Genomic DNA, 112,867 nt, shown 5'->3' with positions numbered 1-112,867 from the left:
TATACGCTTGTAATTGTATTATTTATGAGATAGAGCCTGTTTTTAAAGGCAGGATCGACCTTTTTGACGCGAGTCTTTTGCATGTGAGAAAATCTAAAATCACGGCTATATGTGACGATAGGCTGGGCGTAAATTTTATATGTTTCTACCTTTTTAGCTCCGTTAAATGTGTAGCTTACGACTACTTCATTTAGATAGTCAGGGTAAAGTCCCCAAATAGGCACACCATCATGCGTAAGCAAAGCATGCTCTGAGACGTTGTAGTAGATGTCGATACCGCCATCTGGCTTGCCTTTTACTTTGACATGGATATCTTTGATGTCTTTGCCAGCTCTATCGATGATAGCAGTTAGAGGCGATACGTCATAAGGATTTATAAAGACTGATCCAAGCTCGCCTTGAACCTTTACGTGATGAGCCAGGACTCCAGCCTCTAGTGGCGTGATACCTATACTAAGACCACTAACCAAAATAGCCGCAAGGGCAACAGAACCTAAGAAATTCTTGCTCATTTTCGCTCCTTTAATAAAATTTAATGATATCTTACTACCCAAATTTCACACAGAACTAACGCTTATATGAAAAGTGGCTTAAATAAATTTATAAAAGAGTTGTTTTAAAGGGTTAAAATAAAAAGAAGAATTTAGGAGCAAATGCCCCTAAATCTTAGTTATTTGTGTCAAATTTCTTAAGAGAAAAGAGAGCAAATTTGTAGCTAATAAATAGTGTCACTGGCCAAAGTATCAAAAAAATTCCTGCTTCTAACATCTTTTATCCTTAGTATGCGTGATGATCGTTTTTGATCTCATCTTGTGTGATCTTCTTGCTATCTATCGCTCGCCAGACGACGATGATATAAGCAAGCACTACTGGTACTAGCAAGCTAACATAGGCCATAACGCCAAGTGTGTAGTGGCTAGAGCTTGCATTTTTGATAGTTAGCGAGCTAGAGAGGTCGCTAAATGATGGATAAAATGCAGTGCCATTTAGTCCTGTTATCAAAAATAGTGCAGTCACAGCTAGTGTTACGCCAACGCCATAAGCAAAAATTCCACGAATACTTTTTGTAAATGCCCCTTGGAAAATTCCAACAAGTACCAAAACAACGCCAACAAGTAGCAGCACGCCAACGATAGGCATTTCGATCAAATTTATAGCGTATTTGTAAGGCATAAGGCTAACTACGCCATTTGCGTCGTATGCAAAGCCGTCTTTTGTAAGCACCCAAGCAAGAAATCCTAGAAAAAATGGCAAGAATAGCACGGTGTTGATAAGTAGCTGTTTTCTAGCGTTTTGTATAAATTCGCCATCAGCGATGTTATTCATAAGATATAAGCAGCCACCTATGCGAGACAGGAAAAATATCGCTATGCCAAGCAAATACAAGTAAGGATTTGCCAAAGCTTCAAGGCCGCGAAATGGAGTCTTCCACTCGACAAAATTGTGCTCATTTAGCACAAAGTCACTTCCGCTAAAAAATGTACTAACCGCCATGCCAATAAGAATAACGCCAAGTGAGCCATTTATGAAAAGGAAAATTTCATAAGTTCTAGCGCCCAAGAAGTTATCAGGCTTTTTGCGGTACTCGTAGCTTACAGCTTGGATGATAAAGCAAAATAAAATAGCCAGCCAAACCCAGTAAGCACCACCAAAGCTAGTAGCGTAAAATAGCGGGAACGCCGCAAAGCACGCGCCTCCAAACATAACAAGCGTCGTAAATGTGAGCTCCCATTTTCTACCGATAGAATTTATGAGCATATCTTTTTTAAGCTCGTCTTTGCCAAGGCTAAAGATTAGCGACTGACCGCCTTGGACGAACATCATAAAGACCAAAAGTCCGCCAAGAAGGCTAACTATAAACCACCAATAAATTTGTAAATTTTCTAAGCTTAAACTATGCATGATCATTAAATCCTATCTTTATTTGCTTAAGCATGATTTTGATCTCAGCAATCAGCAAGACCGTAAATAAAACAGCAAATAATATAAATGAAATTTTGATATTTGAGTCTGCTAAATTCGTAGCTCCAACGCCAACGGTCATGAGATCTTGTATCACCCATGGCTGACGGCCGACCTCTGCTACTATCCAGCCAGCTTCAGCTGCTATATAGCCAAGCGGTATGGTAAAGAGGCAGATCCACAAAAACGCTCTTATGTTTTCAAATTTATATTTTCTTGAGAGATTTAGATAAAGAGTGATAGCAAAAAGAGCTATGAAGTAAGTGCCAAGTACAACCATGATATGGAAGCTATAAAATGTAAGCGCAACTGGTGGCACAGCCTCTTTTGCGTCTTTAAGATAGCCATATCCTAAGAAATTTAGGTTACTTTCTAAATTTGAAAGCGAAGTTTTCATTAGGCTCTCGTCATTTGCTTTTTTGGCTTCTTTGTAGTTTTTAAGAGCCTCGATAGCTACTTTGCCCTTTGCCATCTTCTCTTCAACGCTTATTAGATTGTGCTCACTATTGCCATAAAGTAGGTCATTTATACCTGGTGTAAATGAGTCAAGCTCTCTGTTTGCCATGATGCCAAGTGCGTAAGGCACCTTTATCTCAAGCAAAAATGGCTCGCTCTCGTCGCCAAGCTCTTTAGCTAGGTTTAAAATACCAGCGGCAACTAGACCAGCGTTAGTCTCGCCCTTGTAAAGTCCCTCCATGGCTGCTAGCTTCATAGGCTGCTTTTGAGCTACAAAATATGCGCTCTCATCGCCGCTAAGTAGTAAAAATGCCGAAGTGATAAGTCCAAATGCGCTAGCAACGACGATACTTTTTTTAGCTAGCAAGATGTGGCGTTTTTGGATCAAAAACCAAGCAGAAATTCCTATCACAAAGATAGCTGAGATGGTGTAGCCACTAGTTACTGTGTGTAAAAATTTGCTAATTCCAAGAGGATTTAGCGCAACTTCAAAGAAATTCTCCATCTCCATTCTGGCGGTATCTGGGTTAAATTTCATGCCGATAGGATATTGCATCCAGCCATTTGCGATCAAGATCCAAAGCGCGCTTAAATTTGAACCGATCGCGACAAGCCAGGTTGAAAGTAGGTGAAATTTTTTGCTGACTTTATCCCAGCCAAAAAACATAATGGCAAAAAATGTACTCTCCATGAAAAATGCGAGTAAGCCTTCTATCGCAAGTGGAGCGCCGAAGATATCGCCTACAAACCAGCTGTAATTCGCCCAGTTTGTACCAAACTCAAACTCCATGATGATGCCAGTAGCCACACCGATAGCGAAATTTATACCAAAGAGCTTTAGCCAAAATTTCGTTATCTCAAGCCAGACTTTATCGCCGGTTTTAACATATATCGTCTCCATAATGGCGATGATAAAACTTAGCCCCAACGTAAGCGGGACAAACAAAAAGTGGTAAATGGCAGTCAGCGCAAACTGAGCCCTAGACCAGTCAACAAAATCCATCTCAGACATTTTATTCCTTTATTAGATTACGAATAACAAATTCGCTTTTTTCTTCGTCGGTTTGAAATTTGGTATTTAGAGTCTCGTTAAAGATGAAGGCTTTTAAAATTCCAAACATGATGATAAGCTTTATTATTATGAGAAGCCATAATTTTTTGCCTATTTTCATGTTTTTAAAGCCGTCTATATATAAAGAGGCAATGATGTTTAGGTAGTTTTTTATCATAGTTTGTGAAGTCTATAACAAAAAGACTTAAAGAATAATTTTTAAAATTTATACGATTAATGCCTTACTAAATATTTAAGGGGTATAATCCGTAATTAAAAAATAAATAAATTTAAGGAAAATTAATGGCAAAAGAGACGAAGTACATTTTTATCACGGGTGGCGTTTTAAGCTCACTTGGAAAAGGCATCGCAGCTGCGTCTATCGCGACTCTTTTAAAAAATTCCGGACTAAAAGTAAGTGTTTTAAAAGCTGACCCATACATCAACGTAGATCCTGGCACGATGAGCCCGCTAGAGCATGGCGAAGTTTTTGTTACAGATGATGGCGCGGAGACAGATTTGGATTTGGGGCATTATGAGAGATTTTTAGATGAGAGCCTAAGTCAGGACAATAACTTCACAACGGGTAGAGTTTATAGCTCGGTCATCGAAAAAGAGCGCCGTGGCGACTACCTTGGAAAGACTATACAAGTGATCCCTCACATCGTTGGCGAGATCGTTGATCGCATCAAAAAAGCAGGCGAGGGCAAAGATGTGCTCATCGTTGAGATCGGTGGAACCGTTGGCGATATCGAGGGACTACCATTTTTAGAGGCGATAAGAGCGCTAAGAGTGGAAGTTGGCAAAAAAAGAGCGCTAAATATTCACCTAACGCTTGTGCCATTTATCAAAGTAGCTGGCGAGCTAAAGACAAAGCCAACCCAGCATAGCGTAGGAGAGCTAAGACGTATAGGCATAACGCCAGACATCATCATCTGCAGATCTGAAATGCCGCTAAACCGCGAGCTAAAAGATAAGATCGCAGCAAGCTGTGGTGTGGAGAAAAACTGCGTCATAGAAAGCTTAGACAGCGCAAGTATCTATCAAATTCCACTTTCATTTTTAAAGCAAGATATATTAACGCCGATCGCTGAAAATTTAGGCTTTAATGAGCTAAAGCCAGACATGGCAAAGTGGGATAGCCTAGTAAAAAGGATCATCGCTCCAACAAACGAAACAACAATCGCCTTTGTAGGCAAATATATCGATCTAAAAGAGAGCTACAAGAGCCTAACTGAGGGCATCATCCATGCTGGAGCAAATTTGGACGCTAGGGTAAATTTACGCTGGATAGATAGCGAAAAGATAGAAGAGAGCAATGTAAATGAGCTTTTAAAGGACGTGGATGGCATCTTAGTAGCTGGCGGCTTTGGAGAAAGAGGCGTTTTAGGCAAGATGCAGGCTATAAAATTTGCTCGTGAAAATAAGATCCCTTATCTTGGAATTTGCCTTGGTATGCAGCTAGCGCTCATTGAGTTTGCAAGGGATGTTTTGGGCTTAGAAGATGCAAATTCTATGGAATTTGACAAAGAGTGTAAAAACCCTATCATCTATCTAATCGATAGCTTTATCGACGCTCACGGCAAAAAACAGATAAGAACGCACACAAGCCCACTTGGCGGCACGATGAGGCTTGGAGCATATAACTGCGACATCAAACCAAAGACACTTCTAGCTGAAATTTATGGCAATGCAAAAAGTGTCAAAGAGCGTCACCGTCACCGCTACGAGGCAAATCCAAAATATAAAGAAATTTTTGAGAAAAATGGTCTTTTGGTAAGCGGTGAGAGCGATGGACTGATAGAGGCTATCGAGCTAAAAGGCCATCCGTGGTTTGTGGGCGTGCAGTGTCATCCTGAATTTACTAGCCGTCTAACTAAGCCAAATCCTGTGATATTAGGCTTTATAAAGGCAAGTTTAGAAAACGTCAAATCTTAAATTTAGAGCCATCTGGCTCTAAAAATTCTTTTAAATTTTTGCTGTTTTTATTCAATTATTTATCAAATAAATCCCATTGCTTGCTAGATTTTTAAGGAGAAAAATGAAAACTCTAATCATTCTAGCCCACCCTGACATCCAAAACTCGGTCATAAACAAACGCCTACTACAAGAGGCTCTCAAAGAGCCGCAGCGCTTTAGCGTTCATGATTTGACGCAGATTTACGCAGGCGGCAACATCGACGCCGCGCGCGAGCAAGAACTCATCAGAGCCCACGACGCCCTCGTTTTACAGTTTCCGCTTCACAACTTCTCCTGCCCTCCGATTTTAAAATCATGGATCGACGCGGTGATGACGCACGGCTTTGCCTACGGACGCGGTTCGGACGGCATAGCGGGGCGCAAGATAGCTCTAGCCGTGACCGCAGGCATCAAAAAGAGCGACTACAGCCCGCAAGGACGCTATCATTTTAGCTTGCGCGAGGTTCTTACGCCGTTTGAGCTTGCGTTTAAATATTATTTTCGCACCGATTACCGCGACTTTTTCGCATTTTACGGCGCTGAAGAGACTCCGGGCGTAGACTACGTATCAAGCGACAGCGAAATAGAACGAGGCGCTAGAGAATACTTGGAGTTTTTGCGAAATTTGGAATAAATTTTAAATGGTTTAAGCTTTATGGCATAAACCATTTAAAATTTATAAATTTGATTGTATAAATTTTTGCTAATACTTACTATTTTTGGCGGGTTAAATTTGTAAAGACTATCAATTTAACAAAGCTTTTAAGCTTGCTATGAGCCCTAAAATCTTACTTTCATTTAAAATTATAAGAAATTAAATTTCAAAAAGATATAATCCAAGCATTCAAAATAAAGACGAAAGATTGCGATGAAAAAGAAGTATTTTTATAGCCAAATTTTTGGCAATATGGGTGTAAATTTAAGTGAACAAGTGGCATTAAATAAAGTTGGTAAGTTCTTTAAAAATTCTTGCCAAAACCATGCTAAATAAAGAGGACATAAGGAATTTACTAGCGCATAGATTTTGTAACGACATACATAAAAAAATTAGTGAAATTCCAACACCAAGTGCCTTAAAAGATATTTACAAGGGTGCTAATCGCATAAAAGAAGCGATCGAGAAAAACGAGCGTATAGCCATTGTGGGCGATTATGATGTTGATGGTGTTGTTTCGAGCGTAATTTTGGCTGAGTTTTTTGATGATCTTGGCGTGAAAGACTACCTAGTAAAAATTCCAAATAGATTTAAAGATGGATATGGGCTAAATCCTGAGATAATAGACGAACTCTCAGCTGATGTAAGCCTGATTATCACCGTTGATAACGGCATCTCTGCAAACGATGCGGCCATTATCTGTAAAGAAAAAGGCATCGATCTTATTATCACTGATCATCACATGCCTCCAGCTGTTCTCCCAGAAGCCTATGCGATCATTAATCCAAAACAAGAAGACTGCAACTTCCCAAATATCGAAATTTGTGGTGCTGAGGTCGCTTGGTATTTGGTTGGAGCGTTAAAGGATGTTTTTGGGCTAAATTACGATATGAGCAAATTTCTAGAGCTTTTAGCTATCGCGATAATCGCTGATATGATGGAGCTAAGAGATATGAATAGAATGCTTGTTCGCCTTGGCATTTGTAAGCTAAATGCGTCTAAACGTTCCGCATTTCACGCTATAAAAGAGTTTTATGGTAAGGAAAAATTTGAGTGTGACGATATTAGCTTTCTTATAGCTCCGCTTATAAATTCAGCCGGACGCATGGACGATGCGATGAATTCATTTGACTTTTTACGTGCTAAAAGTATCGAGGAAGCTTACAACTACCTTGATACGATCATTGAATTTAACAACTCCAGAAAAGAGGAGGAGCGCCAACTCTTTGAGTGCTCGCTAAAGGACGTAAAAGAAGACGATGAAGTCATCATCACTTGGGGTGAGCAGTGGCACGAGGGTGTGATAGGCATCGTAGCTAGCCGCCTAGCAAAGCACTTTGCAAAGCCAGCTATTGTCTTTAGCATCGATAAAGGTCGTGCAAAAGGTAGTGCTAGAAGCATTGGTAAGCTTGATATTTTATCTCTTATAGCAAGCCACGAAAATTTACTAACAAGCTATGGCGGTCACAAAGGAGCGGCTGGACTTACGCTTGCGCCTGAAAATTTGGTGAAATTTAAAGAAGCGATAAATAAAAGTTGCTCATGCCTAAATATGCAAGATTGCAAAAGCTCGGACGAGCTACTTGGCGACATAATGCCAAGCGAGATAGACTTTGAACTACTTGAAATTTTAGAATTTTATGAGCCATACGGACAGAAAAATCCACGTCCAGTCTTTAAGATAAAAAATGCTCTTGTTAAAAATGAAAGACTTATAGGAAGAGATCAAAATCACCTAAAGCTCATCTTACAAAAGGATAATAAAACGCTTGAGGCTCTATTTTTTAACTTTACAAGACACGCTAGAGTTGGCGAGATGATAGATATTATCTTTTGTATATCAAAAAATTCATTCCGCGGACTTGTTACTCCACAACTACTCATAAAAGAGATTTTATAAATTTTATCTCGGTTTTATAATGCTAAAAATTTTTAATAAAACCGAGATTGCTTCGGTTTTAATTCACCAAAATTGTTTCTTTATATATTTAATGCAGTCCAACTAAAATAATACTATTTGAGTCAAATTTCTGTATTGTAAAATTAATGTTATATAAATATTTATACTTTATTTAAGTTTATTTTTGCTTTAATTTTAATTTTAAATATTAATTTCATAGGACTAAACATAAAAATTTCTTACGTTTTGGCATTTGCTCTAGTACCAAATTTAATGCTTGGTGCTGAAGAAACGATAGACTTGGCACCAGTTACCGTTCTGCAAAGATACAAAAGTCCATTCTTGACGAACCGACAAAGGCTCAAATAGTGGGCAAAGGTGCGATACTAGAAAACGGCGACATCGCTAAATCGCTTTTAAATTTGAGCGGCTTTACGATGGAGCGCAAGGGCGGAGGCGGCAGCGAGGTTTATTACCGCTCGCAGACGGCGGCCAGACTGCCGGTGCTAATCGACGGTAGCACGCTAAACGGCGGTTGTGGTATGCGCATGGATACGCCCATCACTTACATCTCGGCGCAAAACTACAGCTCGGTTCGCATCGTAAAAGGCCCGCAAGACGTCAGATACGGCGCACTCATTAGCGGCGGTATATTTTTCGATAGAGAGATAGCAAGGCTGTCAAAACCGAGCTTCGGAGGAAACGTAAGCGTGCTGGGTGGTAGTTTTAGAAGATTTGAAACTGCTGCAGACGTAGCGGCGGGTAACGAGCTAGGTAGCCTAGAAATTTCTGGCGGGCACTACCAGAGCGGCGATTATAAAAGTGGCGACGGACAGAAAATGCATACGCACTATAAACGCAACAGCGTCTCGTTCGTGGGCACGCTAACGCCCACGGAAACTACTGCCTTGCAGCTAAGCGCGGATCTGGGCGAGGGCGAAGCGGCGTATGCGGACAGGATGAGGGACGGCGTGCAGTTTGACCGTAAATCTTTCGGATTCAAATTTGAACAAGACGTCGGCGAGCACAAGATCAGGCTAAGCTCGTACTATCATCAAATCGATCACATAATGGACAACTTCACCATGCGTCCGGTGGTACCGGGTACGGGGCGCGGCAAGGGATATAGCATCAGTCACCCGATACGCGATATGTACGGCTTTAAGCTAGAAGGCGAGCTAAATTTCGACAATCTAACAAGCTATCTTGGCGCTGGGTACTCTGAGGATGTATTTAAGTGGAGAGGCGCCGGAACGGGCGGAGCCGGCGTATCTAAAGCCGAAATGGACGCAGCCGTATCAAAGCCGCACGCAAAAGAGTGCAAGGTAACGTATAAAACGATATACACTCAAAACGAATACGTCCTTGAAAACGACTACGGGCTTTTTGGCGGACTTAGGCTGGACGCGGGCGAGAGAAAACTGTTAAAAACGCATAAGAGCAGGAAAGAAAATTTATTCGCAGGGTTTTTTAGATACGAAAAATATCTGCAAAATTTAACTCTCTACGCAGGTCTAGGGCATGCACAAAGACTACCTGATCACTGGGAAACGAACAAGGACGCAAACCTAGCGCTGCATAAAGAAAGAAACACTCAGCTGGATTTTGGCGCAGTGCTAAAAGATCGAAACTACGAACTAAGCGCGAATTTCTTCGTCTCAAAGATGGATGATTATATCATGCTAAAGTATAATACTATGGGCATGTCCTCAGACGCCTTTAATACCGACGCCCTGCTATACGGCGGCGAGATAGAGGGCACTACGCTACTAGCCGATATATTTAGGCTGGGGGCGGGAGTATCCTACGTCTACGGCAAGGTGACTAAAAACGCGGGCGGCCTAAAAGACGGCGATGCACTGCCTAAGGTTTCGCCTCTAGCGTTTAAGCTAAGCGCCGGCTTAGAAAAGCCAGACTGGTTCGTCAAAGCCGACTTCTACGCTAACGCGTCGCAAAACCGCGCGCAAAAAGGCTACGGCGACGTGGGCGGCATGGACCTGGGCAAGAGCGATAGCTTTTGGACGCTGGGGCTAAGTGCGGGCTATAAATATAAAAATTATCAATTTTTGCTAGCGGCGGAAAATTTAAATGACGCCAAATACGCCTATCATAACTCAAAAGGCGGCTACGGCGGCGGTATCGCAGGCTACGAAACTATCCCGAACGGCACGAGGCTTTATGAGCCTGGCAGAAGCTTTTGGGCAAAATTTAAGGTGCATTTTTAGGGCGTAACTTAATAAATTTGGCATGGCTACGGGCTTAGGATTTGCCCTAGAGCTGTGCCAAATTTAAGTATTTTTACTCTTAGTTTATAACAATGCTCATGCTTACTACATTTACTTTTATGGATAAATTTATAGTCAAATTAAATTCCATGTAACACACCTAGTATAAAATAGCTTATTAAATTTTTAAAGCCAAAGGATGATTAAAATAGGGCTTTGTTAAATTTAAATTTCATATAGATTAAAAGCTTGACTGTAAAATCATAAAAATTTCGAAAGGAGAAGTATGAAAAATTTACTTGTAAAATCGAGCTTGGTTCTAGCTTTGGTGAGTTCAGCGGCGCTAGCTCAAGGTGCATTTGTTGGTGGTGAAGGTGATTATTCGTTTAACTCAAAAATTAAAACAAAAAACATAGCAAGTAGTGAGAAAAATAACTTCAAAAAAGGTCACTATGGTCTTGGCTTTTATGGTGGTTATGATTTTGACAGCTATAGAGCGTATGGCGGTTATTATTATGACTTTAAAGCCAGGAAAAATGCTGGCGAATCAGACGCAAAATGGAGTAAGCATAAATTTCTAGGCGGTGTTGATTATACACCAAGCATCACTGAAAATTTTAAAGCTGTTCTTGGCGGATACACAGGTCTTGGCTACTTGAGCGTTAGAGAGAGTTTTAATAACGAAACAAGTAAGAAAAATTTCAAAGGCTTGCTAGTTGGCGCGAAAGCGGGTGGCATCTACTCATTTGATGAACATAACGCGATCGAGTTTGGCTTAAAAGCTGATAAGACTCTTTATAAGAAAAATAGCGGAGCTCAGCTAAGAGATACGACTATAGGAATTTATACAGGCTATACTTATAAATTCTAACCTTTAGGCAAGGCTTAGGCTTTGCCTTATTTTAGGTTACTCTCTACCTTCAAGAAGTGGCACAAAAAGGCACTCATCTAAGTACTCTTTTTCTAAATTTCCATCTTTATCTTTTTTAAATTTAGCGATAAATTGCTTGCCATCTTTTTTCATTGGAGCTACTAAAATTCCACCATTTTTAAGCTGCTTAAATAAATTCGGTGAGATCTCATCAGCAGCTGCCGAGAGCAGGATACGATCAAATGGTGCGTAGCTTCGCCAGCCGTTGTTGCCGTCATCATATCTTACGTGTACGTTTCTGATTTTTAGCGCCTCGAAGCGTTTTTTCGCCTCCATGGCTAGTTTCTCTATTCGCTCGACACTAAAAATTCTATGTGCAAGTTTGCTTAAAATCGCTGCTTGATAGCCACTGCCGCAGCCTATTTCTAGGATGTTATCCATATTTTCGCACTCTAGCGCCATCGTCATCTTTGCCACAGTTAGCGGCGAGCTGATCCACTGATTACCCAGGATTGGCTGTGCGTCAAGCTTATAGGCATGGGCGGTGATGGGTACGAAAATTTCGCGCTCAGTTTTTGATATCGCGTCAAACAAAAGTGGACTTAGCGTGATCTCGTCAGCTATGTCGCTAGCTAAATTTTGGCATTTTATTGCTTCTAGTTGGGTCAAAATTTCTATCCTAAACAAAAATTAAATCGTTATTATACGATTTAAAGCTTATCTTAAAATTTATAAAAGCCCTAAATTTTTCTTTATCTGTGTGATAAAATTTGCGTCAAAAACCGCGCTTTGCTCTAGCGTGCCATCTGGTAAAAAGACCCCAGCGACCTCTAGATCAAGTGAGCTTGAGATCATGACGTAGCAGTTGTTTGCAATGGCAAGTGCCTTACAAAGGCTAAGGTAGGCTTCCTCTCTGGCCTTGCCCCACATGGCTGGTACCATGATGATGTCACAGCCTCTTAGCTTTGCCCAAAGCCTGCTATCACGTAGCTCAAAGCATATTAGCACGCCAAGCTTTAGCCCTTTAAATGTAAAGGCATTTATATCGCTCACCTCGCCGGCGGCAAAGATCTCGTGCTCTAAATTTGGTCTAAAAAGCTCAGCCTTAAACTGCGAATGAAAGACGTTGTTTGAGTTAAGAAGTAAAAATTCGTTATAAATTTTTGGTTGGTGCGGATTTAGATTTGAAATTTGAGCGAGCCCTGCGCTTTTGTTTAGGCTGCTAAGGTGCGTAAAACCAAGAAATTTATCTGGACTAAGCACCTCTTGCAAGCGCTCAAGTAGCATCGCATCAAAGCTGCCTATCATGCCACCAAGCATGGCTTTGTTCGCCCCAGCAAAAAAGCCGTCAAAGTCATAGCCGCTTATGCAAAGCTCGCTTGCAAGAATGAGCGAATTTTCAGGCGCAGCCTCAACTAAATTTGCAAGCTCCTCTAGACGATCTGTTGCATTTTTTGCCTTTAAAGTTAGGCTTATTAGGTTTAAATTTTCGTCCATTTATTTTCCAAATACAAATGTCATAGGTTTTTCGTCGTGGCAGTCTTTTGGAATTTTGCAGTTTATATCCGTACCACCGATGTTTGGTGTAGCTTTTAAAATAACGCTTATAGCTGTGATTTTATCATCGCGCTGGGAGAGTGGGTCATTAAAAACCCAGACCTCAAAGCCAAGACCTATATCCTCATCATGTGAAACTACTCTTACCTCTTTTAGGTCTTTTGCTTCAAAGCCACACTGTTTGTTTATGCTAAGCATCACGTCATTTCCTAGCACAGATCCTAGCGGTGCGAAACTTGGTGCAATTTCGCCGTTTGGCATCTCTTGATAGATTTCTGCTTGGCTTGTCTCTTTTACCTTGATAAGCTTGTAGGCGTAGAAATTTTCGAGATTATTTTTATTTGCTTGATCAATTATCCTTTGATTACTATTTGCGCAACCTATAAAAAGCACGCAGGCAAGGGCTAAGATGCTATTTTTAAAAGTCATCAAAGCTGATACTTCCCTTGCTATAGTTTGTCACCTTTGCTTCAAAGAAATTTGACTTTTGGTCGTTAAATTTCGCAAAGTCATCGACCCATTTGATCGGGTGAGTGACGTTGTATTTGCGTTTTAGGCCGATCGCAACTAGGCGTTGGTCGATGAGATAGTGGATGTACTGCTCGATGATATCATCAGTAAAGCCCATTATTTGGTTTTGAGTGATGTATTTGCCCCATTTGATCTCTAAATTTCCAGCTTTTTCAAACATATCATAAATTTTTGCCTCAGTCTCAGGCGTAAAGAGATCGGGTCTTTCTTTGCGGACTGAATTTATCATATTTTGAAACAAAAGTAGGTGCGTGATCTCGTCGCGTTGGATGAAGCGTATCATCTGCGCTGAGCCTAGCATCTTGCCAGCGCGAGCTAGAGCGTAGATCGCTGTAAAGCCGCTGTAAAAATAGATCCCCTCTAAAATTTGGTTGGCAACCATCGCAAGAAGTAGCTTCTCGTCAGTCACTTCACCCGCAAGTTCTTCATAGACGCTTGAGATGTAGTCGTTTTTCTCGCGTAAGACATCGTCATGTTTCTCCATCTCGTAGATGAGGTCGGTGTTGTCACAGATCGCCTCGACCATGACAGCGTAAGACTTGCTGTGGTTTGCCTCTTCGTAGGCTTGGCGGCTTAACACGGCGTTGATCTCTGGTGCGGTGATGTAAGGGTTGATGTTATCGGCTAGGTTGTTAGTTTGAAAGCTATCCATTGAGATGAGCTGGCTCCAAACTAGGTCATACATGCGTTTTTCGGCCTCTGTGAGGTTGTAGGCGTAGTCGCGCACGTCGTCGGTGGTATCGACCTCTTTTGGAAACCAGGTGTTTGCCTCCATGAGGTCCCAAAGCTTTAACGCCCACTCGTATTTTGCCTTGGTGAAATTTAAAATGCCGTGCGGGTTGCCGTTAAAGACTCTTCTGTCGGTCAAATTTTCATTTGAACTTGGGTTGTAGATGCGTTTTCTATTCATAAATTTCTCTCTTGTTTGTAGTAAAAATTTCTTAAAATCTTACCCAAAGCAAGGTAAAAATTTACTTTTATTTAGAGCGCCTTAGTCCTTTTTATGGTCATGAAAAAGCCAGTTATTATTAGTAAAACTGCGATCACGCATGATACTGCAAATACGATCTGGCCGATCTCGCCAAACATCTCACCGGTGTGCAGACTAAGCACTTTGCGGCCAGCTTTTTTAGCCTCTGGAATGCTTTCAGACTTGCTAACAAGTTTATTCTCTTTGATCTTGCCAACGCTCGCGTCAAGCTTTAGCTTGCCCACTTGGCTCTCGCTAGTTTCATAGTTTATAGTATAGGTAGTTTGGTTGTTTTCAGGCACGTTTATCGTGAGCGATTTTAGCTCTAGCGTGACGTTATCTTTAAAAATTTGCTCCGCAGCCTCGATCTCTTTAAATTTCTCGTCGCTTATTGGGAGTAAATTTGATTGCGGTAGACTTTTTTTCATTGGAGCTGTTTTTAGGTCAAAAAATATACTATTTACGCCACTTCTGACCCAGCCATAAGACCAGTAAAGTCCAGTTAGTGACATCACCACAAGTAAGATCGCCACGTAGGCGCCAAGGCTGGTGTGAAGGTTGTAGAAGCAGGCGTAGCCCTTTGCTTTTGGTTTAATTTTTAGAGAATTTAAAAAATTTCGCTTAATCGCTGGTGCGTAGAGGATGAGGCCACTGATAGCAAGCAGAGCCATGATGATAGAGCTAATGGCAACTATTTGTTTGCCGATATTGGCTGGTACTTTGCTATCAAGCAAGGCAAGTCCTAAATTTCTATGAAGACTTAAGATAATGATACGAAATTTCTCACCCCAATCCTCACTGATCACCTCGCCATTTCTTGGATCTATAAAGAAATTTAATTGCTTTTTATCCTTTGTAATGCTTATACGATAAGCTTCATTTGCTCCACCTATTTGTAAGCTTTCAAGCGTATCAAATTGAATCTCATTTTTTGCTTTAGCTAGGAGTTCATTTAAGCTTAAATTTTCTTTTTCGCTAGGAACTAAGTTTATAAAATTTTTATTTATCGCACTTTTGATCTCTTCTCTATAAGACGCAAATGGTGCTGAAAGAGTCATGAATATTAGCGGAATAGCCGCAATTAGTCCGATTATTAGGTGGATGTTGAAAATGATTTTGTTACGCTTGAAAAGCATATATCTCCTTTAAAAATTTTAATAACGAATATTAATTTATTTTTTGTTAAGCAGAGATAAAATTTAGAAGATTATTTTTAGGTTATGAGAGAAAAATCGGCTATGTGCTAGTGTGATAGGGGCACTACGCAAAGAGTTCTATTAGCAAAAAGTGCTTTTGCCTTGTAAATTTATCTATTTTGGGCGATTGGTAAAAGGTATTCAAAAGTTCTAATAGCCGCATTTAGATCCTTTTTGTTTAGAGGCTTAAACGGCTTTAACAGGTAGTAAAGTGGCTTAAATTTCACCACTAGCTGTAGCGAGCGTGCATAAATTTGAGCTCCACCAGCCGCTAAATACTCATTAATTACCTCCCTTACAAGCTCGCTTGAAATTTTTTGTCGGTATAGCTCGTGGATGAAAACTAGCAGATCACGACACTTTCTAAGCTCTAGATCATTGCTCAAAAATTTTGACTCAAAATCCAAAAATTTGACTTCGTCATTTTTTATGGCGATATCCCTAAGTGCTGGGCGTCCGTGCGTGAAATTTAGTGCATGAAGTCCAGCTAATGCACGGGCTGCTTTTAGTAAAATTTCATGCTTAAAATTTTCATCGTTGCTATACTTTAAAAGCTGAGAGATCGGCTCGCCAACATCTTCTATAACGAAAAATTCATCGCTTTTTAGCACAAGTTTTGGAGCAGGGGCATTTGCTTCGTTTAAAATTTCAAGCTTTTTTATCTCTGCAGCAAATGACTTATAAGGGTTTGGTTTAAAAATTTTAGTTAAAAAGCCACCTTCAATGTTTTTTTCAATGCATTTTAACCAAAATTTTTGTCCATCAAATTCAAAGCTAAAGGCACGATCATTGCCGTCACTATGACTTTTAAAAATTTTATTGACATATTGTTTTAAATTTTGCATATTTGTAATTTAGCGAAAGAAATCTGAATTTTTACATATATGTGGCGTAAATTTTAGTAAAAAGTAGTGAAAATATATTAAGCAAAAGAGATAGTAAAGCACTGGTGGAGTTAAGCGGGATCGAACCGCCGACCTCTTGAATGCCATTCAAGCGCTCTCCCAGCTGAGCTATAACCCCAAATAGATTTTGGCATTTTATCTTTTTATGGCTTACAATATTTTGAAATTTGTTTTAGCAAAATAAAATTTTAAGCAATTTTTGGATAATATTGCAAACTTTAACGCGGGAATAGCTCAGGGGTAGAGCACAACCTTGCCAAGGTTGGGGTCGCGAGTTCGAATCTCGTTTCCCGCTCCATTAACTTAGCCCGAGTGGCGGAATGGTAGACGCAAGGGACTTAAAATCCCTCGGTAGTTTTTACCGTACCGGTTCAAGTCCGGTCTCGGGCACCACGATATGGCGACATGGCCAAGTGGTAAGGCATGAGCCTGCAAAGCTTTGATCCCCGGTTCGAATCCGGGTGTCGCCTCCAAACTTCAAAAATAACTACTCGAAGGAATAACAGTGAGAAATTTACTTTTAGCAGCTTGTATAGCATTTTTTGTAGCTGGTTGTTCAAATACTTGGCATGGCGTAAAAGAAGATACTCATAATGCCAAAGAATGGACCAAAGAAAAGATAAATAATGGAGCTACATATATTAAAGAAAAAACAGAGTAAATTTTAGAGATTATAGTAAATTTTAAGCAAAGTTGGTTATAATCACAAATCTTTAAATCGGGAGATGGCTGAGCGGTCGAAAGCGGCGGTCTTGAAAACCGTTGAGGTGTGAAAGCCTCCTGGGGTTCGAATCCCTATCTCCCGGCCACAACTACTCTTAAAATATATCTTCAGATATCTGTATTTCAGCATTTTTAAGCAGCCTATATCACCATATTTTTGTCTCAAATTTTGGACGATTTTATTTTGTTACACCGAATTTGGATTTCTGTTACATCGTTTACTTATTAGATTAGGAGTTTGCAATGACTTCTAAATTAATAACTCGAATCAAAAATAGACCAAGCTACTACTATTTCGATAAGGCTTTGAAAAATGATAAAATTATCACCGTCAAATATTGTCTATTTACGGACAATGAGTTTGAGGCCAAAGCCATCGCTTTAAAAATAAAAAACGAAGCCGATAATAGACGTAATTCTGCTCAAACCAAAAAATTTATTGATTTACCGTTAAGATACAAGATACGCACCATTCAAAAAAATATTAAAAACAAATCGCATCGACTATCGACGACCGAATATAAAGAAATATTTGAAAAAGTTATATCGGGTATTTATGGGATTACCAAAGCCGACAACGATATGTTTGTCAATAGAAAAGAATGTCAAGAAAACGATAGGCCAAAGAAAACACAAAAATCGATAAAATTTACGGATATAGCATCCAGATACGCTCAAAACGAAAGTAAGAAGTCAAATAGTAAAAATACTGGATACTATCAGAGAGTAGCCAAAGCACTTGACATTTATTTTAAGCACAAGCAGATAACCCAAATTTCTTATCAGGACTGCGAGGATTTTCAATTACATCTCTTAAATAATAAAAGGCTTAACAAAAAGACCATCAATAACTACACGTGCTACGCAAGTAGAATGTTTGACTATGCTATCAAAATAGGCCTTATATCTCAAAACCCGTTTAAGCTTTTAAGCTCGTTTAAAATTTCCAAAGATCAAAAATCGCCGAAGGATAATTTTAGCATGGATGAACTCGTTAAAATTTTTAAGACGGATAAAAAAGAGCTTAAAGATTATATGGCGTTTGCCTTGCACACTGGACTTAGGCTTAGCGAAATTTGGAGCTTAGATGAAAGTAGCGTAAGCGAGCGAGACGGTATTAAATTTATCAAAGTTCAAACTGCCAAGCAAAAAGGCGGAGATGTTAAATTTAGAGAGCTGCCGATACATAAAAATATATATCGTCTAAGCGATATGAAGTGGTTAACGAAAATAAAAAAAGGCAAAAGCGATTGTAATTATCTTGGAAAAAGGCTTAACAAACATATTCATGCCGTTTTACCGGACTCTAACGTAAGCTTTCATAGGCTAAGGGCAAATTTTGCGTCCGCTATTAAAAATTACTCCCTAGAAAATGGTTTTACGGATGTTACCTCGGTACTACTCGGGCACGCTACCGATCTAGCAACAGACGTATACGCCAAGGATATCTCGCTAAAAGCAAAGCTAAAAGCTATGAATGGTCTAAATATATTTTCCAATCTCTAGCGATGAAATTCTATTGAATATCTTTAGCTAGTTATGTATAATTTGGCAAAAAGAGGTGAAGTATGAAGAAAGAGATTTTAAATTTACTTGACGAAGAAAACGCAGACTTCGGTGGGCTTTATAAGTTTTACTCTGGCATAAAAAAGGCTTTTATAAACAAAACAGACAATATCGAGACAGGCTTTATCGGAAACGCCCTAGATAAGGAGCAGCTTGAGAGAGATATGGACTATTGCATAAAGAATTACGCCAGAAATACAAAAGACAAAGATAAATGGCTAAAAAGAGCGAATATTTTAAAAAAATTAAACAACTCAACGCCTACCAAATATTATACTCAAGTCGTTTCCAAAGATACTGCAATGAAAATTCAAAGCGTCATTAATTCGGTTAACGAACTTGATATGCAAAATGAGCCGAAAACAAGCGTAATAGATCTTAAAAATTACAATATACCCGAAGAAGTAATAAAGTACGGCATTTTAACGGATGAAAAAGTAAAAGGCGGCAGATTTATCAATAACCAATTTGTACCCGACAATATTGCAGGGTACTTAGAGAGCGAAACGCTTAAAAAATTACCGAAAAAGCAAAAAGAGCTTTTACCGAAAAATCAAAAGCTAGAAATTAGTATAAATTTGAAGACCATATGCAATAAATTTATAGAGCGCGAATGTGATAAACGAGGATACACGCAAGAAACAAGGCTAAGATACATAAAAGACGTGAACTGACTAATTAAATATATGGAGGAAAATAAAATATACGAGATTGAAAAATTAGATGTAGATGAATTTCAAAACCATATATTTACAAAAAAAGATGAGAAAGGTAAAACAATAAGCAAAAAAACATTAAATAATATAATAGGTAGGTTAAGAATTTTTTTCGACTATATAGTATTAATAAAGCAAGTAAACAATAATCCGTTTGAAAAACTTAGTAACTACGGGGTAAATAAAAACGTAACAGATAAAAGAAATTTTACCCCTGAAGAGCTCAAAAAGATATTTAGTGGCAAACATGATAATGCGCGCAAAGAAATTTTAGATTGTTTAAGATTTCTACTAATAACTGGCGTAAGAACGGAGGAATTTTATAATTTAAATAAAGATAGTTTTTATACGGATTGCAATCATCCGTTTTTAAAGGTAAAAACTGCGAAGCAAGGTGCTGGAAAGATATTTTATAGAAATATACCATTGCATACATTATTAAAAGATCTCTACAAATACGACTGGATTGCAAAAATTAAAAAAGTATATTCAAACAAAGGAACTCTATCCAAAGCTCTCAATGCCGAAATAGATAAGGCAATAAAAGATAATATAGATAAGGCAATAAAAGATAATACGGTAAGCGTCCATAGACTTAGAGGAAATTTTGCTAACGCGATCGATGAGTGGCTGGTTCTTGCTGGCTTTAAGGACTATGTAGGTACGGATAAGAAATTGCTCGGGCATTCGGAAAATTTGAAAAAAGACGATATCGAAGATCAAGTAAAATATAAAATAACCAAAACTATACTGGGTTGTGCACCCGATATGACACAGGGTACATACTCGCAATCCGAGTATGCAGATTCAAAAATATTAGCAATACAAGGGCTTAACGTCTTTGAAGATATGTTTGAATATTTGAATATCCCAAAAAATCAAATCGAACACGTAAAACCTAGAAAACCTAGAAAAACAAAAAATAAACCCATCGCCATGATTGCAAAATGAAATAAGACACCGTAATCTGCCGAATTTTGATAAAACTTAGTATGTAGGCATGTGTGTAAAATTAGCTTTCATGATTTGGTCGGTAGTTACAAGCCCAAATTTAAGGCTAAATTCTAGCCAAATAGCCCTGCTATTATGGCAAACAGTTCGCTTCCGGCTACCACTAGCTCGGCTCCTTCTTTTATATCTCTTAGCACGGGTTTTATGGAGGCTAGTTTTATTTTTGAGCTTGCAGTTTTTTCGTCTTTACTCGGCCCTTCGGTAGCTTTTGCTATGCTTGCGTATTTTTTATAGTTTCTATTACGTTTTTAATCCCATCGGATAAATTTTCGTCAAGATTTTCCGGAATCGAAACGTATAAATTTTCCTTGCTTCTAGTTAATAAAACATAAATTTTTCTATAAAATAGCTTGCGGTCGTTTTTTAGCGTCGTTTGCAGAAACGGCAAAAAGTTGTGTATAACGATATTTTGAGCCTCAAGGCCTTTGATAGATTGCATCGTAAGCACGTCTATGCTTTTGTCCCTTGGCAAGGCGTATTCTTTTATGGCCTCAACCGATTTTTTACTATTGATTAAAACTACGCTAGTTTCGTTTATGGGCAAGGACTCTAAAACTCCCCTAAGCTGCGAAAAATCATCCATCGCCTTTATATTCACGCTTCCGTCTTGCAGTACGCATTCGATATCTTCCAGAAAGCTTTTATCTAAGAGCACGTGACATCGTGCAGCACAATAACGTGCTTTGCTTTAGCATAAATAGAGATGATGGAAAGAGTACTAAAAATATAAATTCCATAAGACTCGTGCCAGTGCATAGCAAGCTAATAGAACTTGGACTAATGGAGTTTGTAAAACAAAGAGCTAGTACAAACAAAAGTATCTTTAAAGTAAGTAATAAAGACTTTTCTGAAATTTTTAGATCCCAAATACAACGAAAACTAATAAGTAGCGATAAGCAAAAGACTTTTTACTCTTTTAGGCACTATTTTATAGATACGCTTGTCCAACAAGAAGTAGAGCCAAATATCATAGCTCAAATAGTAGGACATGAGAAGCAGTATAAAATTTTATTAGGAACCTATGCTACAAATATAAATGCTAGTGTGTTAAAAGCAAAAGTTGAAATGGTAAGTTACTAATATATCTCATAATACATTTTATTACGTAACTTTACTTCACTATACGTGCTTTACGTGGTTTTACTTAGGTATACGTGTTTTACTTCACTATACCCTACTATACTTAACCTAACTTCACTTAACTATACTTCACATAACTTCACTATACGTAAATTACGTATACTTACTTTACTATACGTAATTTACGTTACTATACTTGGGTATACCTATTTTACGTGGTTTCACTTTGGTATACGTGTTTTACCTTACCGTACTTCACTATACGTGTTTTACGTGGCTTTACCTTATGTAACATTGCGTAAAATTATGCTACCATACACTTTAATTATCTAGATTCACCCCTATTAAGCATCAACATTTTTATATGTTGATAAACTTACTTAGCAAGCTCGGGCTGAGCTTGCTGTAAGGTCTTGGCAGACGGCCAAAATTTTTCTTTGGCCAAGCAAAAGAAAAATATAAAAACTTAGACGAGATTTATACACTAAATATGACTTTTAATGATAAAATGTCTAAGTTTTTCTTAATAAAACCTTGTTTGACTTCTTACAAAAAATAACAATGAGTAAAATAAAAACCGATACTTTATCGTAAGTTTTACTAAAATTTGATATTTCTACCTCAACGTTTTTTAGTAGCTAAAATAAAAAATAAAATTATAGAAACTTAAATTTTTAGATAGAAAAATAAGTACCGGCTTATACTTTATTTATCTACTCTTATGAAAGCCCAGTTCATATATTCTTGTTTTTGCTCAAAGTGGTTGCCGTTAAAGTACTTATTGAGATTATAAACTTCCGGCTCCGTAAGCTCTCTCGAAAGTCCCCATTGTATTTTTTTAACAAGATCGTCGATAGTTTCAGGTATTCCGTCACCGCATGAAGTTTGTATATACTCTAGCTTTGGAAGATATCCCATTTGGAATAAAATATTTATTAAATATATAAAGTCTGGTCTTTTTTCAATATTGCTTCCAAGAGCATTTAAAACGTCTTCATTAATGAAACTACCGACTTTAAAAGTAATATAAAGGGCTTTTTTCGTCTTTGAAAGTAATTTCTCTAGGGCTTGTTTTAAGTCATCTACGTCAAGGCAACGAGATGCAAATGTAATATCGCACTCAGGTACGTCGCTAAAGTCGTCTTCGAATGCTTTTTGCGCGAATTCAATATTTTTACAATTAAAATCCCGAGAGTTTTGTTTTGCGAATTCTAGCATTTTCGACGAAAAATCATAACCGTAAATTTTGTCTACCTTATTTGCTGCAGCTATGCTTAATGCTCCGGCGCCGCATGCGAAATCAAGAAGCGTTCTTGCGCCATCAAAATCGACTCTTGAGATAAAGTCTTTAACATAGCCGCTCTTAAGTACGCTCTCACTAAAGCTTGCTGCCTTAACGTCCCATTTGGCTACTGATTTCCTAATAAAAGAGCTATTTGTTCTTTGCTCCTTATAAAGCTTATTAAAATCCAGCCTATCGTAATTAGAAGGTAATATCATAATTTGTCCTCATATTTTTGATAATCTATTCCGTAAATCTTATCTATATTTGATGGATTTATCAATTCATCGCACTTTCCAAAATCCAGTATCTTGCCGTCTTTTAAAAACAATACTAGATTTGAAACAAATTTAGCGTGACGAGGGTAATGAGTAGTTTGTACGAAAGTATACCCCTCGTCTTTTAGCGTCTTTATCATTTCAAGTAGTTTAATTTGATTGCCGAAGTCAAGCCCGGTCGTAGGTTCGTCCATAAAAATAACTTTGGCGCCTTGTACTAAGGTTCTAGCGATATATGCCAGCTGCCTTTGTCCACCGCTTATTCTAGTATAAAGTTCATCTTTTAGCTCTAAAATACCCATTCTTTCCAATGCATACTCGGCAAGCTTTTTATCGGCAAGGCTAAAGTTAGAAAATAAAGACGTTCTGCACAATGCGCCCATTAATACTATGTCAAATACGCTATATTCATATGACGGGGCATGCGTTTGAGGAACGTAGGCTATAAGCCTTGCAAGTTCTTTTTTTTCGTAACCCCTTACGCTTTTACCGCATATATTTACCGTACCCTCGAATTTTAAAAATCCAAGCATAATACGCAGGAGAGTGCTTTTACCGCTACCGTTTGCGCCCAGAATACTAAGCGTATCGCCTTTTTTGATACTAAAACTTATACCGTTTAGTATATTCTTATCTTTGTATCCGAATTTTAGATTTCTGATTTCTATCATTAAAAACTCTTTTTAGCTCTACGAAGCACTAGAATAAATATAGGTATTCCAAACAGTGAAGTTACTATACCTATCGGGACTTCAAAAGTAAACATAAGTCTCGAAAAGTTATCGCAAAAGAGTAAAAATATAGCACCTATCATAGCTGAACTAGACAATACGGCACGATTATCCGCCCCGAATATAAAACGAGCCATATGTGGGACTATGAGACCTATCCATCCGATAATGCCGGCTATCGTTACGCTTAAGGCGCTAATAAAAGTAGCAACCAAAATAACGAAAATTTTAACCATAGCAACATTTATGCCCAGACTTTTGGCCTCTTCTTCTCCCAAACTTAGCGCATTTAAATATTTGCCGCTAAAGGCTAACAATAGTATTCCTGCAAACATCGGTAGAATCGAAATTTGAATAAAATTCTTCGAAGCAAACCCTAGGCTACCCATTAAAAAATAAGTAATAGCCGGCAATGAGTCGTTTGGATCGGCTGCGTATTTTAATGCTGATAGTAAGGACGTAAAAAGAGAACCGCTAATAACGCCACCAAGAACCAATACTATAATACTACCTGAGCGCGAGTAAAAAGCCGATATACTTAAGGCCGTTAGTACCGCTATAAAACCAAACGCAAAGGTACTAAGCTGAATGAGATATTCGTTTAATCCAAAAAACATTCCTATGGCGGCGCCGAATCCGGCACCGCTTAAAACCCCAAGTATTGACGGGCTTACTAGAGGGTTTACAAACATGGCTTGGTATGCTGAGCCAGAAATAGCCAAACTGGCACCTATTATAATGCAGGCCATTATTCTAGGAAGGCGAATTTCCGTTATCAAAGTGTGCATAACTTGATAATTTTTTAAGTCTTCGCCTTTTATAACGGCTTTAAAATACGTCAGATAATCTTCCACATTAAAGCCGTATTTTCCTATTAGTACCGAAAGTAACATAAACCCTAGTAATAAGATACTTAAAAACGTAAAGGCTTTTTTACTCACCTATAAGCTCTTTTACTTGGTTATCGCTTATGTCAACCTCTAGGAATAATTTATAAAAGTCCTTAACTTCCTTATTCATATTGAATTTAAATACATCAGGGTGAGTTAAATTTATAAGCCATTTAAGCCCTATGAATCTCATAAATGAAGGCGGGCGATCAAACCAAGAAAACGGTTCGCGAGGTAAGTAATAAGCTCTTTTATTTTTTACGGCTTTTAGTATTTGCCATTTAGGATCGTCATAGATTTTATCATAAAAGCTCTTCTCGAAAATTAATATAATATCAGGATCGTATTCGGCTATTTGTTCAAAGCTAATTTTGATGTGCCCATAAGCCGTAGCATCCGGGTTTCCGCTGCATTTATGCACATTTTCGGCACCGCTTAGCTCTATAAGCCTAGTGTGCCATGAGCCCTCGCATTCGGTAGCTAGTCCGTCGGGATCTTCGGCATAGTATATTTTAGGCTTAACAACCGAGTTTTTTGCTATATATTCATTAAGCTCTTTTGAAATATCCATGGTTTTTTTAGAATACTCTATTAGCTTTTTTGCTCTATCTTGCTTATCTAAAATTTTGCCCAAAACTTCAAGAGAGTCGATATAGTCTTCTAATTCATAGCCTTTTAAGTACAGCATAGGTTTTTTTATTTCACCCAGGGTTTCTTTGAATTTCTTTTGAGTATTTTTAGAATCAGAATTTACCAGTATCAAATCAGGATCTAGCTTTAAAAGCATTTCCATATTTGGAATTTTGCCTTGCCCGAAAAATCCTCCTACTACCGGCTGGTTAATCATGCTCTCTTTTAGATACGGCTTTTCTCTTTTGCCGAAACTAGAATTTATACCGCTGACTTTCTCGGGAGCAACGGCATATAGCAAAAATAGTAACGGCGGATTACTGGCGTAAACTTTATTTGGGACTCCATTTAAAGTCTGAATATCTACGCTATTTTTTGATATAAATTCATCAATCTGTTCGTTTGTCATAGCAAACGAAATATTTAGAGAAACAAATAATAAACACAAAATATGTTTTAACATGACATTATCCTTTTTTATAAATTTATCTTTAATTATAGAAATAAACTCTTGTCGGGCATCTTACCGCCCAAAAGCTTTGGATTAAACTCAAAAATAGTTTCAAAAAATGACATTATCTCATCTTGCATATCGCGAGCTTTTGTTACCGTCAAATTTGCCCTATCAAATGCATTAACCAGTGCCGGCTCTGGAACCGGTAGATATTCGGCTCCTATTTTGGCAGCACTTTGCTTATTATCTTTGATCCAAGATAGAGCGTTAGTTAAGTCGCTATGAAGCGTATCAAATAGAGGCAAATTTGCTTTATAAAAATCTACGTCGACTATAATGCCCGCCATCGGAATGTACGGCTTGGTATTAAAGCTTTCTCCCCAGACCTTAGGAATATCTACTCCGTAATGTACCGCTATCCCCATTTTCTTCCCGCGCAGTATGGTTGCTGCCGGAAGAGGTTGAGGGGCGATTAAAATATCATAATCTTTTTGTAAAAATAATCCTGCAGCTTCCGGCGGCGTCTGCGTATACGTAATGTCTATTTTGGAAATATCTATTCCTCGTTTTTTACAAAGCGCTCGCAGAACCAAATCAGGCATATCACCCTTAAAAGGAATTATTAATTTTTTGCCGATAAAATCTTCAAAAGTTTTTATATTCTCATCTTTTACCATGGCTTGTATCGTACCAAGGCTAAGCAAATTTAGCATAGCTAAATTTAAGCCGTGATTTCGCATGTTTGCTCCCACGTTTGATGGCGCCATAGTAATTTTTATTTCCCTATTAGCTACGCCTGCTCGGAGTTGATCCGTACTATTCCAAATACGCAACCTTACGTCATGAGTCTTTGCTAGCTCGCCTTGCATGCTTGCTACGGCCATTATAACGCTAGGGATCGCCGGCGCGCCCCACATCGTAAAGTTTTCCTTCGCAAAAAGATTGGGAGCCATCGCTGTTACACTTAATGCTGCACCAAGCCTCATAAAACTACGTCTATTCATATTGTCTCTCCTTACTATATAATATAGTTGTCTTAAAAACTAATAAATATCGCCCTTTCTAATATATGCAATACCAAATTGAGATCCAGCGTTTTTACATATTCTCTACTGATAAACTCAACTTATCTTTTTAAAAGAATTCTTGGCATCCCATCTAACGCTACAGTGTTTTTAAAGTTTAATTCATCTATAAACGTCTACTTCTAAAAACAATCATTCCTTGGTATGCAACCGAATTGATTTTTGAGGAATATACCTTAAACGACATTTGACATATAAAGTAGCAAAAACTCAGATCCTTTATAGACTTTACAATACTGGATTTACACTATTTTAAAGTAGTACTGTCGTAGCAACTTGGCTGATAGCTAATCTCATTTAAAATATTTATAGATATAATTATGATTTTTTATATCAAAAATTAAAAAAATTATAGTGCAATAATTTTTAAATAAACTTGATATGAAGTAATAAAATATTCTATATAGTTATATGGAATATTATTTCCACTATTATTATGTAATATTTGATTTAGATTCGGTATTCAATATATTATAAATTTTCTTTTTATATCTCTACATTTTTAAGTAAAGTGTTTTTATGTATTTTTTATTAAAAACGACATAAAAAAAGATAAAAGAAATAGGAGCTACTCTATCGAGCAAGATAAGATTAAAATTTTCCGATGTAGATAATCTCTTTTTCGATACACTCTAGGGAGAGTTACTTAATTGTTATGATAATATAAGTATCTCAGTATGTAGAGAGAAAAATTTACGAGTATGTCTATATGAGATATAGGAGTGTTACGTAGAGTATGTCGCGATATTGCAAGTCCATGTAAATTTTTACTACATAGAATTTACATGGTTAGCTTGATCTGGATAGTTTAAATTTATAGATTTTGCATTGTAAATTTTAAGAATACTTTTTACCCCATCTCCATCCCAGCATCATCTTTTATAAATTTACTCCTTAGCTCTGGAATTTCATTTGCTATCATATCTCTTAGCTCAGGATTGGTACTTGCTATTTCTAGTAAAAGACCTATATGTTTGTTATTGGAGTCTTTTAGCTTAGAATTTTCTTTTTGCAAACTTTCAGTTTTACGTGTTAGAGATTGATTTTCTATGTCTTTGTTCTTCATCAATGCATTTTGTTCATCTATCTTTGTTTGCTGATTAGTATATGCTTTTAGTCTGTTTTTAAGATACGTTATCTCATTATCTTGCTCAGCTTGGGTTTCTTTTAAATCATCTAGCTCTTTTTCTAGCTGTTCTTTTTCTCTTAAGACTTCTATGCTTTTCTCTTTATTTTCTTCTATGATCTTGTTTTGTTCTGTTACTTGCCCAGCAAGAAGCACTACTTGTTCTTTTAGCTGCTCATCAGATGTGATGGTTATGTTATCTTGCATTTGTTCATAAACTAAATTTGTAAGACTAGATAAATAAGCCTCTTTTTTATCAGCTTCTATCCTAAAATGCTCATCAAACCATAAAAATTTTTCCTTTGTCATATACTTATTTACTCTCTTTTCCACAAACTCTCTAATCTTGCCCTTTAACTCTTTCTCGCTCTTATATTCACTTGCTATTTGGTGCATTTGGGTTAAGCTCTTGTGTCTATTATTGCTTGGTTTGCCGCGAAGTACCTGGCCTTTAAATGCCTCTGCGCCCATATCTTGTAGCTCTTGGCCAAATTTTGCTGTTTATGCCCTACCGCTAAATCTCAAATTTGCATGCTTCTCAAAGTTATAGTTTGTAAAGATTATCTGATAGTGTTTGGTCTTCTCATCATTGTGTTCAGCTATGAGCAGGCACTTTACACCATATTTTGAGCAGTATGCATTTACAAATCTCATTACTCTATCCATGTGTATGTTTTCATTTACAAATTTTGACTCTTCTTCGCTTAATCCTTCTTTTGGCTTTTTCTTCCTATCTGTGCCAAACGTGATGATAATCTCACAAAAACCAGCCATATCTTTGCGCCAAGACTTATTTATAAGAGTTTCTATACCCTTTCGTTTTTGTGTATAAGACTGCGCGGTATAGTCCTCTTTAAAGCTTTCTTGAAAACCTTTAAGGAAATTCTTTACAAAGGCTATATTATGCAGCTCATCATCTTTGCTGTTAGCATCTCTCATATTGCCATTGCCATTAAATTCGCTTAGGAGCTTGTAACGATTAATAGTGGCTGGGGTTTTGTTGAGATACTTTATATGCTCGGTTTGATTTTTCTCACGACATGCATGTGCAAATCTACCTATGGTTCTACCATATGTTAAAAAATCTGACCTCACGTTTAAAACTAGGTTATGATCGTTTATTATATATGCATTAGCCATGGCAAATCACCTCACCATATAAACATTCTTTCGTACTAGTAGTGCTAGTTACTATCAATGAAAAAATTTTCATTTTCTTCCTTTTAAAATATATTTATAGTAATTACACCAATTTTGAAAAAAATTTCAGCTAGAAATGCAAAATTTTGTAAAAAAGTTTATTTTTTAAGAAAGAAAATTAAAAATATTAAAATGATGGAGATTAAAAGTGTGTATTTAAAGGAGTTTGAGATAAAAAGCTAGAAGTAGAAATTTAAAGCAAATCTATTTTTATGATATTAAAAGGGTGATGACTTTATAATCGTTGGAATTTTTAAGAGACTGTCCCACTTTAGTAACTAAGTGTTCCACTCTTAAAGGAAATTTTAAAGAAAGGGAAAGAACAAAAGCATCACTACTAGTGCCTAAAATAGTGTATTCTGGTGTCACGGGGGAGACTTGAACCAAGGGCGTCCGGCTTATCTCGTCGCTAAGCACCTCGATCGTATCGCCGTCAAGTTCTATTACGTTGATTTTTTCGCCAAATAGCTGCTTCATAGCGTTAATAACATCACTAGTCAGCGTAAAGCCGTCTTTAGTTTGAAGCATAACAGCATTCGTTATTTTTTGTTCCTTAAATTTTTACTTAATATAGCACAATTGATATTATTTTTGCCAAAGGTCAAATTTACGGTTTCACGCCTCCACAACGCTAATTTTTGGGTCTTTTAAATTCTTGTCGTAACCGGGTTATAAATCATAGTGTGTTTTAGCCTGCATATATTTTTTAATGGACTATGAATATGTCTGCAAAGAAGTGGAGCTATGACGCGCTTGCTAATAGCGTTATAAAGCTTTTCGCTACCGTAATTATCGCTGCTAGCGCCCACGGAAGCCTTTGTGTATGCAGGCGGTACATGAGATAGCAAAACATCACACTGGGGCAAATTTTCATAGCTAGGCCTCAAATATGTAGCGCAACCGAATTTTATTCCGTCTATTTCTTTTACGGCATTATCAGCGTAAATATTTAAGATATCGTTTAGCCACTCTTGCTCGTAAGCCAGCCCTACGTCGTGATTGTCACTGCAAACAAATCTGTCGCGTAGAGGATTGTCATTGGGGTGCCTTGAATTTTATTGAAATTTTAGTATGAGTCGTATAAAAACATTAGGCTCAAGCGCGATAGCTTTTATTTTTAGCGGTTTTACCGTAGCCACCGCCATAGGAGCGCCTTTTGGAACGTATCTTAGCGATACGTTCGACTTGAGGGTGCCTTTTTTTGGGCATCGTTGTTGTCTCTTTGGTATCGCTAGCTATGACGGCGATCCAAGTACCTAGCCAAAAAGCGACTACCGCGCCTGGCGTCAAAGAACAGCTAAAGCTAGCTGCAAACGACAAAATTTTATTGGTTCTTCTCGTTACGATCTTGGGATACGGCGGGACGTTTGCGACGTTTATGTATTTATCGCCGATCCTACAAGAAATCACCGGCATAAGCTCTAAATATGTAAGCATAGTGCTGGTCGGATACGGCGTGATGATAGCCGTCGGCAACTCTTTAGGAGGTAAATTCGGCGACAAAAACCCGGCCAAATCCGTCTTTTGGATATTTACGGCTCAGTCGGCGGTGCTTTTGGGATTTTATTTTACGCAAAGCAATCTCGTTTTGGGGCCAATAAGTGTGGCTTTGATGGGTTTAGCGGCATTTATAAGCGTGCCCGTACTTCAGTCCTTGATCTTGATTCTAGCTAAAAAGTATGCTCCAAACGCCGGCGATATCGCATCATCGTTTAACGCGGGCATAGCTCTTGGGGCGTTATTCGGAGGCTATGCGCTAGATAAATTCTCTCTAGGCGCCACTTCTTTGGCTGCGTTTTTGATAAGCGGCGCGGCGGCGATTTTGAGCGCGGTAGCGCTTTTAGGCCGAAAAGATAGTTAAATTTAGCGTATTGTTCTCTTTTTTAAGAGATACTGCGCGGTCGCATTTAGCAAACGATTTGAAATTTTAAATTTCGCATCGACGGGCTCAATTTACGCCGTAAAATACTTAGTTTGCCTGCCTGATTTATTTTTGCGCGCAGTTTTTGGGCTTGTCCCGAGCCGCAAAGCTAAATTTAAGCTCGCAAACGGGCTTTAAATTTAAGTAAAAGATTGGTGCAAATTTTCTCCAAAGTTTAAAAACTCGCGTAAAAGATTGCATTTGAACCCGAGCGTTAAGCGAACGAGTAAAATAAGCTCGCCTAGAAGCCTTGCTTTGAAATAGATGAAAGCTACTTTTACTTCGCTTCGCTCGTAACTGCGAGCAGAACGGAGCTAAGCGAGTAAGAGGAAAAAGAGGTAGAGGCGCAGCAAATAAAACACCAGTATTTCTATTTCGCTACGCCCGTAGCTGTAAATAGACGGAATGCTAAAGCGTAACGGTAAGATCTATACCCAAATAGTTAAAAACTGCTCTGCTAATGAGCTATTGCCGATACTGAAGGAATTTAGTGAGCTTGATAGCTCTACTATATACTCTGATTGCTGGAAAGCCTATGATGGCTTAGTTGATTACGGAGCGAAGGCTTATTGCAGGGTAAAACACTCCAAAAACGAATTCGCTAATGGTAAAAACCATATAAACGGCATTGAGAATTTCTGGGGATATGCTAAGCATAGATTATCTAAATTTAAAGGCATTAAGAAAGAGAATTTTCTGTTGCACATAAAGGAATGCGTTCTACTTGCAGCTACGAGCGTAGCGAAGTAGAGTTTAGATATAATACTAAAACCACACAGGAAAGCTTATATCAGAAATTATTAAAATTGATAAGAGGTCTTATAAGTAGCAAGACGAAGTCACAGCTAAAAATCCGCTTAGCTTATCTTGAGCCTAATGTTTTTATACGACTCATACCAAAATTTCAATAAAATTCAAGATTTTCCCAAAAAAAACTATTCACGCAACGGATTTCTGTTTTAATAAATCGTGGTTCAAATTTATCAAAGATATTAAACCAAATTTTGACGTTATTTGTATAACTGGTAATTTTATAGATGTTTTCGGCGAGAGCGGAATAGCTCTGCATATATCTTACAGCTATATTATCGCAGTATAGCGAGCTTGATGGTTCTACTATTTATTCTGATTGCTGGAGGGCTTATGATGGTTTGGTTGGTTTTGGAGCTAAAGCTCATTATAGAGTGAAACATTCTAAAATCAAAAGCGTATCTGGCACGCTTTCGTACCCTCTATCGGCGCGGTAGCGGGTAGCCTCACTATCCTATCTACTCCGTTTGAAGAGAATTCGCTATTTCACGAGCTATTCGATAACGAAACAAAATACTATATGTTTTCAAGGCATAGAGTAGATATTTACAGGGCCATAGAGGACGGACTAAATTTCGATCTTGAAACTATGCGCGATCTTTTTGACGCCGATACATGGGCGAGTGTGTACGAGTGCCAATTCATAGACGACGAAAACGCGCTTTTAAGCGTGGAACTTATAAAAAGTTGTATAAAAGACTATGCGCCGGCACTTCCGGCTAAAAGCGTTCCGCAATATGCGGGATTTGACGTCGACCGTACGAAAGATAGATCGGCTCATATAGCCGTATACGACGAAGGCGGCGTAAAGAAGCTAAGCGTGCTAGACGTTATTGCCAAAGCAAGCTTTGAAACGCAAGAAAATTTACTCATAGACTTTTTGCGCCTAAACCCTTTGGCTATGCAAAAGATAGATAAAACCGGTATCGGCATGAGCGTAGCCGAAAAGGTAAAAAGGCGCTTTCCTTCAAGGGTGCAAGGGATCTATTTTACACAAAACAGCAAAGAAGCTATGGCTCTAAATTTAAAAAAGCACTTTGAAGATAAAAGTATAATCATACCAAACGATCCGGCATTAATAGCCGATCTTCACGCTATAAAGCGAAAAGCCGGCGCTAAAAGCTTTACCTACGACAGCGACCGCAACGAACACGGACACGCAGACCGCTTTTGGGCGTTAGCCTTGGCGCTTAGCTACTTTGAAAAGGTGAGGGACAAGAGGGGCAAGGCGTATATTATTGCTTAATCAAATTTTTGACCAAATAGCCAAGTATTCTGATCTTCGCTAATCTGAAGTATTACTTTTGACTCTATAAATTTTTTATCTTCATCGCTCAGTATCCCCGTATCATCATTTAATATCTCATTAAATGAAGTATCTCCTATATTTACGAAATACTGCAAATTGCCGCTCTTAACTTTATCTAATATAATTTTAAAGATGGTGGCTTTTTGTCTTTTGTCCATTTCTGAGAACAGTTCGCCATCATGTGCTAAAAAACCTAAGATATGAGGATTTAATGTATAAAGTAATACGTCATAGCAAAAGGTCTTAACATTCCCGATAGACAAAGAACCATCTTTAGGGATTTCTACATCTATGTTAAACAAATTTTTTGCATTTTGAGTCATTGTGATTTTGAGAGACCCTCCGTTATTGTTATAAAATCTTTTAACAATATCTCTAAATTTGTTTTCTATGATATCAAGCTTAAGCCTATCATCCTCCATATATTTAATCGTATCCTTTTTGATCTCTGCTATTTTATAGTCGATATTGGCTTTGTCTTTTTGAAAATTTTCCAACGTCACGCTATAAATTTCTAAATCTTTTTTTTCTTTCTCTAGCGTCAATATTCTATCTTTTAATACATCTCGCTCTTCTAATGCCCCGCTATTTTTTAGGTCTTTTAAAAGCTGGTCTCTTTGATCCCCTATTATATCCCTATTGCGTTCTAGTTCATTTAGTCTTTGACGTATTTCATCTATTTCTGCTGAGATTCTATTTTTTCTACTTTTTGCTAATTGATTATGAAAGTTTTGAGCCTCATTAAGTCTTTTTAACACTTTATCCTCAAAAAATACTTTAGCCTCGTCATAGATATTTTTTATCTCTTCTAAGTCTATACTTATATTTTCAGAAGTGAGTAAATTCGCCTCTTTTATTGCCACATTTCTTTGTAATCTATATATCTCGTTTCTAATATTATTTAGATCTTTAGTCAAAGAGTTTGCTCGCTCTTTTAATTCATTATAGTTTTTAGCCACAACAAAAAGGTTTAAATTTTCTTGCGTGCTTCGTATCTCATCCTCTATATCTTTAATATTTTTCTTTGGTACTTGTTTTTCATATTTTTCTAGCTCTTTTTTGGCTATTTTTAGACTATTTAATATCTCCTTTAGTTTATGGTTTTCCTCTTGTAGCTTTATATCTACACCCAATAAAAACAAGTTAACAAGCCTTTGTCCGTAGTCGTTGGGTTCTATATTTTGTTGTCTTAACGTATCATAATGCCCGCTCCTTCTAGCAAAGCAGTTAAACACTTGTCTAAAAGAAATTTTATCAGAGTTGATTGTATTGCTAAAAATTTTATTTAGCTCATTTGCATAACCTATTTTATTATAGCTTTTGTCGTTAACAATCCATTCATTCTCTTTAAAATTTTTTTCTACTACATAACCTTTATTGTCATGAACAAAACTAAGCTTAAAATTTCCATAGTCTTTTAAAAAATCTTGCATTTTTTGAGAAATGCCTGCATTTAGCATATAGTGAAGCATCTCTAGTGATAGGCTTTTGCCTATACCGTTTATTGTGTCTTTTTGATCCTGATTTAATTGTTTGCCTACTACTATATTAAGATCTTTATTAAATTTTAAAGCTTTAAATTTTGGGTTATCGCAAATTAAGCTCAATAAAGTCATCATCGCTCCTTATTTTGCCGATTATAAATAAAAAATCTAGACACAAAAGCATTTTTTCAATACTAATCTCTTTATAGTATATTTCATTTAGTTTTTTAATTAAGTCGTCTGTATTAATACTACCATTCTTTAAAATTTTAAGTATATACGCCGATATGCTAATTACAGAATCAGCCGGTTTAACTATTTTAGTCGGCATTATCATTTTTTGCACCTATATCGCAAATTTCAAAGAAATAACTAATGATTATCCAAGCTATGTTTGCTTCATTAAAATCTTTTACGTCAAAGTAGCTTGTAATTTCATTATATAGCTCGACAAATATTTTATTAAGGTCTAAAGAGTTATAAAAATCATAATGCAGTTCATCAACGCTTTTCGTTTTTATGTCGCCAATGTTAGCGTTTATCTCTTTGATATGTTTTAATAATATCTCCCTATATATTTCATGCACTATAAAGTCCTGCAAATCAGACATTGTCGTATCGTCATTAAGCTTTTCTATGCTATCTCTATAATCCAACCCGCGCTTAATTTCAATGCTTATTCTTTCATTTAGATTATTTATCTCTAGTTTTTTATCGACTTCCTTTGTGTTGTTAAAATCATCTAAAAAATTAATATCTCTTTTTCTATATTGTCTTAAAATATGCTTGATTACTAAATTTAAAACCACCTCTGTTGTATAATTTTTTAAAATTTGAATATCAAAAAAATTATAAATTTTTTCTAGTTCTGTTTGCTCTAGATTATTTATATCTTCCAATAAGTCCTTTGCGTCTATTAGACTTTTCTCAATATCTATACTATATTTGTTTCTCCACTCATCAAAGCTACTATCGCGTGGACTAGGTTTGTCTAGCAAATACAAAATTTTGATTTGAAAATCTGGCTTCGTTTCTAAAATTTTAAGCGTATTGTCTATTTTTGCTTTTGTCTTCGTCGAAGTAATTTGGATAAAAATTTTATTTTTTTCATCCGCTAGATCTATATACTCTGCATTTTTGTTGTCTATATTGGCATTTTTTAGATCATATCCATATATGGTATTTAACATATCCCTATATAGATTCTCAGAATATATGTTAAGAGAGTAGTCGCTTAATGTCTGTCTGTACTCTATCTCATAACTAAGTAAAGCAAAACCTTTTACTGCGCTTCTTATAACATCTTCCCTATTCATATATGATCCTCTATTTTAGGTAGAATTATACAATTTTTTAATAAAATCGTCGTAAAATATGGGAAAAGTCAAAGAATTTTAGTCTTGATCTCTTTTACTATCTCCCCGCCCACACTTTGCGCTAGCTCATCGCTAGCACGTTTCAAACCGCCGTTTTTATAGATATTCTAAGCGTTTAGCAGATATGGATTTGCTTTTATGCCGGGATGATTTACTCTTTTTACCGGGCACACGCCCCAGTATAAAGCCTTTTTCTTTTTGGGCTTTATGATGTGCGCCCTCGTGCCGTCTTAGACGTATTTGGCATATTTTGCTTTTAGGGTATTGCCTTACCTTTACCTCGCTTTCGGTTACTTCAAATACCATTATGTCTCTTTTAAGATTGCCCGTTTTTATGGGTGCGGTCTTGTGTCGTAATTCATCAAAATTCTGTCGTAAACCCATCTGATCTTAAAACCCAAAACAAATCAAATGACAATGCCGAAGAAAACAGCATTATAGCCGTGCCATATTTTGAAGATACCTACGCGAGCATCGTAGATGGAGCGATAAACTACAACGAAGCGCCTATTGCGTTAGCTTTTACGGAGAACTTCCTGCAAGGCTTTTGCGCATTGGTGGCGACTATCCAAAAGTCCATATAATTAATGCCAAAGGCGACAGTATGGAGCCCACTACTGCTAATGGCGAACTGCTTTTATAGGTACCGTAAACATGGGTGACGTCATTAGCGGCAACGTATATGTTACAAACTACGAAGGCGACGTGTTCGTTAAAAGGCTATAGAAAAACCCAACAACAAGAGCTATAACGCTATTTTCGGATAACGAGAAATATGAACTCATCGTAATCGGCGGTGAGAATTTAGAAAATTGTAGTATCATAGGGTGCGTCGTAGCGCATATCAGAAAAGGTGTGATTTAAAGGGGTTTTGAAGTTTTTGAGGCAAATTGAAGTTTGGATTTCAAAATGCGAAAAAATGCCTAGATTTTTACATTTTAAGTTCCCATTTTTTACCTTACGCCCATACCTATACAAAAACGCTCTTAACGCTATTTGCTCCACATTTTTACTCATTTTCACTTTTTTACCTTTTGCATAAGATTTATCGAAAAACATTGCAATGCCGACACTATAAACGAGCAAAATATAAGAATATTTTTATCTCGCTCAGTATATACTTAGAAAAATATATACGAGAGGGTGCAATAATGCAGGCTAGATTAAAAGTATTCAAAAGCGGTAATTCTTTGGCACTAAGGCTTCCAAAAAGCCTAAATTTACACAACGTCAAAGAGTTTATACTAAAGAGTTTTGATAATAACGAAGTGGTTTTAACCCCGGTTAAAGATGATGAATGGAGCGGACTATTTAAGACTTTGAACGAGCTAAAAGATGCTGGAGTTAAATTTGAAAGAGCCGAGCCAAGCTTGCCTCAAGAGCGAAATTTTGGATTTAAATAATGTTTTTGCTCGATACTAATATTTGTAGTTACTTGATTTCTAGCACCGAGCCTTACAGTCAAAATATACTAAGCCATTTGACCAAACATGGCAAAAAAGATATTTTTATTTCCAGCATAACGATAGCCGAAATGTTTTACGGTATAGAAAATTCCACTCAAAAAGAGCTAAATTTAAGACTCATGAGCGATTTTATCTCAAATTTCGGCGTTTTGGATTTTACGAGCAAATGCGCGGCAAGCTACGGCAAAATAAGGCTTGAGATGAGAAATAAAAACAGAAGGATAGGCGATATGGACATGCTGATTGCCGCCGTAGCGCTTAGTAATGATCTTGTTTTGGTTACGAATAATGAAAAAGATTTTAAAGATATAAGCGAGCTTAGGATGGAAAATTGGAGCATTTGATATAATATACGGTAAATACAAAGCCTTTTGTTGGTTATATCGGAGGTTAGCTTAAAGCTGGAATGTGCAACCAAAACAAAGATGACTAAGCTCATGAAAACCAGTTGCGCCGCTCTCGATAGACTACTAAACCCAGACAACGATTCGCTAACGCTAAGCACGCTTGAAGGTGCGATAGCGTCAGGCAAAAGACTAAGTATCTAGGTAACCTGGCGGTTGCCGATTAATATATTTAAATAAAAATCGTCTAAAATTTTGGACGAAATTTTATATAAAATATCGCAGAGGAAAGGAATTAATGGTGCTAGACTTGTTACATAGGCTTGTTACATCTTTTTACCCAGAAAGAGTCAAAATTTATACTCTTAAAAATGCCATAGAAATCCAATTTTTAGGTACTTGTAGTAATGAAAAATGTTTTTACACTCTAGGTGTCCCTATCTCCCGGCCACCTATCTAATTCCTTGTTTATTTTATAAAGCATTACCTAGATTTATCATTCATAATGGCTATAAGAAAATTTTCATAAATATTCAGTCCAAAATTTACTAAAACTAAAAATAGTAGTAAATTTCTTATTCAAAGTAAGACATTGTAAGATAAGGGAAGGTTTAAGAGTTTTTATATTTTATTTTTAACTATCTTAAATTCTCAAAATAATATTTGTAGTAGCACATCCAAAATACATAATAGGTAGTAATCCTGTGTATAAATATATGTAAAATTAATAATATTGAATAAAGAATTTAAGACGAATCCAAAATAAGAATTTAAACTAAAGCAATCCATGAAAATAGTTTAAAGTTAAAGTGGCGGCTATGTTTTATGTAGTCTAGGTTCTATTTATATTTAATAGATAAAAGTACAACAGACAAAAAATAAACTACTTGCTAATAAATATTTTTTTGAAATATTATTTTGAGAGAATATCTAGCCACATAAAAGTAGCTAGATAAGGAAAAATTTCTAAAAATTTTAGATTTTTAAAAGCTCGGCTTCTTTTTCTTTTACAAGAGTATCGATTTTTGCAGTGTAGGTGTCAGTTATCTTTTGAACCTCATCTTGTCCCTTTTTGCTCTCGTCCTCAGTTATAGCTTTGTCTTTTTCAAGCTTTTTGACTTCATCATTTGCATCTTTTCTTACGTTTCTTATACTAACTTTGGCTTTTTCCCCCATTGATTTTGCATGTTTTGCATTTTCTTGGCGTTGCTCGACGGTCATAGGTGGGAAAAATAGCTTAACACTCTCACCATCACTATTTGGATTGACGCCGATATTTGCTGCTTGGATAGCTGAAGAGATCGCTTTTATCATGCTCTTTTCCCAAGGTGTGATAGCGATAGTTGAAGCGTCGCTTGTAAGCACAGTGGCTACTTGGTTGAGCGGAGTTGGTGAGCCGTAATAATCAACCATTACATGATCTACAATATTAATATTTACCTTGCCCGTTCTAAGCGTTGTAAAGTCGCGTTTTAATGAAGCTATTGCTTTTTCGCAGCCTTCTTTTTGTGTTTCGTAAATTTTATTTAGCATTGATGTCCTTTATTAGAAGTTTTGTACTTCGTTGATGATCTACTTTTAGTGATATTAAAACTTTGCGTTTATCAAGAGGTGGGTTAAATTTACACTCAAAAACACCATTTGTCATAGGTACCTTTTTAAAGCCATTAAAGCCAGTCATGAAAAAATTACCTTCACTAGCATTTGTATCAGTTTTTATAATAAGTTTGTCTATTGCATTATTTTGTGGGTAGCTATCCGGAAATATCCACTGGGCATTTAAAAATTTGCTATTAAATGTTAGTGCTATTTTGGTACCGTTCATTACGGGCGTTCTATAAAGATCGTAAACATCACTTTTGTCTGAAACAGCACCTGAGTTTTGGTTTAAAAGGGCTAAAAAACCAAATTCTTTTGCAAGTTTTACAACTCGACTATCAATCTCACCATAAGGTACTGCAAAGAATTTTGGCTTATAGCCCATGTGCTTTTCAAAGGTCTCAACGCCCTTTTGAAAGTCCTCTCTTAATGCCTCATCGCTAAGTTTTGTCATCCTTGGATGAGCGTACGAGTGGTACCCAATTTCGCCATAAGCCTCAAGTTCTTTAATCTGATCAAAATCCAAATAATCGCCATATTTATTTGCACTGGCTTCCACATAAAGCATTAGCGCAAATGGATAGTTATACTCTTTAAATACACTAAGGGCCTTGTCATAGAAACTTTTATAACCATCATCTACAGTGATGACGATCCAGTTATCAGGTATTTTTTCACCAGCATTTACAGCATCGACTAGCTTTGAGAGTTTAACGACTTCATAGCCATTATTTTTGAAATATTCAAACTGCTCTCTTAAATTTTTAATAGAAATATCAGTGCTTGTATGTCTTGGATCATCAAAGCGATGATAGACTAAAATATGAGCGTCTGCTAAAGCAAATGTTAGCGTCAAGAATGACGCTAAAAGTGTTTTTATCATTGTTATTTTGCTGGAGTTTGTGGTGCACTAGGAGCTGATGGTACGTCGTTTGACTTTGGTATGACTAAAGATTTACTATCGACGCTATCAACGATAGAGCGTTTTAGATCTTTATTGTAGAAGTATCCAAGTGCAAGTGTATTTAAGATAAATAAAATACCTACGATAAAAGTAAATTTAGCTAAAAATCCAGCTGGTCCTTTTGCTCCAAAAAGACTCTCGTTACTTCCGCTATATGCCCCAAGTCCGATAGATGAGCTTTTTTGAAGTAAAACAGCGATAGTTATGATGACAGCTAGAGCAAACTGTAAGATCAAAAATATTAAACTCACGAAATTTCCTTTAAATTTTTAAAAATAATTGGTTTCGATTATACAAGAAAAGATTTAAATTTTTAGTTAAAGTTCTTTTTCAAGCTCATAAAGCTCGTATCTTATGCTTTTAAAAAGCTCGGCTTGTTCTAAATTTATGAGCTTAAAGCACTCTTCAAGCACGCGGGCGCTCTCCTGGGCGCGCTTGAAATTTGCAGTGATTATCTCATCTAAATTTTCTCTAGCTTGCTCGCTTTTTGTGCTAGTTTTTAAAACGTCGTTTTGAGAATTTCTAAATTTTAAAAATTCTTTTTGCGGGATCTTTGCCTTGTGGCGGAGGGATTTTATCTTATAGGCGAGCTTGGCGTCATCAAAGACATATCTTTTCATATCTTCAACGACACGAAGCCCTTCTTTTAGCCTATTTAGATTCGCATCTATTACTCGGTAGATGCGCTCATCTTTAGTCGTTTCTATTAAAAATTCCTAAAATTTGTAGTAATGATGTAAATAGATTTACAAAATCAAGATACAAAGCAACTGCGCCTTCAACTGGTGTTTCATAGTTTCCACGGATAATATTTTGCGTATCAAAAAGTATATATGCGCTAAATAAGATCGATGAAATACTTGCGATTACAAGTTGAAACATTGTACTTTTAACAAAGATATTGATAATAGCTGCTGCAATGATAACAATTAAGGTTATGAATAACATTTTACCCATTGTTGTAAAGTCACGTTTTGTGTTCATCGCAAAGACGCTTAACGCACCGAAAGCAACTGTTGTTAGTCCAAATGCTTGAGCTACAATACCAGCACCGCTTGGCATAGCAAGGATCGCTGAAAGTAGCGGAGTTAGCGTAAGGCCACTTATAAAAGTAAATGCAAATAGAAGTATTAAATTTAATCCCTCTTTACGTTTAGCTGCCATTAAGCCAAAAAGTAGTGCAAACTCGACTATAACAAGCCCCCAAAACAAAAATCTATTTGCCGCAAAAACGCCAGCAATGCTAATACCTACATAAGCGCCAGCTGTTGCTGAAAGTAGCGATGCTGCAAAAAGTTGATAAGTTTGTTTTATAAAAGTGCTTAGTGAGCTTTGAGAGTACGCAAGTTCTTCTTGATTTTGTTTTGCGTAGTTCCTATCATACAGACTCATTTTATCTCCTTATGAATTTTTGAATGAGTTTAACCTAAAATAATTAAACAATGAATAAAAAGAATTTTAACAAATTATATTAGTTAAAAATTTATATATTAAAGTATTTTTTAGATTAAATAAAAGTTGCTATAATCGCGTAAAAATATAAAAAATGGAGATAAATTTCTATGGATGACTCGCTACTTGAAGGTGCGGTAAAATTTATGGAAGATGGCTTTTTAGAGCATGAAGAGCTCTTTAAAAGTCTACAAAATAGACAAGACCCACATACCCTTTTTATATCCTGTGTTGATTCAAGAGTGGTGCCGAATTTGATAACAAACTGCCTCCCAGGCGAACTTTTTATGGTGCGAAATATTGCAAACATCGTGCCACCTTATAGAGTGAGCGAGGAATTTTTGGCAACGACTTCGGCTATTGAATATGCATTAGAGCTTTTAAATATCAAAAATATCATTATTTGCGGGCACTCTGACTGTGGCGGATGTGCAGCGCTTTATATGGATGAAAAAAAGCTCAAAACTACACCAAATGTTAGAAATTGGATAAAGCTAATAGAGCCGATCAAGCGAGAAGTGCTTAAATTTACAAGCGACGATCCAGCAAAGATGGCGTGGCTAACTGAGAGATTAAATGTGATAAATTCGATCGAAAATATAATGACTTATCCAAATGTAAAAGAGGAGTATGAAAGAGGAAACCTTCAAATTTATGGCTGGCACTACATTATAGAAACCGGTGAAATTTTCAGCTACGATTTAAAAGAGGGCACATTCAAACTTTTAGCAGATAAAAGAGGTGAAAATGCGTAAAATTTTAACCATCGTCTTGCTCTCATTTATAATGCTTTTTGGTGCTGAAAATAATAAAACTCAAGAAGAAAATATACTAAGCCTAACAAATCAAATTTTAACTTTAAATAATCAAATCCAAATCATAAAAGCACAGCAAAAAGATACAAACTCTTCAAAAACAGATAATTCAAATTTAGCCAGCCTTCAGAAGAAGAAGAACGATCTTTTGGAAAAAATTCCGCTATATATCATGCAGATTGAAGTGACTCAAAGCGATATTGACAAATTTATTTTGCAAAAAAATAATCTAGAAAAAAAAGTAGCTAGATTAGAGAAGCAATTAAACAAAGATGCTTACGTTCAAAGCGCTATTGAGCTTGAGAAAATGAAGATAGATTATGCTTATTTCTCAGCTTTAATTAATCTTGAAGAGATATTTAAAAAAGGTGCTAAAGCAAACTCTATAAAAGAGGTGATAGATAACGGACTTTTAAATTTACAAACAAATTCTTACGTCAGCATAAAAGAGCTAAAAGATTCGCTAAATGAGACTTCAAGCTCTTACGATAACGCATTTGCCGAGCTTGATTTAAAAAAAGAGACTGATGAGGAAATTTTAATCTATCTTAAAAACAATGCCGATCTTCTAAGTTCAAGCATGATCTTATCAGAGCTAAATTTAGTCGATACGGTCGAATATATAAATAAGCTAACTTCTATAAATTCGGCAAAATTTAACGTTGGCAAGATCGTAGTTATAATTGCAGTATTTTTATTTTTTGTCTCACTTACAAGAATTCTTGCCAAACTCACATACTGGCTTATGTCACTTATTGCATCGGGCGAAGGCGTAAAGGAGGCAAAGGATCAGATAGTAGATATCGTTAAAAAGCCTATCTCCGCGCTTCTTATCATTTATGCACTAAATATTTGTATCGGTGTTGGCTTTTATCCAGTACCAGTGCCACTAACTCTAGCAAATATCTTTTCAATCGTCTATATAGTCGCATTTTCATGGCTTGTTTTAACTATCCTAAATGGTTATGGCATAGTAATAATCGATAAAATCGCTCAAAAGAGCAGACGAAAAGAGGTCGTAAATTTAGTTTTAAAAGTGGTCTATGTAATTGTATTAATAATCGCACTTTTACTAATTCTTCAAAAGCTTGGCTTTGATATATCAGCACTCATAGCTTCACTTGGTATCGGCGGTCTTGCTGTTGCATTTGCTGCAAAAGATATCATCGCAAACTTCTTTGCTTCTGTCATGATGCTCTTTGATAACTCATTTTCGCAAGGAGATTGGATAGTTTGTGGCGATATAGAGGGCACTGTCGTTGAGGTCGGCTTTAGAAAGACGACTATTAGAAGTTTTGATAATGCTCTAATCTTTGTACCAAACTCAAAATTGGCAAGTGATCCTGTTAGAAACTGGAGCAGAAGAAAAGTCGGTAGACGTATTAGAATGCTAATAGGCATTGAATATGGAGCGACAACTGATGAGATTAAAAAATGTGTAGATGATATAAAAACTATGTTGATAAATCATCCAGATATTGCTAAAAGCGAGGATATAACAGCAAAGAAAAAAGGGCTAAAATATAGACAAAGTATAGTATCAGTCGATGATTATGCTGGATATAAATCAAATTTATTTGTCGTGGTTGATGATTTTGCAGATAGCTCGATAAATATCTTGGTTTATTGTTTTGCAAAGACTATCGTTTGGGGAGAATTTTTAGATGTCAAACAAGATGTAATGCTAAAGATTATGGATATTTTAAAGCAAAATGGTCTAAATTTCGCATTCCCAAGCCAAAGCTTGTATATTGAAAGTGTCAAAGATAAAATTTAAGGAGAAAACAATGAGTGATGATTTTGACTATGAAGAAGTAGAAGAAGACTACTCTGAATTTAATGACGATGAGGACGATAGTAGCGGTAGTTATGACTATAATTACGATGAAAATGACTACAACTATGAAGATAGTGACGAGGACGAGGATAGTTACGACTCTTATTAAAAATACTTAATGAAATTTAATGGAATAAATTTACAGGGAGTTTTGTTTGACACACGATTTTGTAGATCAAAGTAGTTATAAAGCGATCGATGATATCTATAAAACGATATTAGACGTTATGATAGCTGCGAATGCACTATCTTTATTGCTTTTTATGATCATAGCTACACCACTACTTTTTATGTGCTTATTATTTATAGCAGCTGGAATATTGCTTAGAATAAAATTTGACATAAAATATAGAGTATTAATATCCCTTACATTTCACCTAAATATCATATTGCTTGTTACTATTATTGTTACTACTATGGGTTGGAATACTGGAATTTGGATAATACTTGTTGGTGTAATTTTTATAAACTACTTCCTAGCGTTTGATTCAAAGAGTCTTACTTATATAATGGCATTTTTAGAATTAATCTTGCTTATACTTCTTTATTTTATTCATAAAGATGAGACGCCGCTGATCCCATCTGCTATACGAGGGACGATAGTCGTGTGCAGTATTGTTTTTGCTTTTTTTATTGTTTTAAGACTTTCAATGTTTGCAGATGTCATCACTTCTAGCGGATATCAGCAAATAAGAAAGGAGACGGAAGAGCTTGAAAAGGACTCAAAGCATGATTTTTTAACGCAGCTTTTAAATAGAAGAACAATAGAAAAAACTTTAAGATTTGAACTAATTGCCAACAAGGAAAGAAGTGGTAATACAAATTTAGTCATAATGCTAGGCGATATTGATAATTTTAAAAAAATAAACGATACATATGGGCATGACTGTGGCGACGAGGTCTTAAAAGATGTAGCTAGTGCTTTAAAGAAATCATTTAGAGGTAAAGACTATGTTTGCCGCTGGGGCGGAGAAGAATTTTTGATAATCTTGCCCGATACAAAGATAGAATTTATCCACGAAGTGAGCAAAAGGCTTAAAAAACAGATAAACAACGCAAAACTTCCAGATAAAACTCCAGTTACTATGACCTTTGGCATGCTAATATGTGCAAATGGTGTTGAGGTGGATTTTGAGGAAGCCATAACTTTAGTAGATAAGCTGCTTTACGAAGGCAAGCAAAATGGCAAAGACCGTATCGAATTAGAAATTTTAAAAAAGGGCTCGGATGCGTAGAATTTCACTCTATACGACCCAAAAACTTATCATATTTTCAATATTATTAACTCACGTCTGTTATTTTTTCATTTTTTTATTTATGAAAGAAGAAATTCTAGCAGTTACGAATATATTTTCAGTAGCAACCTATCTTTTTCTTTTAAGGCTTATTTACGATAGTCCTGAAAATAACAAGATAACAATGGTAATAGTCCAGCTTGAAATTTTATTTCATGCATTGGTTTGTATGCTGACACTTGGATGGGGATATGGATTTGGGTTATTGTTTTTAGCATCGTCATTAATACTGTTTTTTACTTCATTTACCTATAAATTTTTTAACTACATAATAGTTGCAGTGCAAATAATTTTATCCATAGCCTGCTATGTATATTTAGATGGCCAGCCTGTAAAAGATTTTGAAGGCTTTAAAGATCTACTTTTTGTTTTTAACTTAAGTATAGTTTGTGTATTTTCGGTTATTGTTTCGTATCTTTTGGAGAGCTCAAATTTATTTATATTTTTAAGCATCTTAGAGGAAAAAGAGATGGCTGAAAATATCTTAAATCACGATCCATTAACAGGGCTTTTAAACCGCACTTCGATGCAGAAAATTTTAAGCCAAAATGATCTTTATAAAAATAGGGACTTTGCTATCGTTATGTGCGATATTGATAACTTTAAAAAAATAAATGACACTTATGGACACGGCGCAGGAGATGCTGTTTTAAGAAGCTTATCAGGCATATTTAAAAACACATTTAGAGATAAAGATAGAGTAGCTAGATTTGGCGGAGAAGAATTTTTAGCAGTCGTCTTGGGCGTAAAAAAAGACGCAGCTGTAAGTATCGTAGAACGTGTTAGAGAGACTTTGAGTAAAAATATAGTTGAGTTTGAAAACATAAAGATCAACGCAACTATGACTTTTGGATTAGTTGCTCATGATGGTACGGGAGAATTTAACTTAGAAAAGATGATAAAACAAGCTGATAATCTACTTTATGTTGGTAAGCGAAGTGGTAAAAATATTGTTATGAGTGCAGATTACGACCCAAAAGTATAAATTTAGAGGCAAGAGCCTCTAAATTTTAATGTCCATACATTATGTTTGGCAACCAAAGAGAAATTTGTGGTATATAAGTAACCAAGATAAGGCCAAAGAACAAAGTAAGTGTCCAAGGCAAGCATGCCATGATGACCTCTTTTAGATTCATATTTGTAAGACCGCTTGCGACAAATAAATTTAGTCCAACAGGCGGAGTCACCATACCTATCTCCATATTTACAACTAAGATAATGCCAAAATGTATCGGATCTATGCCAAGCTGCGTAGCTATCGGAAGCAAGAGTGGAACCATGATCATGATAACGCTTGAAGGCTCCATGAACTGACCCATGATAAAGAGCAAGATATTTACAAATATCAAAAATCCTATCATACCGATATTTGCATCAAGTATCATCGAAGCGATCGCTTGAGGGATCTGTTCGCTAGTTAGCAAATATGCAAAAACAACGGCGTTTGCGATGATAAAAAATATCATAGCTGTTGTAAGGGCTGAATCTAAGCAGATATCCCAAAGGTCTTTTATCTTTATATCTCTATAGATAAAAAGTGAGATAAATAGCGCATAGACCGCGCTTGCCGCAGCAGCTTCAGTTGGAGTAAAAATGCCTCCATAAATTCCGCCGATGACCACTACAACGATCAAAAGAGCCCAAAATGCTTTGGCAAATTTCTGCACTCTTACTTTAAATGGCTCAGCCTTAGTCGCTTTAAATCCAAGCTTTTTTGCCCCGATATAAGTTTGAATAAGCATAAATGCGCCAAGCATAAGACCAGGCACAACACCAGCCATAAAGAGCTTGCCGATACTTACCTCAGCTGTTACACCATAAACTATCATAACAACTGAAGGCGGGATCAAAATTCCAAGCGAGCCAGCCGTTGTTATGCCACCCACTGCGTACTCTTTTGGATAGCCAGCCTCTTTTATCGCTGCAAACATAATTGAGCCAATAGCTACAACCGTCGCAGGTGAGCTTCCAGAGACCGCTGCAAAGATGATGCAGGCAAATATCGCACTCATAGGCAAACCACCTGGCAAGTGTCCGACCATAGACTTTGCAAAGTCGATGATACGTCTTGCTGAGCCGCCTTTACTTAATAAATTTCCAGCCAAGATAAACATCGGTATTGCCATTAGCGAAAATTTATTGATACCATCAAATATAAGCTGCGGGATCGTAGCGATGTCTATGTCTGTAAAAAATATCATCGTTAAAACGGTGCTAGTTCCCAGTGAAACAGCCACAGGCACGCCTATTAGCATTAGTGCAAAAAGTAGGATAAATAAAAATGCTATTGTCATCTTTTTCTCCTTAATCTTTGACTACGCTACCATGAGCTAGCTCATGTGCCTCGTTACTCACAACGTTTTCAGCAGGCGTTAGAGCTACTTTTATGGCTTTTTCGGTTGAGCGGTAGCTAGCTGTAACGAAGGCTATTGGAAGCACTACCATAGGGACCCATTGAGGTATGCCAAGGTCTATTATCATCTGCTCGATCTCGTGAAGAATTTGTAGATAATCAATCGAATAGACTGCGATAAATAACAAAAATACAGTAGTTAGTACATGAGAGAAGATTAAACACGCTTTTGCAAGGGCTGGTGGAAATTTTTCCACCAAAATAGTTACACTGACGTGAATGCCCTTATTAAAGCCGTATGCCGCGGCAAAAAACGCCGACCAGATAAAAAGATAGTTTGATAGCTCGCTCGCCCAAGACCAGCTTTTATCGAAAAAATATCTAGCCATAACATTTGCAAAGGCTAGCAATGTTCCACTTGCGAGCCCAACTACTGCGATAGTTTTATTTAGTGAGGCTATCGCTATATCAAGGACATTAAAAAAGCTATTCATTATTTTGTCCCAAGAGTCTTTTCTATGAGATCTTTACCGATAACATCGTAAAATTTAGGATAGATTGACTGCATAACCTTTTGCCATTCGGCCTTTTGTGCGTCATCGATCTTATAAATTTCTAGTTTTTTACTAGCAGCGATGTATTTTTCAAGTTCAGCTATGACGTGAGCGTCTTCTTTTGCTGTCTCTTCTCTCTCGAAAGCTGTTGCTTCGCTTAGAGCTTGTTTTACATTTGCTTTTAGATCATCTGGTAGCTTACTCCAAAATTTATCGCTCATAACGACTAAATAGCCCAAATATCCGTGACTTGAAAGTGTAAGCGAGCTTTGAACTTCGTGAAATTTTGAGTTATAGAAATTTGAAAGCGGGTTTTCAGTCGCATCAACTACGCCTTGTTGAAGTGCAGAGTAAACCTCTGAAAATGGTAAAACTTGTGGGTTGCCACCAACTACTTTAATTTGTTCTTCAAGGACCTTTGAGCTTTGGATTCTAAATTTTTGTCCTTTTGCATCTTCTGGTACAAGAACTGGCTTTTTGCTTGAGCTAAAATGTTTAAATCCAGCATCCCAATAATCAAGCGCCACAAAGCCTTTTTTTGTAACAAGGGCTTTTAGCTCCTCGCCGACCTCGCCGTCTTGGACCTTATGAAGGTGCTCTGCATCTTTAAAGATGAAAGGCAGGTCAAATAGCTGAAACTGTGGCACGATAGGTGTAAATTTAGAAAAACTTGGAGCTGCCATTTGAACATTACCAAGCTTTAACGCACCAAAAACTCTATCGTCGTCAAGTAGCTGCGCTGATGGGAAGACTTGAACTTTTAGTTTACCGCCGCTTAGCTCCTCAGCACGTTTAGCAAAAAAGTCAGCCGCTTTGCCCTTTGGTGTAGAAGCTGCAACAACGTGAGCAAATTTGATCGTATAGACCTTGTCTGCACCAAATGCTAAGCCACTGATGGCACAAGTAAAAAGTAAAGCTTGTAAGAATTTCATCTTTTATCCTTTGTAATGGTTTTGTTAAACGCATTATAAATTTCAAAAATAAAAATTTAGAAATTTTGTTTCGTAAATTCACAGCTATTTATTTTTATATGTGTATTTTAGTAACAATTGTGCTCTTAAAAGCTAATTTATATTTTCAAAAAATTTTTATAATTTTTCGATAACTAAACTTTTAAAGTATATTTGTTACTTTTTTACACATAAAATTTATTTTATTTTTACTTTTAATAATTTTTTGAATCCATTTAACCAAATGTATGGGATATTTTGCTCCAAATTTTTCTTTTCTATAAGTTTAAAAGCCTGCCAAAAAATGTAAGTTTAGGTTTGCTTAAATTTAGCCTATATTTTGCGGCTAAATTTAAAAGATTTTTATTTATTAATTTTTTATGGCTATAATACGAAACAATAAATTTTATTATTAAGGAATTATTATGTTTGAACTTAGAAAACTTCCATTTGATGCAAATAGCAATGCAGTAGTTAGCGCAAAAACCTGTGAATACCACTACGGCAAGCATCATGCAACTTACGTAGCAAATTTAAACAATCTTATAAAAGATACAAAATTTGCTAATGCATCTTTTTATGAAATTCTAACAAATAGCGAAGGTGGGCTTTATAACAACGTTGCTCAAGTTTATAACCACGACTTTTACTGGGACTGCATCGCTAAAAAAAGCGAGATGTCAAGCGAGCTAAAAGCTGCGATCGAAGCAAATTTTGCAAATTTCAAAGAGGAATTTTTAAAAGCAGCTACAACGCTTTTTGGCTCAGGCTGGGCGTGGCTTGTATTTGATCCAAGCAGTAAAAAGCTAGAGATAGTGCAAACTAGCAACGCAAAAACTCCAGTGAGCGACGGCAAAGTACCACTTCTAGTCGTTGATGTTTGGGAGCATGCTTACTACATCGACAACTTCAACGCTCGCCCAAAATACCTAGAGACTTTTTATGAGAACATAAACTGGGAATTTGTAAGCAAAGCTTACGAGTGGGCACTAAAAGAGGGTCTTGGCTCAGTTGAGTTTTACACAAAAGAGCTTCATAAATAATATCTGGCGGGGCTTTCCCGCCTTTAAATTTCTACTTTTATCTAAATTTTTAAAGTCATCAAATTTATCAGCAAAAACTATCTTGTTTTAAAAGAAAGTGTAACTTCGAAAATGGCTCAAAATTTTGTTTTAGCAAACAATTTCTCTTAAATTTAAAGCCAGTGTGAGCTATCTCAACTTCAAATTTCTACTTTGTTGAAAATTTTAAAGCCACTGCTAAATTTACAAGCTATGGGCATAGAATTTACCACTTCAAAAAGGCATAAAATGTTTGCTTTATCAATCTACTATATCGTGATTGAGAGAGGTTATATACTTAAATTTAAAGCAACCAAATAAAAACTAGTGTAGGTCATCTTGCCTTTAAATTTATCAGCAAAACTTGATTTGATGTTAAAAAATGGTGGTGGGGGGCAATGTTCACTGTTTCAAAAATGCCCCGAGCTGTATTAATTAGGCAAGGGTAGCTTAAATTTCAAAGCCACCCAGCCAAATTTACTCAATTTATCTTTTTGAAGTGTATAAATTTATACCATTTTGTAAGCGTTTTAACCCTTCAAGCACTCTGGCTCTTTGGGTTGCGATATTCATACGGAGGAAAAATCTATCTCCCCTATAAGCATTGCCGTCATTTAGCCAAAGTCCAGCTTTATCACGCAAGAAATTCATAAAGTCGCTTGAATCCTCGCAAAACGCACTGCAATCAAGCCATAAAAGATAAGTCGCATTTGATGGCAGAAGGTTTACTGGCAAATTTTGCTCTTTTATGAAATTTATAACGATTTTTTTGTTTTCAAAGAGATAATCCCTAAGCTCATCAAGCCATGTTTGACTATCGTTAAATGCCGCTATTGTCGCAGTTATTGCAAATGCGTTTGCCTCACCTATCTCATCATAATTTACAGCTGCATTTATTCTGGCACGTATTTGCTCATTTGGCGTGACGATGGCTGAGCTTTGAAGTCCTGCGATATTAAAGGCTTTTGTAGGTGAGATGCACGTGATTGAGTTATTTTTACACTCTTCGCTAACGCTGATAAATGGCACGTAGCTTAGCCCAGGATCAGTTATATCGCAGTGAATTTCATCGCTGATGACCAAAACATCGTGCTTATAGCAAAGCTCGCCTATCTTTTTAAGCGTCTCTTTGTCCCAAATTTTTCCTATTGGATTGTGTGGATTGCAAAGAAGCATCATAGTTGTTAGTGGTTGAGCTAGCTTTGCCTCGAGGTCGTCAAAATCGATCTCGTAAGAGCCATTTTTATAGACGAGGTCATTTGATAAAATTTCACGGCCGTTGTTTTTTATGCAGTTAAAAAATACATGATAGACAGGAGCTTGAACTAAAATTTGATCTCCTGGATTACTAAACCTTCTAATAGCAGTTGAGATCGCTGGTATAACGCCAGTGCAAAAGCACATCCACTCGTTTTCAAAGCTAACATCATGACGCCTTTTCCACCAGCCTTTAATCGCTTCGTTCCACTCTTTTGGGATAAATGAGTAGCCAAAGACGCCATTATCAAGACGCTTTTGTAGGGCACTTAAAATTTCAGGTGCAGCCTTAAAATCCATATCAGCAACCCACATTGGCAAAACATCGTTTTTCATTCGCCACTTCGATGAGTTGGTGCCATCTCTACTAATAAGCGTATCAAAATCGTACTTCATAGCTTTTCCTTAAAATAAAATTTTAAATCAATTATAACCCAAAAGATACTAATATAATTTGAAATTTTCTCTCAATTTAATATTTCAAAAGGAAAAATGATGAAATTAGCTCAGGCTCTCATTTTAAGAGCCGATACACAAAAACGTTTAGAGCAGCTAAAAGGTAGGTTGCTCGATAATGCAAAAATGCAAGAAAATGAAAGACCTAGCGAAGATCCAAAGCTTCTTTTAAAAGAGCTTGATAGGCTAAGCGATGAGCTATTTAGACTGATCTTGGCTATAAATTTAACAAACTCAAGTACAAAATTTGAAGGCGTGAGTCTAACTGAAATGATCGCTAAAAAAGATACACTAAGCCAAAAAGCAAGCGTGCTTAGGGATTTTGCCAAAAGCGCAAGCCAAAAGGTCGATCTTTACTCAAATAGCGAGATAAAAATTTTAAGTAGTGTTGATGTAGCTATGCTTCAAAAGCAAATAGACGAGCTTTCTAAAGAGATCAGAGAACTAGATATGAAGCTACAAGAGGCAAACTGGCAAGTTGATCTTGTAGAGTAAAATTTATGGTGAAAATGTAGCTAAAGGCGAGTAAAAAGAAAAATTTATTAGGCTTGCGGGGAGAGCAAAAGTTTAAATTTATCCCAGCAATTTAAAAAATGCATTCTTAAAAATAAATGTTACTACCACTTACTGATTTAGCTACGTTTTGGGTGGGTTTGGGGAAGATTAATCTTTATTATGTAAGATTTCATAAAATTTTAAAAGGAAATTTATGAAACTTGACACCTTGATCGTAAAAGGCATTGAAGCTAAAAATAATCCAAATAAAGCTGTCATTCCGCCTGTTTTTTTAGCAAGTACGTTTGTGCAAGATGATCTTGAAAATTTTCAAGAATTTGCATATTCGCGTGGTAGTAACCCAACCAAAAAAGCATTTGATGAAATTTTTGCAAAGGTTGAAGGCAGCAAATACGCATTTAGCTTTGGCTCAGGCATGGCAGCAACAGCGGCGGCACTTAGCCTTATAAAAACAGGGCAAAAGGTCCTACTAAATAGCAACGTCTATGGCGGCACTTATAGGTATGTTACAACCGTTTTTGAAAGCCACGGCATAAAGAGCGAATTTATAGATGATCTAAATTTTTTAAGCGAAGATGATATAAGTGACGATGTGGCGGCGATATTTATCGAAACTCCGTCAAATCCTCTCTTAAGAGTGACAGATATCGCTAGAATTTCAAAGATCGCTCACAAAAAAGGCGCTCTAGTCATCGTGGATAACACATTTTTAACGCCTTATTATCAAAGAGTACTTGATCATGGAGCTGATATCGTGGTTTATAGCGCTACAAAGTATATCGGCGGACACGCTGATGTGATCGCTGGTATCGTCACGCTAAACGATGATGCTTTGGCTGAGAAGATAAAATTTGCTAAAAACACACTTGGTGGCATCATAAGCCCGATGGACGCATACTACCTAATACGTGGGCTTAAAACGCTTAGCGTTAGGTTTGATAGACAAACGCAAAATACTCATAAAATAATTAAATTTTTGCAGAATAATGACGCAGTTAGCGTGGTGTATTTTGCCGGCTCATATAGCGAGCAAGAGGCAAAGATGCAAGCAGCTCAAGCAAGCGACATTGGTGCACTTATCTCATTTGAGTTAGATGAAAAATATGATGTAAATAAATTTGTAAAATCACTAGAAATTTTTGATCTAGCAGTGAGCCTTGGTGGCGTAGAAAGCCTTATCTGCAGGCCTGCGACGATGACGCATGAGGCGTATCCAAAAGAGGTGCTAGATAAGATTGGTATAAAGCAAAACTTGCTTCGCCTAGCAATCGGTATCGAAAACGCTGATGATCTAATAGCAGATCTTGATCAAGCATTCAAAAAAGCAAAAAAATAATAAAGGAGATAGATATGGCAACTACAAAATTTAAAGGTAGTGAGGTAAATTTAAGTGGAAACGAGGTATTTGTAGGCTCTTATGCACCTGAAGCAAAAGTCGTAGCGCAAGATCTTAGCGAGTTTAGCATAGGTGGAAATAATGGTGTAGAAGTACTTGTTTGCTTGCCATCACTTGATACTGGCGTTTGCGCAGCAGAGGCTCGTAAATTTAACGAAAAAGTAGCTGGCAAACATGGTGTAAAACTTAGCATCATCTCAAATGATTTACCATTTGCGATGGGGAGATTTTGCACGACTGAAGGCATAGAAAATTTACGTGTAGGAAGTGACTTTAGATACGGAGAATTTGCTAAAAACTATGGCGTTTTAATGAGCGATGGCCCACTAAAAGGACTACTTGCAAGAGCGATATTTGTCATCAATGATGGCGTAATAATTCACAAACAAATCGTCCCTGAAGTGACAGAAGAGCCAAACTACGATGCTGTATTTGATGCTATTAAAAGTAGCGGTAGTTGCGGTTGTGGCTGCCATTAAAAAGGACGTTATCTAAGCATCTATTTGATGCTTAGATAATTAATCTTAGTCAAATAGAGATTTTTCAAAAGACTTTACTACAAAGCTTTTTCTATGAAGGCTTGAATAGCCAAACTTAGCAATAGCATCTAAATGTGCCTTTGTGCCATATCCTTTGTGCCCAGCAAAGCCATACTTTGAGTAAATTTTATCCCAGCCTTTCATTAAACTATCGCGGCTAACCTTTGCTAATATGCTAGCAGCACTTACCCCAGCGACTTTGCCGTCAGCTTTTATCATCGTTGTGATACCAACGCCATAGTCTAAATTTCCATCATAAATGATCTCAAAACCCTCAAAATGCGCCTTAAAAATTTTGAGCGCTCGTCTTAAGCACTCACTTAGCCCAAGTTCGTCTATTTGTGCATTTGAGAAGTAGATGATGAGAAAATTTGAGCTTTTTATAATCTCTTTAAAAAGCTCCTCACGCTTTTTTGCGGTTAGTTTTTTGGAGTCGTTTAGGCCTGGAATTCCTTTATTAAGCACGCAGGCCGCTACGCTTAAAGGCCCAGCTAAAGCCCCACGCCCAGCCTCATCTATGCCACAAATTTTTGCCATTAAAGTCCGATTTCATCGCTAAAGTAAGGTCTTAGTTCATCAAGTGGTACGCTAATTTGCTCCTCATTTAAAAAGGTAAGCCCAAGCGGCGAAAGTACAAAATTTTCGCTAACGCCTGCTGTTGCGAGGATTGCTTTTAGATGAGGGTCGTTTATATCTTTAAAAATCTGCTTTAACTTTAGCTTTTTGTTGGTTTTAAGTAAGACGACATCGCAGCTAGTTTTGTTATTTTTATAGGTGCAGATGCTTTTTATTTTGTCATTTATATAGTAGATGTTATCTAGGCTCTCAAATTGGTTATTTGGCCATTTTTTACGCTCACTTTTTAGGTCATAAAGTGTCGAGAGTAATTTATTTTTATTTTTTTTAGCCGATTCTTTGGCAAATATATCGTTAATTATAGCTTCGTATCTCGTGCCATTTGCTTCGATCATTTGGATGCCAATATTTAGCATTTCATACTCTTTTTCTTTTTTGATAGTCGCATTATAGGCTTTGTTTTTAACGATTATTTTGCCCTTTAACTCGCCATTTTCATTTTTAACGTCTAAATTTATCTTATCAGATACAGCATTTAGCGATAAAATTTCACTGCTATTTTGCTCAAGATTACCTTTTTCGTAGTCATATTTTGTACCATCAAAAAAGATATGTCCGCTTATCTTGGCCGGCACTTTAAAGCTCTTGCTTTGCTTGAAATTTTCAAATTCATCTTTAAAATAGTTCATATAAACTTCAAATTTTATACCATTTGCCTCACCAATAAATTTATAAAATTTTGCCCAGTTTTCGTGATTTATCTCATAGCCAAATAGGCTTACTATAAGTATAAAAATCCCAATAAATGCTCTCATGTCCGTCCTTCATAGTTTTGTTGATTATAGCTTCTTTACTTTAAGCTTTTAAAACAATAATCAAATAAAGGTTTAAATTTATAAACCTAGACTCCACCTAGAAAATGGCAAAATTTCGCATTTTATGCCCTCTAAACTTAACTCTGCTTGGTTTGCGACGCTAATAACTTGAAGCTTGCTAACGCCTAGCTCTTTTAAGTTTGCGTGGATTTTTTTAAATTTTAAAAAGATTATTTCGGGTGCGGAAAATGGTATGCAAATTATTGCAAGCTTCCTTTTAGTAAGGAAAAAATCTATATCTTTTGTATAGTAGATTTCATCTTTAAATTTAAGCAACTCGCAAAAAACAGTGTTGTTAAAATTTTTAGTGAAGTCCTTTTTTAGGCTTAGAGCGCTTTTAAACGCAAAGTCGTTAAAATAAAGTCTCTTCGCGGCGTTTGGCTCGTTAAATTTTTCTACCAGGCTAACCGCGCTCATATTTTCTAGCTCGCTAAGCGCGCCGTAAACGCTATCTTTTGAGATTTTGCGGGTGGATTTTAGCGTGCTAAAAATCTCAAAAACGCTCACGTTTTGCGCTTGAGCTTTCGTGCACTCTTTTAGTACGGCCATCTGTGTGGCGGAGAGTGAGGATTTTAGCGCGGTTTGTAGATTTGCCGCGACGTTTTCGGCGTCGCAAAATGCTGATGCCGGGCTCCTGCCGTGAAGCAAAAAGTGGCTAAAAAGCGTTTCTGGATCGATCTTTTTCGAAAAAAAGGCGATAAACTCCTCGTAGTCTAGAAAATCCAAATTTAGCTCGCTAAAGCCATTTAAATTTGCGTCTTGAAACCGCGAAGCGACGATAAAATTTTGTAAATTTAGCTCCAAAATAGGCTCAAATTTATCCCAAAATCTCTGCTCGAAATCATCGATCGCTAGAATTTTTATCTGAGGATTTTGGCGTAAAAACTCGGGCAAATTTGACAAAATATCATCCGCGTCTATGCGAAGGTCGCCTAAATTTACATATAAATACTCTTTGCTCTCAAATGCCGATAAAAAGCCCGCTACGAGCGAGGTTTTGCCGCTTCCTATGCCGCCTTTTATCAGCGTTTTGGGTGCGGTGATCTCAAATTTTCTATTTATAAATTTGATGTTTTTTGGCGGATTTTGATAAAGCGCGTTTAGAGTTTGCATTTTTAGCCTTTAAAATTTGGAAAATTATAGCGAAGTTTCCTTGTAAAAAGGAAAGTAATTAAAATTTGGCGCCAAAAAACAAGGACAAATTTAATGATTTTTAAGTAGGAAGGGGATAGAATGTGTTAAATTTATTTTAAGGGAGCAATGTGTCGGACAATTCAGTCAATGAAAACGAAGCCTCTACCCAAAAAGGCGGAGAGGATGGCAAGAAAGATGGCGAAACACGAAACGTAAAAGATGACAAAAAAAATGAAGCTTTCGTTCAGGTTTCTTTGTCGATTTTAGCGGTATTATCGGCGGTATAGCTACAAATATATTAGACGGAAAAGTTTCGTGCTTAAGCATTGTAGTTATTATAGTCGTCGGTTATATCATTCATAAAGTGATAACTTGCCGCGATAAACTAGATGAAAAGATAGGGGTTCCTATCTTGATAGGCTTATTGCTTGTAGTAATACTTATGTTTGCGTGTTTGGCGCATTGGGTGCAAAAATAATTTCAAAGGATAAAAATGAAAAAAGCTATTTTAGTTTTGGTGGTTTTGGCAAATTTAGTATTTGCAGGAGAAGAAAATTTTTCAGAGAATAAAAAAAAGTGCGAGGGCGGAAGTGTCTATACTTGTCTTAGTTATGGCGAAAGATATCTTTTTGGTAGAGATTTTGGCTCTCGCGATAATATTCCTAGGGATTATATAAAAGCAAAATTTTTCCTTGAAAAAGCTTGCAAAAAAGACAACGTTAAAAAAGAGGATAAGTCTAATGTTAGAGAGGCTTACTTTTACCTAGGATATATGTATCTTGAAGGGCTAGGCGTTGAGAAAGACGATAAAAAAGCTTTTGAATTATTCAACACGGCTTATGACGGCAAGCTTGATGAGTTGTATTATAGATTAGGAGAGATGTATTTTAGAGGGTACGATGTATATAGTTTTAGAAAAGTGCGCGAAGATGGAGAAAAAAGTAGAGAGTATTATGACAAGTCTTGCGACGACGGATATCCGTATGCGTGCAATGATATAGCTACAATTCTTTATAAATATGATCACGAAAATGACGAAGCTGCACAATACTATAAGAAAACTTGCGAGCTTATAAAGAAGAATGATTCTGACGTAAAAAAAGATTTACAAGAAGCTTGCGATATGTATGAATTGCTAAAATAATCCAAATTTTACCCGAGCCAAATTTGTGTTCGGGTAATCCCACTCAAATTTATCAAAGATAAAATTTAAATTTCTAGCTTCAAATTTTCCTCTAAATTTATAAAAGTTTCCTTATCAAAAGGAAATAATTAATCAAAATTCAACAAAAAATAGCGTTTTTCTTGACAACTATAATAGCTTTTTTGTAAAATCGCGTTCTCTTTACGAAAAGACAAGCGTCTTTGCTCGTACGATCGCTTGATCCTATGCGAGTTATTTTGATGTAAAGAGGTCGCGAGTTTGCGACAAGTTCTTTTTAAAGGAAAACACATGGAAAGAATCAGGTTAAAGCTAAAAGCTTACGACCATAGAGTTCTAGACCGCACTGTTGCAGCAATCGTAGAAGCTGTCAAACGAACAGGTGCCGACGTTCGTGGCCCGGTACCAATGCCTACAAAGATCAAACGCTATACAGTCTTAAAATCTCCACACATCAACAAAGACTCACGTGAGCAGTTTGAGATGAGAATACACGCTCGTATGCTTGACATCGTAGCTGCTACTCCAGAAACTGTAGATAGCCTAACAAAACTCGACCTAGCTCCAGAAGTTAATGTCGAAGTTCGTGCGATGAAATAAGCGGACAAAAGGATAAGAGTATGGAATATATTGTAGAAAAAATAGGCATGAGTAGAACGATTGCCACGAAGAGTACGCCAGTTACACTACTTAAGCTAGTTGAGGCTAAAGTATGTGAGATCGACGAAAACAAACGTGCTATCGTAGCGTATGCCCACACTAAAGCAAACAACAAAGCTATCGCTGGTCAGCAAAAAAAATATAATCTGACTGCAGAATTTAACAAATTTGCTACGCTTGAAGTAGCTAATAGCGAAGCTGGAAACCTAGACTTTACACCATTAAACGAGGCTAAAATTTTAAAAGTTAGCTTTAACTCAAAAGGTAGAGGCTATCAAGGTGTGGTAAAAAGACATGGTTTCGGTGGTGGTCCAAAAAGCCACGGCTCACGTTTCCACAGACGCCACGGTTCAATCGGTAACTGCGAATGGCCAGGTCGTGTTCAACCAGGTATGAAAATGGCAGGACACATGGGTAATGAGAAAGTTACTGTTAAAAACGAGCTAATAAGCTTTGACGCTCAAAATGGCATCGTAGTTGTAAAAGGTTGCGTTCCTGGTCACAATGGTGCAATGGGTAAAATAAGGATTGTAAAATGAGTAAAATTCACGTATTAAACGATAAATTTGAAAATTCAGGCGAGCTAGAGCTTCCTGCAAGCTACGCTGAAGTAAATCCGCACAACCTATATCTTTATGTAAAATCTTACCTTGCTGGTATAAGAGCAAATACGGCTCATACTAAAAGTCGTGCTTTTGTAAGCGGTGGTGGTAAAAAACCATGGAGACAAAAAGGACGTGGTGGTGCAAGAGCGGGTTCAACTAGAACTAACGTTTGGGTAGGCGGTGCAGTTGCATTTGGTCCAACAAACGAGAAAAACTATTTTCAAAAAGTCAATAAAAAACAAAAAAGACTAGCTCTTGAGTACGCTTTGGCAGTAAAAGCACAAGATGGTAAAATTTTCGCAGTAGATAGCATCTCAATCGAGTCTGGAAAGACAAAAGATGCAGCTAATATCATCAAAAATTTAAAAGTAAAAGACGCGCTTATCGTTAAAGATTTACTAGACGATAAAACACTACTTGCTTTTAGAAATTTAGCAAACTGCTATGTAGTAGATGCAAATGAGGTAAATGCTTATCTTGTCTCTACATTTAGTTCGGTTATCATTGAAAAAGCTGCACTAAAAACTATAACAAAAGAGGGCTAAAATGGCGGATATAACTGATATCAAAACAATTATTTATACAGAAAAAACTCTAGGCCTTCAAGAACAAGGCGTTGTTGTTATCCAAACTTCACCAAGAGTTACAAAAAACAGCTTAAAAGCGGTTTTACAAGAGTATTTTGGAGTAACGCCTGTTCGCGTAAATTCACTTAGAATTAGCGGCAAGGTTAAGCGTTTTAGAGGAAGAGCAGGTCAGCGTGACGAGATAAAGAAATTCTACGTTAAGTTACCTGAAGGCGTAAGCCTAGAAAATACGGAGGCGTAAGATGGCTATAAAATCATATAAACCATATACACCTAGTCGTAGATATATGACTGGACTAAGCTCTGAAGATATAACAGCTAAACCAAGCGTTAGAAGCTTGCTTGTTAAAATACCTGCATCTGGCGGTAGAAATAACAATGGTCGTATAACTTCAAGACATAAAGAAGCAGGTGCAAAAAAACTTTATCGTATCATCGACTTTAAACGTCGCAAATTTGGTATAGAAGGTAAAGTTGAAGCGATCGAGTACGATCCAAACAGAAACTGCCGTATCGCTCTTATAGCTTACAAAGATGGCGAAAAGCGCTACATCATTAGACCAAACGGCCTAAATGTTGGCGACGTTATCGCATCTATCGATGAGGGCTCACTAGATATTAAACCAGGCAACGCTATGAAATTAAGATTTATCCCAGTTGGTACTATCGTTCATAACGTTGAGCTAAAACCTGGCAAAGGCGCTCAGATAGCTCGTTCAGCTGGTGGTTATGCTCAGCTAATGGGTAAAGAAGAGAAGTATGTTATCTTAAGAATGCCAAGTGGCGAGATGAGACAAGTACTAGCTGAGTGTATGGCAAGTATCGGTGTAGTTGGCAACGAAGACTGGGCTAACATCACTATCGGTAAAGCTGGACGTAATCGCCACCGCGGTATCCGCCCACAAACACGTGGTTCTGCTATGAACCCAGTTGATCACCCACACGGTGGTGGTGAAGGTAAGAAAAATTCAGGCCGTCACCCAGTTACTCCATGGGGTAAACCAACTAAAGGTGCTAAGACTCGCCGTAAAAAAGCTAGCGATAAGCTTATAATTTCAAGAAGGAAAGGAAAATAGAGATGGCAAGATCACTCAAAAAAGGTCCTTTCGTAGATGATCATGTAATGAAAAAAGTTATTGCCGCAAAAAATGCAAACGATAACAAACCAATCAAGACTTGGTCAAGACGTAGCACGATTGTACCTGAAATGATTGGACTAACATTTAACGTTCATAATGGCAAGAGCTTTATTCCTGTATATGTTACAGAAAATCATATAGGCTATAAACTTGGCGAATTTGCTCCAACACGCACATTTAAGGGTCACAAAGGCTCAGTGCAAAAGAAAATCGGCAAGTAAGGGGAGATAAGATGAGTAAAGCAATTATAAAATTCGTAAGACTTTCTCCTACAAAAGCAAGACTTATAGCAAGAGAAGTTCAAGGCATGAATGCCGAGCTAGCGCTTGCAAGCTTGCAATTTATGCCAAATCGTGGTGCTAAATTTATAGCAAACGCTATTAGCTCAGCAGTAGCAAATGGCGGATTTGAGCCAGAAGAGGTTGTAGTAACTAGTTGCCGCGTTGACGCTGGTCCTGTATTAAAGAGATTTAGACCAAGAGCAAGAGGAACAGCGAGCAAAATTCGCAAACCTACTTCTCATGTAATGGTAGAAGTATCTAAACCTGAAAAGAAGGAAGCATAATATGGGACAAAAAGTAAATCCAATAGGTCTTAGACTAGGAATTAACCGCAACTGGGAATCTAGATGGTTTCCAACCAAACAAAGTCTTCCTGAAAATATCGGTGAAGATTACAAAATTCGTGCATTTTTAAAGAAAAAACTTTACTATGCAGGAATTAGCCAAATTCTAATCGAAAGAACGGCTAAAAAACTTCGTGTAACCGTAGTTGCAGCTCGTCCTGGTATCATCATCGGCAAAAAAGGTCAAGATGTTGAAAACCTAAAGAACGAAGTTAGCAAACTTATCGGTAAAGAAGTAAATGTAAATATCAAAGAAGAAAGAAAAGCTCAAGCTTCAGCTCAACTTGCTGCTGAAAACGTAGCTATGCAACTTGAAAAGCGTGTCGCATTTAGACGTGCTATGAAAAAAGTTATCCAAGGTGCTCAAAAATCAGGCGCTAAAGGTATCAAAATTTCAGTTGCTGGTCGTTTAGGTGGCGCTGAGATGGCAAGAACCGAGTGGTATCTAGAAGGTCGCGTTCCGCTTCATACTCTTAGAGCAAAGATCGATTACGGTGTAGCTGAGGCTCATACGACTTATGGAAACATAGGTATTAAAGTATGGATTTTTAAAGGTGAGGTTCTTCAAAAAGGTGTTCAACCTGAGAAAACTGAAGAAGAAGCACCTAAGAAAACACGTAGAGCAAGAAGAGGTAAATAATTATGTTGATGCCTAAAAGAACGAAATTTCGTAAGCAAATGAAAGGTCGCAACCGTGGTTATGCGACTCGTGGAGCATCTTTAGCAACTGGCGAATTTGCACTTAAGGCTGTTGAGGCTGGTAGAATAAATTCACGCCAAATAGAAGCTGCTCGTCAAGCTCTAACCCGTCACGTAAAGAGACAGGCTAAAATTTGGATTAGGGTTTTCCCTGATAAGCCACTTACTAAAAAACCTCTACAAACTCGTATGGGTAAAGGTAAGGCTGGAGTTGAAGAGTGGGTTATGAATATCAAACCTGGTCGTATAATATTTGAAATGGCTGGTGTTAGCGAAGAGTTAGCTCGTGAAGCTCTAACTTTGGCTTTACACAAACTTCCTTTCAAATCAAAATTTGTAACGCGAGAGAGTGAAAATGAAATATACTGAGTTAAAAGATAAGAGCGTTGCAGAATTAAACGCGTTGCTAAAAGAGAAAAAGGTGCTTTTATTTACTTTAAGACAAAAGCTAAAAACTATGCAGTTAAGCAACCCTAATGAGATTAGTGCTATTCGCAAAGAGATAGCTCAGATCAACACTGCAATTAGTGCAACAAGACAAGGGGCGTAAAATGGCATTAAAAAGAGAAATTCAAGGTGTTGTTTTACAAAAAGCTGGAGATAAAACAGCTACTATTTTGGTAGAAAGACGCGTTATGCACCCAAGATACCATAAATTTGTAAAACGCTTTAAAAAATATTTAGTTCACGATGAGAAAAATGAGACAAGAGCAGGCGATACAGTTGTTGCGATCGAGTGCAGACCACTTTCAGCTCGCAAGAATTTTCGCTTAAAAGCTGTATTGGCAAAGGGAGTTGAGTAATGATTCAAAGTTTTACAAGACTTGCAGTTGCTGATAATAGTGGTGCAAAAGAGTTAATGTGTATAAAAGTTCTTGGCGGCAGCAAAAGAAGATACGCTACACTTGGTGATATCATAGTTTGTTCTGTTAAAAAAGCTCTTCCAAATGGCAAGATCAAAAAAGGACAGGTTGTAAAAGCTGTTGTTGTAAGAACTAAAAAAGAGGTTCAAAGAGATAATGGTTCGCTAATCCGCTTTGACGAGAATGCGGCTGTTATACTTGATAGCAAAAAAGAGCCAGTCGGCACTCGTATTTTTGGACCAGTTGGACGTGAAGTTAGATATGCTAACTTTATGAAGATTGTTTCGCTAGCTCCGGAGGTTTTATAATGGCTAATGTAAAATTTAAAGTCAAAAAAGGCGATAATGTTAAGATCATCGCTGGTGACGATAAAGGCAAAACTGGTAAAATTTTAGCAGTTCTTGCAAAAAAAGGTCAGGTTATAGTTGAGGGATGCAAAATAGCTAAAAAAGCTATCAAACCAAGCGAAAAAACTCCAAATGGTGGTCACGTAAATAAAGAGATGCCAATTGACATATCAAACGTCGCGAAAGTTGAAGGATAAGAGATATGAGTAGATTAAAAGATAAATTTAACGAAACTATCAAGCCAGCTCTCGTAAAAGAATTTGACATCAAAAATCCAATGCTTATCCCTGCGCTCGAGAAGATCGTGATCAGTGTAGGTGCTGGAGACTCTGCGAAAGATCAGAAAGTGCTTCAAAATATGGCTGATACCATTTCACTTATCGCTGGACAAAAGGCGGTTATCACTGATGCTAAAAAATCAGTTGCTGGCTTTAAAGTTCGCGAGGGTTTCCCTGTTGGTATCAAAGTAACTTTGAGAAAAGAGCAAATGTATGCTTTCTTAGATAAGCTAATCAGCGTTGCTCTTCCAAGAGTTAAAGACTTCCGTGGTCTTCCAAAAAATGGCTTTGACGGACGTGGAAACTATAACTTTGGTCTTAGCGAGCAGCTAATGTTTCCAGAGGTTGAGTATGATAAAATTTTACGAACTCATGGTATGAATATTACGATTGCTACTACGGCTAAAAATGATAAAGAGGCATTCAAATTGCTAGAGCTATTTGGTGTGCCGTTTGCAAAAGGAAAGTAAAATGGCAAAGAAATCAATGATAGCAAAAGCTGCACGCAAGCCAAAATTTGCGGTTCGCGGCTATACTAGATGCCAAATTTGCGGTCGCCCGCACTCTGTTTATAAAGATTTTGGAATTTGCCGTGTTTGCCTAAGAAAAATGGCTAACGAAGGCCTAATACCTGGTCTTAAAAAAGCAAGTTGGTAAGGAAGAGAAATGTTGAACGATTTAATATCAGATGGATTAACACGCATTAGAAATGCAAGTATGAGAAGACTTGAGACTGCTAAATTGCTTCATTCTAAGGTTGTTGAGGCTACTCTTTCTATCCTTGCAGCAAAAGGCTATGTAGAGAGCTACAACGTTATCGAAGAAGGTAACAAGAAATTTATAAACGTAGTTTTAAAGTATGATGAGTACGGCAGAAGCGTTATAAACGAGCTTAAAAGAGTTTCAAAACCTGGTCGCCGTGTTTATCAAGGCAAAGACGACATTAAGCGTTTTAAAAATGGTTACGGAACAGTTATCGTTAGCACAAGCAAAGGCGTTATGAGCGGTATTGAAGCAAGTAAAGCTGGCGTTGGCGGCGAAGTTCTTTGTACAGTTTGGTAATAAACTGCATTAAACGCTATTTAATCTTATGATTTTAAGGTTAAATTTTTAGCTTGGTAAAATTTAGATTTTGCCAAGCTAAATTTAGAAATTCAAATGAAGGTTTCGTCAAATTTGACGATAAAATTTACGGCATTGTGGTGTTTATTCGTAAATGTAGGAACACCCTAGACAAGTAAAGGAAAAAAATGTCACGTATTGGAAAACAGCCTATCGCTATCCCAAGTGGTGTAGACGTTAGTGTTGAAAATAATGTCCTAAAATTTAAAAAGGGCAATCATATAAAAGAGCTTGACACAAAAGGTCATGTTGATGTCAAGATAGAAAATGGTCATATAGTTTTTGCTCCAAAAGGCGAAGATCGCCAAAGCAGAGCTTACTGGGGAACATATAGAGCGCTTGCTAACAACATCGTAACTGGTATCACAGCAGGCTTCACTCGCCAGCTTGAGATCAACGGCGTTGGTTACAAAGCAGCTGCAAAAGGTAAAATTTTAGAGCTTTCTCTTGGTTTTTCACACCTTATCAACTATGAGCTACCAGCAGGCGTTGAAGCTAGCGTTGAGAAAAACGTTATTACTATTAAAGGTGACGACAAACAAGTAGTAGGCCAAGTGGCTGCTCAAGTTAGAGGATTTAGACCACCTGAGCCATACAAAGGCAAGGGCGTTAAATACATAGAAGAACGTATCATCCGCAAAGCGGGCAAGACATCTAAGAAGTAAGGGGCGGTAAATGACAGCAAAAGTACTAAAAAGAAAAATCGCTCTTAGAATTAAGAGAAAAAGAAGAATCAGAGGTAAAATTTCTGGTGTTGCAACTTGCCCAAGAGTTTCTATTTTCAAATCAAATAGAACTATCTATGTTCAAGCGATTGACGACATTACAGCTACTACACTAGCTGCGGTTGATGGTAGAAAATTAGGCATAAAAGCAAATAAAGAAGGTGCGGTCACTTTAGCTAAAGAATTTGCTAAGGCTTTAAAAGCTAAGAATATAGATGTTGCAGTTTTTGATAGGAATGGTTATTTATACCATGGCGTTATCGCAGCATTTGCTGAAGCTTTAAGAGAAAATGGCATCAAGCTATAACCCAAAGGAAAATCGATGGAAAAATATAATAGAGAAGAATTTGAAGAAGTAATCGTCGATATCGGTCGGGTTACAAAGGTTGTTAAAGGTGGTCGTAGATTTAGATTTACAGCTTTAGTTGTTGTTGGTAATAGAAATGGTCTAGTTGGCTTTGGCTATGGTAAAGCTAAAGAGGTACCAGATGCGATGAGAAAAGCAATTGACGACGCATTTAAAAATATTATCCACGTTAAGATCAAAGGCACAACTATTCCTCATGACGTAGAGGTAAAATATAACGCAAGTAGAATGCTACTTCGCCCAGCTAGCGAGGGTACTGGTGTTATCGCTGGTGGTAGTGCACGCCCTATTATCGAGCTTGCAGGTATTAAGGATATCCTTACTAAATCACTTGGCTCAAACAACTCAGCAAATGTCGTTCGTGCTACTATAAAAGCACTTAGTTTGCTAAAAAGCTAAGAGAAAGGAGTTAAGATGGCATTAGAAAAATTAACACCTGCTGCAGGTTCAACTCATGCAACTAAAAGAATAGGCCGTGGTCAAGGTAGCGGTAATGGCAAAACTGCTGGCAAAGGTAACAAAGGTCAAAGAGCAAGAAAAGGCTACAATGAGAAAAGAGGTTTTGAGGGCGGACAGCAACCACTTCAAAGACGTCTTCCAAAAGTAGGTTTTACTTCTAAATTTGAAAAACCTTATGTTATCAATGTTGAAAAGATCGCAGCTATAAAAGAGCTTGCGGAAATTTCAATCGCAACAATAGCTAGCGTTCATAAAATTTCAAAGAGCGTTACTAAGATAAAACTAATCGGTGCAAGCGCAAAAGCTCTTGCTTCAAAGATCAAAGACGAGAACGTTAGCGTTAGCGGAACAAAATAATGGATAAAACACTGACCAACAAGATTTTAATCACGTTGGCATTTTTGTTCGCATACAGGATACTGGCTTATGTGCCAGTTCCTGGTGTTAATGTCGACGTAATTAAAGAATTCTTCAATTCAAACAATAGTAATGCCTTGGGTCTGTTTAATATGTTTAGTGGTAAAGCTGCTGAGCGTTTAAGTATTATCTCTTTAGGTATCATGCCTTACATTACAGCTTCGATCATTATGGAGCTTTTAGCAGCAACATTTCCGAAATTAGGTCAGATGAAAAAAGAGCGTGACGGTATGCAAAAATATATGCAAATTATACGCTATGCAACCATTGTCATCACTCTTGTACAATCAATCGGTGTTTCTATCGGACTTCAAAGCTTAAGCGGACGCGGTGGCGAACAAGCTATCATGATAGATATAAATTTATTTATCGCAATCTCTGCTGTATCTATGCTAACTGGAACTATGCTACTTATGTGGATAGGTGAGCAGATCACACAGCGAGGCATAGGCAATGGTATAAGTCTTATCATCTTTGCTGGTATCGTTTCTGGCATACCTAGTGCGATCGGCGGAACTATAAATTTAGTAAATACTTCTGAGATGAATTTCCTAACAGTCATCGCTATTTTAGCGATTATTTTAGCTACCATTGGTGCTATTATATTTGTTGAGATGGGTGAAAGGCGTATCCCTATTTCTTACTCAAGAAAAGTGATAATGGAAAATCAAAACAAACGTATAATGAACTATATACCGATCAAAGTAAATTTAAGTGGCGTTATCCCACCGATATTTGCTAGTGCGATTTTGATGTTTCCTAGTACTATTTTACAAGCTAGTACAAATCCGATCATCCAAGCTATCAACGACTTTTTAAGTCCAAATGGCTATATGTTTAACTTTTTAACATTTTTGTTTATCATCTTCTTTGCGTTTTTCTACGCATCGATCGTGTTTAACACAAAAGATATAAGCGAAAATTTAAAGAAACAAGGCGGATTTATCCCAGGCGTTAGACCAGGTGAGAGTACGGCTAGTTATCTAAATGAAGTAGCTGGAAGGCTAACTTTAGGTGGTGCTTTATACTTGGGTATCATTTCAACACTGCCTTGGGTCCTTGTAAAGACTATGGGTGTTCCATTTTATTTTGGTGGCACGTCAGTACTTATCGTGGTTTCAGTAGCACTTGATACGATGAGGCGTATAGAAGCTCAGTCTTACACAAACAAATACCAAACTCTAAGCGCAGTAGGTCTATAAAATGGCTATCACGCTTAAAAGACCAGCTGAGATAGAGAAAATGAGAGCGGCGAACAAGATCGTCGCTCGAACTCTTGATCACGTTTCTACGATCATAAAACCTGGAATTTCACTTCTTGAGATAGATAAGATTTGTGAAGATATGATAAGGGCTGCTGGGGCAAAACCTGCTTTTAAAGGTCTTTATGGCTTTCCAAATGCGGCTTGCATAAGCGTCAATGAAGTGGTGATCCACGGAATCCCAAATGAATACAAACTAAAAGAGGGTGATATCGTTAGCGTTGATATCGGCTCAAATTTAGATGGTTATTTTGGTGATTCGGCTAGGACTTTTGGGGTCGGTAAAATTTCAAAAGAAGATGAGGCTTTGATCGCTTGCTCAAAAGATGCACTATATTTTGCGATAGATTTCATAAGAGCTGGTATGCATTTTAAAGAAATTTGCTACGAGCTTGAGAAATTTATACTAGGTAGAGGCTATGTGCCTTTGCGTGGGTATTGTGGTCACGGCATAGGCAAAAGGCCACACGAAGAGCCAGAAATTCCAAACTATCTTGAGGGGCATAATCCAAAAGCCGGACCAAAGATAAAAGAGGGAATGGTATTTTGTATAGAGCCGATGATCTGTCAAAAAGATGGCACTCCAGTTTTGGGAAGCGATAACTGGAGAGTAACTTCAAAAGATGGTTTGAGAACTAGCCATTATGAGCATTGCATGGCGATAGTTAATGGTAAAGCTGAAATTTTAAGCCAAGCATAAAAATTTATAGTAAAAATTTAAGGAAAGGAGAGTTTGTGGCAAAAGACGATGTCATTGAAATTGATGGAAACGTTGTTGAAGCACTGCCAAATGCAACTTTTAAAGTTGAGCTTGACAACAAACATATAATTTTATGTCATATCGCCGGAAAAATGAGAATGCATTATATAAAGATAATGCCTGGCGACCGCGTAAAAGTAGAACTTACGCCATATAGCCTAGATAAGGGCAGGATCACTTATAGATATAAGTAAATTTAGCCTCTTGGCAAATATGCTAAGTAAATTTAAAGCTGGTTTTGGATAAAATCCAAGCTTTGCGAAAAGCTGTATGAAGAATTATTTTCAAAGTTCCCCACTTATTTTGAAAATAGTTGGTCTAAATTCTTTCTTTAGACCTGATGCAGCCCCTAAAAAAGTGGAATAAATTTTTAGGAGACTAAAATGAAAGTTCGTCCTTCTGTAAAGAAGATGTGTGACAAATGTAAAATTGTCAAACGTAGTGGTATAATTCGTGTTATCTGCGAAAATCCAAAACATAAACAAAGACAAGGATAAGGCATGGCACGTATTGCAGGTGTAGATTTACCAAACAAAAAGAGAATCGAGTATGGTTTGACTTATATTTATGGTATAGGTCTTTATAAATCTCGTCAAATTCTTGACGCAGCTGGAATTTCTTACGACAAGAGAGTTTATGAGCTTAGCGAAGACGAAGCAGCAGCTATCCGTAAAGAAATTCAAGAGCATCATATCGTTGAGGGTGATTTGAGAAAACAAGTTGCTATGGATATCAAAGCTCTTATGGATCTTGGAAGTTATAGAGGTCTTCGCCACAGAAAAGGTCTTCCTGTTCGTGGTCAAAAGACTAAAACTAATGCTAGAACCAGAAAAGGCAGACGTAAAACTGTCGGTGCAGCTACTAAGTAAGGCAAGGGTTAAAGGATAATAAATGGCGAAAAGAAAAATTGTTAAGAAAAAAGTAGTTAGAAAAAGCATAGCCAAAGGTATCGTTTATATCAGTGCAACATTTAATAATACTATGGTAACTGTAACTGATGAAATGGGAAATGCTATTGCATGGAGTAGTGCAGGTGGCTTAGGCTTTAAAGGTAGTAAAAAATCAACTCCTTATGCAGCTCAGCAGGCAGTTGAAGATGCTCTAAATAAAGCAAAAGAGCATGGTATAAAAGAAGTTGGTATTAAGGTTCAAGGTCCAGGTAGCGGACGTGAAACGGCTGTTAAAAGTGTAGGAACTGTTGAAGGAATTAAAGTATCTTTCTTTAAAGACATTACGCCTTTACCACACAATGGTTGTAGACCGCCAAAACGCCGCCGCGTATAATTAGAGAAAAATAGGAGAAATTATTATGGCTAGATATACAGGACCTGTTGAAAAATTAGAAAGACGTCTTGGTGTGTCTCTTGCGTTAAAAGGCGAAAGAAGACTTGCTGGTAAAAGTGCTTTTGAAAAAAGACCTTATGCGCCAGGACAACATGGACAAAGAAGAGCAAAAATAAGCGAATATGGCTTACAACTTCGCGAGAAACAAAAAGCTAAATTCATGTATGGTGTTTCAGAGAAGCAATTTAGAAGATTATTTCAAGAAGCAGCACGCCGCGAGGGCAACACTGGTGCCCTTTTGGTTCAACTACTAGAGCAAAGATTAGATAATGTTGTTTATAGAATGGGCTTTGCAACAACTCGTCGTTTTGCTCGTCAGCTAGTAACTCATGGACATATTTTAGTAAATGGCAAAAGAGTAGATATACCATCTTACAGAGTTGAACCTGGCGCAAAAGTAGAGATTGTCGAAAAATCTAAAAACAATCCACAAATTGTTCGTGCGATAGATCTTACAGCACAAACTGGTATTGTTGCTTGGGTAGATGTTGAAAAAGAGAAAAAATTTGGAATTTTCACTAGAAATCCAGAAAGAGAAGAGGTTATCATTCCTGTTGAGGAAAGATTTATAGTAGAGCTTTATTCAAAATAATAGAGGGTATAAAGATGAGAAAGATTACTACATCAGCTTATATGCCAACTGAAATTGAAGTTAAAAGTGTTAGTGAAAATGTTGCTAACATTACAGCATATCCTTTTGAGGCGGGCTATGCTGTTACCTTGGCTCACCCATTGCGTCGTCTTCTTTACACAAGTACAGTAGGTTTTGCTCCTATTGGTGTAAAGATAAAAGGAGTTAGTCACGAATTTGATAGTATGCGAGGTATGCTAGAGGACGTAGCTTTTTTTATTATAAATTTGAAAAAGATCAGATTTAAATTAAAAAGCACCAGTGAGCGCGAAGTTATAGAGTATAGCTTTAAAGGACCAAAAGAGATAACTGGGGCTGATCTAAATAATGATCTAGTTGAGATCGTTAACCCAGACGCATACCTTGCTACAATAAACGAAGATGCTGAGTTAAATTTTTCAGTTATCATTCAAAAAGGTATCGGATATGTTCCTAGTGAAGAGATCAGAGAAGAGATTGAAGACGACTATATCGCACTTGATGCTTTCTTTACACCTGTTAAAAAAGCAGTTTATGATATACAAAATGTCTTGGTTGAGGATGATCCAGACTATGAAAAGATCGTATTTACTATAACAACTGATGGTCAAGTTAGTCCGATAGAGGCTTTTAAAAATTGTTTAGAAGCTATGTATCAACAAATGTCAGTATTTAAAGGAATTTTAGATATTGATGTTAGTACTCCAGTTGCTAGCTCAACTGCAGGTGGCGAGTTTTCAAAGTTACTTTCTAGCGTAGAAGATCTAAATTTAAGTGCTAGAAGTTTTAACTGCCTTGACAAAGCTGATATTAGATTTATCGGCGAGCTTGCATTAATGGACGAAAATGAGCTTAAAGAGCTTAAAAATTTAGGTAAAAAATCTCTTGAAGAGATTAAAGCGGTTATGGAAGAGATAGGCTATCCAGTTGGTGCCGATGTGTTAAAAGATGGCAAAGAGCAGCTAAGAAAGAAAATAACCGAGCTTAAAGCACAAATGAGTGTAAAAGAATAAAAGGACAATAGATGAGACATAAACACGGATATCGCAAACTTGGTAGAACGTCATCTCATAGATCTGCATTGCTTAAAAATTTGGCGATAGCTATCATCAAAAGCGAAAAGATAGAGACGACTTTACCAAAAGCAAAAGAGCTTAGAAGCTATGTTGAGAAGCTAATTACAAGAGCCAGAAAAGGTGACTCTAACGCTCACAGAGCAGTATTTGCTTCTTTACAAGATAAAGAAACAACAAATAAATTAGTTACTGAAGTAGCTCCAAAATTTAAAGAGCGCAATGGCGGCTATACAAGAATCATTAAGACTCGTGTTCGCAGAGGCGACGCAGCAGAGATGGCTTATATAGAGCTAGTAGCTGAATAATTATTAGAGAGCTTCGGCTCTCTTTTTTTAATTTCTTGAATATAAAATTCTCTTACCTTTAAAATAAAATCCTTCTTTCAAAAGCTTTCTAAAGTATAAATTTCTTTAATTATTTATCAAATTTTATTAACCAAAAAATCATAAATTTAATAGTTAAAAGTTGTAAATCCTTTAATCTAAAATCATACATTTTAAATTTTTATCTTTGAACTCTATGCTAAAATTTTATTTTATAAAGACGATATTCTTTCAAATATCTTATAAATTTCAAAGGATTTGAGATGATAGGTGGCATAAATGGAGTTGGCACAAATTTTTATGTTGGCTTGCAAAGTAGTAGAGCACAAGAGCTTGACACCAATAACTCTAAACTAAATATAGACAAAAATTCTTTAAATGATTTATCTAGCAGTTTGGTTGATGAACGAAAAAGTCATACTGATACTAGAGGTGAGCCAATAAATTTAAATGAAACAAATACGATAAAATTTCAAAAAAATAGCGAAAATCTAACATTTGCTAGCAATTTCTCGCTATCAGGCATAGCTGCTAATGGCAAGATAAGCATCTGGGGCAAGCTCATGGGATATGACAAACAAGTCAGCCAAGATGAGATAAATGATCTCAAAAATTTTATCAACCAGACCAAAGCACTTGGCTTTGGCAGAGCTCACGAAGAGATCATAGGATATTATCCAACAGATGTCGATCTCTTTGCAAAAGAGTACACGTCAAAACTTGATGGCAACACACTTCTTGGACTTGGCCATAAGAGCCACGTGGAAGGGTTTGAGATACTTGATAAAGACCTAAGCATAGATGAGTTTAAAGATAAGTGGATTGATTATGCGCTTAGGCAGTATCTTGGCGAAAGAGTCGGCGTGGAGAGCATTACAATAGGCAAAAAGGCTATCTCTATGCTAACAAGCACTAATAAGCCACCAATTGAGTACCAGACGCTACAAAATATAAATTTCACTGACGAAGAGAGTAGACAGAGATTTCTTACGCTTATGAAAGCTGGCATGAAGAGCGGGGCGGATTTTAAAGAGGTGGTAGAGGGCGTGCTCTCGCTTTATAATGTACAAAATACGGATAAACTTGATGGCAACAAAGTCTATGCTTCAGTGATCGGACGAAGCGAGAAGCTAGCTACTTACGACATCAACAAAGATGAAAAATTTGCCTATCTTAAGGAGCTAATGCAGCTTGAGAAAAACGGAGTTGATATACTAAAGCTAATGGAAAAAGTGGAGCAAAAACAGAAGTTAGATATAAAAGTGTAGGCTAAATTTAGTTTTTTTGTACCGCTTATCTTTATGATTTTAGTCATAAGCGGCTCTTTTTACTTGGTTTAAATTTTTAAATGATAGAATCTTGATTTCTATTATTAAAATTACGGAGAACTCGTGAGAAAGCTACTTTGGCTAAATCCTGTTGTAAAAAATATGTATGACTTCTCTGCGTTAAAAGAGCTCTTGCAAAACAAGGGCTTTAACATAGTAGAGTGCGAAAAAGATCATGTTCGTGATGTCAAAAATTCATATAAAAATTTATGCTCTAAAGGCATGGTTTTAGACAGTCGCTGTCCAAGAGCTGTAAATTTTATAAGATCAAATTTCAAAGAATTTTCAAACAATATTTCAAGCTTAAACCCCATTTTGATAGAGAGCGCGCTTGAGCTTAGTTCAAAGCTAAAAGAGGACGAGTGGCTTTACGTGACGACGCCCTGTGAGGATCTTGCAGAGCTTGGTAGGGAGCTAAATTTAGCGCGAACCACATTTTTGACGTGGAAAAGCTTTAGGGAGCAAAACGCTATAAATTTAAAGATGCGTAGTATCGAGCAAAGTCCGATACCGCCTGGCTTTTTTACAAATTTGGGCGTAAAAACCCTAAGTCTTGGTAGTAAAGAGAAGATACAAAACGCCCTTTCATATAAATTTAGCGAGCTTAAAAACTACCAGATCATCGAGCTTTTATACTGCGAAAACGGCTGTCACAACGGAGATGGGTTGTGAGAGAAATTTTTAAAAAGAGCATTTTGATCCTAGCGATCTTTGCCATCTGGCAGGTCGTTTGCGAGCTAGAAATTTTTACTCCATATATCTTGCCAAGTCCGCTAGCTACGCTAAAGACGATGTATGGCATGAGCCTAAGCGGCGAGCTCGCCACGCATACTATCATCAGCTTTAAACGTATATTTGCAGGCTACGCACTCTCGTTTGCCCTAGCGCTCGTGCTTGGCGGTATAGCGGCGCTTTTGCCAAAGATCAGCGTTTATTACGAGTGGATACTGGAGTTTTTTAGAAATATCCCGCCGCTTAGTTTGATCGCCATTTTGGTGCTTTGGTTTGGTATAAACGAGACGCCAAAGATCATCATTATCATCCTAGCCTCGTTTTTTCCGATGTTTCTAAGCATCCAAAAGGGGCTAACGAGCTGTGATATAAAGCTTATCGAGGTTGGTAAAATTTTTGGCTTTAGTAAATTTGAGATTTTTTACAAGATCATCATAAAAAGTGCGCTAAAAGATATCTTCGTCGGCATGCGAATAGGCTTTGGCTACGCCATGCGTGCGATCATCGGAGCGGAGATGATAGCGGCGTCAAGCGGGCTGGGCTACCTCATACTTGACGCTGAGGAGCTTTCACGCGCGGATAGGATATTTGTGGGCATTTTTACGATCGGCATTTGCGGCGTGCTCATAGATAGGCTCTTTTTGCTTTTGATAGCGAAATTTAGCCTTTTGCGAGGCGATAAATGATAGAAATTTCAAATTTATCCAAGCATTTTTATATCGGCGAGAAGCGTATTGACGTTTTGAGAGAACTAAATTTAAGCATAAAAAAAGATAAGATCACCGTCATACTCGGCAGAAGCGGATGCGGCAAAACTACGCTTTTACGCCTCATCGCCAGTCTTGAGAGCGTAAGCCTTGGCGAGATAAAATTTAAAGAGCAAGCAAAGATCGGCTTCGTCTTTCAAGAAGCCCGCCTTATGCCGTTTCTAAACGTCTATGAAAACATCGTATTTGCGCTTAAAAAGCATGAGATAGAGGCTACAAAGATCGATAGTCTGATATCTATGATAGGACTTAGCGACTTTAAATTTGCCACTGTTTCGCAGTTATCTGGCGGTATGAGCTCGCGCGTTTCGCTTGCTAGAGTGCTTGCGTACGAGGCAAATTTGATCCTCATGGACGAGCCGTTTGCCGCGCTTGATGCATTTACGAGGGCTAGCATGCAGGCTGAAATTTTAAAAATACAAGCCGGCAAAACCATCCTTTTCGTCACTCACAACATCGATGAGGCGCTATTTTTGGCTGATGAGATCATCTTGCTTGAAAAGGGCGGGATAAAATCAAACTACGACCTATCAAATTTAGCAAAGCCAAGAGATCTGCTAAGTGAGGAGCTAATAGCCGTAAAACGCAAAATTTTGAGTGAAATTTAGAATAAAAAATGATAACTAAAACTAAAATGAAGCAAAAAATTATATAATTTATAAAATTTTTAAAGGAGCAAATATGAGAAAGTTTTTCAAGGTTTTGTGTGCGGCCTCTTTGTTTTGTCTAGTCGCAAACGCAAGCGAAGGCTTAGATAAGATCGGCATGACCTACGTCAAATCGCCGCTAAACGTCCCATCGATCGTCGATAAATTTAAAGGCTTTTATGCGAAGTCTTTTGGCGTGCCGGTCGAGTACTCCGAGATCACCTCAGGTGCGAAACAAACGCAAGCGCTCGCTTCAAATTCGCTCCAGTTTCTAAACTGTGTGGGCGGCACTTCGGTCATACTTGCAGCTGCAAATAAGGCTGACATAAAGATCATAAGCGCCTATTCAAGGGCGCCAGAGGCATTTGTGATATTTTCTAAGGACCAAAACATAAAGTCGCCAAAAGATCTAAAAGGTAAAAAAGTAGCAGGTCCAAAAGGCACTATCTTAAACGAGCTTTTGGTTAGATACCTAGCGCTTGGCGGGCTTAGCATAAACGACGTAGAGTTCATCTCTATGGGTATCCCAGCTGCGCAAGCCGCGGTAGAAAACGGCAGCGTCGATGCAGCGCTTCTTGCTGGACCAGCTGCTTATAATGCTAAAAAATCAGGACTTAGTGTCGTAACAACAGGCAAGGGTGTCATCACTCCAGTCATCGTCACTGCCACAAGCGGAGAATTTTACAAAAAGCATAAAGACGTAGTTGAGAAATTTAAAAAGGCTCAAGATGAAATTTTGGCTTTTATGAAAGCAAATGAGGAAGAGGCATTAAAATTTACAGCTGAAGAGACCGGTCTTAGCATAGAGGCGGTAAAGAGTATGTATCCGCAGTATGACTTTAGTCCAAAGATCACTGCTGATGACATAAAAGCACTTGAAGCTACGCAAGAATTTATGCTTGAGAGCAAGATGATCGAGCAAAAAGTAGATATAAAATCACTTCTAATAGATTAAACAAAAAGGGTAAATTTGCCCTTTTATCCTAAAACTTATAATCAAAAATTTACTAAATTTTAGCTCACGCATTTAATAATCAAAACTGACTAGGTGTGTCAAAAAGGTTTAAATTATAAAGCAAAATTAGCGCTAAGCAAAAATATAGCCATTATTTTTTGCATTTTTATTTTGCTATAATAGCCCAAAAATTTAATAGGAAAAAATATGATCCCATTTAGCGATGAAGAACTTTTAAAACCAGTCAGTGCGAGTTTGCAAAAGGTATTACCAATGCTTGAAAATGATGGCGGTGGCATGGAGCTACTTGGCATAAAAAACGGCAAAATTTACGTAAGACTCACAGGACATTGTCATGGATGTGCAGCTAGCACAACTACACTAAAATATGGACTCGAAAGACAACTTCGTATGGATATTCACCCAGAGCTTGAGGTCGTAAATATCCCGATCGGCGAGGAATTTGACATTGATAGATTATAAAAAAATAGGCATTAAACACTTTAAACGCTCAAAATTTAAAGAAGCGATCTTTTACTTCTCTCTAGCTTACGAAAAGACACAGGATAAGAATTTACTATTTTTGATACAAATTTGCTCCCTTGGCGAGAAAAATGCAGAGGAAGCAAAGCTCTTGTTTGACTACTACATGGCTAAGGTAAGAGCTGGCGAGGACGACGAGGGCGTGGAGGAAATTTTAAAAATTTTAGAGTCTAGAGACGAGGAGAGCGAGTACTTTGAAGAGCAAGACGCGATAAGCTACGAGGACTTTAAAAGGGCTGTTTATAAGGACGGCAGCTTCAAAAAGGTCTTTGAAAATATCATGTTCTCAACCAAGGTAATGATCTCAAACAAAGATGATTTTTTAGAATTTTTGGGAAATTTGATAAAAAATGACTTCATCGAAATGAGTATAAACTATCTTGAGAGTGCGGCGGTGATGTTTGGCGGTGATGAGCGCATAGATCAGCTTTTTAGAGAGATACAAAAAAGACAAAACAATGAAAATATCAGTAGAAAATAGCTTCATAACAGATGACTCAAACGAGTGTGAAAATGGCTCATTTTTCGTGCAAACTGCTGCAAACGCAAAATTTGCGGAGGCAGCGGTAAAAAATGGTGCAAAGATAATCAGCCTTGAAGAGTGCAAGAAGCTTTTAAAAATCGATGAAAGCTTAAAGATAGTTGGCATCACTGGCACAAATGGCAAGACCACAACGGCTGCGGCTATCTATGAGACTTTGCGAAACTTAGGCAAAAAATGCGGCTTAAGTGGCACAAGAGGGGCATTTGTAGAGGGCAAGCAGATAGATGACAAGGCGCTTACGACGAGTGCCATTTTAAAGACGCTTTCTTACCTCAAAGCAGCTAGCGAGCAAGGCTGCGAGTACTTCGTGATGGAGGTTAGCTCACACGCGATAGCTCAAAAGCGTATAGAGAGCTTGAAATTTGCTCTAAAAATTTTTACAAATTTGACTCAAGACCATCTCGACTACCACAAGAGCATGGAGGAGTATGCTAGAGTAAAATCAAGCTTTTTTGACGATGAGAGCGTGAAGCTCATAAACATTGACGATGGCGGAGTTAAATTTAACCCAAAAAACGCCTACACGTACGCGATCAAAAAGCCAGCTAGCTTTGCGCCGATAGTTTATGGGCTAAAGGACGGCATAGACGCAGTTATCAAGACGCCAAATGGCGATGTGGAGATAGACTCAAGCCTTCAAGGCGAGTTTAATCTTTATAACCTAATCGCCGCTCTTGGCGCCGTTTGCTTGCTAGAGCGACCAGATACAGTCGCACTTTCAAAGGCGATAAGTAAATTTAAAGGGGTTAGCGGCAGGATGGAGGTCGTTAGCGCTGATCCGCTAGTCATTGTGGATTTTGCTCATACGCCTGATGGCATCGAAAAGGTACTAAACTCACTTAGGCATCTAAATTTGATCGCGGTCTTTGGCGCAGGCGGTGACAGGGATAGGACAAAGCGCCCAAAAATGGGAGCGATCGCCCAAAAATACGCAAGAATTTGCATCGTTACAAGTGACAATCCAAGAAGCGAAGAGTCAGAGAGCATAATAGATGAAATTTGCGCTGGCATGAGCCAAAATGAAAATTTGATACGAAACGCCAACCGCAAAGAGGCGATCGCACTGGCTATCAGCAAGCTAGAACCCGGCTGGGCGCTTGTCATACTTGGCAAAGGCGACGAGCCATATCAAGAGATAAAGGGCGTCAAACATCCATTTAGTGATAAAGAAGTGGTAATTGAACTTTTAAAGAGGTAAAAATGAATATAGAAATTTTAGCTAGTAAGATCCACAGAGCTGTCGTAACAGACGCAAATTTAAACTACGTTGGCTCGATCAGCATCGGCGAGGAGCTTATAAAGGCCGCAAATTTGATAGAAAATCAAAAGGTAGAAATTTTAGACGTAAACAACGGCGAGAGATTTGCCACCTACGTGATAAAAGGCAAAAAAGGCGAAATTTGCCTAAACGGCGCAGCTGCTAGAAAGGTTTGCGTGGGAGACGTGGTCATCATCGTGGCATACGCTAGTATGAAATTTAAGAAGGCTAAGAAATTTAAACCAACCATCGTACATGTAAATAACAAAAACGAGATCATAAAGGAGTAGGCGATGTTTGAGGGATTTGACTTTTCAAAGATGGGGCAGATGCTTGAGGATGTGCAAAGACAGGCCAAGCAGATAGAAGAAGAGAGCAAAAATAAAGAATTTGGAGCAAAAAGTGGTGGCGGACTTGTAAGCGTGAGAGCAAACGGAAGCGGCGAGATACTTGATATCAGCATAGATGATAGCTTGCTTGAAGATAAAGAGAGTATGCAAATTTTACTAATAAGCGCCGTAAATGACGTGCTAAAGTCAGTTGAGGCTGATAAGAAAAACACTGCTTCAAGGATGCTTGGCGGCCTTGCTTCGATGGGGATAAAATGAGACTAAAATATAAATTTGCCCTTGCATTTTTGCTAACAGCACTTTGCCTAAACGCCGATCCTAGGCCTACGCAAGAGGACTTTAACGCCTGCTTTGAAAAGAACAAAAACTCAATCGTCTCAGTAAATAAACACTTTGGCGTGGCTATCACTAAAAATTTGATCGCAGTGCCAAAAAGTGACGGAGCCCCGCTTGGAGAATATGTCAAATTTGACCCGTATTTGCAGCTTTTCTTAGTGCGCTCTAGCAAGGAGTTAAGCCCTGTTGTGATGGCTGATGAGACCAACGAGGAGCGCATCAAAAAGAGCACTTGGGTTGGCATCTTAAACGACTCTAACAACACCGTCATGGGTCACATCAAGTCTTTGGGGCAAAATTTAGGCGACTTTGACACGCTAAGCTTCGAGTATAACGCGACTGGCGAGATAAACACGCCTTGTTGTAAGATGATAGGCATAGCTGTTGGAGCTGATAAATTTATACCAAACCGCTATTTAAAGCACTTTGTATCTTACGATGACGTATATTACGGCGATATCGGCGTGAAATTCTTGCAAAAAGAGGATAAATTTTTTGTGGGTCTTGTTGATCCACTGGGCCGCGGCAAGATGATGATGGTAGATGATGAGCTTGTTACGATAAATGGCATAAAACCAAAGAGTTTAAGAGAGCTAAATGAGATGGTACTTTTTGCTCCAAAGGGTGCAAAACTGGACATCATCGTGAAGCGTGATAGGCAAGAGCTACTCTTTCAAGTGCCAGTAAGCGGGGATGTGAAATTTAACCAAAGCCTCGACATTGACGCCCCTTCAAGCCTTGATCTGCCAAATTTAAATGTCATGCCAAAGTCGCCTGAGAGCTTGTTAGATGATAAAGTTTTGGTGGATTATGGTATCACGGTTGATAAAAATTTAGTCGTTACTAAGGTCGAGCCAAAGTCAAATGCCGACATCTTTGGTATCAAGACCGGCGATAAAATTTTAGGCTACAACAAAGAGAGTGTGAATAGCCGCGAGGAGCTTTTAGAAAAGATAAGCGACCTGCAAAATTTCGTACTTTTATTTACTAGAAACGACTTTCAGTTCTTTGCAAGAGTGCCAAAATGAGCCTACTTGAGGACTTCGTAAAATTTCTAAATGCAAATTTGCCAAAGGCGCCTAGCTTTCATCCTTACTACGAGGAGGCGCTTGGGGTGATGCTAAAGGCTGGAGGCAAGCACTTTAGGGCGCTTTTGCTTCTTGGTGTGGTCGAAAACGTCGATAAAAGCCTCACGCAAAAGGCGATGAGAGTGGCTTTGGGCCTTGAGATGATGCACACTTATTCGCTCATTCATGATGACTTGCCTTCAATGGACGACGCAAGCCTAAGACGCGGCACGCCAACACTTCACGTAACCTACGACGAGACGACTGCGATACTTGCAGGAGATGCGCTAAATACGCACGCTTTTTATGAAATTTCACGTGCTGATTTACCAGCTGAGACGCGTATAAAATGCGTAGAAATTTTAAGCGAAAATGCTGGCGTTAGTGGCATGGTGCTAGGTCAGGCGCTTGATTGTTTTTTTGAAAATACAAACAAAGAGGACATCAAAAGGGTAAAGGCTAAATTTGGACTCTCTGGCAAGATGCTAAACCTTGATGAGCTAGTATTTTTACACATCCACAAAACCGCAAAGCTGATCGCCGCTAGCCTAAAAATGGGTGCTGTGATAGTAAATTTAAGCGAAATAGAGTGTGAGAAAATTTATGATATCGGCTTAAAACTTGGGCTCGCTTTTCAGATACAAGACGACATCATCGATCTTACAAGCGACGAAGTGGTCGCTGGAAAGCCTGTGCATAACGACTTAGCTAAAAACTCATTTACAAATTTACTTGGCCTTGAGGGCGCTAAAAAGAAAAAAGATGAGCTTATTTGCGAGATAGAAGAGGCACTAAATCAGATAGATACCAGTATAGCTAAGATGATCTTAGAGCTTACGGATAAACACCTTAGATAAAAGCTAGAAATTTCTAGCTTTTTTACTACTAAAAATTTACAAAATTTATATCACTTTTTAGACATTTTGGACAAAAATGCAAGGCAAGTTTTAATCACTTTTTTGTATAATCTGGCGCAATAAAAGGAGATCATATGCTAAAAAAACAAGCCGATACTATAAGATTTTTGTGCGCTGATATGGTGCAAAACGCTAACAGCGGACACCCAGGTGCTCCTATGGGCCTAGCTGATATCATGGTGGTTTTAAGCAACTTTTTAAAACACAATCCAAAAAATCCAAAATGGTTAAATAGAGATAGGCTAGTTTTTAGCGGCGGTCACGCGTCAAGTTTGGTCTATAGTTTTTTGCACCTAAGCGGCTACGATCTAAGCCTAGATGAGCTTAAAAATTTTCGCCAACTTGGCTCAAATACTCCAGGTCACCCAGAAATTCACACTCCAGGCGTTGAGGTTGCTACTGGCCCGCTTGGTCAAGGCGTAGCAAATGCAGTCGGCCTAGCCATGGCAGAAAAATACGCTGCAAACGTTCTAAATGAACCAGACAATAAAATAATCGATCATAAAATTTACTGCCTTTGCGGCGACGGCGACCTAGAAGAGGGTATAAGCTATGAGGCATGTTCGGTAGCCGGAAATTTAAGACTGGACAACCTTGTGCTCATCTACGACTCAAACAACATTACGATCGAGGGCGACACAGCGATCGCATTTAGTGAGGATGTAAAAGCGAGGTTTGAGGCACAGGGCTGGGAGGTCGCTCGTATCGATGGACACGACTACGATCAGATCGAATTTGCACTTGAGCAAGCAAACGAGAAAGAGTCGCCATATCTTATCATCTCAAACACACGTATAGCACGTGGTGCAATGGAACTTGAAGGAAGTCACCACAGCCACGGCGCACCACTTGGCGAAGAGATCATCAAAAAGGCAAAGGCTGCAGCTGGCTTTGACCCTGAGAAGAAATTTGCCATTGACGAGGACGTGCTTTTAAGATTTAGAGGTGCGGTAGAAAAGGGCGATTTAGAAGAAGCGATGTGGAACAAAAAGGTTGAGGCACTAAGCATTGAAGGTAAAAATTTACTAAACTCACTTCTTAATCCAGACTTTAGCAAGATCGAATTTCCAGACTTTAGCGACAAAAAGCTAGCCACAAGAGATACAAACCACGTCATTTTAAATGAGATAGCTAAAAAACTACCTGGCTTTATCGGTGGTAGTGCTGACTTAGCTCCTTCAAATAAGACTGAGCTAAAGGGTATGGGCGACTTCCCAAATGGCAAAAATATCCACTACGGCATCAGAGAGCATGCCATGGCAGCTATCAACAATGGCATCTCAAGATACGGCCTTTTCTTGCCATTTTCAGCGACATTTTTCATCTTTAGCGACTATCTAAAGCCAAGTGCGAGGATAGCAGCGCTAATGGCTATAAAACACTTTTTTGTCTTCACACACGATAGCATCGGCGTTGGCGAAGATGGTCCGACACATCAACCTATCGAGCAGCTTAGCACATTTAGAGCGATGCCAAATTTCTACACTTTCCGCCCAGCTGATGGCAACGAAAACTCAGCTAGCTGGCAAGTGGCTCTAAATTTAAACGCTCCAAGTGCCTTTGTGCTTAGCCGTCAAGGGCTTGACCCACTTGCAAAAGGCGAATTTGGCGAGGTTAGTAACGGCGCATATCTGTTAAGCTCGGCAAAAGATGCAAAGATAACATTTATAGCAAGCGGTAGCGAGGTCTCACTTTGCGTAAAAGCAGCCGCACTTCTAGCTGAGCAAGGTATCGGCACAAACGTCGTGTCAGCTCCTTGTTTTGACCTACTTTGCGAGCAGCCAGATGAATACGTGGCTAAAATTTTAGATAAAAATACAACCATCATCGCAGTTGAAGCTGCAACTGGCTATGAGTGGTATAAATTTGCCGACGCAGTTTATGGTATGAATAGCTTTGGCGCTAGTGGCAAGGCGAACGAGCTATTTGATCACTTTGGATTTACTCCGCAAAAACTTGCAAATTTCGCTAGCGAAATCATATAAATTTAATCTTGGGGAGTAAAATCCCCAACTGCAATCTAAAATCAAAAAAGGCATTTTATGGAAATTTCTCATGTTATTGTTTTGGCCTTGGTGCAAGGCATAAGCGAATTTTTGCCGATATCTAGCTCGGCTCATCTTATCTTGGTGCCAAAGCTACTTGGCTGGCCAGATCAAGGTCTTGCCTTTGATGTGGCAGTACACGTTGGTACGTTAAGTGCGATACTTTTTTATTTTAAAGATACGATTTTTAAGCTATTTCGTGACTTTTTTGCCTCGATCGCACAAAGAAAGATGGTGGGCGATAGCTTGCTTGTCTGGTGTGTGGGCTTTGCCACCATTCCAGTTGGGATCTTTGGGCTTTTATTTAACAACGTTATCGAAGAGTACGCAAGAAGCGGCATTGTGATCGCTATTACTACGATCGTCTTTGGCATAGCGCTTTACTTTGCAGATCTTCGCTCGACAAATAAAAGCGAATATGAAATGACCATAAAATTTGCGCTTATTATCGGCCTTGCTCAAGCTGTGGCGCTCATCCCTGGCGTCTCAAGATCAGGTATAACGATGACGGCAGCCTTATTTTTAGGTTTTAGCCACAAGGGAAGTGCGAATTTCTCATTTTTGATGTCGATCCCAGTCATCATCCTAGCCGGTGGACTTGAGAGCATCAAGCTCATAAAAGACCCAAATGCTCTGCCATGGAGTGACATCGCCCTTGGCGTCATCATAAGTGCTGTTAGTGCTTATCTCTGCGTTAAGCTATTTATGGGGATCATCTCAAGGATTAGGATGCTTCCTTTTGTTATCTATCGCTTGATCTTGGGAGTATTTTTGCTTTATCTATTTTTATGATTTTAAAGCTTTAAAAAGTAAAAGCCAAGTGTGAAAAAAATTTCACACTTGGCAAGAATATTTAGCGTGAGTATCTTTCAAGAAAAATTTCAAGATAAGCTTGGTGATTTAATCCTCTTTTTTATCTTTTTTAATAACATTTAATAGATCTTTTGCAGCTTGATAAGCCCTATCTCCAAATTTCTTGGCTTCTGATTTGATGTCAATTTGTTTGATGTCTTCAAATTTTTCATTGGCTTTCTTCTCAAGATTGGCGATCTCTTGTTTGATCTCTTCGATTTTATCGTTTGTATCAAAATTTAGTTTTAGCTTTTTACTCTTGTCATTTAGCTCTTGCTTTAAGGCTTCAAATTTATTATTTGCCTCGCTCATAAGCTTTACCATGCCGTTTGACTTTAATTCTTCTATCCTTGAAATGATCTGCTCTCTTGCTTGATCGCTAATGCGTTTAAATTTTGCGAGGTTTGTATCTAGCTCGCTATTTATCACATTTTCGATTTCATTTCTTGCTACACCTTCAAATTCTTTTTCAAGTTCCCTAAGCAATGCTATAAATTCTTCATCAATATTTTTTAAGTTTAGTAGTTGTGAGTTTAGCCTAAGCTCATCTGGAGCAAATTTCGCCTCATCTTTAAGCTTTTCTATGGCTCTTAAAATGCCATCTCTTGTGCCACTTATCGCTCCACTTATCAGCTCTTTTGCAAAAATATGACCCTCATCTGCTAAATTTGCCGCTGCTATGATGATATTTTTTGAAATTTCAAGTATCCGCTCTTTGCTAAACTCTCCTCCAATTATCGCAACATAGGTCATATTTTTAGCTATCGCACCAGCTGTTTCCTCGACATCTTTTGCACCTTCAAGAGTTGTTAAAAATGCGATTTGAGCACTCTCTTTTAAGATACCAAGAAGCCTTGTTTCTCTAATGATCGCATTGTTTAAAAGCTCTAAAATTTCCTCTTTTTCACTAAAATTTCTATCTTTTACGACCTCTTCAGCTGCTTCAAATGAAATTTTGAGCCTATTTTTTATCTCTTCACGTTTTGCTTCTATTGCACGATTTAGCTCATCTTTTTTATCAAGTAGCTCGTAAAGTGCCTTTTCTTCAGCACCGACAATGGCTTGATTTATTCCCTCCATGGCACTTTTTAGATTTTTTGCATTTATAAGATCTTCTTTGTTCATTTTGTCATAAAGCTCATTCATTTTAGCCTTTAAAATTTCTGGCAAAGCATTTATATCTTTGTTTGCAGCATCTTGAAAGAAGTTATTGCAAAGAGCTTTTATACTTATTAATAAGCCATCGCTGCTTTTATAATCATGTAAATTTTGTTCTAAATTATTCATATCTTTTACCTTATAAAACGTATTTTGCTTCGTGTTTTAGTGCTGAAAATATCTCTAGCCTCTCTTCTTCGCTCAAAACTAGTACGGCTAGGTCATAGCTAGCGTACTTTTTATCTTTGCTAAATTTTGAAAAAACTAGCTTAAATTCTCTATCTTTTACTATCTCTTTTACCTTTTCTTCTACATTGACATCAGCATCAAATATTATTTTGTATTCCCAATGCGTTGGGTAATCAATTTTTGCTTTTTTGTTATTTAGATCGCATATACTCGCCACTTTTTCCTCCTGTTTTACTCTCTAATACGATATTACTTATTTCCATGCTTTTATCTATAGCTTTTACCATATCATAAATGGTCAAAAGTCCCACGCTTACGCCAGTTAATGCCTCCATCTCAACACCTGTTTTGCCCTCTATTTTTACGCTCACATAAAGCTTAAAAGCACAAATTTCAGATAGCTCTTCGATATCACAATCCACACCTAAAATAGCCAGTGGATGGCACATCGGGATTAGCTCGCTTGTCTTTTTTGCACCCATTATCGCAGCAACGACAGCTGTTTGAATGACTGGACCTTTTTTGCCAGTATTTTCTTTTATCGCTCTAAAGGCCTCTTTGCTCATCTTGATGATCCCGCTAGCAGTTGCTACTCTTTTTGTAGGATCTTTTGGGCTCACATCGACCATTTTTGGACGATCTTTCTCATCTAAATGCGTTAGCATTATCTCTCCTTTTTTGGCGGATTATAGCCTATTTAAACAAATTTAAATTACCAATGGCTTTAAGCTAAAAATATATCAAATACATAAAATTTAGCTTTTTACTTAAATGCTGAGAAAATTTCTCATTACTTAATATAATTATTTAATTTAAATAATTTTCTTAAGAAATAATTCAAATTTAAATTATTATACAAATTAGCACTAAAAATAAGTGATTCAATAGATAATAAATTTTATTAAAACTATATTAGTATTGATTAAATCATAATGTCTATATAATGTAAATAATAAAATTTAAAAAAATTTATTGATATTTTTCTTTAAAAGCTTAAAAAAATAAATTAATCGCTAATTTGCTTTTAAGAGTTAAGTATGTATAGTTTTTTTGCTTATTAAATTTATGATGAAAGTGTCTTGGAACATGAGATTTCTGCTTTGTATAAGTTTGTTTTTGATAACAGCTTTTGCCCAGCAATTAGGCTGCTTTATTAATGAAAGCAACCAAAGCATCGTCTTTATAAAAGATGGGCAGATTAAAAATCTGGATCTAAAAGAGACGATTTATAAAAATCAAGAGTGCGGAAATGATGGAGAATTCTTTTATATCGCAAATTTAAACAATGAGATTATTGAAGTGGCAAATGAGAGAAATTTCTTATTTGCCATGCCAAATGTTGGCTGTAAAATTTCGCAAATTATGGCAATTAAAAATAAAATTTACGTAGCTTGCGATATGGCAAATGAAGTCAGCATAGGCGTTTTTGATAAAAATCTAAATAAACTTTTAACTAAAAATTATAAAGATGTTTATAAAATTTCAAGCCTTTTGCCAATTGATGATGAACTATTTTTTACAAGCTTTAATGGCAAAGCATTTTTGCTTGATAAAGAGCTTAATTTAAAAGAGAAAAAGCGTGTTGGTTTTGCTCCGCTTGGCGCCTGTAAATTTAAAGGGAATGATATTTTGCTTGGCTTTAGAGATGGAGAAATTTTAGATTTTAAAAGTGGAATTAAAAAACAAGTTTTAAAATCTAAAATTTCAGCTCTTGCGTGTATGGAGGATGAAATTTTTATAGGTGGTGGGGATGGAGTAGTCTATAAATTTGACAAAGATCTTAAGCTAAAAGGACAAAAGGCTCTTTTTAGCAATGAGATAAAAAGAATTTTTATAGATAAAGGCGTCTTAAATGGCGTAAATTTAGACAATGAGATAAAAAGTTTAGAGATAAATTCATTTTAAAAAGGAGAGTAAATGCAAAAGTTATTTTGTGTCGCAAGTGCTGCGTTGCTTGGGCTATCTTTAACGACTGCTTGTGCTGCTAGTAGTGACCTTGAAAAAGTCATGAAAGAGCGTGGGCTAAGCGAAAAAGATGTCCTTGCAGCTGCTAAAACTTATCAGCCTAGCGGTAAAAAAGATGATTTCATCGTCTTTTCATCTGGCGGGCAAAGCGGTCAAGTGCTAGTTTATGGCGTTCCGTCGATGAGAATTTATAAATACATCGGCGTTTTCACGCCAGAGCCTTGGCAAGGATATGGCTATGACAATGAGTCAAAAGCTGTTTTGAAACAAGGCAACATCAGGGGCAAAGAGATAACATGGGGCGATACACACCACCCAAATTTCAGTGAGAAAAATGGTGAGTATGTTGGTGATTATCTATTTATCAACGATAAAGCTAACCCAAGAATCGCAGTTATAAATTTGCATGACTTTGAGACAACTCAAATCGTTGTAAACCCTATTATGAAGAGTGAGCACGGCGGTAGCTTCATCACTCCAAATAGCGAGTATGTTATCGAAGCTAGCCAATATGCAGCTCCACTTGATAACAACTACCACTCAATAGATGACTATGAAGCAGTTTATAGAGGTGCTGTAACATTTTGGAAATTTGATTATCCAAAAGGCAAGATCGACGAGAAAGAGTCATTTTCTCTTGAGCTTCCACCATATTGGCAAGATCTAAGTGATGCTGGTAAAGGCGAGAGCTACGGCTGGGGCTTTACAAACTCAATAAATACTGAGATGTATACTGGTGGTATCGAAAAAGGTCTTCCTCCATTTGAAGCAGGTGCAAGTAGAAATGACACTGACTTCTTGCACGTTTATAACTGGAAAATTTTAGAAAAACTTGTTCAAGACAAGAAAAACTACAAAGTTATAAATGGCCACAAGGTAGTTACAATAGACGCTGCTGTAAAAGCAGGTGCGTTATTTTTGATCCCAGAGTCAAAGAGCCCACATGGTTGTGATGTAACTCCAGATGGTAGATATATCATTATTGGTGGTAAGCTTGATACTCACGCATCAGTTTATGACTTTAGAAAGATCAAAGAGCTAATCGACAAAAAAGAGTATGCTGGCACTGACCCATACGGAATTCCTATCTTAGATAGAGAAAAGTCAATGCACGGACAAGTCGAACTTGGCCTTGGACCACTGCATACATCATTTGACTCACAAGATGGCGTACTTTATACATCACTTTACGTTGATAGTCAAATCGTAAAATGGGACTATAAAAATTTAAAAGTGCTTGATAAGATAAATGTTCACTACAATATCGGCCACCTTGATACAATGGAAGGCAAATCAGCAAAACCAGTTGGTAAATATGCAATCGCTCTTGATAAACTTTCAATCGATCGCTTTAGCCCAGTTGGCCCACTTCATCCACAAAACCACCAGCTAATAGACATCACTGGTGCAAAAATGGATCTAATCTATGATATGCCAATACCACTTGGCGAGCCACACGATGTTGTGTCAATAGCTGCTAGCAAACTAAGCCCAGCGCTTACTTACAATATGGGCACAAACTCAAGAACAGGCGAGGCTAGCCCATATGCAACTCTAGCTGGTCAAGAAAGAGTTGAAAGAAACGGAAAAAATGTAACCGTCTATGCGACAATGATCAGAAGCCACATCAACCCAGAGCACATCGAGGTAAATAAAGGTGATAACGTAACAATTCACCTAACAAACCTAGAGCGCGCTCAAGATGAGACTCACGGCTTTGGCATCGACCTTTACAACATTCACGCTTCACTAGAGCCTGGCAAAACCGCTTCAGTAAATTTCGTAGCTGATATGGAAGGTGTCTTCCCATACTACTGCACCGAGTTTTGCTCAGCACTTCACCTAGAGATGATGGGTTATTTACTTGTTAAAGATCCAAGTAAAAAATATGAATCTGCAAAAAATAACAAGCTAAAAACTCTAAGCCCAGAAGCTTTAAAAGCTGAATACGACAAAGTAATCGCAACTAATAAGGCAACTGATGATGTTATCCAAGAGGTTGTTAAATACCTAAAAGAGAAACATTATGAGAAATATCCAAAAGTAAAAGCTTTGGTTGATGACGCACTTGATCAATATGGCCACATCAAAGAGGTAAAAGCTAAAGCTGACGAAGCTTACAAAAAAGGCGACGTAAACGGCGCTATCCTTTGGGAGTACCAAGTATGGCAATACATGGTAAAAACAGCTGACGTTGGCTTAAGAGCTAAAAATAACCTAGCTAAAGAGATCGCAACTCCGATGAGTCCAGCTGCTGCAAAAGGTGAAGAGGCTTATCTAAAAGGCGGTTGTAATGGTTGCCACGTTATCGGTCAAGTAAGCTCAGGTCCAGACCTAACAGGCGTCTTACTAAGACATGAAAATGGCGAAAAATGGGTAGCAGAATTTATCAAAGATCCTGCTAAGTTCTATAGTGACGACTACATTAAATCAATGATTGATTACTTTAACCTTAGAATGCCAAATCAGCATATGAGTGATGAAGAGATCAAAAATATCATCGAATACCTAAAATGGGTAGATGAAAACGCTGGTATGTAGTTTTTAAAGGGGCGTTTTGCCCCTTTTTAAATTTTAAAATTTTATTTTTAGCAGATGAAATTTTAAAATTTAAAGGAGAGATCATGAGTAAATATAAAATTTATACCATTGTTGCACTTGTCTTAATGACTGTTTGTTTTACTTTGCCTGTTCTTGGTTGGCACGGAGCAAAAGAGCGTATAGCTGATGGTGATGAACTACCATCTTATACTTACGGTATCTATAATCTTTATAGCTCATTTCAGTATAAAAATCACCTTTTATCAAAAGATGTAGCAAGCGATCTTCATAAGATGATCGAACAAAAAGCAGAGATTGGTACGCCATCTTTTCCTATCTGGTACGTCTCTCTTGAAGCTCCAAATTATCCAAAATCAGCCTTTCCTGATGGAATTCCTGTATATTTTCATGTAGATGGATATAGTGGTGACGTGCATGAGATGAATACGATAAATCACTACATCGGTATGTATCCTATGGAGCATGGCGGAAATTTGGAGCGAGCGATAGCACCTTATTATTTGCTTATTTCAACGCTTTGTATGCTCGCATTTTTGTATTACAACGGCAAATTTAACTCACTTCTTATGGTTCCAACGATTATCGCGCCTGTGCTATTTATGAGTGCATTTGCAGGATGGCTTTACTGGTATGGACACAATATGCAAGAGTGGGGCGCATTTAAAATTAAACCATTTATGCCAACAGTTTTAGGTGATGGTAGCGTCGCACAATTTACAACGCACTCTTATCCAAGTATCGGATTTTGGGTTATGATCGCTATGAGCGTATTTTGCATACTCGCAGTATTTTCAAAGAAAAAAGAGCTAAATGCGTAAAATTTTTATTTTTGCCCTTGCTTTTTTGCCTATTTTTAGCTCTGCAAATATACTTCAAGATGCAATAAACAACGCTAGCCCTGGCGATGTTATAAAGCTAGGGGATGGCATCTATGAAGGAAGCATAACTATAAATAAGCCGCTTAGTATCGTTGGTGAGGGCAAAAATGCTCACATAAAAGGAAATGGTAAAGGCACAGTTGTAAAGATTATTGCCTCAAATGTTACACTTAGAAATTTAAAGATAAGCGGTAGCGGAAATGACCTTGGTGAGCTAGATGCTGGCATTGGCTGTGATAAAGCAAATAATGTCTTGGTTACGCAAAATGACTTGAGTGACGTGCTTTTTGGGGTTGATTTTAAAGAGTGCAGTAGCTCAAAGATCACTGAAAATAACATCACTTCTAAAAAAGGGGCCAGTCTTGGTTTTAGAGGTGATGCTGTTAGACTCTGGTATAGCCATGAAAATTTAATAGAAGGCAATTATATTTATGATAGCCGCGATATGGTTGCATGGTATGCAAGTCACAATAAATTTTTAAAAAATAAAGCGATCCGCGGTAGATACTCGCTTCACTTTATGTATGCGAATCAAAATTTAGTCGAAAACAATGATTTTATCGGCAATGCAGTCGGAATGTTTTTTATGTATTCAGCTGGCTCAAATATAAAAAATAATCTTGTTATGGATAGTGACGGCGCTTTTGGTATCGGTATTGGTCTAAAAGATGTTTCAAATTTTACTATCGAAAATAATACACTTATCTATAATGCGAGAGGAATTTTGCTCGATAACTCGCCGTTTCAGCCAGGCTCAACGATAAATTTCTTAGGCAATAAAATTTTACACAACGTAGTTGGCGTATATTTTCACGCTACTCAGGGGACAAGTATATTTGAAAATAATGATTTTATAGGCAATATGGATATCGTTGCGAACGACACTCCAGGCGATAAAATGGCATTAAATCGGTGGAGTAAAAATTATTATGATGAGTATGAGAGCTTCGATAGAAATAAAGATGGCTATGGCGATACGCCGTTCATGCATCTATCGTATGCCGATCAGCTTTGGCAGTACTATCCAAATTTGCAGTTTTTCTATGGATCAAGTGTCTTTAGTATCTTAAATTTTTTAGCCAAACTCGCGCCATTTTCTGAGCCAGTAAAGCTACTTGAAGATAGCACGCCAAGGATAAAACCACTTGATGCTTCAAATTTTAACGCGTTAAAGGCAAAGCGTGGATAGAAGAAAATTTATAATCTTAGGCTCAGTCGCAGCTGCCGCAGGATATGGCATAGGTAAAATTTTGCCAAAAAGTAGTGGCGATAAACTCTATCTTAGACCACCAGGCGCGGTTGATGACTTTGATGATCTTTGTGTTAAATGCGGTCAGTGTGTGCAGGTATGCCCTTATCACAGTATAAGTTTGCTTGATATAAAAGATGGATATTCAAATGGTACAGCATACATCGATCCTAAAAAGAGAGGTTGCTATTTATGTGATCTTTTCCCATGTGTGCTCGCCTGTCCAAGTGGTGCGTTAGATCATGCTACAAAAGTTGTTGATGATGTGAAAATGGGCGTTGCTGTCTTGAGTAATGCAAATGCCTGTATGTGCCTAAAAAGAGAAAAACTAAGCGAAGATAGCGTTGAAGATTTGCTTGTCCGCAAAGTTTATAACGATAGAGAAGAGGCAGAAAAAGATAAGATAAAAGGCAAAATCGGTCAAATTTGTGACCTTTGCGTCAGCATTTGCCCAGTTGGCGATAGTGCAATAGTAATGAGCGAAGCAAATTTACCGCTCATAAAGCATGGCTGTGTTGGGTGTGGGGTATGTGCTGAGGTTTGCCCTGTAAAAATTATAAACATTGCCCCAAAAATGAGTTATGATGAAATTTATAAGGAGAAAGAATGAGATTAATAATGTCCTTAGTGGCTGCTGCTTTGCTATTTGTCGGCTGTGAAAAGAGCGATGACAAAGCGCAAAAAGCAGCTAGCGAGCAACCAATAAATGTAGCCACGAGTGCTAGCATAAAGGTTGAAAAAAAAGAAAATAACCAAAGCACAAATAAACAAAATAATTTCATAAAATACGATATGCACGGCGAAAAGAGCGTAAAATTTGGACTTGAAGATAATAACGTAAGCCGTCAAATCGGTGCTTTAGCGATGGTAAGAACCCCTCTTCAAACTATAAATTTAAGACTTATAAAGGGCAGACTTAGCAAAAATTTCATTACAAAATGCTCAGCTTGTCACGATGATTATGCAAATGGCATCATCGGGCCATCACTCTTAACAAAAAGTGAAAATGAAATTTATACAATGATAAATGCTTATAAAAATAAAGAAAAAGTCAATGTTTTAATGCGAGACCTTGTTAAAAAAATGGATGATAGTGAAATCAGAAATTTAGCTAAAGAAATCAGTGATTTTAATACACAATTTAGGAGCAAATAATGAAAGTAGGAAAGATTATAACCATTGTTTTAGCAGTAGCAATTTGCGGTATCATGGTATTTATGTTAAGCCAGACTCCACCTAAAAAGGAAAAAGTAGCAACTAATGCTCAGCCAAAAGTAGAGCAAAATTTTACAAAAGAGCAGCCAAAGTCTAGTGAAGAATTTGCTAGCGAAGATGAGCTAAAAAAGGTAAAAGAGCTAAGTCTAAGTGTGGCTAAAGTGCACAATGAAGGCGTTAGCAAGCAATATCTAACAACTTGTGCCCCGTGTCATGGTGCAAATGCAAAAGGCGTCGTAGCTCCTGATATAACACACCTAAGTAAGGATGAATTACTTAAAAAGCTAGCTGATTATAAAGCTGGCAAGGTGCAAAACTCACTTATGAAGGGGCTACTTACAAATGTTAGTGATAGCGAGCTTGAAAGCCTTGCAGATGAAATTTCTAAATTTAAAAAGTAAAAATGGACAAATATAACACTCGTGCGACGATTAGAAATGTAAGCTTTCTAAGCACGTTAATCACAACTACAAAAGATGGCAAGAAGCGTGCTAGTATACGTTTTTGGCGCATATTTAGCATTATTCTAGTTCATCTTTTATTTGTGCTTTCATATAGAGTTGATATACAAATTTTAGAAGGCGACATCAGTGCCTCAAGAATATTTGGTTTCCACTTGGCAGATGCTTTTATGAGCCTGCAAGTATTTCTGGCGACGCATGAAATCCATGTAAATTTAATAATTGGCTCACTTAGTATCTTGGCGTTTTATATCATTTTTGGCGGTAGAGGCTTTTGCTCTTGGATCTGTCCTTATTCATTAATAAGCGAAATAGCTGAGAAGATCCATGAAAATTTGCGTGCTAAAAAGATAGTAAAACCACGAGTTTTTGACACAAAGTGGCGATATGTTTTTACCATTTTATTTTTAACTCTTAGCTTTGCTAGTGCAAGCCTTACATTTGAAATTTTTAATGTTGTTGGGATTTTTTCAAGATTTATTATCTATGGCTATTTTCATGCTATTTGGTTTGTTGTGGCCATGCTTATGGTTGAAATTTTCTTCTCACGTAGAGCTTGGTGCAGATATGTCTGTCCTATTGGAGCTACTTACTCGGTGCTAGCTAAACCAAATGCCATAAAAGTTAGCTGGGATAAAGAAAAATGCGATCACTGCTTAGTTTGCACTGATGTTTGTCTAGTGCCTCATGTACTTTTTATGACAAAAAAAGGAGCAAAGCTTGACGAGAGCAAAAATATCTTTAGGATAGCTGGCGCTGATTGTACGCTTTGTGGTAGGTGTATTGATGTGTGTCATCAAGATGCACTGAAATTTGACAACGGCTTTAAAAAACTCATATAAGGAAAATTTTTGATAGATATAAAAGAAGTAACTAAAATTTTTGGCTCGCAAAGGATACTTGATGGTGTTAGCCTAAATGTAAAATCTGGCGAAAAAATAGCGATACTTGGACAAAATGGAGCTGGCAAAAGCTCGCTCATGCGTATCATTTTAGGAGAATTTATCCCCAATAGCGGAAGCATCGCGATAAATGGCGTAAATACCCTAAAAGATAGAAAAGGGGCTTTGAAATTTATCTCATTTGTGCCACAAACTCCACCACCGCTTAAATTTAACCTACGTGAGCTTTGCGAGTTTGTTTGTAAAAGCTCAAATGTAAAATTTGAAGATATTGAGAAATTTAGCAAGCTTTTAGAGCTTGATCTGCATGAAAATTTAAATAAGCCATTTTATAAGCTCTCTGGCGGCATGAAACAAAAGATGCTAATAGCCATCGCATTTGCTAAGGATAGTGAAATTTTGATGTTTGATGAGCCAACGGCAAATCTTGATGTAAAAGCAAGGCTTTCTTTTAAAAATTTACTTGATAACTTCACGCAAAACAAAACACTTGTTTTTATTTCACACCGTATCGATGAGATAGCAAATTTATTAGATAGATGCGTCTATATGGATCTTGGCAAGATAATCAAAGAAGAAAATTTAAGGAGCAATAGTGAATAATCTTTTTTTAATAGCAAAGCTTGATGTAAAAGAGTCTTTTCGCTCAAGATGGTTTGTGATATATGCTGCGCTTTTTTCTGCTTTGATGATAGGATTTTTATTTAGTGGCGTGACTGACTCACGTGTGCTCGGCTTTTCTGGGCTTACTAGAGCACTGCTTTTGTTTATTCAAATTTGCGTCATCATTGTGCCTATTTTTATTCTCATTTCAACTGTAAGAAGCATAAATCAAGATAGAGATACAAATTTGCTTGAGTACATCCTTAGCTTCCCACTAAGCCTGAGAGAGTATTACTTTGGCAAGGCACTGGGCCGTACATTTGTTGTTTTTGTTCCACTTTTATTTGCTCTTTTGCTTTGCGTGATCGTTGGTTTTATAAAAGGTGTTGCGATACCTTGGAGTGTATTAACGCTTTATTTTGGGCTACTTTTTAGCTTAAGTATCATTTTCTTATCGCTTGGATTTTTTATCTCAAGCGTGATTAAAAATCAAGAGACAGGCCAAGGCGTGGCGTTTTTACTTTGGCTTATAATGCTTGCATTTATTGATCTAGCATTAATTGGACTTCTTATGCGAAGCTCGGTTGATGAGTATGTCATTTACGCTATTGCTATACTAAATCCGATAGAGCTTTTCAGGATAGCAGCGCTTAGTCTTTTTGATCCAAATTTAGCAGTTATCGGTACTGCATCTTATTTTATTTTAAGCACCTTTCCAAAAGAGACATTTGTGGCTTATGCGATTATTTATCCGCTCTTACTAGGCATTATTTTGCTAGTTTGTGGCTATTTTGCCTTTAGCAAAAAAGATTTGGTTTGAGATTGTTTTTTGTTAAAGAAAAGTTGGTTTTAAATTTAGACGAAACTTGTATTATTCTACTTGTCCAACAAGAAACCTCCTTTTTGTAATAGCTCCCTTTCCCCCAAAGGGAGCTAACTTCTTCCAAGGAAATTTATGAAAAAATCTATTTTGTTTTTAGCATTTGCTCTTCTATCTTTGAATGCAAACTGGGATATAAATATGCAAGAGTGTATTAATAAAAGCAACTCTAAAGCTTGCGAGAGTTTTACAAAAAAGCTTTCAAGTGAGTGTGAAAATAAAGATAAAATTTCTTGCTTTATCTATGCAGATATGCTAGGACGCGGCCTTGGCGTAGAAAAAGATACACAAAAATCTTTTGAGATATTTAAATCGCTCTGTGATGACGGTAGTAGTGAGGCTTGCTATGAGCTAGCGACAAAGTATCTTCAAGGAAATGGCACTGAGCAAAGCTTTGATCTTTCTGCAAATGCTCTTGATAAAGCTTGCAAGATGGGTAGCAAGCGAGCTTGCAATGTATTAGAGCTTGTGCCTAAAAATTAGCCTAATTTTATGCTTGTACTAATTAAAAGAAATTTCTTAAATGTAGCTTTTTTAAAGTTAAATTTACTTTAGTATTACTTGGAATTTCTTTTTTATTAACTAAAAATTTTATTAAAATTTATGCTTAAATAATACTATTTCATCGTCCTAAATGGACCCTCCTTTTTGTAACTGATAAGTCTTTGCTTCCCCCTTTTCTGGCTTTTCGTATACACAAAGAGGAGTTGTTTATTCTTTTGAAAATCAAATCTATTTATTTTTTTAATTTACATTCTATAAAAATTTTTCTTTTTGAAATTATAATTGATAATAGTTTTAAATATTATCAAAGTAAATTTTGTGTAAGATTGCGAGCCATTATCAAAATCTACTACTAAAAGGCTTTAAAACAAAGTGAAATTTCTAAATCAAAAAATTTTTTATAAATTGCACACTTATTTATCTCTTTTATTTTTCATTCCACTTGCAGTAGTTTGTTTTAGCGGTGCGATCCTCGTTTATAAAGATGAGCTAAACAGCCTTCTTGCCCCAAATGTCGTAAATGTAAATTTAAACAAAGAAAATTTAAGCAAAAGAATCAGCTTTGATGAGCTAAGAGAGATCATCGCAAGCGAGCTTGGCGGCTACGAGATTGTTGGTATAAATATCGATGCAAACCCTAAAAAGTGTGACAAAATTTGGCTAATCGAGCATAATGACAGCAAAAAAGAGTGGAAATTTATCTATTTTGACGCTTTTAGTGGCAAGATAAAGAGCGAGCCACTCGCGCATGATGAGGGATTTTTTGGAGTTTTAACCGAGCTTCATGAGTCGCTATTTCTAGGAAAGAGCGGTCATGTTATCCTTACTTTAACCGCTATTTTTACGTTTTTTATCTGTATAAGTGGTTTCGTGATTTATAAAAAATTTTGGCTGACACTACTTAGGCTTCGTGTAAATAGGCTAAATGTTTTTATGAGCGACATTCATAAAATGATAGGAATTTTTTCTACGCCTATTTTACTACTCATTTGCATAAGTGGTGTTTGGTGGGAATTTCAAATGGCGCGCATGCCAGAGTTTAAAAATGACTTTGTTATAGATGCAAAAATTTATAATAAAAACCTATCTCTTGACGAGCTGGTAGCCCGCTCAAAGAATGATCTTACTGGCTTTGAGCCACACTTCATCTCACTGCCTTTTATGCAAGGAGCAAATATACGCCTTTTTGGCTATGTAAAAGATCAAAATTTCTTACATAACGAATATTCAAACATATTAACTTACGATAAAGATAACGGCGAATTAGTAAGCATTTTGGACATAAAAAATGCAAATCTAAGCGAATAAATTCTCTCAGCATTTAGAAAATCGCACTTTGGTAACTACAACCAAATCACAAAATTTATCTGGTTTTTGGTTGGCATTTCACCGCTTATTTTAAGTATCTCAGGGCTTTATTTGTGGATTAAAAGAAATTTTAAAAGGAGAAAAAATGAAAAAATTTTTAATTAGCTTGGTTGCATTAAATTTGATGCAATCTCAAATTTTTGCTAGCCAAAGCGATAAAATTTTAGAAGCAATTGATGTCGTAGAAAGCGAGCGAAGAGATGATGCAAACTACTTTGCAAAAGAGCTTGTAAAGAGCACAACTAGGCTAAATTTAACCTCTCGTCAAACGCCTCAGTCGCTAACTGTGCTAACAGAAGCAAGACTAAAAGATCAAGGCATCAAGGACTATCAAGTGCTTCTTAGAAATGTCCCAGGCGTTACGCTAAACAAATGGGACGAGCGCGTATATCCGACGGCTCGTGGCTTTGCGATAGATTATTACTTGCTTGATTCGATGCCTAGCTTTGGTGGCTTTAGTCTTGGTGCAAATGATATGAGCATGCTGCCTTATGAAAGAGTTGAGGTGGTAAAAGGGGCAAATGGCCTACTTGCAGGCGCCGGCAACCCAGCTGCAAGCTTAAATTTCATAAGAAAAAGGGCAGACTCAAAGGAGCTAAAAGGAAATTTTGGTGTAAGTGCTGGCTCATACGATAGATACGGCGTAAATGGCGATGTGCAAACGCCTGTAAATGAGAGCGGAAGCGTCAGAGCGAGGCTTTCATTTATGCATGAGAAGTCGCACTCTTATATGGATTATTACAACTGAAAAAATAGCGCGATTTACGGCGTAGTCGATAGTGACATAGGCGATAACTCATGGCTTAGTCTTGGTGCGTTTTATCAAGAGCTAAAACGCCACGGCGGTAGGTGGGGCGGCATGCCAGCTTTTTACGCAGATGGCTCTAGGACAAATTTTAGTAAAAATGAAATTTTCTCTCAGCCTTGGACTAGGTGGGACATAAAGACGCTTGATTTTTATGCTGATTTTAAGCGCTACTTTGAAAATGAAGCGAGCTTAAATTTAAGTTACTCATTTAGACGGGCAAACACTGACTCAAATCTACTCTACTACGGCGGAGCGGTAAATTTAGACGGTACTGGCAATATGAATGATCTTAGCATTTATGCAAACAAAAGAGAGGAGAACATCCACAACGTAGATGCATACGCAAATATCCCTTACGAGATAGCAAATTTATCTCATGAGTTTGTCTTTGGCGCGATGTATAACAACTATAAAAAAAGTAGCGATAAGGTAAGTAGCTACTGGTTGCAAAAGACCACGCCAGCAGGACTTGCTTATACAGCTAGAAGTAGGATAGACTTTAAAAATTTACACCTTGATGATCCAAAGCTACCTTACGAAGATCAAAACAATAAAGACAAAACGATACAAAAGGCATTTTACGCGGCAAATAAACTATCAATCACCGATGAGCTTAAATTTTTGCTAGGTGCTAGGGTGAGCTACTACAAATACGAGATCGAGGGTGGCAAAGACAATAGAAATTTCACAAATGAGATCACGCCATATCTTGGCGTCACTTACGACATCGGAGCAAACCACACTCTATATGCTAGTTACACGAGCATATTTAAACCTCAAACCGTAAAAGATGCAAATGACAAATATCTAGATCCTATCCAAGGCAAAGACTATGAAGTGGGCATCAAAGGAGAGTATCTTGACGGGGCGCTTCAAGCAAGTCTTGGCGTCTTTAAGATCGTGCAAGACAAGCTTGGCGTAAAGACTGGCAAGAAAAATCCAGCGACAAATGCCGACATATTTGAAGCTGGCAAAGGTGTGACAAGCAAGGGTGTCGAGCTAGATCTAAATGGCGAGATCACTAAAAACTTAAGCCTAAGCTTTGGTGCAACGCACTTTAACGCAAAAGATGCTAATGGTGAAAAATATGCCACTAACTCATCAAGAAGTACGGCAAATTTATTTGCAAAGTATGAGATCAGAGACTTTAGAGTAGGTGCTGGAGCTATGTATAAGAGCAAAATTTATACTGGCAAAGACGCAAATGAAATCACACAAAAAGGCTACACTTTGGCTAATTTAATGCTTGGATATAAATTTGCTAAAAACTTTGATGTGCAGCTAAATATCGACAATCTCTTTAACAAAAAATACTACGAGGGTATCGGTAAAAACATGATGGTTTATGGTGACCCACGCACCTTTAATCTCAGTTTTAACTATAAGTTTTAGCTAAATTTACTCTAATGCGCCAGCTAAATTTCTAGTTGGCGCCATTCATTTTTTGCATAGTAGGTGTATAATTTCAAAAAACTAAGGAATTTGCATTGCTTAAAGCGGAAGTGATATATAAATTTTGTATCGTCTGTGCTCTTGCCTGTGGGATCTGCCTGCTTGCATTTACTGGGCTAAATTTTGCCATGGGTGATTATAGTGAGTGGATGATGAACGCGCACAAATTTGCAGGGATTTTGATATTTTGCGCAGCGATCTTACACGTCTTTAACCGCAGAAGAAAGCTAATAAAGCTCATAAATGAGATGATCGATGTCACCACGCACCGCAAAAATCCAACGATCTGCAACATGGACCGCATCATCGCCTCACTAGAGCCATACAGCATAACTGAAATTTCGCAAATGTTGGGCTTTGACGAGGCTATTTTTTGCGAAACTTTACATAAAAATGGAGTTAAATTTAATGACGCTAGCCAAACTCTACGCCAGATCGCGCGAATGAATGACGAAAAGATATTTTTCGTGCTTGTGCTCATCGTCGAGGCCAAATTTGGCAAGAGATTTTGCGGTGTGGTAAGTTGCAATGTCGGAAGAAAATTTTAGTGCTCGCTATGCGCACGCCACCTCTGCTCCTCAAGGTCGATGTGATATAAAAACGTCCTAATCACCTCTTCATCGATCTTTGGGCCTTTGTTTGGCTCACAAAGTGCCATTCTTTGCTCATCTAAAATTTCAAAATATCTCTGCCTACTCTTGTCGCTTATCTCAAAATTTTCGCTCTCAAGCTCAAAATTCCAAACCTCTTCAAGCTTTTTAAGCAAGAAATTTTCTTCATTTGCAAATTTCTCATTTTTAAATTTAAGCGAAGCCTGGGCAAGTGCCTTTTTGATCTTGATCCTTGCAAGCTCATTTGGTATGTGGTCGTCAAAGTCTGGAAATTTCGTACTTTTGATGAGTAGCGGCAAGCTTAAGCTCTGAACTACGAGCCTTAGTAAGATCACGACAAACGTTATAAACAAGATGAGGTCTCTGTACGGAAATGGCTCACCCCCCCCCAGCCATGGCAGGGATAGAAAGCGCCGCAGCTAGCGAGACTATGCCCCTCATACCTGCCCAACCGACGATAAATGGTGTGGCTTTGCCAGGGTTGCGATCGTCCGCCACGCTGATATAGCGCTTCATAAACATCGTGATATAAACGGCTCCATAAGATGCCATGAGGCGGATAACGATGAGCACAGCAGTGACCAAAACGCCGTAAGAGACCGCCTCAAAGAGCGAGACGCCGCTACGCTTTAGCCCTGCTAAAATTTCAGGCAGGTCAAGGCCGATCATGGTAAATGCAAGGCCGTTTAGTAAGAAAATAAAGTTGTTCCAAACTGGCACCGCGTGGATCCTTGTTGAAGCGGTGAAAATTTCATTTCTTTTAGTCGAGAGATAAAGTCCGCCACAAACCACTGCTAAAACGCCGCTAGCGCCAAGCTCCTCAGCCAAGATATACATGATATAAGGCGTCGTGATCGTCATTATCGTGTCGCTATTTTCATCAGTCGGTAAAATTTTATGTAAAAAATATGCCGCAAGCGCCACCACAAGACCCGCTAAAACGCCACCGGCCACCATCCATAAAAAGGTCGTTGCGGCCTTGTACCATACAAACTGCCCAGTCGTGACCGCAACTGCGGCGAAGCGAAAGATGATGAGCGAGGAGGCGTCATTTAAAAGGCTCTCACTCTCTAAAATAGCGCTGATCCTGCGCGGGGCTTTGACAAATTTAAGGATAGCTGCCGTGCTCACCGCGTCTGGTGGCGAGACGATAGCTCCTAGCATGAAGCCTAGGGCGAGCGAGAAGCCAGGGATCACTAAATTTGCTATCAAAGCAACTGCTGCTGCGCTTATGAAAACCACGATAAAGGCGAAACTGCCGATCGTACGGCGCCATTTATAGAGCTCTTTTAGCGAGTTTGCCCACGCAGCCTCATAAAGAAGTGGCGGCAAAAATATGATGAAAATAAGCTCGGGATCGATCTTGATACTTGGTAAATTTGGCACGAAGTTAATGGCAAGCCCGCCAAGGACTAATAGCACCGGATAGGCGACCTTTAGGCGGTTTGAGACCATCACTAAAGCGATGATGATAGCTAGCAGTGCAAAAACTAGCAGTAAATGTTCGATCATTTTTGCCGTTTAAATTTCTTTTTGTATTATGGCAATAGAGTAAATTTTGTCAAATTTATGGCGGGCAGAGAGAGATTCGAACTCTCGGTGAGTTGCCCCACACACGCGTTCCAGGCGTGCTCCTTAAACCGCTCGGACATCTACCCAAGGAGTGAGCGAAATTATAGCTTGATTTGCTTAATGCTTGGCTTTTAAAGCTTTAACCCCAATATAACGACATCTTTGTACTCATTATCCATTAGGCAAACGCCTGGCAGTTCACCCCATTTTTCAAAGCCAAATTTTAAAAATAGCCCAAGACTTGCTTTATTCTCACTAAATATTAAAGCGATAATATTTTTTAGATTTAGCCTCTTTGCCTCATCTAGACTGTGGCTTAAAAGCTGCTTGCCAATGCCCATACCAAGAGCCTTTTTGGCTACATAGATGCTTATTTCTACACTTATTTTGTAAGCTATTTTGGGATTAAAATCACTAAGTGAACACCAGCCTAAAATTTCATCATTTTCTTTATAGATAAAGATGGGACGAGAGTTGTTGTGGGCTTTAAACCAAGGCTCTCGTTCCTTCGTGCTAACTGGCTGCATATCAGCAGTCGCAGTTTTTTCTAAAATGTATTCATTATAAATTTGTGCAATCGCTTCAAGATCACTCAAATTTGCTTGTTCTATCAAGCCTAGCCTCTTTTAGTAGCTTGATAGACTGGCTCAAGTTTTGCTGCGATCTCTTTTAGGTCTTTTATCCTACTCTCGTTCGATGGGTGCGTGCTTAAAATTTCAGGCACTTTTCCGCCACTCATCTTGCTCATTTTTACCCAGACTTCGACCGCTTCTTTTGGATCGTATCCGGCTCTTGCCATTAGCTCAGTACCGATGTGATCAGCCTCGGTTTCATGCGAGCGAGAAAACGGCAGAGATATGGTGTATTCGCTAGCTAAATTTAGAGCATTAGCTCCAAGATCGCCAAGGCCAGTAGCTGTGGCTATTGCAAAGATACCGATACTTTTCATCTGATCAGCACTTGCTTGCTCTCTGCTGTGCTCCCTAAGAGCGTGTGCGATCTCGTGTCCCATGACCGCAGCTAGCTGCGCATCTGTTAAATTTAGCCTTTTTATAATGCCACTATAAACGACTATCCTGCCACCTGGCATACACCAAGCATTTAGCGTATCTTCATTAATGACGTTTACTTGCCACTTCCATTTTAGAGCATCATCCCTAAAAACGCCAGTTTGGGCGATGAGCCTTTTAGCGATATCTTGAACTCTTTTTGTAAGGATCGGATCAACATTTAGCTCGCCTTTACTTCTAGCAGCTGTTAGCGTCTTGACATAGGCTTGGGCTGAGCTTTGCTCCATAGCTTCTGATGAGACTAACATAAATTGCTTACGATCAGCACCAACAACGCCTGCTTTTGTAACGCTTGAGCAGCCAGTGAAGAGCAAACTAGTCGCTAACAATGTAAGTAAAAATTTTTTCATTTTTATCCTTTTTGGACTAAAATTTTGCGTATTATAGCCTGAGTTGGATATGCATTGTTAAACGAAGGATGAAATTTAAATTTTGCGATTTCAAAAATACAAATTTAATACTTTTGTAAATTTTAAAATCTCATTCACTCGCAAGAATTGGCTACTAAAATTTGGCTTCGCTTATCGCTTAGCTCAAATTTTAGAGCCGAAATTACTCGTTCATGAAATTTTAAAATTTACTTGATACTTGCCCAATAATAAAACGCATGCGGCACGATAGTGCTATCGCATGCACTTTGAACGTGCGAGGGGATTGGAGGATTTAAAAAGGGGGATAAGGGGACGGCTTCGTAATTCAAGTCCCCTTGTCTCCCTTTTTGGTAAATTTATATCGCAAAGCAAATTTTAAAATCTTACTCACTCGCCTTAGCAGACTACTAAATTTAAGCCTCGTAGCCACTCGCCACTAAATTTAGAGTCGTGATATGCTCGCTCATAAATTTTAAAATTTGCCTGATGATAAAGCACATTTAGCGTGCTGCTTGTTTTATGACAGCATAAATTCAAAATTTAGACGCTATATCTTAAATTTACCCCTACGCCTTATAATTTATATTTCTCTCAAATTCTCTCAAACGTTTATTTACAGATCTTAGCTCTGTTATCGTCGTCCAGTTATCTATAAAGACGCTAAAACTCTCTCTAACTTGAGAAAAAGCGTTGCTAGCTTGTATAAGCACACCAAGCGTTATAACGCCGCTAAATAGGCCATTTCCCATGATGACATAAGGCACGATGACAAGAATTTGTGAAAATGAGATGAGCCAAAGGTTAAAGTAGCCGTAGTGCAAAAATAGTTTGTAATAATTTAACTTTACGCCCGTAAAAAGCTCTATCATGACGTTTGGCTGGCAAAATTTAGACTTATCATCTTCGCCGTAAACTAGCTCTTTTCTAAATGCTGCTTCTGCTTTTTGGTTGTTATACTCGATATGTGGGAGTTTAATGCCCACAAACCACGAAATAATTAAACCACCGATACTAATTATTAAAGCAATATAAACAAGCGAGCCTTCGATATCTTTGATGTAAGGCAAACTCACGCTCTTGCTTAGCTCCCAAAGCACTGGTATAAAGGCAATTAGCGTCATGATCGCCCTTAAAACTTGCACGCCAAGGCTTTCCATTATTTTTGCAAAGCGGTAGACATCTTCTTGGATACGCTGTGAACTGCCTTCGATGTCACTTTTGCAGTTTTGCCAAAATTTTAGATATCTAAACGTCATCGCCTCTCTCCAGCGAAAGACCCAGTGGCTGGCAAAAAATGAGATAACTGTATAAGTTATAACATAGGGCATAGCAATTTTTATGAAGTTAAAAATTTCACGCCAAAATTCACTTACATCATGATCTTTTGAGTTTTGTACAATATCGTAAAAATTTTTATACCACTCGTTAATACGGACATTTAAATGAGTTTGATAAACAAGTAGCAAAATGATAAATAGCGCCCCGCCGTAAGCCCAGAGTGCCCATTTTTTATCTTTAAAAAATGATGAAAACATAAAGTGCCTTTTGTAAATTTTGGCGAATTATAGCAAGCAATATTAAGCATTTATATAAAATTTAAATGTGAGCTATATCATTTTGCAAATTTTACGTAAAGGAAAATGATGAAGAAATTAGCATTTTTGGCTCTTGGCTTTTTTGCAACACTTGCATTTGCGGCTGATATGAAGGTCTATAAAAGCCCAACTTGTGGATGTTGTACTAGCTGGGGTGAGGCGATGCAGAAGGCCGGATTTAGCGAAGAGACCATCAAAGTAGATGATATGGTCAAGGTTAAGAAAGAATTTCACGTGCCACTAGAGCTTTCAAGCTGCCATACAGCAATTATCGATGGATATATCATAGAAGGCCATGTTCCGGCCGATGAGGTAAAGCGCCTACTAGAGCTCAAGCCAAAAGACGTAGTTGGTATCGCAGTACCTGGCATGCCGATGGAGAGCCAAGGTATGGAGCAAGGCAGTAAAGCCGAGCAATACGATGTTATTTTATTTAAAAAAGATGGCTCACAAGAAATTTTTGCTACTTACATCGGCACAAAAAAACTAAGATAACTTCAAAAATTTTTAAATTTAGCTCATTTTTTGGCGAGCTAAATTTAAAAAGAAATTCCCTTACTTACGGCTATGATACAAAGTAAAAATGTTAGCGGAACGTAGATAAATTTGCCTACAAAATACCAGAAATTACCATAAGATTTATTTGCTCCAGAATTTATCTCGTCTAAAATTTCATCTTTTTTAATGACCCAAAACCAAGAAATAGCTCCGATTACCGCGCCAATTGGAATGATATAGATCGACACAAAGTCCATCCAAGGCCCCCAACTGCTAATAGGCTCCATAAATGCTCCTATGCCAAAGCAAACTGCACAAAGTAGCGTGAGTGTCCAAAATCTATTAAGAAACGGAAATTTATGCATAAGCGACTCAGCCACGACCTCAAACATATTTTGAAGTGAGGTGATACCGCCAAAGATAACAGCTGTAAATAAAATAATGGCAAAAATTTGTCCACCGATCATATTTTGTAAAATTTTTGGAAGCGTTACAAAAAGTAGCTTTGGACCTTCGGCTGGATCCATAGCATAGGCAAAGACCGCTGGGATCATAACAAGAGCCGCCACAAGAGCCGCAATAGTATCAAAAAAGGCCGTAGTTTTAGCACTTTCAACGATATCTTCATCTTTTGAAAGGTAAGCTCCATAAACTATCATGCCAGATCCTGTGATAGAGAGCGAGAAAAAGGCTTGACCCATCGCAGAAACCCATACCATTGGGTCTGCAAGCTTACTAAAGTCAGGAATAAAAAGGAATTTATACCCATCAAACGCATTTGGCAGCATCGCGACATTTATAGCCAGAATGCTAAACAATACGAAAAATAGTGGCATCATTATTTTATTAGTTTTTTCGATACTTTTTGCCCCAAAAAATAGTGTAAGAAGCGTGCCAACAACGATAATAAAATGATAAGGCAAGACTGAGTAATCTTGAAGTGCAAATGAGTTAAACCAAACATTCGTGTCAACGCTCATAAATGAGCCAGTAAGTGCCTGAGTAAGGGCTTTTAGTACGTAGGCGATGATGACTGCGTAGCCGATGGCTATACAAAGTGAGCCAGCAAGCGGAAGCCAGCCAATAATACTGCCAAATACGCCAAAATTTCTACTTTGCCAAGCATATTTATATGATCCAAGCGTACCAGTTTTTGCACGTCTGCCGATCGCATACTCCGCACTTAGACCAACATATGAAAAAAGAGCTATAAAAAAAACATAGATGAGTAAAAACGCTGCACCACCATTTGTGCCAAGTTTATAAGGAAAGCCCCAGACATTTGCCATGCCAACTGCTGATCCAACACAGGCCAATATAAATGCCCAGCGCGATGAAAAATTCTTTTTGCTCATTGTAAAATCCATAAATTTAGTGATGAAAATAATGTTATCAAAATATGATTTAAGAACTTTTTATAAATCTTAAATTTAAGAAATATTGTTACTTTTGAGCGTGGATAATTTGACCGCTAAATATAAATTCGCTATAATCAGGCAAAAATTTTTAACTCTTAAGGATCATAATTGAACCCCAGTAGCGATAATTCGCTTTTAATGGTAATACTTGCCATTGTATTCATTTTACTAAATGCCTTTTTTGTTTTATCAGAATTTTCTCTTGTTAAAGTTCGTAAGTCTAGACTTGAAGAGCTTATCAAGGAGAAAAAGCCAAACGCCCAGCTTGCTTTTGAGATGTCAAACAAGCTTGATACTTATCTTAGTGCCACTCAGCTTGGTATCACACTAAGCTCGCTTGCTCTTGGTTGGATCGGTGAGCCAGCAGTTGCAAGACTTATAGAAGCTCCACTTAAAAATTTCTTCAATTTTAGCGATATCTTAGTTCATACAGTTGGTTTTGCGATCGCATTTACGCTTATTACCCTACTTCACGTTGTAATGGGTGAGCTTGTGCCAAAGTCAGTTGCTATCGCGAAGGCCGAGACTTCAGTATTAAAAATTGCTCGTCCACTTCACTTTTTCTGGGTGCTATTTTCCCCTGTAATTAAGCTTTTTGATATTTTAGCGACCATTGGACTTAAAATTTTAGGCATCCAGCCAGCTAAAGAAAATGAGCTAGCCCACTCTGAAGAAGAGATAAAAATCATTGTTGGCGAGAGTTTAAAGGGTGGTGTGCTTGATAGCTTTGAGACCGAGATTATTAAAAATGCAGTCGATTTTAGTGACACAGTCGCAAAAGAGATCATGACACCAAGGCGCGATATGATCTGTATAAATAAACAAAAGAGCTTTGAAGAGAATTTGCAGGTCGTATTTGAGTCAAAATACACTCGCTTTCCTTATATAGACGGCTCAAAAGATATCATTTTGGGCATGATACATATTAGAGATATTTTGCAGCTTCACTTTAGCAAAGATAAAGAGAAGAGTTTTGACTCAATTGTTCGTAAATTTGTCATCGTGCCTGAGAGCCTTTCTATTTCAAAAGTGCTTGTAATGATGAATAAAGAGCAAATTTCGGCTGCACTTGTAGTCGATGAGTATGGCGGCACAGCCGGACTTCTTACGATGGAAGATATAATGGAAGAGGTGCTTGGTGATTTTAATGACGAGCACGATGAAGTCGATCAACACTATAAAAAGATAAATGACAATATTTATGAATTCCAAGGCAGATATGATCTAGAGAGCGTTGAAGAGCTTCTTGGTATAAGCTTTGATGAAGAGACAGATCAAGTAACGATCGGTGGATACGTCTTCAATCTAATCGGTCGTTTGCCAGTTGTGGGTGATAAGATCGAGGATGAAAACTGCTACTACGAAGTAAGAAAGATGGATGGAGCTAGCATATCACGAGTCAAAGTTAGAAAAAAGATAAAAAATGAAGAGGAGAGCATTCAGTCTTAAATTTATGTATTTATGGCTTAAATAAGCCATGTTATGTAAATTCCTATCAATATTGTGATGCTCTAGACTCAATTTTCGCCATCACTTATTTCATTAAATTTGTTTTAGATAAGTCTTCTAGTTGTGGCCAAACAAAATAAACTCATATAAATTTTTCGAGTAGATATAGAGCAGTAAAATTTAATCTTAAATTTTAAATATAGTTAATATAATTAAAAATTGTTTTTTACGAGGAGTAAAGATGAGAATAATAAATGTAAAAGATATAAGAGAAGTCGTTGCCAAGCTTTGCAAACAGGCCTGTTATGTTGTAACACCAGATCTAAAGGCTGCTTTTACAAAGGCACAATGTAGCGAAAGTTCGTCACTAGGCAAAGACATTTTGGGCAAAATTTTACAAAATGCTAAGCTTGCGGAAGAGGGCGTTGCACCTATCTGCCAAGACACCGGTATGACGGTTGTTTTTGTGCAGATTGGCCAAGATGTGCATATTGAGGGTGGATATATTGAAGATGCGATAAATGAGGGTATTGCGGAAGGCTACATTGAAGGCTATTTAAGAAAGTCAGTCGTTGCTGAGCCACTTTTTGAGAGAAAAAATACCACAAATAACACTCCAGCCGTCATCCACACTAGAATCGTACCAGGAGATAAGCTAAAGATAAAAGTAGCTCCAAAAGGTTTTGGTAGTGAGAATAAATCAGTTTTAAAAATGCTTGTACCAGCTGATGGTATAGAGGGTGTAAAAAAAGTCTTTTTAGAGGCTGTAAAATACGCTGGACCAAATGCCTGTCCTCCACTAACAATAGGCGTTGGCATAGGCGGTACGATGGATAAGGCAGCACTTTTGGCAAAAGAAGCAGCAGTTCGTTCAGTCGATAGTAAAAATTCTGATCCAAGATATGCCAAATTAGAAGATGAGCTACTAGAGCTTGCTTGCAAAACTGGTGTTGGTCCTCAGGGGCTTGGTGGTGACACCACTGCTGTTAAAGTAAATGTCGAGTGGTATCCAACCCACATAGCAGGTCTTCCTGTTGCTATAAACATTAACTGCCATGCTGCACGCCACGCAGACGCTGAGCTTTAAGGAGAGAAAATGTCAGAAGTAAAAAGAATAACAGCACCATTTGATAAAGAGGTGGTAAAGAGCCTAAAAGCAGGTGATAATGTCCTAATATCAGGCACTATCATAGCAGCTCGTGATGCTGCACATAAGGCACTTACTGAAACATTGTCACGCGGCGAAAAACTACCAGTTGAGCTAAAGGGTGAGACTGTCTACTACGTTGGACCAACTCCAGCCAAGCCAAATCAAGCTATCGGTGCAGCAGGCCCAACAACAAGCGGCAGAATGGATAAATACACCCCAACTATGATAAATGAAGTTGGTATAAATGGTATGATCGGCAAAGGCTACAGGAGTGACGCAGTAGTCGAGGCTATGAAAAAATCATGCTGTGTTTATATGGTTGCTATCGGCGGCATCGGAGCTCTCATTAGCCAAAGTATCAAAAAATATGAAGTGCTAGCTTATCCAGAGCTAGGACCAGAGGCAGTTGCTAGGCTTACCGTCGAGGACTTTCCAGCGATAGTAGCCATTGACTGCGAAGGTAATAACTTCTATGAAGTTGGACAAGCACCTTACAAAAAGATATAAATTTATCCCGCTAGCAAGCTAGCTAGCGGAATTTAATAATATCCAAGACACATAGTTTCGGTTAATTTTATGCGTTTTTCAAATGGTGCAGGTGAGAAAAATTTGCACTTTTCAATGTAAATTCTATAAGAATAGCTAAGATTAAAATCATCATAAAATTTCTTCAAGTCTATAAATTTGATGCCACAAATCTCATGAAATTTAAAGAGCTCGTAGATCTTAGAGCCATTTTTTGCTACAAGATGAGAAGGAGCAAGCGAGGTAAAAGAGCAAAATACGCCTGTTGGAATAAGGCCATTTAAAGGCGTACAGGTTTTTATAATGTTTTGAAATTTGACTGGAATGCTATTTTTTCTAAGAAAAACTATTCTTGAGTTTTCAAATTTAGCACTTATGACGTTTTTCCAAAAAAGATAAGCATTTGATGAGATGCCAGCATTTTTAGCCAACTCAGCACTGAGTACATAATCATCTAAAAACTCATTTGGTGCGAGTATATTTTGCATCTTCATCCTTTTGAAATTTTGCCCATTATAGCCTTTGGAGACTAAAAATTTAGAAAATTTATAGTAGGATTTTAAAAAATTTCAAAAGGAGAAAATATGAAAAAACAAATCTCAACAAAAAATGCTCCACAAGCGATTGGGCCATATTCTCAAGCTATTAGCTCAAATGGATTTTTATTTATCTCAGGTCAGCTTGGTGTCACATCAGCGGGTGAGTTTGCAGGTAGTAGCGTAGAGGCCCAAGCTGAGCAATCTCTTGAAAATTTAAAAAATATCTTGGCTGAAGCAGGACTTAATTTTGATAATGTCATAAAGACTACAATATTTCTAGCAGATATGGGAGATTTTGCTAAAGTAAATACTGTGTATGCTAAATTTTTTAAAGAGCCTTATCCTGCCAGAAGTACAGTAGCTGTTAAGACCTTGCCAAAAGACGCACTTGTAGAAATAGAGCTTATCGCGGCTTATTAATAGATATTGTGTAAAAGTTCACATAATTTAATGCTTAATTATAATGGAGAGCAAAAACTCTCCAAATTTATACTTCAAAAACTAAACCCTATAAACCTATAATAAAAATACATACTTTAAAATTTTTAAGCGTCTAACAATTTTTTCTAAAATTCCCTAAATATTTCAACTATATTTAAGTATTGCTCATATATAATTCCAGCTCACGAAATAAGAAACCACCTTTAACTTCATTGGTTAATAAAGCCTTTTCTTTTTATCGTTGTTCTTTTAACTTACAATTGTTAAACTATTAGTCAATCTTTGAAATCTAAACAAGTGATCGATTGAGCCAG

General features: G+C 37.5%; 135 protein-coding genes, 6 tRNA genes and 3 pseudogenes (1 of these 144 cut by a window edge). 96 read left to right on the top strand and 48 right to left on the bottom strand.

Annotated features, from left to right (window positions below; genetic code table 11):
- The 4 genes from B9N66_RS07130 to B9N66_RS07115 all read right to left on the bottom strand — a co-directional run.
- Positions 1-512 carry the beginning of an aryl-sulfate sulfotransferase gene (locus B9N66_RS07130; protein ID WP_087580470.1) on the bottom strand. Its footprint begins 1,258 nt before the window's first position, so 512 of the gene's 1,770 nt are visible here — the first part of the coding sequence; the start codon lies at positions 510-512; its stop codon lies off the left edge, out of view.
- A gap of 265 nt (positions 513-777) precedes the next feature.
- Entirely contained in the window at positions 778-1,905 is a 1,128-nt protein-coding gene (locus B9N66_RS07125) for a cytochrome d ubiquinol oxidase subunit II (RefSeq protein WP_257639810.1), read from the bottom strand.
- Positions 1,895-3,430: a cytochrome ubiquinol oxidase subunit I gene (locus B9N66_RS07120; protein ID WP_087580469.1), complete on the bottom strand. Its 1,536-nt coding sequence runs from the start codon at positions 3,428-3,430 to the stop codon at positions 1,895-1,897. The genes B9N66_RS07125 and B9N66_RS07120 overlap by 11 nt, the downstream gene beginning before the upstream one ends.
- 1 nt (position 3,431) lies before the next feature.
- The gene (locus tag B9N66_RS07115) at positions 3,432-3,647 is read right to left on the bottom strand and encodes a DUF4492 domain-containing protein (protein ID WP_087580468.1); all 216 of its coding nucleotides are present in this window, start codon (positions 3,645-3,647) and stop codon (positions 3,432-3,434) included.
- 125 nt (positions 3,648-3,772) lie between these two features.
- Here B9N66_RS07115 and B9N66_RS07110 point away from each other — a divergent pair, with 125 nt between their 5' ends.
- From B9N66_RS07110 to B9N66_RS07090, 6 genes are all read left to right on the top strand, one after another.
- Positions 3,773-5,407 (top strand): CTP synthase, encoded by a 1,635-nt coding sequence (locus B9N66_RS07110; RefSeq protein WP_087580467.1) that lies wholly within the window; start codon positions 3,773-3,775, stop codon positions 5,405-5,407.
- A 103-nt stretch (positions 5,408-5,510) separates the two neighbouring features.
- Complete coding sequence (locus B9N66_RS07105; protein WP_087580466.1) at positions 5,511-6,062, top strand: NAD(P)H-dependent oxidoreductase; 552 nt, start codon at positions 5,511-5,513, stop codon at positions 6,060-6,062.
- Between the two features lie 234 nt (positions 6,063-6,296).
- Positions 6,297-6,419 (top strand): hypothetical protein, encoded by a 123-nt coding sequence (locus B9N66_RS09955; protein WP_257638069.1) that lies wholly within the window; start codon positions 6,297-6,299, stop codon positions 6,417-6,419.
- The gene (gene recJ, locus B9N66_RS07100) at positions 6,409-7,983 is read left to right on the top strand and encodes a single-stranded-DNA-specific exonuclease RecJ (protein ID WP_087580465.1); all 1,575 of its coding nucleotides are present in this window, start codon (positions 6,409-6,411) and stop codon (positions 7,981-7,983) included. Before B9N66_RS09955 ends, recJ begins: the two co-directional genes overlap by 11 nt.
- A gap of 368 nt (positions 7,984-8,351) precedes the next feature.
- Complete coding sequence (locus B9N66_RS07095) at positions 8,352-10,208, top strand: TonB-dependent receptor domain-containing protein (RefSeq protein ID WP_180382085.1); 1,857 nt, start codon at positions 8,352-8,354, stop codon at positions 10,206-10,208.
- A gap of 286 nt (positions 10,209-10,494) precedes the next feature.
- Complete coding sequence (locus B9N66_RS07090; protein WP_087580464.1) at positions 10,495-11,079, top strand: hypothetical protein; 585 nt, start codon at positions 10,495-10,497, stop codon at positions 11,077-11,079.
- 36 nt (positions 11,080-11,115) lie between these two features.
- Here the strand turns inward: B9N66_RS07090 and B9N66_RS07085 are convergent, their stop codons facing one another.
- The 7 genes from B9N66_RS07085 to B9N66_RS07055 form a co-directional block, all read right to left on the bottom strand.
- Positions 11,116-11,748 (bottom strand): protein-L-isoaspartate(D-aspartate) O-methyltransferase, encoded by a 633-nt coding sequence (locus B9N66_RS07085; RefSeq protein ID WP_087580463.1) that lies wholly within the window; start codon positions 11,746-11,748, stop codon positions 11,116-11,118.
- 60 nt (positions 11,749-11,808) lie between these two features.
- Entirely contained in the window at positions 11,809-12,576 is a 768-nt protein-coding gene (locus B9N66_RS07080) for a carbon-nitrogen hydrolase family protein (RefSeq protein ID WP_087580462.1), read from the bottom strand.
- Complete coding sequence (locus tag B9N66_RS07075; RefSeq protein ID WP_087580461.1) at positions 12,577-13,065, bottom strand: hypothetical protein; 489 nt, start codon at positions 13,063-13,065, stop codon at positions 12,577-12,579.
- Positions 13,055-14,077 (bottom strand): ribonucleotide-diphosphate reductase subunit beta, encoded by a 1,023-nt coding sequence (locus B9N66_RS07070; protein WP_021092521.1) that lies wholly within the window; start codon positions 14,075-14,077, stop codon positions 13,055-13,057. Before B9N66_RS07070 ends, B9N66_RS07075 begins: the two co-directional genes overlap by 11 nt.
- Before the next feature lie 71 nt (positions 14,078-14,148).
- The gene (locus B9N66_RS07065) at positions 14,149-15,273 is read right to left on the bottom strand and encodes a PepSY-associated TM helix domain-containing protein (protein WP_087580460.1); all 1,125 of its coding nucleotides are present in this window, start codon (positions 15,271-15,273) and stop codon (positions 14,149-14,151) included.
- A 170-nt stretch (positions 15,274-15,443) separates the two neighbouring features.
- Positions 15,444-16,178 carry a spore coat protein gene (locus tag B9N66_RS07060; protein WP_087580459.1) on the bottom strand — a complete coding sequence of 245 codons (735 nt, stop codon included), beginning with the start codon at positions 16,176-16,178 and terminating at the stop codon, positions 15,444-15,446.
- A gap of 102 nt (positions 16,179-16,280) precedes the next feature.
- Positions 16,281-16,356: transfer RNA gene (locus B9N66_RS07055), tRNA-Ala, on the bottom strand.
- 105 nt (positions 16,357-16,461) lie between these two features.
- On the opposite strand from B9N66_RS07055, the gene B9N66_RS07050 reads away from it, so the two are divergent.
- The 8 genes from B9N66_RS07050 to B9N66_RS07020 all read left to right on the top strand — a co-directional run bounded on the left by B9N66_RS07050 (position 16,462) and on the right by B9N66_RS07020 (position 20,194).
- Positions 16,462-16,536 (top strand) — tRNA-Gly (locus B9N66_RS07050).
- Between the two features lie 8 nt (positions 16,537-16,544).
- Positions 16,545-16,631: transfer RNA gene (locus B9N66_RS07045), tRNA-Leu, on the top strand.
- Between the two features lie 6 nt (positions 16,632-16,637).
- Positions 16,638-16,711 (top strand) — tRNA-Cys (locus tag B9N66_RS07040).
- A 32-nt stretch (positions 16,712-16,743) separates the two neighbouring features.
- On the top strand, positions 16,744-16,899 hold the full coding sequence (locus B9N66_RS09715; RefSeq protein WP_180382084.1) for a hypothetical protein: 156 nt from the start codon (positions 16,744-16,746) through the stop codon (positions 16,897-16,899).
- 58 nt (positions 16,900-16,957) lie between these two features.
- Positions 16,958-17,047 (top strand) — tRNA-Ser (locus B9N66_RS07035).
- A 496-nt stretch (positions 17,048-17,543) separates the two neighbouring features.
- A complete protein-coding gene (locus tag B9N66_RS07030) occupies positions 17,544-18,467 on the top strand; it encodes a tyrosine-type recombinase/integrase (protein WP_257639800.1) in 924 nt (307 codons plus the stop codon).
- A gap of 62 nt (positions 18,468-18,529) precedes the next feature.
- Positions 18,530-19,201: a hypothetical protein gene (locus B9N66_RS07025; protein ID WP_087580457.1), complete on the top strand. Its 672-nt coding sequence runs from the start codon at positions 18,530-18,532 to the stop codon at positions 19,199-19,201.
- 12 nt (positions 19,202-19,213) lie between these two features.
- Complete coding sequence (locus B9N66_RS07020; protein WP_087580456.1) at positions 19,214-20,194, top strand: hypothetical protein; 981 nt, start codon at positions 19,214-19,216, stop codon at positions 20,192-20,194.
- Positions 20,195-20,465: 271 nt separating this feature from the next.
- On the opposite strand, the gene B9N66_RS09710 is transcribed toward B9N66_RS07020, so the two are convergent.
- Complete coding sequence (locus B9N66_RS09710) at positions 20,466-20,909, bottom strand: hypothetical protein (protein WP_180382083.1); 444 nt, start codon at positions 20,907-20,909, stop codon at positions 20,466-20,468.
- An 8-nt stretch (positions 20,910-20,917) separates the two neighbouring features.
- Here B9N66_RS09710 and B9N66_RS07010 point away from each other — a divergent pair, with 8 nt between their 5' ends.
- On the top strand, positions 20,918-21,334 hold the full coding sequence (locus tag B9N66_RS07010) for a hypothetical protein (RefSeq protein WP_257639799.1): 417 nt from the start codon (positions 20,918-20,920) through the stop codon (positions 21,332-21,334).
- A 705-nt stretch (positions 21,335-22,039) separates the two neighbouring features.
- Here B9N66_RS07010 and B9N66_RS07005 read toward each other — a convergent pair.
- The 9 genes from B9N66_RS07005 to B9N66_RS06965 all read right to left on the bottom strand — a co-directional run bounded on the left by B9N66_RS07005 (position 22,040) and on the right by B9N66_RS06965 (position 29,897).
- Positions 22,040-22,834 carry a class I SAM-dependent methyltransferase gene (locus tag B9N66_RS07005; protein WP_087580455.1) on the bottom strand — a complete coding sequence of 265 codons (795 nt, stop codon included), beginning with the start codon at positions 22,832-22,834 and terminating at the stop codon, positions 22,040-22,042.
- Entirely contained in the window at positions 22,831-23,565 is a 735-nt protein-coding gene (locus tag B9N66_RS07000; RefSeq protein ID WP_087580454.1) for an ABC transporter ATP-binding protein, read from the bottom strand. Before B9N66_RS07000 ends, B9N66_RS07005 begins: the two co-directional genes overlap by 4 nt.
- On the bottom strand, positions 23,565-24,566 hold the full coding sequence (locus tag B9N66_RS06995; RefSeq protein WP_087580453.1) for a FecCD family ABC transporter permease: 1,002 nt from the start codon (positions 24,564-24,566) through the stop codon (positions 23,565-23,567). Before B9N66_RS06995 ends, B9N66_RS07000 begins: the two co-directional genes overlap by 1 nt.
- On the bottom strand, positions 24,559-25,608 hold the full coding sequence (locus B9N66_RS06990) for an ABC transporter substrate-binding protein (protein WP_087580452.1): 1,050 nt from the start codon (positions 25,606-25,608) through the stop codon (positions 24,559-24,561). Before B9N66_RS06990 ends, B9N66_RS06995 begins: the two co-directional genes overlap by 8 nt.
- 32 nt (positions 25,609-25,640) lie before the next feature.
- The gene (locus tag B9N66_RS06985; RefSeq protein ID WP_087580451.1) at positions 25,641-26,603 is read right to left on the bottom strand and encodes an ABC transporter substrate-binding protein; all 963 of its coding nucleotides are present in this window, start codon (positions 26,601-26,603) and stop codon (positions 25,641-25,643) included.
- A gap of 931 nt (positions 26,604-27,534) precedes the next feature.
- Entirely contained in the window at positions 27,535-28,281 is a 747-nt protein-coding gene (locus B9N66_RS06980) for a hypothetical protein (protein WP_087580450.1), read from the bottom strand.
- A gap of 30 nt (positions 28,282-28,311) precedes the next feature.
- Complete coding sequence (locus tag B9N66_RS06975) at positions 28,312-28,950, bottom strand: hypothetical protein (RefSeq protein WP_087580449.1); 639 nt, start codon at positions 28,948-28,950, stop codon at positions 28,312-28,314.
- A 270-nt stretch (positions 28,951-29,220) separates the two neighbouring features.
- Positions 29,221-29,538 (bottom strand): hypothetical protein, encoded by a 318-nt coding sequence (locus B9N66_RS06970; RefSeq protein ID WP_087580448.1) that lies wholly within the window; start codon positions 29,536-29,538, stop codon positions 29,221-29,223.
- 119 nt (positions 29,539-29,657) lie between these two features.
- Positions 29,658-29,897, bottom strand: coding sequence for a hypothetical protein (locus tag B9N66_RS06965; protein WP_180382082.1), 240 nt, complete (start codon positions 29,895-29,897; stop codon positions 29,658-29,660).
- 314 nt (positions 29,898-30,211) lie between these two features.
- Between B9N66_RS06965 and B9N66_RS06960 the strand changes: the two genes are divergently transcribed.
- From B9N66_RS06960 to B9N66_RS06950, 4 genes and pseudogenes are all read left to right on the top strand, one after another.
- A complete protein-coding gene (locus tag B9N66_RS06960) occupies positions 30,212-30,871 on the top strand; it encodes an MFS transporter (RefSeq protein ID WP_087580447.1) in 660 nt (219 codons plus the stop codon).
- Positions 30,872-31,241: 370 nt separating this feature from the next.
- Positions 31,242-31,746 (top strand): annotated as a pseudogene (locus B9N66_RS09950) (IS1595 family transposase); the annotation flags it as partial.
- Positions 31,747-32,004: 258 nt separating this feature from the next.
- Positions 32,005-32,148: pseudogene (locus B9N66_RS09590) on the top strand (IS1595 family transposase); the annotation flags it as partial.
- A 113-nt stretch (positions 32,149-32,261) separates the two neighbouring features.
- The gene (locus B9N66_RS06950; RefSeq protein WP_257639798.1) at positions 32,262-32,987 is read left to right on the top strand and encodes a phage terminase large subunit family protein; all 726 of its coding nucleotides are present in this window, start codon (positions 32,262-32,264) and stop codon (positions 32,985-32,987) included.
- Here B9N66_RS06950 and B9N66_RS06945 read toward each other — a convergent pair.
- From B9N66_RS06945 to B9N66_RS06935, 3 genes are read right to left on the bottom strand one after another with little or no spacing between them, the layout of a single operon-like run.
- Entirely contained in the window at positions 32,984-34,666 is a 1,683-nt protein-coding gene (locus tag B9N66_RS06945; RefSeq protein WP_180382081.1) for a DUF2326 domain-containing protein, read from the bottom strand. The genes B9N66_RS06950 and B9N66_RS06945 overlap by 4 nt on opposite strands.
- Entirely contained in the window at positions 34,638-34,865 is a 228-nt protein-coding gene (locus B9N66_RS10100; protein ID WP_366939710.1) for an ABC-three component system middle component 6, read from the bottom strand. The genes B9N66_RS06945 and B9N66_RS10100 overlap by 29 nt, the downstream gene beginning before the upstream one ends.
- Complete coding sequence (locus tag B9N66_RS06935) at positions 34,855-35,850, bottom strand: SMEK domain-containing protein (protein WP_087580444.1); 996 nt, start codon at positions 35,848-35,850, stop codon at positions 34,855-34,857. The genes B9N66_RS10100 and B9N66_RS06935 overlap by 11 nt, the downstream gene beginning before the upstream one ends.
- Before the next feature lie 398 nt (positions 35,851-36,248).
- Between B9N66_RS06935 and B9N66_RS09585 the strand changes: the two genes are divergently transcribed.
- The 3 genes from B9N66_RS09585 (at position 36,249) to vapC (ending at position 37,720) form a co-directional block, all read left to right on the top strand.
- A complete protein-coding gene (locus B9N66_RS09585; RefSeq protein ID WP_141083437.1) occupies positions 36,249-36,494 on the top strand; it encodes a hypothetical protein in 246 nt (81 codons plus the stop codon).
- Positions 36,495-37,061: 567 nt separating this feature from the next.
- The gene (locus tag B9N66_RS06920) at positions 37,062-37,313 is read left to right on the top strand and encodes an antitoxin (protein ID WP_087580441.1); all 252 of its coding nucleotides are present in this window, start codon (positions 37,062-37,064) and stop codon (positions 37,311-37,313) included.
- The gene (gene vapC, locus B9N66_RS06915; protein ID WP_018137147.1) at positions 37,313-37,720 is read left to right on the top strand and encodes a type II toxin-antitoxin system tRNA(fMet)-specific endonuclease VapC; all 408 of its coding nucleotides are present in this window, start codon (positions 37,313-37,315) and stop codon (positions 37,718-37,720) included. Before B9N66_RS06920 ends, vapC begins: the two co-directional genes overlap by 1 nt.
- Before the next feature lie 975 nt (positions 37,721-38,695).
- Here the strand turns inward: vapC and frr are convergent.
- The 5 genes from frr to B9N66_RS06890 all read right to left on the bottom strand — a co-directional run bounded on the left by frr (position 38,696) and on the right by B9N66_RS06890 (position 41,675).
- On the bottom strand, positions 38,696-39,253 hold the full coding sequence (frr, locus tag B9N66_RS06910; RefSeq protein ID WP_072595202.1) for a ribosome recycling factor: 558 nt from the start codon (positions 39,251-39,253) through the stop codon (positions 38,696-38,698).
- Entirely contained in the window at positions 39,243-40,202 is a 960-nt protein-coding gene (locus B9N66_RS06905) for a polysaccharide deacetylase family protein (RefSeq protein WP_087580440.1), read from the bottom strand. Before B9N66_RS06905 ends, frr begins: the two co-directional genes overlap by 11 nt.
- Before the next feature lie 2 nt (positions 40,203-40,204).
- Positions 40,205-40,534 carry a preprotein translocase subunit SecG gene (secG, locus tag B9N66_RS06900; protein ID WP_021091090.1) on the bottom strand — a complete coding sequence of 110 codons (330 nt, stop codon included), beginning with the start codon at positions 40,532-40,534 and terminating at the stop codon, positions 40,205-40,207.
- 66 nt (positions 40,535-40,600) lie between these two features.
- Entirely contained in the window at positions 40,601-40,990 is a 390-nt protein-coding gene (locus tag B9N66_RS06895; protein WP_087580439.1) for a thiamine-phosphate pyrophosphorylase, read from the bottom strand.
- Positions 40,977-41,675: a Bax inhibitor-1/YccA family protein gene (locus tag B9N66_RS06890; RefSeq protein WP_021091071.1), complete on the bottom strand. Its 699-nt coding sequence runs from the start codon at positions 41,673-41,675 to the stop codon at positions 40,977-40,979. The genes B9N66_RS06895 and B9N66_RS06890 overlap by 14 nt, the downstream gene beginning before the upstream one ends.
- Positions 41,676-41,845: 170 nt before the next feature.
- Here B9N66_RS06890 and B9N66_RS06885 point away from each other — a divergent pair, with 170 nt between their 5' ends.
- The 5 genes from B9N66_RS06885 to B9N66_RS06870 all read left to right on the top strand — a co-directional run bounded on the left by B9N66_RS06885 (position 41,846) and on the right by B9N66_RS06870 (position 46,667).
- On the top strand, positions 41,846-42,490 hold the full coding sequence (locus B9N66_RS06885) for a carbonic anhydrase (protein ID WP_072595207.1): 645 nt from the start codon (positions 41,846-41,848) through the stop codon (positions 42,488-42,490).
- Positions 42,483-44,327: a mechanosensitive ion channel family protein gene (locus tag B9N66_RS06880; RefSeq protein ID WP_087580438.1), complete on the top strand. Its 1,845-nt coding sequence runs from the start codon at positions 42,483-42,485 to the stop codon at positions 44,325-44,327. Before B9N66_RS06885 ends, B9N66_RS06880 begins: the two co-directional genes overlap by 8 nt.
- 10 nt (positions 44,328-44,337) lie before the next feature.
- Positions 44,338-44,496: a hypothetical protein gene (locus B9N66_RS09705; RefSeq protein WP_180382080.1), complete on the top strand. Its 159-nt coding sequence runs from the start codon at positions 44,338-44,340 to the stop codon at positions 44,494-44,496.
- 46 nt (positions 44,497-44,542) lie between these two features.
- Positions 44,543-45,622 (top strand): GGDEF domain-containing protein, encoded by a 1,080-nt coding sequence (locus tag B9N66_RS06875; RefSeq protein WP_257639797.1) that lies wholly within the window; start codon positions 44,543-44,545, stop codon positions 45,620-45,622.
- Positions 45,623-45,704: 82 nt separating this feature from the next.
- Positions 45,705-46,667, top strand: a complete 963-nt coding sequence (locus B9N66_RS06870) for a GGDEF domain-containing protein (protein ID WP_307772184.1) — start codon at positions 45,705-45,707, stop codon at positions 46,665-46,667.
- Positions 46,668-46,692: 25 nt separating this feature from the next.
- On the opposite strand, the gene B9N66_RS06865 is transcribed toward B9N66_RS06870, so the two are convergent.
- Genes B9N66_RS06865 through B9N66_RS06855 form a run of 3 tightly spaced genes read right to left on the bottom strand, consistent with a single transcriptional unit; the run spans position 46,693 to position 49,521 of the window.
- Positions 46,693-47,976 (bottom strand): TRAP transporter large permease, encoded by a 1,284-nt coding sequence (locus tag B9N66_RS06865; RefSeq protein ID WP_087580436.1) that lies wholly within the window; start codon positions 47,974-47,976, stop codon positions 46,693-46,695.
- A gap of 10 nt (positions 47,977-47,986) precedes the next feature.
- Entirely contained in the window at positions 47,987-48,529 is a 543-nt protein-coding gene (locus tag B9N66_RS06860; protein ID WP_087580435.1) for a TRAP transporter small permease, read from the bottom strand.
- Positions 48,529-49,521: a DctP family TRAP transporter solute-binding subunit gene (locus tag B9N66_RS06855; RefSeq protein WP_087577416.1), complete on the bottom strand. Its 993-nt coding sequence runs from the start codon at positions 49,519-49,521 to the stop codon at positions 48,529-48,531. The genes B9N66_RS06860 and B9N66_RS06855 overlap by 1 nt, the downstream gene beginning before the upstream one ends.
- Positions 49,522-49,964: 443 nt before the next feature.
- On the opposite strand from B9N66_RS06855, the gene sodB reads away from it, so the two are divergent.
- Complete coding sequence (gene sodB / locus B9N66_RS06850) at positions 49,965-50,582, top strand: superoxide dismutase [Fe] (RefSeq protein ID WP_072595214.1); 618 nt, start codon at positions 49,965-49,967, stop codon at positions 50,580-50,582.
- Between the two features lie 504 nt (positions 50,583-51,086).
- On the opposite strand, the gene B9N66_RS06845 is transcribed toward sodB, so the two are convergent.
- A complete protein-coding gene (locus B9N66_RS06845) occupies positions 51,087-52,253 on the bottom strand; it encodes a MalY/PatB family protein (RefSeq protein WP_087580434.1) in 1,167 nt (388 codons plus the stop codon).
- 99 nt (positions 52,254-52,352) lie between these two features.
- Between B9N66_RS06845 and B9N66_RS06840 the strand changes: the two genes are divergently transcribed.
- From B9N66_RS06840 to tpx, 3 genes are all read left to right on the top strand, one after another.
- The gene (locus tag B9N66_RS06840; RefSeq protein ID WP_087580433.1) at positions 52,353-52,808 is read left to right on the top strand and encodes a DIP1984 family protein; all 456 of its coding nucleotides are present in this window, start codon (positions 52,353-52,355) and stop codon (positions 52,806-52,808) included.
- Positions 52,809-53,022: 214 nt separating this feature from the next.
- Positions 53,023-54,165 (top strand): trans-sulfuration enzyme family protein, encoded by a 1,143-nt coding sequence (locus B9N66_RS06835; RefSeq protein ID WP_087580432.1) that lies wholly within the window; start codon positions 53,023-53,025, stop codon positions 54,163-54,165.
- A gap of 14 nt (positions 54,166-54,179) precedes the next feature.
- Positions 54,180-54,704, top strand: a complete 525-nt coding sequence (gene tpx, locus B9N66_RS06830) for a thiol peroxidase (RefSeq protein ID WP_087580431.1) — start codon at positions 54,180-54,182, stop codon at positions 54,702-54,704.
- Positions 54,705-54,749: 45 nt separating this feature from the next.
- On the opposite strand, the gene B9N66_RS06825 is transcribed toward tpx, so the two are convergent.
- The 3 genes from B9N66_RS06825 to B9N66_RS06815 form a co-directional block, all read right to left on the bottom strand.
- Positions 54,750-55,301 (bottom strand): ribonuclease HII, encoded by a 552-nt coding sequence (locus tag B9N66_RS06825; protein WP_087580430.1) that lies wholly within the window; start codon positions 55,299-55,301, stop codon positions 54,750-54,752.
- Positions 55,301-56,155, bottom strand: a complete 855-nt coding sequence (locus tag B9N66_RS06820; protein ID WP_087580429.1) for an S-adenosylmethionine tRNA ribosyltransferase — start codon at positions 56,153-56,155, stop codon at positions 55,301-55,303. Before B9N66_RS06820 ends, B9N66_RS06825 begins: the two co-directional genes overlap by 1 nt.
- Before the next feature lie 78 nt (positions 56,156-56,233).
- Positions 56,234-57,328, bottom strand: coding sequence for an ATP-binding protein (locus B9N66_RS06815; RefSeq protein ID WP_087580428.1), 1,095 nt, complete (start codon positions 57,326-57,328; stop codon positions 56,234-56,236).
- A gap of 149 nt (positions 57,329-57,477) precedes the next feature.
- Between B9N66_RS06815 and B9N66_RS09700 the strand changes: the two genes are divergently transcribed.
- The 45 genes from B9N66_RS09700 to B9N66_RS06595 all read left to right on the top strand — a co-directional run bounded on the left by B9N66_RS09700 (position 57,478) and on the right by B9N66_RS06595 (position 85,060).
- A complete protein-coding gene (locus B9N66_RS09700) occupies positions 57,478-57,636 on the top strand; it encodes a hypothetical protein (RefSeq protein ID WP_180382079.1) in 159 nt (52 codons plus the stop codon).
- Positions 57,637-57,842: 206 nt separating this feature from the next.
- Positions 57,843-58,493, top strand: a complete 651-nt coding sequence (locus B9N66_RS06810; protein ID WP_087580427.1) for a tetratricopeptide repeat protein — start codon at positions 57,843-57,845, stop codon at positions 58,491-58,493.
- A 309-nt stretch (positions 58,494-58,802) separates the two neighbouring features.
- Positions 58,803-59,111: a 30S ribosomal protein S10 gene (gene rpsJ, locus B9N66_RS06805; protein WP_009295257.1), complete on the top strand. Its 309-nt coding sequence runs from the start codon at positions 58,803-58,805 to the stop codon at positions 59,109-59,111.
- A gap of 20 nt (positions 59,112-59,131) precedes the next feature.
- Complete coding sequence (gene rplC, locus B9N66_RS06800) at positions 59,132-59,710, top strand: 50S ribosomal protein L3 (RefSeq protein WP_087580426.1); 579 nt, start codon at positions 59,132-59,134, stop codon at positions 59,708-59,710.
- Entirely contained in the window at positions 59,707-60,321 is a 615-nt protein-coding gene (rplD, locus tag B9N66_RS06795; protein ID WP_021092445.1) for a 50S ribosomal protein L4, read from the top strand. Before rplC ends, rplD begins: the two co-directional genes overlap by 4 nt.
- A gap of 1 nt (position 60,322) precedes the next feature.
- Entirely contained in the window at positions 60,323-60,604 is a 282-nt protein-coding gene (locus tag B9N66_RS06790; RefSeq protein WP_002941535.1) for a 50S ribosomal protein L23, read from the top strand.
- A 1-nt stretch (position 60,605) separates the two neighbouring features.
- Positions 60,606-61,439 (top strand): 50S ribosomal protein L2, encoded by an 834-nt coding sequence (gene rplB, locus B9N66_RS06785; RefSeq protein ID WP_021091121.1) that lies wholly within the window; start codon positions 60,606-60,608, stop codon positions 61,437-61,439.
- A 2-nt stretch (positions 61,440-61,441) separates the two neighbouring features.
- Complete coding sequence (gene rpsS, locus B9N66_RS06780; protein WP_002941639.1) at positions 61,442-61,723, top strand: 30S ribosomal protein S19; 282 nt, start codon at positions 61,442-61,444, stop codon at positions 61,721-61,723.
- A gap of 11 nt (positions 61,724-61,734) precedes the next feature.
- The gene (rplV, locus tag B9N66_RS06775) at positions 61,735-62,067 is read left to right on the top strand and encodes a 50S ribosomal protein L22 (protein WP_009295259.1); all 333 of its coding nucleotides are present in this window, start codon (positions 61,735-61,737) and stop codon (positions 62,065-62,067) included.
- Between the two features lies 1 nt (position 62,068).
- Positions 62,069-62,767, top strand: a complete 699-nt coding sequence (gene rpsC, locus B9N66_RS06770; protein WP_002941650.1) for a 30S ribosomal protein S3 — start codon at positions 62,069-62,071, stop codon at positions 62,765-62,767.
- A gap of 2 nt (positions 62,768-62,769) precedes the next feature.
- Positions 62,770-63,195, top strand: a complete 426-nt coding sequence (rplP, locus tag B9N66_RS06765; protein ID WP_021091116.1) for a 50S ribosomal protein L16 — start codon at positions 62,770-62,772, stop codon at positions 63,193-63,195.
- The gene (gene rpmC / locus B9N66_RS06760) at positions 63,182-63,376 is read left to right on the top strand and encodes a 50S ribosomal protein L29 (protein WP_087578020.1); all 195 of its coding nucleotides are present in this window, start codon (positions 63,182-63,184) and stop codon (positions 63,374-63,376) included. The genes rplP and rpmC overlap by 14 nt, the downstream gene beginning before the upstream one ends.
- 1 nt (position 63,377) lies before the next feature.
- Positions 63,378-63,629 carry a 30S ribosomal protein S17 gene (gene rpsQ, locus B9N66_RS06755; protein ID WP_021091107.1) on the top strand — a complete coding sequence of 84 codons (252 nt, stop codon included), beginning with the start codon at positions 63,378-63,380 and terminating at the stop codon, positions 63,627-63,629.
- Positions 63,629-63,997: a 50S ribosomal protein L14 gene (rplN, locus tag B9N66_RS06750; RefSeq protein WP_021091075.1), complete on the top strand. Its 369-nt coding sequence runs from the start codon at positions 63,629-63,631 to the stop codon at positions 63,995-63,997. The genes rpsQ and rplN overlap by 1 nt, the downstream gene beginning before the upstream one ends.
- A complete protein-coding gene (gene rplX / locus B9N66_RS06745; RefSeq protein ID WP_087580425.1) occupies positions 63,997-64,233 on the top strand; it encodes a 50S ribosomal protein L24 in 237 nt (78 codons plus the stop codon). The genes rplN and rplX overlap by 1 nt, the downstream gene beginning before the upstream one ends.
- Before the next feature lie 5 nt (positions 64,234-64,238).
- The gene (gene rplE / locus B9N66_RS06740) at positions 64,239-64,784 is read left to right on the top strand and encodes a 50S ribosomal protein L5 (RefSeq protein ID WP_002941643.1); all 546 of its coding nucleotides are present in this window, start codon (positions 64,239-64,241) and stop codon (positions 64,782-64,784) included.
- Between the two features lies 1 nt (position 64,785).
- Positions 64,786-64,971 (top strand): type Z 30S ribosomal protein S14, encoded by a 186-nt coding sequence (locus tag B9N66_RS06735; protein ID WP_002941532.1) that lies wholly within the window; start codon positions 64,786-64,788, stop codon positions 64,969-64,971.
- A 9-nt stretch (positions 64,972-64,980) separates the two neighbouring features.
- Complete coding sequence (gene rpsH, locus B9N66_RS06730) at positions 64,981-65,376, top strand: 30S ribosomal protein S8 (RefSeq protein ID WP_009295261.1); 396 nt, start codon at positions 64,981-64,983, stop codon at positions 65,374-65,376.
- A gap of 188 nt (positions 65,377-65,564) precedes the next feature.
- The gene (gene rplF / locus B9N66_RS06725) at positions 65,565-66,101 is read left to right on the top strand and encodes a 50S ribosomal protein L6 (protein ID WP_087580424.1); all 537 of its coding nucleotides are present in this window, start codon (positions 65,565-65,567) and stop codon (positions 66,099-66,101) included.
- Positions 66,102-66,111: 10 nt separating this feature from the next.
- On the top strand, positions 66,112-66,468 hold the full coding sequence (gene rplR, locus B9N66_RS06720; protein WP_087580423.1) for a 50S ribosomal protein L18: 357 nt from the start codon (positions 66,112-66,114) through the stop codon (positions 66,466-66,468).
- A gap of 15 nt (positions 66,469-66,483) precedes the next feature.
- Positions 66,484-66,927, top strand: coding sequence for a 30S ribosomal protein S5 (gene rpsE, locus B9N66_RS06715; protein ID WP_002941646.1), 444 nt, complete (start codon positions 66,484-66,486; stop codon positions 66,925-66,927).
- A 15-nt stretch (positions 66,928-66,942) separates the two neighbouring features.
- The gene (gene rplO, locus B9N66_RS06710; protein ID WP_021089212.1) at positions 66,943-67,344 is read left to right on the top strand and encodes a 50S ribosomal protein L15; all 402 of its coding nucleotides are present in this window, start codon (positions 66,943-66,945) and stop codon (positions 67,342-67,344) included.
- Complete coding sequence (secY, locus tag B9N66_RS06705) at positions 67,344-68,606, top strand: preprotein translocase subunit SecY (protein ID WP_072595225.1); 1,263 nt, start codon at positions 67,344-67,346, stop codon at positions 68,604-68,606. Before rplO ends, secY begins: the two co-directional genes overlap by 1 nt.
- A 1-nt stretch (position 68,607) precedes the next feature.
- Positions 68,608-69,366 carry a type I methionyl aminopeptidase gene (gene map / locus B9N66_RS06700; protein ID WP_087580422.1) on the top strand — a complete coding sequence of 253 codons (759 nt, stop codon included), beginning with the start codon at positions 68,608-68,610 and terminating at the stop codon, positions 69,364-69,366.
- Between the two features lie 35 nt (positions 69,367-69,401).
- Complete coding sequence (gene infA / locus B9N66_RS06695) at positions 69,402-69,620, top strand: translation initiation factor IF-1 (protein ID WP_002848031.1); 219 nt, start codon at positions 69,402-69,404, stop codon at positions 69,618-69,620.
- A 189-nt stretch (positions 69,621-69,809) separates the two neighbouring features.
- On the top strand, positions 69,810-69,923 hold the full coding sequence (rpmJ, locus tag B9N66_RS06690; RefSeq protein WP_002941545.1) for a 50S ribosomal protein L36: 114 nt from the start codon (positions 69,810-69,812) through the stop codon (positions 69,921-69,923).
- 3 nt (positions 69,924-69,926) lie between these two features.
- On the top strand, positions 69,927-70,295 hold the full coding sequence (gene rpsM / locus B9N66_RS06685) for a 30S ribosomal protein S13 (RefSeq protein ID WP_002941610.1): 369 nt from the start codon (positions 69,927-69,929) through the stop codon (positions 70,293-70,295).
- Between the two features lie 22 nt (positions 70,296-70,317).
- A complete protein-coding gene (gene rpsK, locus B9N66_RS06680) occupies positions 70,318-70,710 on the top strand; it encodes a 30S ribosomal protein S11 (RefSeq protein WP_021091081.1) in 393 nt (130 codons plus the stop codon).
- Between the two features lie 25 nt (positions 70,711-70,735).
- Entirely contained in the window at positions 70,736-71,362 is a 627-nt protein-coding gene (rpsD, locus tag B9N66_RS06675) for a 30S ribosomal protein S4 (protein ID WP_054197275.1), read from the top strand.
- A 14-nt stretch (positions 71,363-71,376) separates the two neighbouring features.
- Positions 71,377-72,393, top strand: a complete 1,017-nt coding sequence (locus B9N66_RS06670; RefSeq protein ID WP_084109888.1) for a DNA-directed RNA polymerase subunit alpha — start codon at positions 71,377-71,379, stop codon at positions 72,391-72,393.
- 11 nt (positions 72,394-72,404) lie between these two features.
- Positions 72,405-72,761 carry a 50S ribosomal protein L17 gene (rplQ, locus tag B9N66_RS06665; protein ID WP_002941584.1) on the top strand — a complete coding sequence of 119 codons (357 nt, stop codon included), beginning with the start codon at positions 72,405-72,407 and terminating at the stop codon, positions 72,759-72,761.
- Positions 72,762-73,042: 281 nt separating this feature from the next.
- Positions 73,043-74,047, top strand: coding sequence for a hypothetical protein (locus B9N66_RS06660; RefSeq protein WP_087580421.1), 1,005 nt, complete (start codon positions 73,043-73,045; stop codon positions 74,045-74,047).
- Positions 74,048-74,170: 123 nt separating this feature from the next.
- On the top strand, positions 74,171-74,779 hold the full coding sequence (locus B9N66_RS06655) for a hypothetical protein (protein WP_087580420.1): 609 nt from the start codon (positions 74,171-74,173) through the stop codon (positions 74,777-74,779).
- The gene (locus tag B9N66_RS06650; RefSeq protein WP_087580419.1) at positions 74,776-75,525 is read left to right on the top strand and encodes an ABC transporter permease; all 750 of its coding nucleotides are present in this window, start codon (positions 74,776-74,778) and stop codon (positions 75,523-75,525) included. The genes B9N66_RS06655 and B9N66_RS06650 overlap by 4 nt, the downstream gene beginning before the upstream one ends.
- A complete protein-coding gene (locus tag B9N66_RS06645; RefSeq protein WP_087580418.1) occupies positions 75,522-76,214 on the top strand; it encodes an ABC transporter ATP-binding protein in 693 nt (230 codons plus the stop codon). The genes B9N66_RS06650 and B9N66_RS06645 overlap by 4 nt, the downstream gene beginning before the upstream one ends.
- A 73-nt stretch (positions 76,215-76,287) precedes the next feature.
- Entirely contained in the window at positions 76,288-77,208 is a 921-nt protein-coding gene (locus B9N66_RS06640) for an ABC transporter substrate-binding protein (RefSeq protein ID WP_087580417.1), read from the top strand.
- Between the two features lie 207 nt (positions 77,209-77,415).
- Positions 77,416-77,691, top strand: a complete 276-nt coding sequence (locus B9N66_RS06635; RefSeq protein WP_021091089.1) for a NifU family protein — start codon at positions 77,416-77,418, stop codon at positions 77,689-77,691.
- Positions 77,678-78,232, top strand: coding sequence for a histidine kinase (locus B9N66_RS06630; RefSeq protein ID WP_087580416.1), 555 nt, complete (start codon positions 77,678-77,680; stop codon positions 78,230-78,232). The genes B9N66_RS06635 and B9N66_RS06630 overlap by 14 nt, the downstream gene beginning before the upstream one ends.
- Positions 78,210-79,493: a UDP-N-acetylmuramoyl-L-alanyl-D-glutamate--2,6-diaminopimelate ligase gene (locus tag B9N66_RS06625; protein WP_087580415.1), complete on the top strand. Its 1,284-nt coding sequence runs from the start codon at positions 78,210-78,212 to the stop codon at positions 79,491-79,493. The genes B9N66_RS06630 and B9N66_RS06625 overlap by 23 nt, the downstream gene beginning before the upstream one ends.
- Before the next feature lie 2 nt (positions 79,494-79,495).
- The gene (panD, locus tag B9N66_RS06620) at positions 79,496-79,843 is read left to right on the top strand and encodes an aspartate 1-decarboxylase (protein ID WP_002941539.1); all 348 of its coding nucleotides are present in this window, start codon (positions 79,496-79,498) and stop codon (positions 79,841-79,843) included.
- Positions 79,844-79,846: 3 nt separating this feature from the next.
- On the top strand, positions 79,847-80,161 hold the full coding sequence (locus B9N66_RS06615; RefSeq protein ID WP_054197266.1) for a YbaB/EbfC family nucleoid-associated protein: 315 nt from the start codon (positions 79,847-79,849) through the stop codon (positions 80,159-80,161).
- Entirely contained in the window at positions 80,158-81,267 is a 1,110-nt protein-coding gene (locus B9N66_RS06610; RefSeq protein WP_087580414.1) for a DUF7488 domain-containing protein, read from the top strand. The genes B9N66_RS06615 and B9N66_RS06610 overlap by 4 nt, the downstream gene beginning before the upstream one ends.
- Positions 81,264-82,163 (top strand): polyprenyl synthetase family protein, encoded by a 900-nt coding sequence (locus B9N66_RS06605; protein ID WP_087580413.1) that lies wholly within the window; start codon positions 81,264-81,266, stop codon positions 82,161-82,163. Before B9N66_RS06610 ends, B9N66_RS06605 begins: the two co-directional genes overlap by 4 nt.
- Positions 82,164-82,297: 134 nt before the next feature.
- Positions 82,298-84,208, top strand: coding sequence for a transketolase (gene tkt / locus B9N66_RS06600; RefSeq protein ID WP_087580412.1), 1,911 nt, complete (start codon positions 82,298-82,300; stop codon positions 84,206-84,208).
- A 57-nt stretch (positions 84,209-84,265) separates the two neighbouring features.
- Entirely contained in the window at positions 84,266-85,060 is a 795-nt protein-coding gene (locus tag B9N66_RS06595) for an undecaprenyl-diphosphate phosphatase (RefSeq protein WP_087580411.1), read from the top strand.
- A 108-nt stretch (positions 85,061-85,168) separates the two neighbouring features.
- Here the strand turns inward: B9N66_RS06595 and B9N66_RS06590 are convergent, their stop codons facing one another.
- From B9N66_RS06590 to moaC, 3 genes are read right to left on the bottom strand one after another with little or no spacing between them, the layout of a single operon-like run.
- Positions 85,169-86,407 (bottom strand): hypothetical protein, encoded by a 1,239-nt coding sequence (locus tag B9N66_RS06590; protein ID WP_087580410.1) that lies wholly within the window; start codon positions 86,405-86,407, stop codon positions 85,169-85,171.
- 10 nt (positions 86,408-86,417) lie between these two features.
- The gene (locus B9N66_RS06585; RefSeq protein WP_021091143.1) at positions 86,418-86,684 is read right to left on the bottom strand and encodes an HP0495 family protein; all 267 of its coding nucleotides are present in this window, start codon (positions 86,682-86,684) and stop codon (positions 86,418-86,420) included.
- Positions 86,659-87,135 (bottom strand): cyclic pyranopterin monophosphate synthase MoaC, encoded by a 477-nt coding sequence (moaC, locus tag B9N66_RS06580; RefSeq protein ID WP_178140250.1) that lies wholly within the window; start codon positions 87,133-87,135, stop codon positions 86,659-86,661. Before moaC ends, B9N66_RS06585 begins: the two co-directional genes overlap by 26 nt.
- 418 nt (positions 87,136-87,553) lie before the next feature.
- On the opposite strand from moaC, the gene B9N66_RS06575 reads away from it, so the two are divergent.
- The 15 genes and pseudogenes from B9N66_RS06575 (at position 87,554) to B9N66_RS06510 (ending at position 101,862) form a co-directional block, all read left to right on the top strand.
- Positions 87,554-88,372, top strand: coding sequence for an ATP-dependent protease (locus B9N66_RS06575; protein ID WP_087580409.1), 819 nt, complete (start codon positions 87,554-87,556; stop codon positions 88,370-88,372).
- Between the two features lie 12 nt (positions 88,373-88,384).
- Positions 88,385-90,973, top strand: a complete 2,589-nt coding sequence (nosZ, locus tag B9N66_RS06570; protein ID WP_087580408.1) for a Sec-dependent nitrous-oxide reductase — start codon at positions 88,385-88,387, stop codon at positions 90,971-90,973.
- Positions 90,974-91,056: 83 nt separating this feature from the next.
- Positions 91,057-91,812, top strand: coding sequence for a cytochrome C (locus B9N66_RS06565; protein WP_072595072.1), 756 nt, complete (start codon positions 91,057-91,059; stop codon positions 91,810-91,812).
- Positions 91,805-93,061: a nitrous oxide reductase family maturation protein NosD gene (locus B9N66_RS06560; RefSeq protein ID WP_087580407.1), complete on the top strand. Its 1,257-nt coding sequence runs from the start codon at positions 91,805-91,807 to the stop codon at positions 93,059-93,061. Before B9N66_RS06565 ends, B9N66_RS06560 begins: the two co-directional genes overlap by 8 nt.
- Positions 93,054-93,731 carry a 4Fe-4S dicluster domain-containing protein gene (locus B9N66_RS06555; protein WP_084041224.1) on the top strand — a complete coding sequence of 226 codons (678 nt, stop codon included), beginning with the start codon at positions 93,054-93,056 and terminating at the stop codon, positions 93,729-93,731. Before B9N66_RS06560 ends, B9N66_RS06555 begins: the two co-directional genes overlap by 8 nt.
- A complete protein-coding gene (locus B9N66_RS06550; protein ID WP_087580406.1) occupies positions 93,728-94,276 on the top strand; it encodes a c-type cytochrome in 549 nt (182 codons plus the stop codon). Before B9N66_RS06555 ends, B9N66_RS06550 begins: the two co-directional genes overlap by 4 nt.
- The gene (locus B9N66_RS06545; protein WP_087580405.1) at positions 94,276-94,737 is read left to right on the top strand and encodes a c-type cytochrome; all 462 of its coding nucleotides are present in this window, start codon (positions 94,276-94,278) and stop codon (positions 94,735-94,737) included. Before B9N66_RS06550 ends, B9N66_RS06545 begins: the two co-directional genes overlap by 1 nt.
- A gap of 2 nt (positions 94,738-94,739) precedes the next feature.
- Entirely contained in the window at positions 94,740-95,639 is a 900-nt protein-coding gene (locus B9N66_RS06540; RefSeq protein ID WP_087580404.1) for a NapH/MauN family ferredoxin-type protein, read from the top strand.
- A 9-nt stretch (positions 95,640-95,648) separates the two neighbouring features.
- Entirely contained in the window at positions 95,649-96,302 is a 654-nt protein-coding gene (locus B9N66_RS06535; protein ID WP_087580403.1) for an ABC transporter ATP-binding protein, read from the top strand.
- Positions 96,295-97,122, top strand: coding sequence for an ABC transporter permease (locus B9N66_RS06530; protein ID WP_087580402.1), 828 nt, complete (start codon positions 96,295-96,297; stop codon positions 97,120-97,122). The genes B9N66_RS06535 and B9N66_RS06530 overlap by 8 nt, the downstream gene beginning before the upstream one ends.
- A 135-nt stretch (positions 97,123-97,257) precedes the next feature.
- The gene (locus tag B9N66_RS06525; RefSeq protein WP_087580401.1) at positions 97,258-97,665 is read left to right on the top strand and encodes a tetratricopeptide repeat protein; all 408 of its coding nucleotides are present in this window, start codon (positions 97,258-97,260) and stop codon (positions 97,663-97,665) included.
- Positions 97,666-98,058: 393 nt separating this feature from the next.
- Positions 98,059-98,994 carry a PepSY-associated TM helix domain-containing protein gene (locus B9N66_RS06520; RefSeq protein WP_257639796.1) on the top strand — a complete coding sequence of 312 codons (936 nt, stop codon included), beginning with the start codon at positions 98,059-98,061 and terminating at the stop codon, positions 98,992-98,994.
- The gene (locus tag B9N66_RS09945) at positions 98,995-99,159 is read left to right on the top strand and encodes a PepSY domain-containing protein (protein WP_257639809.1); all 165 of its coding nucleotides are present in this window, start codon (positions 98,995-98,997) and stop codon (positions 99,157-99,159) included. It begins immediately after the preceding gene.
- A pseudogene (locus tag B9N66_RS06515) lies at positions 99,140-101,254 on the top strand (TonB-dependent siderophore receptor). The gene B9N66_RS09945 and the pseudogene B9N66_RS06515 overlap by 20 nt, the downstream one beginning before the upstream one ends.
- Positions 101,255-101,349: 95 nt before the next feature.
- Complete coding sequence (locus B9N66_RS06510; protein WP_087580400.1) at positions 101,350-101,862, top strand: chemotaxis protein; 513 nt, start codon at positions 101,350-101,352, stop codon at positions 101,860-101,862.
- Here the strand turns inward: B9N66_RS06510 and B9N66_RS09940 are convergent.
- The 7 genes from B9N66_RS09940 to B9N66_RS06485 all read right to left on the bottom strand — a co-directional run bounded on the left by B9N66_RS09940 (position 101,859) and on the right by B9N66_RS06485 (position 106,473).
- Positions 101,859-102,278 carry a hypothetical protein gene (locus B9N66_RS09940; RefSeq protein ID WP_257639795.1) on the bottom strand — a complete coding sequence of 140 codons (420 nt, stop codon included), beginning with the start codon at positions 102,276-102,278 and terminating at the stop codon, positions 101,859-101,861. The two genes, B9N66_RS06510 and B9N66_RS09940, sit on opposite strands and share 4 nt — an antisense overlap.
- 25 nt (positions 102,279-102,303) lie before the next feature.
- A complete protein-coding gene (locus tag B9N66_RS06505) occupies positions 102,304-103,437 on the bottom strand; it encodes a cation:proton antiporter (RefSeq protein WP_257639794.1) in 1,134 nt (377 codons plus the stop codon).
- 58 nt (positions 103,438-103,495) lie between these two features.
- Positions 103,496-103,583, bottom strand: a tRNA-Ser gene (locus B9N66_RS06500).
- Positions 103,584-103,628: 45 nt separating this feature from the next.
- Positions 103,629-104,111, bottom strand: a complete 483-nt coding sequence (locus tag B9N66_RS06495; protein WP_087580399.1) for a GNAT family N-acetyltransferase — start codon at positions 104,109-104,111, stop codon at positions 103,629-103,631.
- Positions 104,112-104,113: 2 nt separating this feature from the next.
- On the bottom strand, positions 104,114-104,917 hold the full coding sequence (locus B9N66_RS06490; protein ID WP_087580398.1) for a M48 family metallopeptidase: 804 nt from the start codon (positions 104,915-104,917) through the stop codon (positions 104,114-104,116).
- Between the two features lie 417 nt (positions 104,918-105,334).
- Positions 105,335-105,475, bottom strand: a complete 141-nt coding sequence (locus B9N66_RS09695) for a hypothetical protein (RefSeq protein WP_180382078.1) — start codon at positions 105,473-105,475, stop codon at positions 105,335-105,337.
- A 29-nt stretch (positions 105,476-105,504) separates the two neighbouring features.
- Positions 105,505-106,473 carry a putative transporter gene (locus B9N66_RS06485; RefSeq protein WP_087580397.1) on the bottom strand — a complete coding sequence of 323 codons (969 nt, stop codon included), beginning with the start codon at positions 106,471-106,473 and terminating at the stop codon, positions 105,505-105,507.
- 108 nt (positions 106,474-106,581) lie between these two features.
- Here B9N66_RS06485 and B9N66_RS06480 point away from each other — a divergent pair, with 108 nt between their 5' ends.
- Entirely contained in the window at positions 106,582-107,028 is a 447-nt protein-coding gene (locus B9N66_RS06480; RefSeq protein ID WP_087580396.1) for a DUF411 domain-containing protein, read from the top strand.
- 44 nt (positions 107,029-107,072) lie between these two features.
- On the opposite strand, the gene B9N66_RS06475 is transcribed toward B9N66_RS06480, so the two are convergent.
- Positions 107,073-108,386 (bottom strand): sodium-dependent transporter, encoded by a 1,314-nt coding sequence (locus B9N66_RS06475; protein ID WP_087580395.1) that lies wholly within the window; start codon positions 108,384-108,386, stop codon positions 107,073-107,075.
- A 201-nt stretch (positions 108,387-108,587) separates the two neighbouring features.
- Between B9N66_RS06475 and B9N66_RS06470 the strand changes: the two genes are divergently transcribed.
- From B9N66_RS06470 to B9N66_RS06460, 3 genes are all read left to right on the top strand, one after another.
- On the top strand, positions 108,588-109,898 hold the full coding sequence (locus B9N66_RS06470) for a hemolysin family protein (protein WP_257639808.1): 1,311 nt from the start codon (positions 108,588-108,590) through the stop codon (positions 109,896-109,898).
- A gap of 241 nt (positions 109,899-110,139) precedes the next feature.
- Positions 110,140-110,985: a fumarate hydratase gene (locus B9N66_RS06465; protein WP_087577512.1), complete on the top strand. Its 846-nt coding sequence runs from the start codon at positions 110,140-110,142 to the stop codon at positions 110,983-110,985.
- Between the two features lie 9 nt (positions 110,986-110,994).
- Entirely contained in the window at positions 110,995-111,555 is a 561-nt protein-coding gene (locus tag B9N66_RS06460; protein WP_087580393.1) for a Fe-S-containing hydro-lyase, read from the top strand.
- A gap of 32 nt (positions 111,556-111,587) precedes the next feature.
- Here B9N66_RS06460 and B9N66_RS06455 read toward each other — a convergent pair whose 3' ends face one another.
- The gene (locus B9N66_RS06455) at positions 111,588-112,061 is read right to left on the bottom strand and encodes a cysteine permease (RefSeq protein ID WP_087580392.1); all 474 of its coding nucleotides are present in this window, start codon (positions 112,059-112,061) and stop codon (positions 111,588-111,590) included.
- 96 nt (positions 112,062-112,157) lie between these two features.
- Between B9N66_RS06455 and B9N66_RS06450 the strand changes: the two genes are divergently transcribed.
- Positions 112,158-112,532 (top strand): RidA family protein, encoded by a 375-nt coding sequence (locus B9N66_RS06450; protein ID WP_087580391.1) that lies wholly within the window; start codon positions 112,158-112,160, stop codon positions 112,530-112,532.
- The last annotated feature ends 335 nt before the right edge of the window (positions 112,533-112,867 follow it).

The sequence above is a fragment of the Campylobacter concisus genome, from assembly GCF_002165775.1.
Classification (GTDB): domain Bacteria; phylum Campylobacterota; class Campylobacteria; order Campylobacterales; family Campylobacteraceae; genus Campylobacter_A; species Campylobacter_A concisus_E.
This window is presented reverse-complemented; position numbering and strand designations above follow the sequence as displayed.

Coding starts and splice junctions, on each gene's coding strand:
- B9N66_RS07120 (WP_087580469.1), bottom strand. CDS start 3,430: ATGTCTGAGATGGATTTTGTTGACTGGTCTAGGGCTCAGTTTGCGCTG.
- B9N66_RS07115 (WP_087580468.1), bottom strand. CDS start 3,647: ATGATAAAAAACTACCTAAACATCATTGCCTCTTTATATATAGACGGC.
- B9N66_RS07110 (WP_087580467.1), top strand. CDS start 3,773: ATGGCAAAAGAGACGAAGTACATTTTTATCACGGGTGGCGTTTTAAGC.
- B9N66_RS07105 (WP_087580466.1), top strand. CDS start 5,511: ATGAAAACTCTAATCATTCTAGCCCACCCTGACATCCAAAACTCGGTC.
- B9N66_RS09955 (WP_257638069.1), top strand. CDS start 6,297: ATGAAAAAGAAGTATTTTTATAGCCAAATTTTTGGCAATATGGGTGTA.
- recJ (WP_087580465.1), top strand. CDS start 6,409: ATGCTAAATAAAGAGGACATAAGGAATTTACTAGCGCATAGATTTTGT.
- B9N66_RS07090 (WP_087580464.1), top strand. CDS start 10,495: ATGAAAAATTTACTTGTAAAATCGAGCTTGGTTCTAGCTTTGGTGAGT.
- B9N66_RS07080 (WP_087580462.1), bottom strand. CDS start 12,576: ATGGACGAAAATTTAAACCTAATAAGCCTAACTTTAAAGGCAAAAAAT.
- B9N66_RS07075 (WP_087580461.1), bottom strand. CDS start 13,065: ATGACTTTTAAAAATAGCATCTTAGCCCTTGCCTGCGTGCTTTTTATA.
- B9N66_RS07070 (WP_021092521.1), bottom strand. CDS start 14,077: ATGAATAGAAAACGCATCTACAACCCAAGTTCAAATGAAAATTTGACC.
- B9N66_RS07065 (WP_087580460.1), bottom strand. CDS start 15,273: ATGCTTTTCAAGCGTAACAAAATCATTTTCAACATCCACCTAATAATC.
- B9N66_RS07060 (WP_087580459.1), bottom strand. CDS start 16,178: ATGCAAAATTTAAAACAATATGTCAATAAAATTTTTAAAAGTCATAGT.
- B9N66_RS07030 (WP_257639800.1), top strand. CDS start 17,544: ATGTTTGTCAATAGAAAAGAATGTCAAGAAAACGATAGGCCAAAGAAA.
- B9N66_RS07025 (WP_087580457.1), top strand. CDS start 18,530: ATGAAGAAAGAGATTTTAAATTTACTTGACGAAGAAAACGCAGACTTC.
- B9N66_RS07020 (WP_087580456.1), top strand. CDS start 19,214: ATGGAGGAAAATAAAATATACGAGATTGAAAAATTAGATGTAGATGAA.
- B9N66_RS07005 (WP_087580455.1), bottom strand. CDS start 22,834: ATGATATTACCTTCTAATTACGATAGGCTGGATTTTAATAAGCTTTAT.
- B9N66_RS07000 (WP_087580454.1), bottom strand. CDS start 23,565: ATGATAGAAATCAGAAATCTAAAATTCGGATACAAAGATAAGAATATA.
- B9N66_RS06990 (WP_087580452.1), bottom strand. CDS start 25,608: ATGTTAAAACATATTTTGTGTTTATTATTTGTTTCTCTAAATATTTCG.
- B9N66_RS06985 (WP_087580451.1), bottom strand. CDS start 26,603: ATGAATAGACGTAGTTTTATGAGGCTTGGTGCAGCATTAAGTGTAACA.
- B9N66_RS06980 (WP_087580450.1), bottom strand. CDS start 28,281: ATGGGCGCAGAGGCATTTAAAGGCCAGGTACTTCGCGGCAAACCAAGC.
- B9N66_RS06975 (WP_087580449.1), bottom strand. CDS start 28,950: ATGGCTAATGCATATATAATAAACGATCATAACCTAGTTTTAAACGTG.
- B9N66_RS06970 (WP_087580448.1), bottom strand. CDS start 29,538: ATGCTTCAAACTAAAGACGGCTTTACGCTGACTAGTGATGTTATTAAC.
- B9N66_RS06950 (WP_257639798.1), top strand. CDS start 32,262: ATGTTTTCAAGGCATAGAGTAGATATTTACAGGGCCATAGAGGACGGA.
- B9N66_RS06945 (WP_180382081.1), bottom strand. CDS start 34,666: ATGACTTTATTGAGCTTAATTTGCGATAACCCAAAATTTAAAGCTTTA.
- B9N66_RS10100 (WP_366939710.1), bottom strand. CDS start 34,865: ATGCCGACTAAAATAGTTAAACCGGCTGATTCTGTAATTAGCATATCG.
- B9N66_RS06935 (WP_087580444.1), bottom strand. CDS start 35,850: ATGAATAGGGAAGATGTTATAAGAAGCGCAGTAAAAGGTTTTGCTTTA.
- B9N66_RS06920 (WP_087580441.1), top strand. CDS start 37,062: ATGCAGGCTAGATTAAAAGTATTCAAAAGCGGTAATTCTTTGGCACTA.
- vapC (WP_018137147.1), top strand. CDS start 37,313: ATGTTTTTGCTCGATACTAATATTTGTAGTTACTTGATTTCTAGCACC.
- frr (WP_072595202.1), bottom strand. CDS start 39,253: ATGCTAAATAAAATTTACGAAACACAAAAAGAAGGCTGCGAAAAAGCA.
- B9N66_RS06905 (WP_087580440.1), bottom strand. CDS start 40,202: ATGATAAAAACACTTTTAGCGTCATTCTTGACGCTAACATTTGCTTTA.
- B9N66_RS06890 (WP_021091071.1), bottom strand. CDS start 41,675: ATGAGTCTGTATGATAGGAACTACGCAAAACAAAATCAAGAAGAACTT.
- B9N66_RS06885 (WP_072595207.1), top strand. CDS start 41,846: ATGGATGACTCGCTACTTGAAGGTGCGGTAAAATTTATGGAAGATGGC.
- B9N66_RS06880 (WP_087580438.1), top strand. CDS start 42,483: ATGCGTAAAATTTTAACCATCGTCTTGCTCTCATTTATAATGCTTTTT.
- B9N66_RS09705 (WP_180382080.1), top strand. CDS start 44,338: ATGAGTGATGATTTTGACTATGAAGAAGTAGAAGAAGACTACTCTGAA.
- B9N66_RS06870 (WP_307772184.1), top strand. CDS start 45,705: ATGAAAGAAGAAATTCTAGCAGTTACGAATATATTTTCAGTAGCAACC.
- B9N66_RS06865 (WP_087580436.1), bottom strand. CDS start 47,976: ATGACAATAGCATTTTTATTTATCCTACTTTTTGCACTAATGCTAATA.
- B9N66_RS06860 (WP_087580435.1), bottom strand. CDS start 48,529: ATGAATAGCTTTTTTAATGTCCTTGATATAGCGATAGCCTCACTAAAT.
- B9N66_RS06855 (WP_087577416.1), bottom strand. CDS start 49,521: ATGAAATTCTTACAAGCTTTACTTTTTACTTGTGCCATCAGTGGCTTA.
- sodB (WP_072595214.1), top strand. CDS start 49,965: ATGTTTGAACTTAGAAAACTTCCATTTGATGCAAATAGCAATGCAGTA.
- B9N66_RS06845 (WP_087580434.1), bottom strand. CDS start 52,253: ATGAAGTACGATTTTGATACGCTTATTAGTAGAGATGGCACCAACTCA.
- B9N66_RS06840 (WP_087580433.1), top strand. CDS start 52,353: ATGAAATTAGCTCAGGCTCTCATTTTAAGAGCCGATACACAAAAACGT.
- B9N66_RS06835 (WP_087580432.1), top strand. CDS start 53,023: ATGAAACTTGACACCTTGATCGTAAAAGGCATTGAAGCTAAAAATAAT.
- tpx (WP_087580431.1), top strand. CDS start 54,180: ATGGCAACTACAAAATTTAAAGGTAGTGAGGTAAATTTAAGTGGAAAC.
- B9N66_RS06825 (WP_087580430.1), bottom strand. CDS start 55,301: ATGGCAAAAATTTGTGGCATAGATGAGGCTGGGCGTGGGGCTTTAGCT.
- B9N66_RS06820 (WP_087580429.1), bottom strand. CDS start 56,155: ATGAGAGCATTTATTGGGATTTTTATACTTATAGTAAGCCTATTTGGC.
- B9N66_RS06815 (WP_087580428.1), bottom strand. CDS start 57,328: ATGCAAACTCTAAACGCGCTTTATCAAAATCCGCCAAAAAACATCAAA.
- B9N66_RS06810 (WP_087580427.1), top strand. CDS start 57,843: ATGAAAAAAGCTATTTTAGTTTTGGTGGTTTTGGCAAATTTAGTATTT.
- rpsJ (WP_009295257.1), top strand. CDS start 58,803: ATGGAAAGAATCAGGTTAAAGCTAAAAGCTTACGACCATAGAGTTCTA.
- rplC (WP_087580426.1), top strand. CDS start 59,132: ATGGAATATATTGTAGAAAAAATAGGCATGAGTAGAACGATTGCCACG.
- rplD (WP_021092445.1), top strand. CDS start 59,707: ATGAGTAAAATTCACGTATTAAACGATAAATTTGAAAATTCAGGCGAG.
- B9N66_RS06790 (WP_002941535.1), top strand. CDS start 60,323: ATGGCGGATATAACTGATATCAAAACAATTATTTATACAGAAAAAACT.
- rplB (WP_021091121.1), top strand. CDS start 60,606: ATGGCTATAAAATCATATAAACCATATACACCTAGTCGTAGATATATG.
- rpsS (WP_002941639.1), top strand. CDS start 61,442: ATGGCAAGATCACTCAAAAAAGGTCCTTTCGTAGATGATCATGTAATG.
- rplV (WP_009295259.1), top strand. CDS start 61,735: ATGAGTAAAGCAATTATAAAATTCGTAAGACTTTCTCCTACAAAAGCA.
- rpsC (WP_002941650.1), top strand. CDS start 62,069: ATGGGACAAAAAGTAAATCCAATAGGTCTTAGACTAGGAATTAACCGC.
- rplP (WP_021091116.1), top strand. CDS start 62,770: ATGTTGATGCCTAAAAGAACGAAATTTCGTAAGCAAATGAAAGGTCGC.
- rpmC (WP_087578020.1), top strand. CDS start 63,182: ATGAAATATACTGAGTTAAAAGATAAGAGCGTTGCAGAATTAAACGCG.
- rpsQ (WP_021091107.1), top strand. CDS start 63,378: ATGGCATTAAAAAGAGAAATTCAAGGTGTTGTTTTACAAAAAGCTGGA.
- rplN (WP_021091075.1), top strand. CDS start 63,629: ATGATTCAAAGTTTTACAAGACTTGCAGTTGCTGATAATAGTGGTGCA.
- rplX (WP_087580425.1), top strand. CDS start 63,997: ATGGCTAATGTAAAATTTAAAGTCAAAAAAGGCGATAATGTTAAGATC.
- rplE (WP_002941643.1), top strand. CDS start 64,239: ATGAGTAGATTAAAAGATAAATTTAACGAAACTATCAAGCCAGCTCTC.
- B9N66_RS06735 (WP_002941532.1), top strand. CDS start 64,786: ATGGCAAAGAAATCAATGATAGCAAAAGCTGCACGCAAGCCAAAATTT.
- rpsH (WP_009295261.1), top strand. CDS start 64,981: ATGTTGAACGATTTAATATCAGATGGATTAACACGCATTAGAAATGCA.
- rplF (WP_087580424.1), top strand. CDS start 65,565: ATGTCACGTATTGGAAAACAGCCTATCGCTATCCCAAGTGGTGTAGAC.
- rplR (WP_087580423.1), top strand. CDS start 66,112: ATGACAGCAAAAGTACTAAAAAGAAAAATCGCTCTTAGAATTAAGAGA.
- rpsE (WP_002941646.1), top strand. CDS start 66,484: ATGGAAAAATATAATAGAGAAGAATTTGAAGAAGTAATCGTCGATATC.
- rplO (WP_021089212.1), top strand. CDS start 66,943: ATGGCATTAGAAAAATTAACACCTGCTGCAGGTTCAACTCATGCAACT.
- secY (WP_072595225.1), top strand. CDS start 67,344: ATGGATAAAACACTGACCAACAAGATTTTAATCACGTTGGCATTTTTG.
- map (WP_087580422.1), top strand. CDS start 68,608: ATGGCTATCACGCTTAAAAGACCAGCTGAGATAGAGAAAATGAGAGCG.
- rpmJ (WP_002941545.1), top strand. CDS start 69,810: ATGAAAGTTCGTCCTTCTGTAAAGAAGATGTGTGACAAATGTAAAATT.
- rpsM (WP_002941610.1), top strand. CDS start 69,927: ATGGCACGTATTGCAGGTGTAGATTTACCAAACAAAAAGAGAATCGAG.
- rpsK (WP_021091081.1), top strand. CDS start 70,318: ATGGCGAAAAGAAAAATTGTTAAGAAAAAAGTAGTTAGAAAAAGCATA.
- rpsD (WP_054197275.1), top strand. CDS start 70,736: ATGGCTAGATATACAGGACCTGTTGAAAAATTAGAAAGACGTCTTGGT.
- B9N66_RS06670 (WP_084109888.1), top strand. CDS start 71,377: ATGAGAAAGATTACTACATCAGCTTATATGCCAACTGAAATTGAAGTT.
- rplQ (WP_002941584.1), top strand. CDS start 72,405: ATGAGACATAAACACGGATATCGCAAACTTGGTAGAACGTCATCTCAT.
- B9N66_RS06660 (WP_087580421.1), top strand. CDS start 73,043: ATGATAGGTGGCATAAATGGAGTTGGCACAAATTTTTATGTTGGCTTG.
- B9N66_RS06645 (WP_087580418.1), top strand. CDS start 75,522: ATGATAGAAATTTCAAATTTATCCAAGCATTTTTATATCGGCGAGAAG.
- B9N66_RS06640 (WP_087580417.1), top strand. CDS start 76,288: ATGAGAAAGTTTTTCAAGGTTTTGTGTGCGGCCTCTTTGTTTTGTCTA.
- B9N66_RS06635 (WP_021091089.1), top strand. CDS start 77,416: ATGATCCCATTTAGCGATGAAGAACTTTTAAAACCAGTCAGTGCGAGT.
- B9N66_RS06625 (WP_087580415.1), top strand. CDS start 78,210: ATGAAAATATCAGTAGAAAATAGCTTCATAACAGATGACTCAAACGAG.
- panD (WP_002941539.1), top strand. CDS start 79,496: ATGAATATAGAAATTTTAGCTAGTAAGATCCACAGAGCTGTCGTAACA.
- B9N66_RS06615 (WP_054197266.1), top strand. CDS start 79,847: ATGTTTGAGGGATTTGACTTTTCAAAGATGGGGCAGATGCTTGAGGAT.
- B9N66_RS06610 (WP_087580414.1), top strand. CDS start 80,158: ATGAGACTAAAATATAAATTTGCCCTTGCATTTTTGCTAACAGCACTT.
- B9N66_RS06605 (WP_087580413.1), top strand. CDS start 81,264: ATGAGCCTACTTGAGGACTTCGTAAAATTTCTAAATGCAAATTTGCCA.
- tkt (WP_087580412.1), top strand. CDS start 82,298: ATGCTAAAAAAACAAGCCGATACTATAAGATTTTTGTGCGCTGATATG.
- B9N66_RS06595 (WP_087580411.1), top strand. CDS start 84,266: ATGGAAATTTCTCATGTTATTGTTTTGGCCTTGGTGCAAGGCATAAGC.
- B9N66_RS06590 (WP_087580410.1), bottom strand. CDS start 86,407: ATGAATAATTTAGAACAAAATTTACATGATTATAAAAGCAGCGATGGC.
- B9N66_RS06575 (WP_087580409.1), top strand. CDS start 87,554: ATGAGATTTCTGCTTTGTATAAGTTTGTTTTTGATAACAGCTTTTGCC.
- nosZ (WP_087580408.1), top strand. CDS start 88,385: ATGCAAAAGTTATTTTGTGTCGCAAGTGCTGCGTTGCTTGGGCTATCT.
- B9N66_RS06565 (WP_072595072.1), top strand. CDS start 91,057: ATGAGTAAATATAAAATTTATACCATTGTTGCACTTGTCTTAATGACT.
- B9N66_RS06560 (WP_087580407.1), top strand. CDS start 91,805: ATGCGTAAAATTTTTATTTTTGCCCTTGCTTTTTTGCCTATTTTTAGC.
- B9N66_RS06550 (WP_087580406.1), top strand. CDS start 93,728: ATGAGATTAATAATGTCCTTAGTGGCTGCTGCTTTGCTATTTGTCGGC.
- B9N66_RS06545 (WP_087580405.1), top strand. CDS start 94,276: ATGAAAGTAGGAAAGATTATAACCATTGTTTTAGCAGTAGCAATTTGC.
- B9N66_RS06540 (WP_087580404.1), top strand. CDS start 94,740: ATGGACAAATATAACACTCGTGCGACGATTAGAAATGTAAGCTTTCTA.
- B9N66_RS06525 (WP_087580401.1), top strand. CDS start 97,258: ATGAAAAAATCTATTTTGTTTTTAGCATTTGCTCTTCTATCTTTGAAT.
- B9N66_RS06505 (WP_257639794.1), bottom strand. CDS start 103,437: ATGATCGAACATTTACTGCTAGTTTTTGCACTGCTAGCTATCATCATC.
- B9N66_RS06490 (WP_087580398.1), bottom strand. CDS start 104,917: ATGAAAAAATTTTTACTTACATTGTTAGCGACTAGTTTGCTCTTCACT.
- B9N66_RS06485 (WP_087580397.1), bottom strand. CDS start 106,473: ATGTTTTCATCATTTTTTAAAGATAAAAAATGGGCACTCTGGGCTTAC.
- B9N66_RS06480 (WP_087580396.1), top strand. CDS start 106,582: ATGAAGAAATTAGCATTTTTGGCTCTTGGCTTTTTTGCAACACTTGCA.
- B9N66_RS06475 (WP_087580395.1), bottom strand. CDS start 108,386: ATGAGCAAAAAGAATTTTTCATCGCGCTGGGCATTTATATTGGCCTGT.
- B9N66_RS06470 (WP_257639808.1), top strand. CDS start 108,588: ATGGTAATACTTGCCATTGTATTCATTTTACTAAATGCCTTTTTTGTT.
- B9N66_RS06465 (WP_087577512.1), top strand. CDS start 110,140: ATGAGAATAATAAATGTAAAAGATATAAGAGAAGTCGTTGCCAAGCTT.
- B9N66_RS06460 (WP_087580393.1), top strand. CDS start 110,995: ATGTCAGAAGTAAAAAGAATAACAGCACCATTTGATAAAGAGGTGGTA.
- B9N66_RS06455 (WP_087580392.1), bottom strand. CDS start 112,061: ATGCAAAATATACTCGCACCAAATGAGTTTTTAGATGATTATGTACTC.
- B9N66_RS06450 (WP_087580391.1), top strand. CDS start 112,158: ATGAAAAAACAAATCTCAACAAAAAATGCTCCACAAGCGATTGGGCCA.